Annotated in this window: 106 protein-coding genes and 3 tRNA genes (2 of these 109 running past the window's edge); 46 read left to right on the forward strand and 63 right to left on the reverse strand. The window is 67.1% G+C overall.

Annotation, left to right across the window (positions count from 1 at the left end):
• On the forward strand, positions 1-125 hold the 3' end of the coding sequence (locus MRBLWO12_RS05595) for an acyl-CoA thioesterase (RefSeq protein ID WP_363553500.1). Its footprint begins 370 nt before the window's first position; 125 of the gene's 495 nt are visible here — the last part of the coding sequence; the start codon falls outside the window, past its left edge; its stop codon occupies positions 123-125.
• Between the two features lie 87 nt (positions 126-212).
• Here MRBLWO12_RS05595 and MRBLWO12_RS05600 read toward each other — a convergent pair whose 3' ends face one another.
• On the reverse strand, positions 213-1,103 hold the full coding sequence (locus MRBLWO12_RS05600; RefSeq protein ID WP_363553502.1) for an acyl-CoA thioesterase: 891 nt from the start codon (positions 1,101-1,103) through the stop codon (positions 213-215).
• A 51-nt stretch (positions 1,104-1,154) separates the two neighbouring features.
• Between MRBLWO12_RS05600 and MRBLWO12_RS05605 the strand changes: the two genes are divergently transcribed.
• Positions 1,155-1,820: a hypothetical protein gene (locus MRBLWO12_RS05605; protein ID WP_363553504.1), complete on the forward strand. Its 666-nt coding sequence runs from the start codon at positions 1,155-1,157 to the stop codon at positions 1,818-1,820.
• A gap of 9 nt (positions 1,821-1,829) precedes the next feature.
• Here the strand turns inward: MRBLWO12_RS05605 and MRBLWO12_RS05610 are convergent, their stop codons facing one another.
• From MRBLWO12_RS05610 to pepN, 4 genes are all read right to left on the reverse strand, one after another.
• Positions 1,830-3,488: an FAD-binding dehydrogenase gene (locus MRBLWO12_RS05610; protein ID WP_363553506.1), complete on the reverse strand. Its 1,659-nt coding sequence runs from the start codon at positions 3,486-3,488 to the stop codon at positions 1,830-1,832.
• The gene (locus MRBLWO12_RS05615; RefSeq protein ID WP_363553508.1) at positions 3,488-3,934 is read right to left on the reverse strand and encodes a globin; all 447 of its coding nucleotides are present in this window, start codon (positions 3,932-3,934) and stop codon (positions 3,488-3,490) included. The genes MRBLWO12_RS05610 and MRBLWO12_RS05615 overlap by 1 nt, the downstream gene beginning before the upstream one ends.
• Positions 3,931-5,004: a mechanosensitive ion channel family protein gene (locus MRBLWO12_RS05620; RefSeq protein WP_363553510.1), complete on the reverse strand. Its 1,074-nt coding sequence runs from the start codon at positions 5,002-5,004 to the stop codon at positions 3,931-3,933. Before MRBLWO12_RS05620 ends, MRBLWO12_RS05615 begins: the two co-directional genes overlap by 4 nt.
• 79 nt (positions 5,005-5,083) lie before the next feature.
• Positions 5,084-7,636, reverse strand: coding sequence for an aminopeptidase N (pepN, locus tag MRBLWO12_RS05625; RefSeq protein ID WP_363553512.1), 2,553 nt, complete (start codon positions 7,634-7,636; stop codon positions 5,084-5,086).
• Between the two features lie 124 nt (positions 7,637-7,760).
• On the opposite strand from pepN, the gene MRBLWO12_RS05630 reads away from it, so the two are divergent.
• From MRBLWO12_RS05630 to MRBLWO12_RS05645, 4 genes are read left to right on the forward strand one after another with little or no spacing between them, the layout of a single operon-like run.
• Positions 7,761-8,945 (forward strand): ferrochelatase, encoded by a 1,185-nt coding sequence (locus tag MRBLWO12_RS05630; protein ID WP_363553514.1) that lies wholly within the window; start codon positions 7,761-7,763, stop codon positions 8,943-8,945.
• 40 nt (positions 8,946-8,985) lie between these two features.
• Positions 8,986-9,471, forward strand: coding sequence for a ribose-5-phosphate isomerase (locus MRBLWO12_RS05635; RefSeq protein ID WP_363553516.1), 486 nt, complete (start codon positions 8,986-8,988; stop codon positions 9,469-9,471).
• A gap of 1 nt (position 9,472) precedes the next feature.
• The gene (locus tag MRBLWO12_RS05640) at positions 9,473-10,471 is read left to right on the forward strand and encodes an Fpg/Nei family DNA glycosylase (protein WP_363553518.1); all 999 of its coding nucleotides are present in this window, start codon (positions 9,473-9,475) and stop codon (positions 10,469-10,471) included.
• A gap of 38 nt (positions 10,472-10,509) precedes the next feature.
• The gene (locus tag MRBLWO12_RS05645; protein WP_414685444.1) at positions 10,510-12,015 is read left to right on the forward strand and encodes an amidohydrolase; all 1,506 of its coding nucleotides are present in this window, start codon (positions 10,510-10,512) and stop codon (positions 12,013-12,015) included.
• A 63-nt stretch (positions 12,016-12,078) separates the two neighbouring features.
• Here MRBLWO12_RS05645 and MRBLWO12_RS05650 read toward each other — a convergent pair whose 3' ends face one another.
• The gene (locus MRBLWO12_RS05650) at positions 12,079-12,564 is read right to left on the reverse strand and encodes a Dps family protein (protein ID WP_363553520.1); all 486 of its coding nucleotides are present in this window, start codon (positions 12,562-12,564) and stop codon (positions 12,079-12,081) included.
• A 140-nt stretch (positions 12,565-12,704) separates the two neighbouring features.
• On the opposite strand from MRBLWO12_RS05650, the gene MRBLWO12_RS05655 reads away from it, so the two are divergent.
• The 5 genes from MRBLWO12_RS05655 to MRBLWO12_RS05675 all read left to right on the forward strand — a co-directional run bounded on the left by MRBLWO12_RS05655 (position 12,705) and on the right by MRBLWO12_RS05675 (position 16,560).
• The gene (locus tag MRBLWO12_RS05655) at positions 12,705-13,241 is read left to right on the forward strand and encodes a gamma carbonic anhydrase family protein (protein WP_363553522.1); all 537 of its coding nucleotides are present in this window, start codon (positions 12,705-12,707) and stop codon (positions 13,239-13,241) included.
• 30 nt (positions 13,242-13,271) lie between these two features.
• Positions 13,272-13,345: transfer RNA gene (locus MRBLWO12_RS05660), tRNA-Ile, on the forward strand.
• A gap of 243 nt (positions 13,346-13,588) precedes the next feature.
• Positions 13,589-14,017, forward strand: coding sequence for a hypothetical protein (locus tag MRBLWO12_RS05665; RefSeq protein WP_363553524.1), 429 nt, complete (start codon positions 13,589-13,591; stop codon positions 14,015-14,017).
• Complete coding sequence (locus MRBLWO12_RS05670) at positions 14,014-15,033, forward strand: YihY/virulence factor BrkB family protein (RefSeq protein ID WP_363553526.1); 1,020 nt, start codon at positions 14,014-14,016, stop codon at positions 15,031-15,033. Before MRBLWO12_RS05665 ends, MRBLWO12_RS05670 begins: the two co-directional genes overlap by 4 nt.
• A gap of 282 nt (positions 15,034-15,315) precedes the next feature.
• On the forward strand, positions 15,316-16,560 hold the full coding sequence (locus tag MRBLWO12_RS05675) for a hypothetical protein (RefSeq protein WP_363553528.1): 1,245 nt from the start codon (positions 15,316-15,318) through the stop codon (positions 16,558-16,560).
• 16 nt (positions 16,561-16,576) lie between these two features.
• On the opposite strand, the gene MRBLWO12_RS05680 is transcribed toward MRBLWO12_RS05675, so the two are convergent.
• Entirely contained in the window at positions 16,577-17,296 is a 720-nt protein-coding gene (locus MRBLWO12_RS05680) for a 3'-5' exonuclease (protein WP_363553530.1), read from the reverse strand.
• Positions 17,297-17,363: 67 nt separating this feature from the next.
• Between MRBLWO12_RS05680 and MRBLWO12_RS05685 the strand changes: the two genes are divergently transcribed.
• The gene (locus tag MRBLWO12_RS05685) at positions 17,364-18,263 is read left to right on the forward strand and encodes an alpha/beta fold hydrolase (protein ID WP_363553532.1); all 900 of its coding nucleotides are present in this window, start codon (positions 17,364-17,366) and stop codon (positions 18,261-18,263) included.
• Here the strand turns inward: MRBLWO12_RS05685 and MRBLWO12_RS05690 are convergent.
• Positions 18,235-18,708, reverse strand: a complete 474-nt coding sequence (locus tag MRBLWO12_RS05690; protein ID WP_141872064.1) for an Lrp/AsnC family transcriptional regulator — start codon at positions 18,706-18,708, stop codon at positions 18,235-18,237. The genes MRBLWO12_RS05685 and MRBLWO12_RS05690 overlap by 29 nt on opposite strands.
• 169 nt (positions 18,709-18,877) lie before the next feature.
• Here MRBLWO12_RS05690 and pdhA point away from each other — a divergent pair, with 169 nt between their 5' ends.
• Genes pdhA through MRBLWO12_RS05705 form a run of 3 tightly spaced genes read left to right on the forward strand, consistent with a single transcriptional unit; the run spans position 18,878 to position 22,358 of the window.
• Positions 18,878-19,993, forward strand: a complete 1,116-nt coding sequence (pdhA, locus tag MRBLWO12_RS05695) for a pyruvate dehydrogenase (acetyl-transferring) E1 component subunit alpha (protein WP_363558534.1) — start codon at positions 18,878-18,880, stop codon at positions 19,991-19,993.
• A gap of 2 nt (positions 19,994-19,995) precedes the next feature.
• On the forward strand, positions 19,996-21,006 hold the full coding sequence (locus tag MRBLWO12_RS05700) for an alpha-ketoacid dehydrogenase subunit beta (RefSeq protein WP_363558536.1): 1,011 nt from the start codon (positions 19,996-19,998) through the stop codon (positions 21,004-21,006).
• On the forward strand, positions 21,003-22,358 hold the full coding sequence (locus tag MRBLWO12_RS05705) for a dihydrolipoamide acetyltransferase family protein (RefSeq protein WP_363553534.1): 1,356 nt from the start codon (positions 21,003-21,005) through the stop codon (positions 22,356-22,358). Before MRBLWO12_RS05700 ends, MRBLWO12_RS05705 begins: the two co-directional genes overlap by 4 nt.
• Here MRBLWO12_RS05705 and MRBLWO12_RS05710 read toward each other — a convergent pair.
• Positions 22,351-22,944 carry a TetR/AcrR family transcriptional regulator gene (locus MRBLWO12_RS05710; RefSeq protein ID WP_363553536.1) on the reverse strand — a complete coding sequence of 198 codons (594 nt, stop codon included), beginning with the start codon at positions 22,942-22,944 and terminating at the stop codon, positions 22,351-22,353. The genes MRBLWO12_RS05705 and MRBLWO12_RS05710 overlap by 8 nt on opposite strands.
• Before the next feature lie 111 nt (positions 22,945-23,055).
• Between MRBLWO12_RS05710 and MRBLWO12_RS05715 the strand changes: the two genes are divergently transcribed.
• From MRBLWO12_RS05715 to MRBLWO12_RS05735, 5 genes are read left to right on the forward strand one after another with little or no spacing between them, the layout of a single operon-like run.
• The gene (locus MRBLWO12_RS05715) at positions 23,056-24,609 is read left to right on the forward strand and encodes a carboxyl transferase domain-containing protein (RefSeq protein WP_363553538.1); all 1,554 of its coding nucleotides are present in this window, start codon (positions 23,056-23,058) and stop codon (positions 24,607-24,609) included.
• Positions 24,610-24,614: 5 nt separating this feature from the next.
• Positions 24,615-26,528 (forward strand): acetyl/propionyl/methylcrotonyl-CoA carboxylase subunit alpha, encoded by a 1,914-nt coding sequence (locus tag MRBLWO12_RS05720; RefSeq protein WP_363553540.1) that lies wholly within the window; start codon positions 24,615-24,617, stop codon positions 26,526-26,528.
• Entirely contained in the window at positions 26,528-27,676 is a 1,149-nt protein-coding gene (locus MRBLWO12_RS05725; RefSeq protein ID WP_363558538.1) for an acyl-CoA dehydrogenase family protein, read from the forward strand. Before MRBLWO12_RS05720 ends, MRBLWO12_RS05725 begins: the two co-directional genes overlap by 1 nt.
• A gap of 9 nt (positions 27,677-27,685) precedes the next feature.
• Entirely contained in the window at positions 27,686-28,174 is a 489-nt protein-coding gene (locus MRBLWO12_RS05730) for a MaoC family dehydratase (protein WP_363553542.1), read from the forward strand.
• On the forward strand, positions 28,171-28,977 hold the full coding sequence (locus MRBLWO12_RS05735) for an HpcH/HpaI aldolase/citrate lyase family protein (RefSeq protein WP_363553544.1): 807 nt from the start codon (positions 28,171-28,173) through the stop codon (positions 28,975-28,977). Before MRBLWO12_RS05730 ends, MRBLWO12_RS05735 begins: the two co-directional genes overlap by 4 nt.
• Before the next feature lie 52 nt (positions 28,978-29,029).
• Here MRBLWO12_RS05735 and MRBLWO12_RS05740 read toward each other — a convergent pair whose 3' ends face one another.
• Positions 29,030-29,617 (reverse strand): histidine phosphatase family protein, encoded by a 588-nt coding sequence (locus MRBLWO12_RS05740; RefSeq protein WP_363553546.1) that lies wholly within the window; start codon positions 29,615-29,617, stop codon positions 29,030-29,032.
• Positions 29,614-30,429, reverse strand: coding sequence for a Sir2 family NAD-dependent protein deacetylase (locus MRBLWO12_RS05745; protein WP_414685508.1), 816 nt, complete (start codon positions 30,427-30,429; stop codon positions 29,614-29,616). Before MRBLWO12_RS05745 ends, MRBLWO12_RS05740 begins: the two co-directional genes overlap by 4 nt.
• A 137-nt stretch (positions 30,430-30,566) precedes the next feature.
• Between MRBLWO12_RS05745 and MRBLWO12_RS05750 the strand changes: the two genes are divergently transcribed.
• Positions 30,567-31,367, forward strand: a complete 801-nt coding sequence (locus tag MRBLWO12_RS05750; RefSeq protein ID WP_363553550.1) for a TrmH family RNA methyltransferase — start codon at positions 30,567-30,569, stop codon at positions 31,365-31,367.
• 4 nt (positions 31,368-31,371) lie between these two features.
• Here the strand turns inward: MRBLWO12_RS05750 and MRBLWO12_RS05755 are convergent, their stop codons facing one another.
• The gene (locus MRBLWO12_RS05755) at positions 31,372-32,199 is read right to left on the reverse strand and encodes an SGNH/GDSL hydrolase family protein (protein WP_363553552.1); all 828 of its coding nucleotides are present in this window, start codon (positions 32,197-32,199) and stop codon (positions 31,372-31,374) included.
• A 148-nt stretch (positions 32,200-32,347) separates the two neighbouring features.
• Between MRBLWO12_RS05755 and MRBLWO12_RS05760 the strand changes: the two genes are divergently transcribed.
• From MRBLWO12_RS05760 to MRBLWO12_RS05770, 3 genes are all read left to right on the forward strand, one after another.
• A complete protein-coding gene (locus tag MRBLWO12_RS05760; protein ID WP_363553554.1) occupies positions 32,348-34,090 on the forward strand; it encodes a DEAD/DEAH box helicase in 1,743 nt (580 codons plus the stop codon).
• Positions 34,091-34,244: 154 nt separating this feature from the next.
• Positions 34,245-35,342, forward strand: coding sequence for a VIT1/CCC1 transporter family protein (locus MRBLWO12_RS05765; protein WP_363553556.1), 1,098 nt, complete (start codon positions 34,245-34,247; stop codon positions 35,340-35,342).
• A 517-nt stretch (positions 35,343-35,859) separates the two neighbouring features.
• Entirely contained in the window at positions 35,860-36,894 is a 1,035-nt protein-coding gene (locus MRBLWO12_RS05770) for an integrase core domain-containing protein (RefSeq protein ID WP_363553558.1), read from the forward strand.
• Here the strand turns inward: MRBLWO12_RS05770 and MRBLWO12_RS05775 are convergent.
• A tRNA-Leu gene (locus tag MRBLWO12_RS05775) sits at positions 36,876-36,958 on the reverse strand. The two genes, MRBLWO12_RS05770 and MRBLWO12_RS05775, sit on opposite strands and share 19 nt — an antisense overlap.
• A gap of 111 nt (positions 36,959-37,069) precedes the next feature.
• Between MRBLWO12_RS05775 and MRBLWO12_RS05780 the strand changes: the two genes are divergently transcribed.
• Positions 37,070-38,365, forward strand: coding sequence for a M20/M25/M40 family metallo-hydrolase (locus MRBLWO12_RS05780; RefSeq protein ID WP_363553560.1), 1,296 nt, complete (start codon positions 37,070-37,072; stop codon positions 38,363-38,365).
• A gap of 53 nt (positions 38,366-38,418) precedes the next feature.
• A complete protein-coding gene (locus MRBLWO12_RS05785; RefSeq protein ID WP_363553562.1) occupies positions 38,419-39,243 on the forward strand; it encodes an undecaprenyl-diphosphate phosphatase in 825 nt (274 codons plus the stop codon).
• Positions 39,244-39,355: 112 nt separating this feature from the next.
• Here MRBLWO12_RS05785 and MRBLWO12_RS05790 read toward each other — a convergent pair whose 3' ends face one another.
• Entirely contained in the window at positions 39,356-40,204 is an 849-nt protein-coding gene (locus tag MRBLWO12_RS05790) for a PAC2 family protein (protein WP_363553564.1), read from the reverse strand.
• Positions 40,205-40,285: 81 nt separating this feature from the next.
• On the opposite strand from MRBLWO12_RS05790, the gene MRBLWO12_RS05795 reads away from it, so the two are divergent.
• From MRBLWO12_RS05795 to lnt, 9 genes are read left to right on the forward strand one after another with little or no spacing between them, the layout of a single operon-like run.
• Positions 40,286-40,978 carry an HAD family hydrolase gene (locus MRBLWO12_RS05795; RefSeq protein ID WP_414685509.1) on the forward strand — a complete coding sequence of 231 codons (693 nt, stop codon included), beginning with the start codon at positions 40,286-40,288 and terminating at the stop codon, positions 40,976-40,978.
• Positions 40,975-41,994, forward strand: a complete 1,020-nt coding sequence (locus MRBLWO12_RS05800) for a tRNA (adenine-N1)-methyltransferase (RefSeq protein WP_363553568.1) — start codon at positions 40,975-40,977, stop codon at positions 41,992-41,994. The genes MRBLWO12_RS05795 and MRBLWO12_RS05800 overlap by 4 nt, the downstream gene beginning before the upstream one ends.
• Before the next feature lie 10 nt (positions 41,995-42,004).
• Positions 42,005-42,919: a hypothetical protein gene (locus tag MRBLWO12_RS05805; RefSeq protein ID WP_363553570.1), complete on the forward strand. Its 915-nt coding sequence runs from the start codon at positions 42,005-42,007 to the stop codon at positions 42,917-42,919.
• Positions 42,919-43,908, forward strand: a complete 990-nt coding sequence (locus MRBLWO12_RS05810) for a helix-turn-helix transcriptional regulator (RefSeq protein WP_363553572.1) — start codon at positions 42,919-42,921, stop codon at positions 43,906-43,908. The genes MRBLWO12_RS05805 and MRBLWO12_RS05810 overlap by 1 nt, the downstream gene beginning before the upstream one ends.
• Positions 43,905-44,888, forward strand: coding sequence for a helix-turn-helix transcriptional regulator (locus MRBLWO12_RS05815; protein ID WP_363553574.1), 984 nt, complete (start codon positions 43,905-43,907; stop codon positions 44,886-44,888). Before MRBLWO12_RS05810 ends, MRBLWO12_RS05815 begins: the two co-directional genes overlap by 4 nt.
• Before the next feature lie 45 nt (positions 44,889-44,933).
• Positions 44,934-45,170 (forward strand): twin-arginine translocase TatA/TatE family subunit, encoded by a 237-nt coding sequence (gene tatA, locus MRBLWO12_RS05820; protein WP_363553576.1) that lies wholly within the window; start codon positions 44,934-44,936, stop codon positions 45,168-45,170.
• A 57-nt stretch (positions 45,171-45,227) separates the two neighbouring features.
• Positions 45,228-45,986, forward strand: a complete 759-nt coding sequence (tatC, locus tag MRBLWO12_RS05825) for a twin-arginine translocase subunit TatC (RefSeq protein ID WP_363553577.1) — start codon at positions 45,228-45,230, stop codon at positions 45,984-45,986.
• Positions 45,983-48,457, forward strand: coding sequence for a DEAD/DEAH box helicase (locus MRBLWO12_RS05830; protein WP_363553579.1), 2,475 nt, complete (start codon positions 45,983-45,985; stop codon positions 48,455-48,457). The genes tatC and MRBLWO12_RS05830 overlap by 4 nt, the downstream gene beginning before the upstream one ends.
• Positions 48,458-48,468: 11 nt before the next feature.
• Positions 48,469-49,992, forward strand: a complete 1,524-nt coding sequence (gene lnt / locus MRBLWO12_RS05835) for an apolipoprotein N-acyltransferase (protein WP_363553581.1) — start codon at positions 48,469-48,471, stop codon at positions 49,990-49,992.
• On the opposite strand, the gene MRBLWO12_RS05840 is transcribed toward lnt, so the two are convergent.
• From MRBLWO12_RS05840 to MRBLWO12_RS05855, 4 genes are all read right to left on the reverse strand, one after another.
• Positions 49,989-50,372 carry an RNA polymerase-binding protein RbpA gene (locus tag MRBLWO12_RS05840; RefSeq protein WP_363553584.1) on the reverse strand — a complete coding sequence of 128 codons (384 nt, stop codon included), beginning with the start codon at positions 50,370-50,372 and terminating at the stop codon, positions 49,989-49,991. The two genes, lnt and MRBLWO12_RS05840, sit on opposite strands and share 4 nt — an antisense overlap.
• A gap of 105 nt (positions 50,373-50,477) precedes the next feature.
• The gene (locus tag MRBLWO12_RS05845; protein ID WP_363553586.1) at positions 50,478-51,272 is read right to left on the reverse strand and encodes a glycerophosphodiester phosphodiesterase family protein; all 795 of its coding nucleotides are present in this window, start codon (positions 51,270-51,272) and stop codon (positions 50,478-50,480) included.
• Complete coding sequence (locus MRBLWO12_RS05850) at positions 51,269-52,198, reverse strand: SPFH domain-containing protein (RefSeq protein WP_141872032.1); 930 nt, start codon at positions 52,196-52,198, stop codon at positions 51,269-51,271. Before MRBLWO12_RS05850 ends, MRBLWO12_RS05845 begins: the two co-directional genes overlap by 4 nt.
• Positions 52,199-52,207: 9 nt before the next feature.
• Positions 52,208-52,681, reverse strand: a complete 474-nt coding sequence (locus tag MRBLWO12_RS05855; RefSeq protein WP_363553589.1) for an NfeD family protein — start codon at positions 52,679-52,681, stop codon at positions 52,208-52,210.
• Positions 52,682-52,802: 121 nt separating this feature from the next.
• Between MRBLWO12_RS05855 and MRBLWO12_RS05860 the strand changes: the two genes are divergently transcribed.
• Positions 52,803-53,567 carry an SDR family oxidoreductase gene (locus MRBLWO12_RS05860; RefSeq protein WP_363553590.1) on the forward strand — a complete coding sequence of 255 codons (765 nt, stop codon included), beginning with the start codon at positions 52,803-52,805 and terminating at the stop codon, positions 53,565-53,567.
• 69 nt (positions 53,568-53,636) lie between these two features.
• On the opposite strand, the gene MRBLWO12_RS05865 is transcribed toward MRBLWO12_RS05860, so the two are convergent.
• A complete protein-coding gene (locus tag MRBLWO12_RS05865; protein WP_363553592.1) occupies positions 53,637-54,233 on the reverse strand; it encodes an HdeD family acid-resistance protein in 597 nt (198 codons plus the stop codon).
• 178 nt (positions 54,234-54,411) lie between these two features.
• On the opposite strand from MRBLWO12_RS05865, the gene MRBLWO12_RS05870 reads away from it, so the two are divergent.
• The 3 genes from MRBLWO12_RS05870 to MRBLWO12_RS05880 are packed head-to-tail and all read left to right on the forward strand — an operon-like array spanning position 54,412 to position 57,613.
• The gene (locus MRBLWO12_RS05870; RefSeq protein ID WP_414685510.1) at positions 54,412-54,810 is read left to right on the forward strand and encodes a helix-turn-helix transcriptional regulator; all 399 of its coding nucleotides are present in this window, start codon (positions 54,412-54,414) and stop codon (positions 54,808-54,810) included.
• A gap of 5 nt (positions 54,811-54,815) precedes the next feature.
• Complete coding sequence (locus MRBLWO12_RS05875; protein ID WP_414685445.1) at positions 54,816-55,226, forward strand: VOC family protein; 411 nt, start codon at positions 54,816-54,818, stop codon at positions 55,224-55,226.
• Between the two features lie 29 nt (positions 55,227-55,255).
• Complete coding sequence (locus tag MRBLWO12_RS05880) at positions 55,256-57,613, forward strand: excinuclease ABC subunit UvrA (RefSeq protein ID WP_363553596.1); 2,358 nt, start codon at positions 55,256-55,258, stop codon at positions 57,611-57,613.
• Between the two features lie 121 nt (positions 57,614-57,734).
• On the opposite strand, the gene MRBLWO12_RS05885 is transcribed toward MRBLWO12_RS05880, so the two are convergent.
• The 3 genes from MRBLWO12_RS05885 to MRBLWO12_RS05895 form a co-directional block, all read right to left on the reverse strand.
• Positions 57,735-58,031 carry a hypothetical protein gene (locus MRBLWO12_RS05885; protein WP_363553598.1) on the reverse strand — a complete coding sequence of 99 codons (297 nt, stop codon included), beginning with the start codon at positions 58,029-58,031 and terminating at the stop codon, positions 57,735-57,737.
• A 123-nt stretch (positions 58,032-58,154) separates the two neighbouring features.
• Complete coding sequence (locus MRBLWO12_RS05890; RefSeq protein ID WP_363553600.1) at positions 58,155-58,586, reverse strand: hypothetical protein; 432 nt, start codon at positions 58,584-58,586, stop codon at positions 58,155-58,157.
• Between the two features lie 81 nt (positions 58,587-58,667).
• A complete protein-coding gene (locus MRBLWO12_RS05895) occupies positions 58,668-59,312 on the reverse strand; it encodes a peptidoglycan recognition protein family protein (RefSeq protein WP_363553602.1) in 645 nt (214 codons plus the stop codon).
• Between the two features lie 199 nt (positions 59,313-59,511).
• On the opposite strand from MRBLWO12_RS05895, the gene MRBLWO12_RS05900 reads away from it, so the two are divergent.
• Positions 59,512-60,258: a hypothetical protein gene (locus MRBLWO12_RS05900; RefSeq protein ID WP_363553603.1), complete on the forward strand. Its 747-nt coding sequence runs from the start codon at positions 59,512-59,514 to the stop codon at positions 60,256-60,258.
• A 118-nt stretch (positions 60,259-60,376) separates the two neighbouring features.
• On the forward strand, positions 60,377-60,997 hold the full coding sequence (locus MRBLWO12_RS05905; protein ID WP_363553605.1) for a hypothetical protein: 621 nt from the start codon (positions 60,377-60,379) through the stop codon (positions 60,995-60,997).
• A 42-nt stretch (positions 60,998-61,039) separates the two neighbouring features.
• On the opposite strand, the gene MRBLWO12_RS05910 is transcribed toward MRBLWO12_RS05905, so the two are convergent.
• Positions 61,040-61,537: a GNAT family N-acetyltransferase gene (locus tag MRBLWO12_RS05910; RefSeq protein ID WP_363553607.1), complete on the reverse strand. Its 498-nt coding sequence runs from the start codon at positions 61,535-61,537 to the stop codon at positions 61,040-61,042.
• A 202-nt stretch (positions 61,538-61,739) separates the two neighbouring features.
• Between MRBLWO12_RS05910 and MRBLWO12_RS05915 the strand changes: the two genes are divergently transcribed.
• Positions 61,740-62,216 (forward strand): hypothetical protein, encoded by a 477-nt coding sequence (locus tag MRBLWO12_RS05915; RefSeq protein ID WP_363553609.1) that lies wholly within the window; start codon positions 61,740-61,742, stop codon positions 62,214-62,216.
• A gap of 131 nt (positions 62,217-62,347) precedes the next feature.
• The gene (locus tag MRBLWO12_RS05920) at positions 62,348-63,673 is read left to right on the forward strand and encodes an MFS transporter (RefSeq protein ID WP_363553611.1); all 1,326 of its coding nucleotides are present in this window, start codon (positions 62,348-62,350) and stop codon (positions 63,671-63,673) included.
• A 30-nt stretch (positions 63,674-63,703) separates the two neighbouring features.
• Here MRBLWO12_RS05920 and MRBLWO12_RS05925 read toward each other — a convergent pair whose 3' ends face one another.
• From MRBLWO12_RS05925 to polA, 8 genes are read right to left on the reverse strand one after another with little or no spacing between them, the layout of a single operon-like run.
• Positions 63,704-64,516, reverse strand: coding sequence for an arginase family protein (locus tag MRBLWO12_RS05925; RefSeq protein WP_363553613.1), 813 nt, complete (start codon positions 64,514-64,516; stop codon positions 63,704-63,706).
• A gap of 48 nt (positions 64,517-64,564) precedes the next feature.
• Positions 64,565-65,314, reverse strand: coding sequence for a formylglycine-generating enzyme family protein (locus MRBLWO12_RS05930; protein ID WP_363553615.1), 750 nt, complete (start codon positions 65,312-65,314; stop codon positions 64,565-64,567).
• Positions 65,311-65,985, reverse strand: coding sequence for a YczE/YyaS/YitT family protein (locus MRBLWO12_RS05935; RefSeq protein WP_363553617.1), 675 nt, complete (start codon positions 65,983-65,985; stop codon positions 65,311-65,313). Before MRBLWO12_RS05935 ends, MRBLWO12_RS05930 begins: the two co-directional genes overlap by 4 nt.
• The gene (locus MRBLWO12_RS05940; RefSeq protein ID WP_363553619.1) at positions 65,982-66,737 is read right to left on the reverse strand and encodes an SGNH/GDSL hydrolase family protein; all 756 of its coding nucleotides are present in this window, start codon (positions 66,735-66,737) and stop codon (positions 65,982-65,984) included. The genes MRBLWO12_RS05935 and MRBLWO12_RS05940 overlap by 4 nt, the downstream gene beginning before the upstream one ends.
• Before the next feature lie 38 nt (positions 66,738-66,775).
• Positions 66,776-68,128 carry an MFS transporter gene (locus tag MRBLWO12_RS05945; protein ID WP_363553621.1) on the reverse strand — a complete coding sequence of 451 codons (1,353 nt, stop codon included), beginning with the start codon at positions 68,126-68,128 and terminating at the stop codon, positions 66,776-66,778.
• Between the two features lie 37 nt (positions 68,129-68,165).
• A complete protein-coding gene (locus MRBLWO12_RS05950; protein WP_363553623.1) occupies positions 68,166-69,200 on the reverse strand; it encodes an LLM class flavin-dependent oxidoreductase in 1,035 nt (344 codons plus the stop codon).
• A gap of 54 nt (positions 69,201-69,254) precedes the next feature.
• Complete coding sequence (locus MRBLWO12_RS05955; protein WP_363553625.1) at positions 69,255-70,931, reverse strand: DUF885 domain-containing protein; 1,677 nt, start codon at positions 70,929-70,931, stop codon at positions 69,255-69,257.
• A 40-nt stretch (positions 70,932-70,971) separates the two neighbouring features.
• Positions 70,972-73,605 (reverse strand): DNA polymerase I, encoded by a 2,634-nt coding sequence (polA, locus tag MRBLWO12_RS05960; RefSeq protein WP_363553627.1) that lies wholly within the window; start codon positions 73,603-73,605, stop codon positions 70,972-70,974.
• Between the two features lie 45 nt (positions 73,606-73,650).
• Between polA and MRBLWO12_RS05965 the strand changes: the two genes are divergently transcribed.
• A complete protein-coding gene (locus MRBLWO12_RS05965; protein WP_363553629.1) occupies positions 73,651-74,079 on the forward strand; it encodes a hotdog fold thioesterase in 429 nt (142 codons plus the stop codon).
• Here MRBLWO12_RS05965 and MRBLWO12_RS05970 read toward each other — a convergent pair.
• Both MRBLWO12_RS05970 and MRBLWO12_RS05975 read right to left on the reverse strand, forming a co-directional pair.
• Complete coding sequence (locus tag MRBLWO12_RS05970; protein WP_363553631.1) at positions 74,054-74,617, reverse strand: GNAT family N-acetyltransferase; 564 nt, start codon at positions 74,615-74,617, stop codon at positions 74,054-74,056. The genes MRBLWO12_RS05965 and MRBLWO12_RS05970 overlap by 26 nt on opposite strands.
• Complete coding sequence (locus tag MRBLWO12_RS05975; RefSeq protein WP_141873184.1) at positions 74,617-75,219, reverse strand: ANTAR domain-containing response regulator; 603 nt, start codon at positions 75,217-75,219, stop codon at positions 74,617-74,619. Before MRBLWO12_RS05975 ends, MRBLWO12_RS05970 begins: the two co-directional genes overlap by 1 nt.
• Positions 75,220-75,332: 113 nt before the next feature.
• Here MRBLWO12_RS05975 and MRBLWO12_RS05980 point away from each other — a divergent pair.
• Positions 75,333-75,415 (forward strand) — tRNA-Leu (locus MRBLWO12_RS05980).
• Positions 75,416-75,450: 35 nt separating this feature from the next.
• The gene (locus MRBLWO12_RS05985; RefSeq protein ID WP_363553633.1) at positions 75,451-76,704 is read left to right on the forward strand and encodes an alpha/beta fold hydrolase; all 1,254 of its coding nucleotides are present in this window, start codon (positions 75,451-75,453) and stop codon (positions 76,702-76,704) included.
• Between the two features lie 69 nt (positions 76,705-76,773).
• Here MRBLWO12_RS05985 and MRBLWO12_RS05990 read toward each other — a convergent pair whose 3' ends face one another.
• The 30 genes from MRBLWO12_RS05990 to MRBLWO12_RS06135 form a co-directional block, all read right to left on the reverse strand.
• Positions 76,774-78,357, reverse strand: coding sequence for a KAP family P-loop NTPase fold protein (locus MRBLWO12_RS05990; protein WP_363553635.1), 1,584 nt, complete (start codon positions 78,355-78,357; stop codon positions 76,774-76,776).
• Positions 78,358-78,697: 340 nt separating this feature from the next.
• Positions 78,698-80,149, reverse strand: a complete 1,452-nt coding sequence (gene pyk / locus MRBLWO12_RS05995; protein ID WP_363553637.1) for a pyruvate kinase — start codon at positions 80,147-80,149, stop codon at positions 78,698-78,700.
• Between the two features lie 59 nt (positions 80,150-80,208).
• Positions 80,209-81,675: a glutamate synthase subunit beta gene (locus MRBLWO12_RS06000; RefSeq protein ID WP_363553639.1), complete on the reverse strand. Its 1,467-nt coding sequence runs from the start codon at positions 81,673-81,675 to the stop codon at positions 80,209-80,211.
• Positions 81,668-86,191: a glutamate synthase large subunit gene (gene gltB, locus MRBLWO12_RS06005; RefSeq protein ID WP_363558542.1), complete on the reverse strand. Its 4,524-nt coding sequence runs from the start codon at positions 86,189-86,191 to the stop codon at positions 81,668-81,670. The genes MRBLWO12_RS06000 and gltB overlap by 8 nt, the downstream gene beginning before the upstream one ends.
• Before the next feature lie 140 nt (positions 86,192-86,331).
• On the reverse strand, positions 86,332-87,369 hold the full coding sequence (lgt, locus tag MRBLWO12_RS06010; protein WP_363553641.1) for a prolipoprotein diacylglyceryl transferase: 1,038 nt from the start codon (positions 87,367-87,369) through the stop codon (positions 86,332-86,334).
• Between the two features lie 10 nt (positions 87,370-87,379).
• Positions 87,380-88,183 (reverse strand): tryptophan synthase subunit alpha, encoded by an 804-nt coding sequence (gene trpA, locus MRBLWO12_RS06015; RefSeq protein ID WP_363553643.1) that lies wholly within the window; start codon positions 88,181-88,183, stop codon positions 87,380-87,382.
• Positions 88,180-89,400: a tryptophan synthase subunit beta gene (gene trpB, locus MRBLWO12_RS06020; protein ID WP_363553645.1), complete on the reverse strand. Its 1,221-nt coding sequence runs from the start codon at positions 89,398-89,400 to the stop codon at positions 88,180-88,182. Before trpB ends, trpA begins: the two co-directional genes overlap by 4 nt.
• A complete protein-coding gene (gene trpC, locus MRBLWO12_RS06025) occupies positions 89,397-90,206 on the reverse strand; it encodes an indole-3-glycerol phosphate synthase TrpC (protein ID WP_363553647.1) in 810 nt (269 codons plus the stop codon). The genes trpB and trpC overlap by 4 nt, the downstream gene beginning before the upstream one ends.
• A complete protein-coding gene (locus MRBLWO12_RS06030) occupies positions 90,206-90,451 on the reverse strand; it encodes a DUF6704 family protein (RefSeq protein ID WP_141872003.1) in 246 nt (81 codons plus the stop codon). Before MRBLWO12_RS06030 ends, trpC begins: the two co-directional genes overlap by 1 nt.
• 46 nt (positions 90,452-90,497) lie before the next feature.
• The gene (locus MRBLWO12_RS06035) at positions 90,498-91,088 is read right to left on the reverse strand and encodes a Trp biosynthesis-associated membrane protein (protein ID WP_363553650.1); all 591 of its coding nucleotides are present in this window, start codon (positions 91,086-91,088) and stop codon (positions 90,498-90,500) included.
• The gene (gene hisI / locus MRBLWO12_RS06040; protein WP_363553652.1) at positions 91,085-91,444 is read right to left on the reverse strand and encodes a phosphoribosyl-AMP cyclohydrolase; all 360 of its coding nucleotides are present in this window, start codon (positions 91,442-91,444) and stop codon (positions 91,085-91,087) included. Before hisI ends, MRBLWO12_RS06035 begins: the two co-directional genes overlap by 4 nt.
• Positions 91,441-92,202 carry an imidazole glycerol phosphate synthase subunit HisF gene (gene hisF / locus MRBLWO12_RS06045; RefSeq protein ID WP_363553654.1) on the reverse strand — a complete coding sequence of 254 codons (762 nt, stop codon included), beginning with the start codon at positions 92,200-92,202 and terminating at the stop codon, positions 91,441-91,443. Before hisF ends, hisI begins: the two co-directional genes overlap by 4 nt.
• Positions 92,202-93,044 (reverse strand): ATP phosphoribosyltransferase, encoded by an 843-nt coding sequence (hisG, locus tag MRBLWO12_RS06050; RefSeq protein ID WP_363553656.1) that lies wholly within the window; start codon positions 93,042-93,044, stop codon positions 92,202-92,204. Before hisG ends, hisF begins: the two co-directional genes overlap by 1 nt.
• A gap of 38 nt (positions 93,045-93,082) precedes the next feature.
• A complete protein-coding gene (locus MRBLWO12_RS06055) occupies positions 93,083-93,346 on the reverse strand; it encodes a phosphoribosyl-ATP diphosphatase (protein WP_042536637.1) in 264 nt (87 codons plus the stop codon).
• Entirely contained in the window at positions 93,343-94,023 is a 681-nt protein-coding gene (gene rpe, locus MRBLWO12_RS06060) for a ribulose-phosphate 3-epimerase (protein ID WP_363553658.1), read from the reverse strand. The genes MRBLWO12_RS06055 and rpe overlap by 4 nt, the downstream gene beginning before the upstream one ends.
• A 4-nt stretch (positions 94,024-94,027) precedes the next feature.
• Entirely contained in the window at positions 94,028-95,404 is a 1,377-nt protein-coding gene (locus tag MRBLWO12_RS06065) for an RsmB/NOP family class I SAM-dependent RNA methyltransferase (RefSeq protein WP_414685447.1), read from the reverse strand.
• Between the two features lie 89 nt (positions 95,405-95,493).
• Complete coding sequence (gene fmt, locus MRBLWO12_RS06070) at positions 95,494-96,414, reverse strand: methionyl-tRNA formyltransferase (RefSeq protein ID WP_363553662.1); 921 nt, start codon at positions 96,412-96,414, stop codon at positions 95,494-95,496.
• 18 nt (positions 96,415-96,432) lie between these two features.
• Positions 96,433-98,391 (reverse strand): primosomal protein N', encoded by a 1,959-nt coding sequence (locus tag MRBLWO12_RS06075; RefSeq protein ID WP_363553664.1) that lies wholly within the window; start codon positions 98,389-98,391, stop codon positions 96,433-96,435.
• 16 nt (positions 98,392-98,407) lie between these two features.
• Positions 98,408-99,601, reverse strand: a complete 1,194-nt coding sequence (metK, locus tag MRBLWO12_RS06080; RefSeq protein ID WP_363553666.1) for a methionine adenosyltransferase — start codon at positions 99,599-99,601, stop codon at positions 98,408-98,410.
• Between the two features lie 91 nt (positions 99,602-99,692).
• Positions 99,693-99,950 carry a DNA-directed RNA polymerase subunit omega gene (rpoZ, locus tag MRBLWO12_RS06085; protein ID WP_045280265.1) on the reverse strand — a complete coding sequence of 86 codons (258 nt, stop codon included), beginning with the start codon at positions 99,948-99,950 and terminating at the stop codon, positions 99,693-99,695.
• Between the two features lie 121 nt (positions 99,951-100,071).
• A complete protein-coding gene (gene gmk / locus MRBLWO12_RS06090) occupies positions 100,072-100,980 on the reverse strand; it encodes a guanylate kinase (RefSeq protein WP_363553669.1) in 909 nt (302 codons plus the stop codon).
• A complete protein-coding gene (gene pyrF / locus MRBLWO12_RS06095; protein ID WP_363553671.1) occupies positions 100,973-101,815 on the reverse strand; it encodes an orotidine-5'-phosphate decarboxylase in 843 nt (280 codons plus the stop codon). Before pyrF ends, gmk begins: the two co-directional genes overlap by 8 nt.
• Entirely contained in the window at positions 101,812-105,099 is a 3,288-nt protein-coding gene (gene carB / locus MRBLWO12_RS06100) for a carbamoyl-phosphate synthase large subunit (protein WP_363553673.1), read from the reverse strand. The genes pyrF and carB overlap by 4 nt, the downstream gene beginning before the upstream one ends.
• Positions 105,099-106,244 carry a glutamine-hydrolyzing carbamoyl-phosphate synthase small subunit gene (gene carA / locus MRBLWO12_RS06105; RefSeq protein WP_363553675.1) on the reverse strand — a complete coding sequence of 382 codons (1,146 nt, stop codon included), beginning with the start codon at positions 106,242-106,244 and terminating at the stop codon, positions 105,099-105,101. Before carA ends, carB begins: the two co-directional genes overlap by 1 nt.
• Positions 106,241-106,753 (reverse strand): hypothetical protein, encoded by a 513-nt coding sequence (locus MRBLWO12_RS06110; RefSeq protein WP_363553677.1) that lies wholly within the window; start codon positions 106,751-106,753, stop codon positions 106,241-106,243. The genes carA and MRBLWO12_RS06110 overlap by 4 nt, the downstream gene beginning before the upstream one ends.
• Complete coding sequence (locus MRBLWO12_RS06115; protein WP_363553679.1) at positions 106,750-108,054, reverse strand: dihydroorotase; 1,305 nt, start codon at positions 108,052-108,054, stop codon at positions 106,750-106,752. The genes MRBLWO12_RS06110 and MRBLWO12_RS06115 overlap by 4 nt, the downstream gene beginning before the upstream one ends.
• Positions 108,051-109,016, reverse strand: a complete 966-nt coding sequence (locus MRBLWO12_RS06120; RefSeq protein ID WP_363553681.1) for an aspartate carbamoyltransferase catalytic subunit — start codon at positions 109,014-109,016, stop codon at positions 108,051-108,053. Before MRBLWO12_RS06120 ends, MRBLWO12_RS06115 begins: the two co-directional genes overlap by 4 nt.
• Positions 109,013-109,543 carry a bifunctional pyr operon transcriptional regulator/uracil phosphoribosyltransferase PyrR gene (pyrR, locus tag MRBLWO12_RS06125; RefSeq protein WP_363553683.1) on the reverse strand — a complete coding sequence of 177 codons (531 nt, stop codon included), beginning with the start codon at positions 109,541-109,543 and terminating at the stop codon, positions 109,013-109,015. The genes MRBLWO12_RS06120 and pyrR overlap by 4 nt, the downstream gene beginning before the upstream one ends.
• Positions 109,544-109,643: 100 nt before the next feature.
• Positions 109,644-111,221, reverse strand: coding sequence for a Rieske 2Fe-2S domain-containing protein (locus MRBLWO12_RS06130; protein ID WP_363553685.1), 1,578 nt, complete (start codon positions 111,219-111,221; stop codon positions 109,644-109,646).
• A 111-nt stretch (positions 111,222-111,332) separates the two neighbouring features.
• Positions 111,333-113,020, reverse strand: the 3' portion of a protein-coding gene (locus MRBLWO12_RS06135) for a DEAD/DEAH box helicase (RefSeq protein ID WP_363553687.1). Its footprint extends 1,603 nt past the window's final position; 1,688 of the gene's 3,291 nt are visible here — the last part of the coding sequence; the start codon falls outside the window, past its right edge; it ends in the stop codon at positions 111,333-111,335.

The raw sequence follows: 113,020 nt of genomic DNA on the forward strand, positions 1-113,020 counted from the left end.
CCCGTTCGACCGCAGTGATCGTGCTCGTGGACGCCACGACCGGGCGGCCGACCCGCCTCACGCAGGAGATGCGCGATGTCTGGGAGCCGTTCATCGGCCCCTCGATCGTCTACACCCACCGCTGAGCGGCTCGGCCGCTGAGGTGATCCGCGTCCCGGCCGCGCGCGAGCAGGGGCCCGACGTCAGGCCTTCGAAGTCAGGATCGCTCGAGGCTACTCGGTGCCTTCAGGAACGCGGATCATGATCTCTTGCGCGACGCTCGCGACGAGCACGCCGTCCTGCGTGTAGATCCGTCCCGTCGCCAGCCCGCGACCGCCACGCGCATTGGGCGACTCCTGCACGTACAGCAGCCACTCGTCCACACGCGCCGCACGGTGCCACCACATCGCATGGTCGAGACTCGCGACCTTGAGCCCGGGGAACGACCAGAAGAGCCCATGTGCTCGCAGGATCGATTCCTGGATCGACATGTCGCTCAGGTACGCCAGGGCGGCGCGGTGCAGTCGTGGATCATCCGGCAGCGGCGAGCGCAGGCGCATCCACACACCCTGGCGGGGAGTGCGATCGGCGTCACCCGGGAGATACAGCGGTTGTTCGATGTGACGGATGTCAGCTGCGCGCTCGCTCAGCATGCGCCTGGCGCCTCCTGCGAGACCGTTCACACGCTCCTCGTCGGGCAGCAGAGTGTCCGGCGCCGGGACATCCGAAGGCATGGGCTCCGCGTGCTCGACTCCGGGGCCTTCATCCTGGAACGACGCGATCATGGAGAAGATCGGCACCCCGTTCTGGTACGCCTGAGAGCGTCGAGTCGAGAAGGAGCGGCCGTCGTGGATGCGGTCGACTGCGATCGTGATGCCCTGGCTGGCGTCACCGGGCCGGAGAAAGTAGCCGTGCATCGAGTGCACGGCGCGATCCTCCGGGAGCGTGCGCTCGGCCGCGATGAGGCTCTGCGCGAGCACCTGCCCACCGTAGATCCGCCCTGTCGGCATCGGATGCGAGTCGCCGACGAAGATGTCCTCGGTGGTGCGGGCTTGCGTGAAATCAAGATCGAGCACCTCGAGGAGGCGCTCGACGCTGCGGACCGCAGGGTTCTCCGTGCTCATGAACATCCTCTCCGCGGCCGCACATGCGGCACCGTTGGTAGTTTAGAACGCGTGCCTCACCAGCTTCTCCTCTCCGACGCCGAGACCTCCAGGGACGTTCTCACGTTCGTAGGCAGGGCGGCGCGGATCACCGACGACGGCGTGCGACTCCAAGCGGCACGCGGAGTGCTGGCCCTGACCACCGCGGCGCTCGCGCCCCACGGCCTGTTCGACCAGACGCCGACCGTTCTGGCGATGCGGATCGTGCATGCCGACCCCGAACTGCAGTGCGACATCGTGGTGAGTGAGCTCACGGCAGGTGAGGACGAGCGCAGCCTCACGCTCCCGGAGACCGGCCTGTCGCCCGCCTGGGCCGGCGTCGCGCCGCCACGCTCCGACTGGCAGCCGCTGACCACCCTGGACGCCTCGGTGATCGCTCGACGTGCACAGTGGGGCATCTCAGCGGTCGCCAGGGGAGCGACTCCCGGGGCAGGCGAGGAAGCCGTCCGCGCGCTGCGTGCGGCGATCTGGGGGGAACCCGATGAGGACCTCGCCGATCTGCCCCGCGGCATCGCCTTCGCCGCCGATGCGCTCGGGTTCATCTCGGGCGAGGAGCAGGTGCCGGTGACACGCTCCGGTCGATGGACACGGCTGGCCTTCCGGCGCGGGCACGTTCTTGCGCGCGGACCTGTCGCTTCCGGTCTCACCGCTGTGCGCGGCACCGGCACGTCCGAGTAGCCGGAGCGATCAGCGCGCGGCTGCGCGACCCGCCTGGCGTCCGGAGAACAGACAGCCCCCCAGGAAGGTTCCTTCGAGCGCGCGGTATCCGTGCACACCACCGCCACCGAAGCCGCTGGCCTCTCCTGCCGCGAACAGTCCGGGGATCACCTGGCCGTCCGCGCTCAGTGCACGCCCGTCGAGATCGGTGTTGATGCCTCCCAGCGACTTGCGTGTGAGGACATGGAGCTTGACGGCCACCAGGGGGCCCGCAGAGGGGTCCTGCAGACGGTGCGGCGCTGCCGTGCGGATGAGCTTGTCGCCGCGGTATCCGCGCATCGAGCGCAGCATTCCGATCTGCGCATCCTTCGTGAAGTCGTTGTCGATCTCACGGTCGCGTGCGATCACTTCGCGGCGCACATTGTCGATGTCCAGAGCCTCGCCGCCAGGATGCTGACGCATCTGCTCCAGCAACGACTCGAGGTCGTTCTCGACGATGAAGTCCGCGCCCTCGTCGAGAAAGGCTTGGACAGGGCCGGTCGGTCCCTTGGCCAGACGGGACTTCAGTAACAGGCTGACATCCTTGCCGGTCAGGTCAGGGTTCTGCTCGCTGCCGGAGAGCGCGAACTCCTTCTCGACGATCTGTCGCGATGTGACGAACCAGGAGTGGTCGTATCCGGTGGTGCGCAGATGGGCGAGCGTGCCCAGCGTGTCGAAGCCGGGGAAGAGCGGTACAGGAAGACGGGTGCCGGTGGCGTCGAGCCACAGTGAGGACGGGCCTGGCAGGATGCGGATGCCGTGCGAGGGCCACACCGGGTCCCAGTTCGTGATGCCCTCGACGTAGTGCCACATCCGGTCACCGTTGATCAACCGGGCACCGGCTGCGGCACTGACAGCGTGCATGGAGCCGTCGACGTAGGCGGGCACGCCGGTGAGCATGTGCGCCGGGGGAGTGCCGAGTCGTCCCGGCCATGCCGCCCGGACGAGGTCGTGGTTCCCGCCGATCCCTCCCGACGCAACGATCGTGGCGCCGGCGGTGATCTCGAACTCGCCGATCTCATCGCGAGACGTCGGGACTCCCCGTCCGGCTCCGCTGGAGGCGAGCACCGCTCCGCGAGCGCCGACGACGGTGCCGTCGGCGGTGATGAGCTCGGCGACGCGGTGACGCGGAAGGATCGTGATGCGCCCTTCGCGCTCGCCCTGCTCGACAGCAGCGGCGAACGGAGCGACGACACCCGGACCGGTGCCCCAGGTGATGTGGAAGCGTGGCACGGAGTTTCCGGGGCCGATGGCACCGTACCCGCCGCGTTCCGCCCATCCGACGACCGGGAAGAAGCCCACGCCACGTCCGCGTAGCCAGGCGCGCTTCTCACCGGCCGCGAACTGCAGGTAGGCCTCTGCCCACTGACGCGGCCACTCGTCCTCCGGGCGGTCGAAGGCCGCGTTCCCGAACCAGTCCTGCGTCGCGAGCTCCACTGAATCGCGGATGCCCATGCGGCGCTGCTCGGGGGAGTCGATGAAGAAGAGCCCCCCGAATGACCACCAAGCCTGACCGCCCAGGTTCGTGCGGGGCTCCTGGTCGATGAGGATGACACGGCGTCCGGCATCGAGCGCCTCAGCGGCGGCGACGAGCCCCGCCAACCCCCATCCGATCACCAGGACGTCTGTGGACAGGGGTGTTTTCGTCATCAGCTCTCCGTTGATTCCTGACGTGACCGGGTCTCGAGGGTCGGGCGCCCGTCGGCGGCGGCGCCGATGCCCGAGGGCTCGAATGTGTTCACCATGGCATAGGCCGCGCGCTCCAGGTAGTCCCAGAGCGTGGTTTCGTGCAAAGGCGACAACTTCGCCTCGTCGAGAGCGGTGCGCATGTGTCGCAGCCAACGATCTCGCGCGTCCGGATCGACGCGGAAGGGCATGTGGCGCATCCGCAGACGCGGGTGTCCTCGGGTCTCGCCGTAGGTGGTGGGACCGCCCCAATACTGCTCCAGGAAGAGCAGAAGGCGCTCTTCAGCGGGACCCAGGTCCTCTTCGGGGTACATCGGCTTGAGGACCGGATCCAGAGCGACCTCGCGATAGAAGACCGAGACGATCTTGGCGAACGTCTCGCGACCGCCGACCTCGTCGTAGAACGTCACTTCTGGGTGCTCCCGTCATCGGTGGGCTTCTTGCGGCGCCAGATCCCGCGGTCCGGGATGACCGGGACGCCGGTGACGGCGTTGGGACGTGTCTTTGGCGGATTGGCTCCCCGCACGCGGCGCGCACCCTCGAGGCCCGTCGGGGTCACAGCTTCCATGCTCGGAATGCCGATCTCCTTCTCGGTGAGTGCGGTGCGCAGACGCTTGCGGAGCTCCTGGGCGACGTCGTCCTTGGCGTTCGCGCGTGCTTTGATCACGATGCGGATCACGAGGGCCTCGCCGGTGATCGCTTCGAGCCCCCACAACTCGGGCTTCTCGACGATACGCGTGCGCCACTTCGGGTCCTTCGCGAGTGCCTGGGCTGTCTCCAGCATCGTCTGCTCGACGACCTCGAGGTCGGAATCAGTGGGGACCCCGATGTCGATGATCGCCCTGGCCCAGCCCTGCGACATGTTCCCGATGCGGGTGACCTCGCCGTTGCGCACGTACCAGAGGGTGCCGTTCACATCACGGACCTGGGTGATGCGCACGCTGACGTACTCCACGACACCGCTGGCGAGTCCCAGATCGACCACATCGCCGATGCCGATCTGGTCCTCCGCGACCAGGAACATGCCGTTCAGCACGTCCTTGACGATGTTCTGCGCGCCGAAACCGAGACCGGCGCCGACGGCCGCAGTGAGAAGGGTGAGGGAGCCGAGCAACGTGTTGTCGAGGGCGTTGACGATCAGCACGACCGCGATGACCACGAGCATCACGTTGACGATGTTCTGCAGGATCGTGCCGAGCGTGCGGGTGCGCTGCACCAGGCGCATATCGGCGAGGGGAGAGCGCTCCAGGGCTTGGGTGTCGTCGACGGAGGCCTTGTTCTTCGCGCTGTCGACGATGCGGTGGACGACCCGCCTGATCACGACCCGGAGGACGAGCCCGACGACCACGCAGCTCGCGATGATCGCGGCCACGGCGAAGGCCTTCCAACCGACCTTCACGAGCACGTCGAGAATGGGCTGCAGCCAGTCGGGTACGGCTGTCGGCACGGTCGGAGCGTTCACGTCGAAGGGGATCATCATCAGTACCAGATCCTAGCGATCGGGCCTCTGCGCGGGCTGGATGCACCGCGCAGAGGCCCGATCGACGAGGCGCGGCGTGTCAGTCGTCCGCGTCGCGGGACTGTGCAGCGAGGGAGCGCTCGACGTCGGCCAGGTTCTCGAGCACCAGACGGCGCAGCGCGGGCGCGGCGTCCTGATTCGTCGACAGCCAGGTACGGGTCGCATCGCGCAGTGCGACGTTCGCCAGCGCCGTCGGGAAGAGGCCGACCACGAGGTACTGCGCGATCTGGTAGCTTCGCGACTCCCAGATCGGGAGCAGCATGTCGAAGTACGCCGGAACGAACTCGGCGAGCACGTCGACGCCTGCCGGGTGCACGAAGCCGAGCGCGGCGGAACGGACGATCGTGTTGGGCGCATCATCGCGTTCGATCAGTGACGTCCACGCGGCCTTCTTCGACGCGGAGTCGGGCAGGGCTGCGCGCGCCTGTGCGGCGAACTCGCCACCCTTGGCCGTGTTGTCGGCGGCCAGGGCGGAGTCGATCGTCGCAGCGTCAGTGGCGCCGATCGTGGCAAGACCGACGAGCAGTTGCCAACTGAGGTCTGCATCGATCTCGAGTCCGGCGAGCGTCTCCTCACCCGAGCGCAGGCGACCGATGATGCCGGCGTGCTCCGGGGTGACGAGAGAGTTCGCGAACGCGGTCACGAACTGCAGCTGGCTGTCGCTGCCGGAAGCAGCAGACTCGGCGAGTGCCCAGAGGCCATCCGCTACCTTGAGACGCGCCTCGGCGCGCTGCTCCGGGGCGACGTAGAGGTTCACGGCGGTGCGCAGCTGCGCGAGCGTCGTGCGCACGGTCGTCGACTCGGTCTCACGGCCGATGTTGCCGAGCACCAGATCGATGTAGTCCGATGCCGCGCTCTCGGCATCGCGGGTCTGGTCCCAGGCTGCACCCCAGACGAGCGAGCGGGCGAGCGGATCGTTGATGTCGGCCAGGTGCGCGATCGCGGTCGCGAGCGACTTCTCGTCGAGACGGATCTTCGCGTAGGCGAGGTCGTTGTCGTTGAGCAGCACGAGGTCGGGGCGAGCGATGCCCTGCAACTCCGGCACCTCGGTGCGGTCGCCGTCGACATCGACCTCGACGTAGTACGTGCGCGTCAGTGAGCCGTCGGCGAGCGTGTAGAAGCCGATCCCCAGGCGGTGCGGGCGGATCGTCGGATAGTCCGCAGGCGCGGTCTGGGTCACGGCGAAGCGTGAGATGACACCGTTCGCGTCATCGGCGATGACCGGCTCGAGCGTGTTCACGCCCGCGGTCTCCAGCCACTTCTTCGACCAGGTGCTGAGGTCGCGGCCGCTGGTGGCCTCCAGCTCGACGAGCAGGTCGCTGAGCTCGGTGTTGCCCCACGAGTGCTTCTGGAAGTACTGCGAGACCCCGGCGAAGAACGCCTCGATGCCGACCCAGGCTGCCAGCTGCTTGAGTACCGATCCGCCCTTGGCGTAGGTGATGCCGTCGAAGTTGACCTGCACGTCCTCCAGGTCGTTGATCTCGGCGACGATCGGGTGCGTGGACGGGAGCTGGTCCTGGCGGTACGCCCAGGTCTTCTCCATGGCGTTGAACGTGGTCCATGCCTCGGTCCACTCGGTTGCCTCGGCCGTGGCGATCGTGGATGCCCACTCGGCGAACGACTCGTTGAGCCAGAGGTCGTTCCACCACTTCATGGTGACGAGGTCACCGAACCACATGTGCGCGAGTTCATGGAGGATCGTGACGACCCGGCGCTCCTTGACGGCGTCTGTCACCTTGCTGCGGAACACGTAGGTCTCGGTGAAGGTGACGGCTCCGGCGTTCTCCATCGCGCCCGCGTTGAACTCGGGGACGAAGAGCTGGTCGTACTTGGCGAAGGGGTACGGGACACCGAACTTCGACTCGTAGTAGGCGAAGCCCTCGCGTGTCTTGTCGAAGATGTAGTCCGCGTCGAGGTGCTGCCACAGGCTCTTGCGTCCGTAGACGCCGAGCGGGATGACGCGGCCGGAGGCGCTGGTCAGCTCGGAGAACGTCGACTCGTAGGGACCGGCGACGAGCGCGGTGATGTACGAGGAGATGCGCGGCGTGGGCTCGAAGCCCCAGGTGGCGATCGAGTCGTCGTCGTGCACGATCGGCTCAGGCGTGGGGGAGTTGGAGACGACCTTCCACGCCGCAGGAGCGGTGATCGTGAACTGGAACGTCGCCTTCAGGTCAGGCTGCTCGAAGACCGCGAACACTCGTCGAGAGTCGGGAACCTCGAACTGGGAGTAGAGGTAGACCTCGTCGTCGACAGGGTCGACGAATCGGTGCAGCCCCTCGCCGGTGTTGGTGTAGAGGCAATCCGCGTCGACCACGAGCACGTTCTCGGCCTGCAGGCCGCTGAGTGCGATGCGCGAGTCGGCGAAGACCTCGTTCGGGTCCAGCTGCTCGCCGTTCAGCGAGATCTCGCGGACCTCGCGGGCGATGAGGTCGATGAACGTGAAGCTCTCCGGCGTCGCGGTGAAGCGGACGACGCTGCGGGAGCCGAAGACTTCGGAACCCTTGGTCAGATCGAGTGCGACTTCATACGACTGAGTGTCGATGACGTCGCGGCGCTCCTGCGCTTCGACACGTGTGAGGTTCTCTCCAGGCACAGCTGTACTCCCAGGGGTGAGGGGACGTCACCGGGGATTGGCGCAGTTGGCGCCTACGGCAACCATGACAGCCTACGCCAGGCAGACGCGCGCCTTCACTCCGCGGAGGTGAAAGGATGGGGGAGTGACTGCGATCGAGCCGAACTTCGTTCCCTTTGCCTCTGCTGCCGCCGCGAGCGGTGAGCCGTTCGTGACGACGCCCGTCGCATACGACGGCATCCTGCTCGCCGGATTCGGCGGACCGGAGGGTCAGGACGACGTCATCCCGTTCCTGCGGAACGTCACGCGCGGCCGCGGGATCCCCGACGAGCGGCTGGAAGAGGTGTCGCACCACTATCGTCACTTCGGCGGCGTCAGTCCGATCAACGGGCAGAACCGCGTGCTCAAGGAAGCCCTCGAAGGCGAGCTCGCGAAGCGCGGGATCGACCTTCCGGTGTACTGGGGCAACCGCAACTGGACTCCGTATCTGGAAGAGGTCGTGGTCGAGGCGTCCGAGCGCGGGCACAACACTCTCCTCGCTTTCGCCACCAGCGCCTACAGCTCCTTCTCGAGCTGCCGCCAGTATCGCGAGGACTTCGCACGCGTGCTCGAGGAGACGGGGCTCGGGGACACGGTCACCATCGACAAGATCCGTCCCTTCTACGACCACCCCGGATTCGTCGACGCGTTCGAGACCGGCGTGCGTGAAGCGATCGAGGGCTTCCTCGCTGAGGGCGTCGCCGCTGCCGACATCCAGATCCTGTTCTCCACCCACAGCATCCCGACCGCCGACGCTGAGCGCTCAGGAGCACGCGACATCGACTGGGGCGAGGGCGGTGCGTACGCGGCTCAGCACCTCGCCGTCGCGGAATGGGTCATGGGCCAGGTGCGGCAGTCCATTCCCGCCGCGGCCGATGTGTCATGGGAGCTCGTCTACCAGTCCCGTTCCGGCCCTGCGTCGCAGCCGTGGCTCGAGCCCGATGTGTGCGATGTCATCGGCGAGCTCGGAGGCCGCGGACGCAAGGCCGTCGCCGTCGTTCCTGTCGGATTCATGAGCGACCACATGGAGGTGCTCTGGGACCTCGACACCGAAGCAGCTGAGGCGGCGGAGGAGGCGGGACTCCGTTTCACCCGCACTCCCACTCCTGGCGTCTCTCCGACCTTCGTCGCCGGCATCGTCGACCTCATCCAGGAGCGTCTGCAGGGTGTTCCGAATGCAGAGCGGCCGCACGTCACCGCACTTCCCGGTGGCTTCGATGTCTGCCGACCGGGGTGCTGCGAGAACATCCGCGCCGGTTTCAAGCCCGCCGCTGCCGGCGTCGCGCCCTGAGGCGCGATCCGTGGCGCGCACCGATCCTAGGATGGTAGCCATGCGCATCCATATCGCCACCGATCACGCCGGTCTCGACTTCTCCACGCAGCTGCAGGACCATCTGCGCGCCACCGGGCATGACGTGGTCGATCACGGCCCGATCGTCTACGACGCGGTCGACGACTATCCCGCGTTCTGCATTCGCGCGGCACAGGCCGTGGTGCGCGACCAGGCGGCCGGCGTCGAGGCGCTCGGCATCGTCTTCGGAGGTTCGGGGAACGGCGAGCAGATCGCGGCGAACAAGGTCGAGGGTATCCGTGCTGCCCTCGTCTGGAACCTGTCGACCGCAGAACTCGCCCGTGAGCACAACGATGCCAATGTGATCGCGATCGGCGCTCGTCAACACACCTTCGACGAGGTCATCGCGCTGATCGACCGCTTCATCGCCACGCCGTTCTCGGGTGACGAGCGTCACGTGCGCCGCATCGGTCAGATCGCCGACTTCGAACGCGACGGCTCGCTGCTCCCGGATCCGCGGGCCTGACATGCCTGAGGGCCATTCCGTCCATCGGATCGCGCGGCAGTTCGATCGCAACTTCATCGGAAAGACGCTGTCGGCGTCGAGCCCTCAAGGACGTTTCGCGGAGGGTGCCGCCGTCCTCGACGGCCGCGCCGCGGTCAGCGTGCAGGCCGTCGGAAAGCAGATGTTCCTCGAGACCGAGGGCGATCTGTGGCTGCGGGTGCACCTCGGGCTCTACGGCGCGTGGGACTTCGCGGGGGAGATCCTCGTCGACCCCACCATCGCCTCGGCCAACGGACGCATGGGGCAGACGAACCAGCGCGGCACCGATCTCGATGATCCGATCCTTGATGATGCCGGCGAGAACTCGCTCGCCTCCATCGGTGCTCCCCGGCGCACGCGCGTGCACGTGCGCATGTCGGAGCAGACCAGAGGTCTGGTGGATGAGGGGATGGAGTGGCCACCGCCGGTGGTGGGGCAGGTGCGTCTGCGACTGCTGACCGACATCACGGCAGCAGATCTGCGCGGTCCGACCGCCTGCGTGCTCCAGACGCCGGAAGAGATGCTCGCGACCGTCGCCAAGCTCGGCCCGGACCCGCTGGTGGGCGATCCTGCCGAGAACGAGGAACGCTTCGTCCGCGCGGTCGCGAAGAAGCAGACCGTCATCGCACTCCTGCTGATGGACCAGTCGGTCGTCAGCGGGATCGGCAACGTCTATCGCGCGGAGATGCTCTTCCGGCAACGCCTGAATCCGCACACACCAGGGCGTGATGTGCGCGAAGAGACCGTGCGCGCGCTGTGGCGCGACTGGGTACGGCTGCTCGCGATCGGTGTGGAGACCGGGCAGATGATGACGATGGATGACCTGTCTCCGGACGAGTACCGTGCCGCGATGGCGAGCCGCGATGACCGGCACTGGGTGTACCACCGCGCCGGACTCCCGTGCCGCGTGTGCGGCACCGAGATCGCGCTCGAGGAGATCGGCGCCCGCAAGCTCTACTGGTGCCCGCGCTGCCAGGCGTGACCGCACCCGTTCCGAATCGTCGACCCGAGGCTGAGAACATGCGTGAGAACTCCCCGTCCAGCGAGCCGATCGCGATGATCCGTGCCGTGCGCATCGGCGGCCCCGGCCGCGAGTTCCTCCTCGACGATGAACCTGTCGACATCCAGATCGCGGAGGGGCACATCGTCGACATCGCGCCGACTGGCACTCTCCGACCGCAGGGGGAGGTGCTCGACGCGGACGGCACGTGGGCGGTGCCTGGGTTGTGGGACAACCACGTCCACACCGTGCAATGGGCACTGGCGGCAGAGCGCGAGCCGCTCGGCCTGGTCGTATCTGCCGCGGAGGCCGCACGCCGGATGACGCATGTCGCGCCGCTGGCGGACGGTCGTCGGGTGGGCAGCGGCTACCGTGACGCCCTGTGGAGCGACGCACCCGATCTGTTTACCCTGGACGCCGCGACCGGTGACGTGCCGACGTACCTGATCAATGCCGACGTGCACAGCGTGTGGCTGAACTCTGCCGCGCTTCGACGCGAGGGATTCCACAGCGTCGACGGGATTCTTCGCGAGGAAGACGCCTTCGAGATCTCGCGGCGTCTGAACGCCGTGGATCCCGCTCACAGCGATCGTGCGGTGCAGCAGGCGGGAGAGCAGGCAGCTTCCCGCGGTGTCACCGGACTCGTCGACTTCGACATGGCCTGGAACGCGGAGGCGTGGCCGCGCCGCATCGCAGCCGGCTTCGCCGCACATCGCGTGGAGTTCGCGGTGTACCCGTTCGATCTGGACAGGGCGATTGCCGCGGGCCTGCGCACCGGAGAACTGCTCGAACCGGAGGGCGACCCGTCCGCGAGGGGCGGACTCGTGCGGGTCGGGCCCCTCAAGATCATCTCCGACGGATCGCTCGGGACGCGCACCGCGGCCTGCTCGCACGCCTACCCGGGAGACCCGGCGAACTTCGGCGTGCTGAACGTCCCGCGCGATGCCCTGATCGAGGCACTTGTCACGGCGACCGGCGCGGGACTGAGCGTGGCCGTGCATGCGATCGGCGACAGAGCGACCACCTCTGCTCTCGACGCTTTCACCGTGAGCGGCGCAACCGGCACGATCGAACATGCTCAGCTCGTGCGTCACGCCGATCTCGCCCGATTCGCGCGGCTCGGCGTGAGCGCCAGTGTGCAGCCGCAGCATGCGCTCGACGACCGCGACCTCGTCGAGCGGCACTGGGCCGAGCAGACAGCGATCGGGTACCCGCTCGCCTCACTCCTCGCTGCCGGAGCCGAGGTGCGGTTCGGATCGGATGCGCCGGTCGCAGAGCTCGATCCCTGGCGTGCGATTGCGGCAGCGGTGTCTCGGACGGACGATGAGCGCGAGCCATGGCATCCGGAGGAGCGCGTGAGCGTCGACCAGGCGCTGCAGGCAAGTGTGCGGTCATCTATCCGGCCGGGTGAGCCTGCAGACATCGTGCTGTGCGGCCTGAACCCGCAGACATCGACGGGGTCGGAGCTGCGCGGGATGCCGGTCATGGCGACTGTTCTGGCAGGCCGAGTCACCCACACCGCCTGAGGAGACGCGGAAGGGGGCATCAGGACGTATCCCGATGCCCCCCCCCTTCGATGCCGCGAGGTCTTACGCAGCGATGTGCGAAACGAGGAACCAGCGGTCCTTCTCGAGGCCGCGCATGATCTCGATCGCGACGTCCTGGCTCGTGAGGTCGACCTCGTCCAGACCGTCGATCGCGGCCTTGACGTCGACCAGGATCGCGTCGATGTCGGCGATGACGGCGCGCACGAGCTCGTCCGACTGCGTGAAGCCTGCGGGCACTGCGCTGGTGCCGGCCTTCTCGGCGACGGTGCTCAGTCGCGCGTCGATCGGGAGGCCGAGAGCGACGATGCGCTCCGCAGCCGTGTCGGCGAAGTCACCAGCATGGGCGACGATCGTGTCGAGCAGCTCGTGGACGCCGATGAAGTTCGCGCCGCGGACGTGCCAGTGGGCCTGCTTGCCGTTGACGGTGAGTGCTTCGAGACCCAGAACGACCGGAGAGAGGAACTGCGCTGCGGCAGCCGCCACGGTCGGGTCGCTGGCGGTGGTGGAAACGGTCTGTGCCTTGCTCATCTTGTGCTCCTCCGTGGTGCCTTCTCTTACCTGATGAAGACAACGCTACTCAGGCTCAGACATTCCGCAAGCAAGCTGAGGCTCCACTTACACGCGCGGAATCCCGCGGTTTTCCGGCGATGTGAGGATAGTCTCGCCTCATGACCATCGCAGCAGGCGCGTCCGTCCTCGCCCTCCCCGATCGCACCCCGTCCATCGCCGATGACGCCTTCGTCGCCGAGGGCGCGCGTGTCGTCGGCGACGTGACCCTGTCTCCGGGGGTCAGCGTCTGGTACAACGCCGTGCTGCGCGCGGATTCGGCGCCGATCGTGATCGGTCGTGACAGCAACGTGCAGGACAACGTCTCGCTGCACGTCGATGATGGCCACCCGGTCGTGGTCGGTGCGAAGGTGTCGATCGGTCACAACGCGGTGGTTCACGGGTGCACGATCGGCGACGGCTCATTGGTCGGTATGGGCGCCGTCATCCTCAGCGGCGCCGTGATCGGAGACGGGTGCCTCATCGCCGGGGGAGCAGTCGTCCTCGGCGGCACTGAGGTACCCGACGGTTCGTTGGTCGCCGGCGTGCCCGCAAAGGTTCGCCGTGCGCTCAGCGACGAGGAGCGGGCGGGCCTCGTCGCCAATGCCGACATCTACCTGACGCACCTGCAGACGCACAGCGCTGCGACGCCAGCCTGATGCGCGTCCACCGATAAGCTGGGTGCACACGGGGCGGTGGCCAAGCTGGTCAAGGCAGCGGGCTCATAACCCGACGATCGTGGGTTCAAGTCCCACCCGCCCCACTCATCCTCCCTCTGTAGCCGCGTGAGCATGCGGACTGTCGGAGATTCCTCAAGAGGCCTGTGTGGCTCATGGTCGCAGCAGCGGCGACTCGCCGATCATGCATTCGCCCCGTCGCCCCGTGCAGGCGGAACCAACGGATGGCGTGGCTGCGGGGCGCTCATGGTGGAATGGAGGGGTGTCCGCCGCGATATCGGCATCAGCATCCAACGCGGGCGGAGGCCGGCCGGGCGACGAGGAAGACGATGACTGAACATAGCAAGGCGCACCCACCGGGGCTCTTCGGCCACATCGCGGGTGTCGAGGTCGCACTCCTGACCATCGCGCGCGCCGGCACCTTCGGCGCCCCCGACGACTATGTCACTGCTCGCCGAGCGGATGTGCCCGCCGGGACCACCGAGCTGTCGGTCGACCGTCCGGACGTGGTCGACGTGATCCGTGTGCCGATGTCGGAGGTGGAGCAGCTTTCCCGATGGACGTGGACAGTGCGGCTCGATGGCGGTGAGTACGAGGCGCGTCAGATGCGCGATGGTCAGGTGCTCATCGGAACGTTTGACAGCCGGTTCGTCTGGGGTGACGGGTGGGACGGGAATGTCCGTGACGGCTGGCAGCGCTGGATCGATGCGGAGGGGCTCGACGTGACCCCGACGCGCCATGGGGTCGTCGCGACATGAGTGAAGCCACCACCGAGGACGAGCCGTCACCGAACGACCTCGACGCTCGATCATGGAGGTTCGTCGCGCGTAGCGTGCTCCGCAAGTTCGGTGCAGACGGCACGGGCGACATCGCCGCCGGTCTCACCTTCCACGCCTTGCTCGCCTTGATCCCCGCAATCATGGTCATCGTGTCGGTCGTGAGTCTCCTCGGGAAGGAGTCTGAAACCGTGGGGCTCGTGCTCGAGGTCGCCCGAACGGTGGCCTCGCCGGAGGTCGCGGAAGGCCTGGCATCGCTCGTGGATGCGCTGGCCGACTCCTCGATCGCCGGGCTGGCACTGGCGACAGGTCTCGCGCTCATGATCTGGGCGGGTGCTCGCTACATCGCCGTGCTGGGACGCGGTATGAACCGGATCTACGGTGTGGACGAGGGGCGGCCCGGCTGGGCGTTGAAGCTGATGCAGCTCGGTGTCAGCGTCGTCCTGTTCGCGACGATCTGGGCGGCTGTGGCTGTGCTGACGCTCACTGAGCCGGTGGCATCGGCGATCGGGGATGCGCTCTCGCTGGGGGATTCGGTTCTCATCGGATGGCAGATCATCCGCTGGCCTCTCCTTGCGGCACTCGTCGTCGCGGCGGTCGCCTTCGTCTACGACCGGGCGCCGAACGTGAAGCATCCGAAGTTCCGGTGGGTCAGTCTCGGCGCGGGTACGGCGATCCTCGTGCTCCTCATCGCCACGGCGCTCTTCAGCTTCTATGTCTCGACCATCGTGGACTACGACCGCGTCTACGGTCCGCTCGCCGGCGCGATCATCTTCCTGCTCTGGCTGTGGATCGCGAACCTGGCGCTGGTGCTGGGGGTCGAGTTCGATGCCGGAGTGGAGCGAGCGCGCGAGCTGCGCGCGGGAGAGCCCGCCGAGTACCGTGTGCAGTTGCCGTTGCGTGACACGACCCAGGTGGAGGCGAAGCAGCAGCGGGCAACGGACGAGGTCCGCGAGGCCAGGGAGATCCGTCGTCACTCGGACGACACCTCCAGCTGACGGACAGGAACAGTCCCTCCGTTCATCCCCAAGTACGGCGCGACAGAACTGCTTGTCGGCGAAGCATCGCCGTCATCCCTGTCACCGCAAGGATTTCGACGGCGCAACGAAGGCGTAGCGTCCGCGCTCTTCCAGCGGTGGGTGCACGCTCGGTAGCGTCTATCCGACATATCGAGTCATTCTGACGAGCGCGTAACCCGGCGCGTGAGTTGCTGAAGGCTCCGGAGGGGGTCGTCCGACATGATCGAGCGCATCGAGACTGCTGAGGTAAGTCGCCGCAGTATGATCCGAGCAGCCGCCTGGTCGCTCCCGGTGATTGCTCTCGCGGTCGCCACTCCCGCGGCGGCGGCATCCATTCCTGGCGACCTCGAGCTGGCGTTCGGTGCGACGTCCTACACGGGCGCGGGCTGCGCGACCCTGGCATCCGTCGCGATCACCGTCACCCGCGGGGGACTGTCGGCGGCAGGGGTTCCTGTGACGGTCACGCTGCCCGACGGACTCACCTGGACGGATGGCACCGCGAGCGCGCGCGTCCTCACCAGCAGTGGAACCGGCGAAGTCGTTCTCACGGCGCTGCAGGCACCCGCCAACACGGGGATCTACACGGTGAGCGCCAGCGCCGAGTCGATCATCACCACGGCCAGGGTCACGATCACCGGGGCAGTGGGCACCCCCACCGCCTGGCAGAACTATCGACTGACGAGCCTCGATCGCAACACGACGTTCGCGAATGTACCGTCCTCGGCGACGCCGTTGGGGAACAACTACTTCTTCGCCGACAACACGTTGTACTGGGGGAACGATCGCAACGTCGGAGGGCTCGTGGTCGCCACCGGTGTCGCAGAGGCCATCGCGTTCCACGGGAACGACGGTGACTACGCCTCCGCCTACGTGGGCGGTCGATGGGTCAGCTACGCGGGCAACTCGGTGAGCGCGACTTACGCGTCAGTACCCTCATCCGCGACGGCGCTCGAGAACAACTACTTCCTCGACGGAACCACCCTCTGGTTCAAGAACACCGTCGTGTCGACGTCCGTGGTGAACGCGCGCGGCTGGCACGGCGGGAACACCGACTATGCCGACGTCCTCATCGGCAGCACCTGGGCGACGTACGCAGGGACCGGCGTCTACGAGACGTACTCCGCGGTTCCTGCCGCGGCGACCCCGATCGGCAACAAATACTTCCTGAACGGCACCACGCTGTGGTTCAAGAACAGCATCGTGACGACGAACGCCCAATCAGCGATCGGCTTCCGAAGCCCCAACAACGACTACGCCGACGTGCTGCTCGGAAGCACCTGGGTGACCTACCGGGAGGGTGGAGGCGTCGCGGAGACCTATGCCTCCGTGCCCGCCACGGCGAAGCCCCTGCGCAACCACTACTTCCTGAACGGGATGACGCTCTACTACAAGAACACCGTCGTCTCCTCGAATGTCGGCTCGGCGGCCGGCTACTACGGCGGAGACACGCCGCAGAGCCATGCGGACTTCGTGAACTTCCGGGATTCGGGGCTATGCACTGTCTGACGGGTTTGAAGGGCCGTCACTGAAGAGCGTGCGGTCGTACGGGCCACGTGCCGTCGAGTGTCTCCTCCGGCTCGAGGCGTCCGACGCTGATGAAGTACTCGGTGAGACTCTCCGCCTGGGATCGAGCCCAGCCGACCTGGCGGGTGTGCAGTTCTGTGAGCGACTGCGGAAGCACGAACTGCCGAGCGAGCGCCTGAGCCACGCGTCCGGCTGCGATCGCATCGGCGGAGGCCTCGTGTGCGCCTTCGAGCGGCACCGCATAGTGCGCCGCGACGACCTCGAGTGTGCGCTTGCCCTTGCGGTAGCGGTCGTAGGCCTTGTCGATCACGAGCGGATCGATGATCGGCGAGGGGTCGGTCAGAGGTTCGATTCCGTGACGCACCGCCTCGTGGGCGAGCAAGGAGAAATCATAGGACGCGTTGTATGCCACGACCGGTACTCCTTGGGCGAGGAGGGAGCGGAGTGCACCGGTCACCTCGGCGACGACCTCCGCGGCCGGCCGGCCGTGCGCGCGGGCGTGGGTGGTCGTGATGCCGTGGACTGCGGTCGCACCTTCTGGGATGGCGATGCCGGGATCGGCGAGCCAGGAGCGAGCCGCCACCTGTCGTCCGTTCGCATCGAGAACCCCGACGTGCGCGGTGACGATCCGATCCGCGGTGACGTCGACACCGGTGGTCTCGAGGTCGAACACGCCGACGCGGGTGAGCCAGGCGGGGAGGTCTGGTGCAGGCGCCATGCCTTCACGGTAGGACGAGCCGCCGACATCCAGCGGAAGGCACACGGCGACTCCGTAGACTCGATGCATGACCGTGCCTTCCCCCTACGCTGACCGCCTGAGCCGTCTGCCCGTTCAGCGGCACGAGGTCGAGGTGTCAGGGGGTGTGACTGCCTACTGGGTCTATGGTCCGCAGGACGCGGAGACCACCGTGATCGCGGTGCACGGCTTCCGAGGTGAGCATCATGGGCTCGAACCGGTGCTCGCTTTCCTCCCCGAAGCACGCGTGATCGCGCCAGACCTGCCCGGATTCGGTGAAACCTCACCTCTGCCCGGCCAGTCGCATGATCTCGATGCCTATGCCGAGTGGCTGACGGAGTTCGCAGGGACGGTCGCCCCCGGGGCGGTCATCCTGGGTCACTCCTTCGGCTCCATCGTCACGGCTGCGGCCGTCGCCGGGGGGCTGGAAACGCCACGACTGATCCTGATGAACCCGATCGGCGCCCCGGCGCTGGAAGGCCCCAAGGGGCTGATGACGCGGCTCGCCGTGCTCTACTACGCGCTCGGTGCGCGTCTCCCCGAACGACTCGGCACCGCGCTGCTGCGCAATCGGGTGATCGTGCGCGTCATGAGCATCACCATGGCGAAGACCAAGGATCCGGCGCTGCGCCGCTTCATCCACGACCAGCACGACACCTACTTCTCGCGGTTCTCCGACCGTGACGTCCTGCGCGACGCGTTCGTGGCGAGCGTGTCGCACGATGTGAGGGAGTTCGCCTCGGAGATCGACGTCCCCACGCTGCTCGTCGCCGCGGAGCGGGACGACATCACCCCGATCGAGGCGGAGCGCACCCTCGCGAAGCGGTTCTCCGATGCATCGCTCGTCGAGATCGCTCACGTGGGTCACCTGATCCACTACGAGACCCCCGCGGAGGCCGCCGGGGCGATCCGTCGATTCCTCAGGATTCCCGTCGCGCGAGGCCGATGAGTCCGGCGACCCGGAACGGGATGACCTCGCCCATCGCGAGCGAGGTCTCTGTACGCTCGACGCCCTCGATCGAGAGGATCCGCGCGTCCGTGTCGAACAGATGACGGGCGTCGCGGCAGGCCACACGAGCGAGGAGATCGATGGATCCGCTCAGACCGTGCGCTTGCACGACCTCGGGGATGCGTGCGAGCTCGTTGATGATGCGGGGGAGCTCGGTCTGGCGGACTCCGATGCTGACGAAGGCCTGCAGCGGGAAGCCGAGAACCTCGGGCGCGAAGGAGCGCTCGTACGAGAGGAAGATACCTGTCTGCTCCAGCCGGGCCATCCGCGCCTGGATCGTGTTGCGCGAGAGACCGAGATTCTCCGCGAGAGCGACGATCGTGATGCGGGGATCGTCGGCGAGTGCGGCGAGAAGCTCGAGATCGATGCGGTCCAGTCCAGGCATAGTGCCAAACCTTAGCAGGGGCTGATGTCTCAAAATTGAGCAACATGCTCAAGCCCACTTCAATTGCTTGAGCGAGGTGTTCAGCAGACGTACGCTCAGACCACGCCGGTGATGATGCCGGGTGCAGCGCGCACAGCCCTTCGGGGCCGCTGAGACTTGGAGGACGATGATGTCACCGCAGATCACGCCCATCGCCGATTCGACCCAGGACCTGGAGCTCACCGAGCGCCTCCTGGCTCCGGATGGAACCCGCGTCGCGCACCCCGACCTCGACCCCTACGTCGCCGACATCGACGCCGCGCAGTTGCGCGCTCTTCTGCGCGACATGGTGATCCTTCGCCGCATCGACGCCGAGGGCGTGGCGCTGCAGCGTCAGGGGCAGCTCGGCCTCTGGGCCCCGTGTCAGGGGCAGGAGGCGACGCAGATCGGGACGGCCCGCGCGCTGGCCCCCCAGGACTACGTCTTCCCGAGCTACCGCGAGACCGGTGTCATCTACGCCCGCGGCGCTCAGCCGGGAGACTTCGTACGGATGTGGCGCGGGGAGGAGGGAGCGGGGCACGATCCTGCCGCCCTGCGCGTCGCGCCGCTGCAGATCATCATCGGCGCCCAGACCCTGCACGCCGTCGGCTACGCGCTCGGCATCCGTCATGACGGCGCCGACGAGGTCGCAGTGACCTACTTCGGCGACGGTGCGACCAGCCAGGGTGATGTCAACGAGGCCATGATCTTCGCCGCCTCGTACCAGGCGCCGGTGGTCTTCGTCTGCCAGAACAACCATTGGGCGATCTCCGAGCCGGTCGCACTGCAGTCCCAGTACCCGATCGCCGGGCGCGCGCCGGGCTTCGGCATTCCGAGTCTTCGTGTCGACGGCAACGACGTCCTGGCCTGCATGGCGGCGATGCGATGGGCGCTCGATCATGCCAGGGCGGGCAAGGGGCCCGCATACATCGAGGCCGTCACGTACCGGATGGGGCCCCACACCACGGCTGATGACCCGACGCGCTACCGCGACGAGGCGGAGCTCGAGGAGTGGCGTCGCCGCGACCCGATCGCGCGTCTCGACGCTCACCTCCGCAGCATCGGTGAACTCGACGAGTCGCAGCTGGCGGAGATCCAGTCGGCTGCCGACGTCGTCGCCAAGGACATGCGTGCGGCCTGCCTCTCCATGGTCACGCGAGCGCCCCTCGCGGTGTTCGACGGCGTCTACGCCGAGCCGCACGCCGGATTGGACCGCCAGCGCGACGAGTACGCCGCGTACCTGGCCGGCTTCGAAGGTGAGGCATGAGCATGGGGGAGATGACTCTGGGCAAGGCACTCGGCGCCGGCCTGCGACGGGCGATGCGGGATGACGAGAAGGTCGTTCTGCTCGGCGAGGACATCGGGAAGCTCGGTGGCGTGTTCCGCATCACCGATGGACTGCTCGACGAGTTCGGTGCCCAGCGCGTGATCGACACACCGCTCGCGGAGTCCGGAATCGTCGGCACTGCGGTCGGATTGGCCTTCCGCGGCTACCGGCCGGTCGTCGAGATCCAGTTCGACGGATTCGTCTACCCGGCGTTCGATCAGATCGTCGCCCAGGTCGCCAAGCTCCACTACCGCACCCAGGGGCGGGTGAAGATGCCGATCACGATCCGTATTCCGTGGGCCGGAGGGATCGGCGCGGCCGAGCATCACTCGGAGTCGCCAGAGGCCTACTTCGTGCACACCGCCGGTCTCCGTGTCGTCGCGGTGTCGAACCCGGCCGATGCGTATCGGAGTCTTCGCCAGGCGATCGCCTGCGACGATCCGGTGATCTTCTTCGAACCGAAGCGTCTCTACCATCACAAGGGCGAGGTCGACCTTGATGCCTCGCTGGCGGATGCTCCGCCGATGGGGCTGGCCAGTGTCGTACGAACCGGTCACGACGTCTCACTCATCACGTACGGCGCGATGGTCGGCACCGCGCTGCAAGCAGCGGAAGCTGCGGACGACGAGGGCATCTCGATCGAGGTGATCGATCTGCGCTCACTCTCGCCCGTCGACTACGACTCGGTCGCGGCCTCCGTTCGCAAGACCGGTCGAGTCGTGGTCGCTCACGAAGCGTCGCGGGAAGCCGGCGTCGCCGCCGAAGTGATCGCCAGCATCACGGAGCGCTGCTTCGAGTACCTCGAATCCGCACCGCTGCGGGTGACCGGTCATGACATCCCTTACCCGCCCGCGAAGTTGGAGAAGTTCCACCTGCCTGACCTCGATCGTCTTCTCGACGCGGTGGATCGCGTGCTCGACCGGCCGAACAGCCTCACGGAGGTGGACGCATGATCGCCGAGTTCCGACTGCCCGACCTCGGAGAAGGTCTCACGGAAGCGGAGGTCGTGCAGTGGCTGGTCGCGCCGGGCGACGCAGTGACGCTGAATCAGACGCTCGCCGAGGTCGAGACCGCCAAAGCGGTCGTGGAGCTGCCGTCGCCGTATGCGGGCACCGTGTCGACACTGCACGCGGACGCGGGCGAGACCGTCGCGGTCGGCGCACCGCTCATCGCCTTCGATGTGGAGGGGGAGACTGACGAGGTTCCTTCGCCGGACGCCGAGGAGAAGGCGCAGCCGAACCTCGTCGGCTACGGTGCAGCACCGACTGCCACCGGTCGTCCCGCCCGCCGCGCACGTCGCAGCACGGGGGCGAGGTCCGCAGCGGACACCGCGGTGCTCGAAGCGGCGCCGCACGACGCGGTGCCGTCCGCGAGCGTCGAGCAGGTGATCGAGAGGCCCAGATCGACGCCTCCCGTGCGCGCCCATGCCAAGCGCCTCGGAATCGATCTCGTGCTGGTCGCTGCTGCCGTCGGCGATCGCCTGATCACCCGCAACGACGTGGATGCCTACGCCGAGCGCACCGGTTCCAGCCACGGTGAAGCGCCGGCGGCGGCGCCCTCGGCACCTGGCATCCCCGCGACCGCTGCCGCGCTGACGCCGGGCGAACGCGAGACGAGGATCCCGATCCGCGGCGTGCGCAAGCACACTGCTGCGGCGATGGTGGCCAGCGCGTTCACGGCTCCCCATGTCACGGTGTTCCACACGGTCGATGTCACGGAGACAATGGATCTCCTCGCCGGGCTCCGAGAAGATCGGGCGCTCGCTGCACACCGGATCGGTCCGCTCGCCGTGATCGCGAAGGTCGTCTGTCTCGCGCTGTCCCGCACTCCCGGCCTCAATGCGCACTGGGACGAGGCCGCAGGCGAGATCGTGCAGTTCCACTACGTCGACCTCGGCATCGCAGCCGCGACCGAGCGCGGTCTCATCGTGCCGAACATCCGGGATGCGGATCGTCTCTCGCTCGTCGAGTTGAGTGAGGCGCTCAAGTCCCTCGCGGAGACGGCGCGTGCGGGCAAGACGTCTCCGGCTGAGCTGGTCGGGGGGACATTCTCGATCTCGAACATCGGTGTCTTCGGTGTCGATGCGGGAACACCGATCCTGCCACCAGGTCAATCCGGCATTCTCGCGGTGGGTGCGGTGCGTCGTCAGCCGTGGGAGCACCGCGGCGAGATCGCGCTGCGTCAGGTGATGACGCTGAGCCTTTCGTTCGACCACCGTCTCGTCGACGGTGCCGAGGGCGCGCGATTCCTCAAGGACGTCGCCGACGTGCTCGAGCAGCCCGGTCGCGCGATGCTGCTCAGGTAGCGGCGCGCAACGCGGCATCCGCCATCGCGGCCAGCACGGTCGCGGTGGCGGTGTGCGCTCTGGTGGTCGCCCGCGTGCTGTGCGGGGTCGAGTTGATCAGGCCGAAGCACGCCTGCACCCGCAGCCGCAGCTCTTCGGGCGTAGCCGTCAGAAGGGGCGCGAGGGCCTCGATCCACACCTCGATGTAGGTGCGCTGCAACCGACGCACCTCGGCGCGATCCTCATCGGACAGATGGGCGACATCCCGGTCCTGCACCTGGATGACCTCCGCATTTCCGAGGGCGAAGTCCACATGGAAGCGAATCAGCGACCGCATCCGCTCTTCGGGTTCTGCAGACGCTGCGGCGACGACTGTCCCACCGGTGACGAGGTCGTTGCTCACCTTCACCAGCACGGCGCCGAGGAGAGCTTGCTTTCCGGCGAAGTGCCGGTAGACGGCAGGTCCGGAGACGCCGACCGCTGCGCCGATGTCCTCGAGGCTGACGCCGTTGTATCCGCGCGCGGCGAAGAGACGCGCGGCCTCATGGAGGATCGCATCGGAGCGCTCGGCTTTGGCGCGGTCCCTGGCAGTCGTCGGGGTTGTCATTCCAGTTAATCCTCGCTAACCTGAATGTACGGGTTAGTGAACACTAACCGAATCAGCACACGCAGCGCCACCGTGAGACGCCGCGTGACGTGGGTCGAGGAGGACTTCACGATGCCTGCTACCCAGGAGTCATTGGCGCAAGCGCTGCGCGACCGCCTCGCGGCAGCGGCGCTCGGAGGACCGGCCACCTCCCGAGAACGTCACATCGCCCGTGGAAAGCTGCTGCCGCGCGAGCGCGTGGCCCGGCTGCTCGACGAGGGCAGCCCGTTCCTCGAAGTCGCGCCGCTCGCGGCGGAGGGCCTGTACGGGGGAGAGGCGCCAGGAGCGGGCGTGATCGCCGGCATCGGCCTTGTCCACGGCCGTCATGTCATGGTCGTCTGCAACGACGCCACCGTCAAAGGCGGCACCTACTACCCGATGACGGTCAAGAAGCATCTGCGTGCTCAGGAGATCGCCCTCGAGAACCGCCTTCCCTGCCTCTATCTGGTGGACTCGGGCGGAGCGTTCCTCCCAAGGCAAGACGAGGTGTTTCCGGACCGGGATCACTTCGGACGCATCTTCTTCAATCAGGCGAACATGTCGGCCGCCGGGATACCCCAGCTCGCAGCCGTACTCGGATCCTGCACGGCCGGAGGAGCATACGTACCGGCAATGAGCGACGAGACCGTCATCGTGCGTGGGCAGGGCACGATCTTCCTGGGTGGTCCTCCGCTGGTGAAAGCGGCGATCGGGGAGATCGTGACGGCCGAGGAGCTCGGCGGCGGCGAACTGCATGCACGCCGCAGCGGCGTGGTCGACCATCTCGCAGAGGACGACGAGCACGCGCTCGAGATCCTCCGCGACATCGTCGCCACCTTGCCTCCGCCCGCAGAGCCGGCGTGGGAGGTCATCGCCAGTCGAGAACCGGAAGATCTCTCGTCGCTGTACGACGCCGTCCCCGTCGACGTGAACGCCGCGTACGACGTCCATGAGGTCATACGCCGCTTGGTGGACGCCGACAGCTTCCGCGAGTTCAAAGCCGAGTACGGCACCACCCTGGTCACCGGGTTCGCCCGACTGCACGGGCATCCCCTCGGCATCATCGCCAACAACGGTGTGCTGTTCAGCGAATCGGCGCAGAAGGGTGCTCACTTCATCGAGCTGAGCGACCAGCGCGGGATCCCTCTGCTGTTCCTGCAGAACATCACCGGATTCATGGTCGGTTCCGAGGCCGAGGCCGGCGGGATCGCGAAGGACGGGGCCAAGATGGTCACCGCCGTCGCGAGCACCAGAGTGCCGAAACTGACCGTGATCATCGGCGGCTCGTTCGGCGCCGGGAACTATTCCATGTGCGGCCGCGCGTATTCGCCGCGCTTCCTGTGGACGTGGCCCGCGAGTCGCATCTCCGTCATGGGCGGACCTCAGGCGGCGTCCGTGCTTGCCACGGTGAAGGAGGATCAGCTCACCGCTCGGGGCGCGGAGTGGTCTGCGCAGGAACGCAGCGACTTCGAGGCACCGATCAGGGAGCAGTACGAGGAGCAGGGGGAGCCCTACTACGCCACCGCCCGACTCTGGGACGACGGGATCGTCGACCCCGCGCAGACGCGCGACCTGCTGGGGCTCGCGCTCGACGTGGTCGCCCGCACCCCGCTGCCCGAACCTCGCTTCGGCGTCTTCCGGATGTGAGAGACATGACTGACCAACTGTTCCACACCGTTCTCGTCGCGAATCGCGGAGAGATCGCGCGACGGGTGATCCGTACGCTGCGCAACCTCGGGATCCGCAGCGTCGCGGTCTACAGCGATGCGGATGCCGCGGCGCCGCATGTCCGCGAGGCGGATGTCGCCGTGCGCATCGGTCCGGCCCCGGCTTCGGAGTCCTACCTCGACATCGCCGCCGTCATCGCCGCGGCGAAGAGCACCGGCGCGCAGGCCATCCACCCTGGCTACGGATTCCTGTCGGAGAGCGTCGGATTGGCGCAGGCCTGCGCGGCTGCGGGGATCGTATTCATCGGCCCCGACGTCACGGCTCTCGAGGTGATGGGCGACAAGGCGAGGGCCCGCGCGCACGTCGTTCAGCACGGCGTCCCTGTTGTGCCCGGTTTCGACGCCTCCGGCCTGTCGGATGCACAGATCGCGGTCGAGGCCGACCGCGTCGGCTACCCCCTGCTCGTCAAGCCCAGTGCGGGTGGCGGCGGTAAGGGTATGGAGGTCGTCACGGGTGCCGAAGGGCTCGCGTCGGCACTCGCGTCGGCCCGTCGTGTCGCTTCGGCATCGTTCGGCGATGACGCACTGATCCTCGAACGGCTGATCCGACGTCCGCGCCACATCGAGGTGCAGGTGTTCGGCGATCGACTGGGCACCGTCCTCGCCCTCGGCGAGCGGGAGTGCACGCTGCAGCGCCGGCACCAGAAAGTCATCGAGGAGGCACCCTCCGCGGGGCTGGCGGACGGGACGAGGGAGCGTCTGCTCGCCACGGCGGTGCGTGCCGCCGAGAGCGTCGCATACGTCGGAGCGGGCACCGTGGAGTTCCTGGTCGACGCGGACGCGCCGGACGAGGTGTTCTTCATCGAGATGAACACGCGCCTGCAGGTGGAGCATCCGGTCACCGAGCAGGTGACCGGTCTCGACCTCGTCGCACTTCAGGTCAGGGTGGCCGCCGGCCTACCGCTCGACATCGTCCCGTCCGTGCAAGGACATGCCGTCGAGGCGCGCATCTATGCGGAGTCTCCGGAGCGTGGCTTCCTTCCCTCCACGGGGACGATCCTGCGCTTCGACCCGCCGGCCGGTGTCCGTGTGGATGCCGCGATCGAGAGCGGGAGTGAGGTCACCGGATTCTACGATCCGATGATCGCGAAGGTCATCGCCACCGCCGAAGACAGGGCGACGGCGCTGGCGCTCCTCGACTCCGCACTGGCACACACAGTAGTGCTCGGCGTCGACACCAACATCGCCTTCCTGCGCCGGCTCTGCCGCAACGAACGAGTCGTCGCCGGAGATCTGGACACCGGGCTGATCGAGACACTGCTGCCGGTCGCTCCGACACCGCCCACTGCGGCGATGCTCAGCGCCGCTGCCGGTGCGGTCCAGTGGGCATCCGAACCACTGCGGACGAGCCCGCTCTGGCGTGAGCTGCCGGGTTGGCGGTCGGGGGCCGCGTCTGTCGAACCTCCGCGGCCGCAGTTCGTCACCGACGATGACCAGCTGCTCGCCGTCGAGATCGGCCGTGAGCACACTGACGGGAGAGTCCAGACCGCGGTCGACGCTGAGGGGGCGGTGTGGGTCGCTCAGGACGGGATCACCGCACGCCTGCGTCCGCTGGATCGGCGCGCCGTGATGCGACGCCGGCTGTCCGCCTCGCAGGCCGACAGCGGAGTGCGAAGTCCGGAAGGCCGCGCGCCCATGCCGGGGAGCGTCGTCGCGGTGCATGTCGACGAGGGATCAACGGTCGTGGCGGGCACTCCGCTCGTCTCGATCGAGGCGATGAAGATGGAGCACCAGGTGCTCGCACCGCAGGACGGCACGGTGCACCTTCTGGTGTCGGTGGGAGAGCAGGTCCGGCGCGACCAAGCGGTCGCCCGCGTGATGACGGAGGAGAGTCGATGATGGAAGAGCTGACCGAGGAGGAGCGCGAGCTCGCCGGGATGGTGCGCGAGTTCGCCGAGACGGTCGTCGCACCGCAGTCCTACGAGGCCGATCGCACCCATACGCTCTCGATGGACGTCGTGGGCCAGATGGGCGACCTCGGGCTGTTCGGTCTGCCGTTCTCGGAGGAGTACGGCGGGCAGGGCGGCGACTATATGGCGCTCGGCATCGCGATCGAGGCGCTCGGCCGCGTGGACCAGTCCATCGCGATCACGCTCGAGGCAGGGGTGAGCCTGGGGGCGATGCCGGTGTACCGGTTCGGCACCGAGGAGCAGAAGCGATCGCTGCTCCCTGATCTGCTCGCGGGGCGTGCTCTTGCCGGGTTCGGCCTCACGGAGCCGGAGGCCGGGAGCGACGCCGGAGCGACCCGCACGACAGCCCGTCTGGATGGCGACGAGTGGGTGATCGACGGATCGAAGCAGTTCATCACGAACTCCGGCACCCCGATCACGAGGTTCGTGACGGTGACGGCCGTGACGGGCAATGTGGACGGCCGCAAGGAGATCTCCACGATCATCGTTCCCAACGGGACCCCGGGGTTCACGGTCGAAGCGCCGTACGACAAGGTCGGTTGGAACGCCTCCGACACACATCCGCTCACCTTCGACGGGGCACGAGTCCCGGCAGCGAACCTTCTGGGAGCGCGCGGGACCGGGTTCCGGAACTTCCTCAGCATTCTCGACGAGGGCCGCATCGCGATCGCGGCGCTGGCCACCGGAGCAGCAGAGGGCTGCCTCGAGGCCTCTGTCGAGTATGCGAAGAGCCGGACGATCTTCGGCAGCGCGTTGAGCACGCGCCAGAACGCACAGTTCACGCTCGCCCGGATGCGCGCCAGAGTACACACGGCACGACTCGCCTGGCACCATGCGGCGCGGCTCCGCGACGCCGGGCGTCCCTTCGCCGAGCAGGCGGCGATCGCCAAGCTGGTCGCAGGCGAAGCGGCGATGGACAACGCCCGCGATGCCACCCAGATCTTCGGTGGCAACGGCTTCATGAACGAGTTCCCGGTGGCCCGTCACTACCGCGACTCGAAGATCCTGGAGATCGGCGAGGGGACCACGGAGGTCCAGCTGCTCATCATCGCGCGCGGTCTCGGGCTCGCCGGGTAGCGTGGCAGCATGACGCAGGACATCATCCAGCGGGGGCTCTACTACGAGGAGTTCGTGGTCGACGCTCGCTACCTCCACCGGCCGGGACGCACGGCCACAGAGGCCGACAACGTGCTGTTCACCACCTTGACGATGAACACGCAGGCTCTCCATCTCGACGCGGCGTTCGCCGACGCCCAGGAGCCGTTCCACGCGCGCCTGATGAACTCGATGTGGACGCTCTCCACGATGGTCGGCGCATCGGTCGGGCAGCTCACGCAGGGGACCCTCGTCGCTCAGCTCGGCTTCGGTGAGATCGCGTTCCCGAAGCCGTTGTTCGCCGGTGACACCCTCTACACCGAGAGCATCGTGCTCGATAAGCGACTCTCCTCCTCCCGTCCGGGACAGGGGATCGTCCGTATCGCGCACACCGGCCGCAACCAGCATGACACGGTGGTGGCCACCGCGACCCGGTCCGTCCTCGTTCATACTCTCCCCGAAGGGACCCCTGCACCATGACGTTCGCGCTCGGACCCGCGATCCTGTTCTGCCCCGCCGATCGCCCTGAAAGATTCCGTACCGCTCTCGACCGCGCGGATGCGGTGATCCTCGATCTGGAGGACGCGGTACTGCCGGCGGCGAAAGCGACTGCCCGCGGCAACCTGATCGATGCGGACATCGATCCCGATCGCGTGATCGTGCGAGTGAATGCGCCGGGCACCGAGGCGTTCGTGTCGGATCTCGCGACGTTGAGCCAGACCGATTTCCGCACCGTGATGGTCGCGAAGACCGAGGCCCCGGAGAGCCTTGCATCGTTCGACCCGCGCTTCTCGCTGATCGCGCTCTGCGAGACCGCGCGCGGTGTCCACGCTGCGGACCGCATCGCCGCGCATCCGCAGGTGGTCGCCCTGATGTGGGGAGCGGAGGATCTCGTCGCCTCGATCGGAGGCACATCGAGTCGTCGGGCTGACGGGGCGTATCGCGATGTGGCCCGCTACGCGCGGGCACGCGTTCTGATCGAAGCCGGCGCACACGGGAAGCGCGCCATCGACGCCGTGCACATCGACATCGACGACGTGAACGGTCTGGCGCTGGAGGCGACGGATGCCGCGGCCTCCGGTTTCACCGCGACGGCCTGCATCCATCCGAGCCAGGTTCCGGTGATCCGAGCGGCCTACCGGCCTGACGAGAAGACTCTCGCCTGGGCACGTGCAGTGCTCGTGGCGGCAGAGCAGGAGCGGGGGGTGTTCCGCTTCCAGGGCCGGATGGTCGACGAACCCGTTCTCCGGCATGCCCGCTCCGTCGTGTCGCGCGAGGCCTGACTCCGGTCCGCACAAGTGACCCGGCTGGTCGATCCAGCGGGCCAGTCCTCGATCAGAGGACCGGCGACTCCTCGAGCAGCCGCAGGTATCCGGGGGCCGCGACGAAACGATGTGCCGAGCCGTTCTGCAGGACTTGCCCGTCACGGGGGAGTGTTCCGCCGGAGACATGATCGATCACGGCGCGGATCACTCCGCCGTGGGCGACGACGATGACCGACTCTGCGCGCGGTGCGGAGCGGCGGCGTGCCTCGCGGGCGATGGCGTGCAGGGCATCGATCGCCCGTTCGCCGACGTCGTGCAGGGACTCGGCGCCGGGCACCTCGGCATGCCAGTCCCCGTAGGCCTTGATGTAGTCGGGAACGAGCATGCCCTCGCCCTCGCCGAACTCACGCTCACGGATGTCGGGGACGACACCGGTGACTTCGAGCCCCAGTCGCTCCGCGATGATCTCCGCGGTCTCCTTCGCCCGCAGCAGCGGGCTGGTGTAGACGGCATGATGCGTGTCGCCAGCGAGCTTCTCCGCCGCCGACCTGGCGTCGGCACGTCCGGTCTCGTTGAGCGGGATGTCGGTGGAGCCCTGAATGCGCTTCGCGAGGTTCCAGTCGGTCTGGCCGTGCCGGACGAGAGTGAGCAGAGTCATCGAAGAAGCTCCTGAAGTGCGGGGAGCACGTCGCTGGTGCCGGCGGCGATGGTGACATCGGCCCAGACATCCGCGCGCGTCGGCTCGCGATTGACGATGATCAGGGGGATGCTGCGTCGGCGCGCACGCTCCACCAGCCGCACGCCCGAGTTCACGACGAGCGAGGACCCGGCGACGATCAGCGCGGAGCTGGCGCGCAGCAACGATTCGGCTGCGCGGAAGCGGTCCTGCGGAACGTACTCGCCGAAGAAGACGACGTCCGGCTTCAGCATGCCTTCGCACACGGTGCACACCGGGATGACGAACCCCTCGGTCGACTCCGGGAGGACATCGCCGTCCGGTGCCAGTGCGACATTCTCGGGGACCGTGATCCAGGGGTTGAGCTCCTCGATCTGCACGGCCACGTCGCGGCGATCGAACACCTGACCGCAGTGCAGGCAGAGCACACGACGCATGGTGCCGTGCACCTCGATGACGTGGGAGCTGCCGGCCCGCAGATGCAGGCCGTCGACGTTCTGCGTGATCACTCCGGAGACGAGGCCCGAGGCCTCCATCTCGGCGAGGGCCGTGTGACCGGCATTCGGTCCGGCCTGCGCGAACGCCTTCCAACCGAGATGGCCGCCGACCCAATACCGTCGTCGAGCGGCTTCATCACCCAGGTAGGTCTGGATCGTCATCGGGTCGCTGCGCGTCCTGGCGCCTTCACCGCGATACGCGGGGATACCGGAATCGGTGGAGATGCCGGCACCTGTCAGGAGGGCGATGCGCTTTCCGCGCAGCAGCTCTGCAGCGTGGGCGATGGTGGCCGACATCTCGGCAGAATTCGACACGCTCACAGGACCTCCTCGAGCGAGTCTACGGTGCGGAGGGAGGTCGGGCCCACGACCTCGACGCCGTCTCCGGAAGAAGCGGTGCGGGGTGGCACGCTCGCGATGGCAGAGTGGACCCCGTGGAACTGCAGCGTGTGACCGACCCCGATGACCGACGCCTCGATGACTACCGCGGCCTCACCGACACGGCTCTGCGTGCACTGTCGGAGCCATCGGGTGGGCTGTACATCGCGGAGTCGACGAAGGTGATCGCCCGCGCTGTCGCGTCCGGTCATCGCCCACGCTCCGTGCTGGTGCAGGAGCGTCGGGTGGACGACATCCGCCAGATCGTCGGCGATTTCGACGTGCCGGTCTACGTCGTCCCCGACGAGGTCGCCGAGGCGGTGACGGGTTTCGCCGTGCACCGGGGGACCATCGCGTCCATGCACCGCCCGGCGCTGCCGCCCGTGCGCGACGTCCTCGAAGGCGCGTCCCTCGTGCTGATCCTGGAGAACATCGGCGATCACACGAACGTGGGTGCCGCCTTCCGCGCAGCTGCGGGGCTCGGCGCGGATGCAGTGCTCGTGTCGCCCGGTGGGGCGGACCCGCTCTACCGCCGCAGCGTCCGGGTGAGCATGGGCACCGTGTTCCAGGTGCCGTGGACGCGCATCACGGACTGGGAGACCGCCATCGCCGATCTCCACGCCGCAGGCTTCGACATCGCGGCGCTGGCACTGCGCGATGATGCGGTGACGCTCGACGTCTACGCCGCCGATCGCCCCGAACGCGTGGCCCTGGTCATGGGGTCTGAGGGCGACGGCCTCTCGCGAGAGGCGATGGCGGGCGCGGACACGATCGTCACGATCCCGATGTCCGGTGGGGTCGACTCGCTCAACGTGGCATCCGCGGCAGCGGTCGCACTCTGGTCGATGAAGAGCTGACCGCTCAGTCCTGCTCTGGCAGGAACACCGGCGACGGCTCAGGGCGCTTGGCGGCGAGGTTGTCGCCCGAAGACTGGTGCCGGAGGCGGCGCAGCACCCACGGGACCAGGTGCTCCCGCGCCCAGCCGAGGTCGCCGGCGCGCGCCTCCCGCCACGTGCGCACCGGTATCGGCTCCGGCTGCATGGCTTCGAGGTCGTTCGGAACGTTCAACGCGCGCAGCGCCATGCGGGCGACCTCGTGGTGGCCCAATGCGTTGTAGTGCAGCCGGTCGTCATCGAAGAAGCGGGGATCCTGCACGACCTTGAGCGCCCATTGGTCGGCGACGATGCAGTCGTGACGCTCCGCGATGGCCCGCACGTTCTCGTTGTAGATCGCTACCTTGCCGCGGAACGCGCGGAAGACCGGGGTGAAGGCCGTGTCGATGCCCGTGAAGAGAAGGATCGCAGCGCCCGTCGATGACAGGCGCGTGACGGCGTCTTCCAGTTGCTCGGCGATCGCGTCCGGGTCGGTTCCCGGGCGGATCACGTCGTTGCCTCCGGCGCAGATCGAGACGAGATCAGGGTGCAGGGCGACGGCCGGTTCGATCTGGTCGGCGACGATCTGGGCGATGAGCTTTCCACGCACCGCGAGGTTCGCATAGGCGAAGTCGTCCACCTGCTGTCCGAGGACCTCGGCGACGCGGTCTGCCCAGCCCCGGTGTCCTCCGGGACTGCGCGGGTCGGGGTCGCCGATCCCTTCGGTGAACGAGTCCCCGATCGCCACGAAACGGCGCCAGGGGTGGGGTGCATCGTTGTCGACGTACGGGGTCCGAGTCGAATCCTGGTCGGTCATCCAGCTCTCCTTCGCGAACGTTCTGCGGCGCGGTGGTGACCGCGGCGCAGTGTCAGAGCCTACCTGCAGGCGCACGTCCGGGGGAGGGGCACGCGCGGGAACCGCGGCGAGTGATCCAGTGTCCTCGGCAGCGATTATCGTGGAGTCGATGCTCTCACCGTCCTTTCCTCAGCGCGCCCCTTGGGGAACCGCGAACAAGCTGCGCGCCTGGCAGCAGGAGGCCCTCGAACAGTACTTCGCGGCGGATCAACGCGACTTCCTCGTCGCCGCCACGCCCGGTGCAGGCAAGACCACGTTCGCACTCACCCTCGCTGTCGAGCTCATGCGCATGGGCGAGGTCAACCGCATCATCGTGGTGGCCCCCACCGAGCATCTCAAGACGCAATGGGCCGACGCGGCAGCGCGTGTGCACATCCGCCTCGACCCCCGCTTCCGCAACAGCGACTGGGCGCCCGCCCGCCACTATCACGGGGCGGTCGTGACGTACGCGCAGGTGGCCGCGAAGTCGTCGGTGCACCGGCACCTGACAGAAGACGCCCAGACACTCGTGATCCTCGACGAGGTCCACCACGGCGGTGACGCGCTCAGCTGGGGCGACGCCATCCGAGACGCCTACGGTCCCGCGAAGCGGCGTCTGCTCCTTTCCGGCACACCGTTCCGCAGCGATACCGCACCGATCCCGTTCGTCGAGTACCACCCCGACGATTCCGGCGCACGCATCTCCCGCACGGACTACAACTACGGCTACGGTCGGGCCCTCGCCGACGGCGTCGTCCGCCCTGTGCTGTTCCACATGTACGCGGGCAAGATGCGCTGGCGCACGACGACGGGAGACGAGCTCGAGACGCACCTCGGCCAGGACAACACCAAGGATGTGACGTCGCAGGCCTGGCGGACGGCACTCGACCCGGAGGGGGACTGGATGCCGGCGGTGCTGTCCGCCGCCGACCGCCGTCTCACCGAGATCCGCCACCACGTTCCGGATGCCGGAGGGCTCGTGCTGGCGACCGATCAGACGGTCGCGCGCGCCTATGCCAAGATCCTGCACAGCATCACAGGCCAACAGCCGACGATCGTGCTCTCCGACGATGCGACCGCGTCGGAGCGGATCGAGAAGTTCAGCGCGAACGATGCCCGATGGATGGTCGCCGTGCGGATGGTCTCGGAGGGCGTCGACGTCCCGCGTCTCGCCGTCGGAGTGTATGCGACGTCCTCTTCGACTCCGCTGTTCTTCGCGCAGGCCATCGGCCGGTTCGTGCGCGCCCGGCGCCGTGGCGAGGCCGCCAGCGTCTTCCTCCCGCAGGTTCCCGTGCTCATGGGGCTCGCGAACGAGATGGACAAGCAGCGCGACCACGCGCTCGACCGTCAGTCGAGCGAAGAAGACGGCCTCGATGACTCGCTGCTCGAGAGCGCGAACCGCGAGGAGGAGACGTCGGATGCGCTGACCCAGGAGTTCAGCTATCAGGCACTCTCGTCGGTCGCCCACTTCGACAGGGTGGTTTTCGAAGGGCAGGAGTTCGGTCAGCTGGCCGAGCCGGGCACGCCTGAGGAAGAGGAGTTCATCGGCTTCCCTGGGCTTCTCGAGCCGGAGCACGTGCACGAGCTGCTCATGCAGCGGCAGTCTCGTCAGTCCCGCTTGAGAGAGGCGCGAGAGGCATCGGCCGGACCGACGGAGACGACGACGCTGCCGGCGCCGTTGCACCGAACCCTCAAGGAGCAACGCCAGCTTCTCAACAGCCTGGTCGGGCTGTACGCCCGCCAGAAGGGTGAGCCGCACGGTGCCGTGCATGCGGAGCTCCGCCGTATCTGCGGCGGACCGGCCGTCGCGCAGGCGACGGTGACACAGCTCCAGTCACGTATCGAGGTTCTCCGCAAGCGCGTGCGCGCCTGACGGCGCCGTCGGGAACGCTTCTGCACCGCTTGCGGGCGGCGCTTCGGATCCCCGAAATGCTGGCAATCCGCGTCTCAGCGGAGTGTGCGTGAGGCTTCCCGGCTAGCGTTGAACGGTTGCCCGCGCACCGGGCACGGTCACATCTGGAGGACCCATGACAGCCCCCGCTGCCGTTGAGCCGACCGCCGCCGATCGCCGGCGCTGGGCCCGCTATCTCGTCGAGGAACGTGCCGAAGGTTCCGTCTACCAGAAGCTCGCCGCGCGCAGGCAGGGCGAAGAACGGGACATTCTGCTGAACCTTGCGGATGCGGAACGCCGCCACGAGCAGCACTGGCTCGATCTGCTCGGCGGCGAGCCGAAGCGGCTGCCTCGTGCCGGTGTGCGTTCCCGCCTGCTCGGCTGGATGGCCGGACGGTTCGGGTCCATCTTCGTGCTCGCGCTCGCGCAGAGTGCGGAGGCGCGTTCGCCGTACGACGCGGAGCAGTACGCGACACCTGCGATGCGCGCCGACGAGAAGGTGCACTACGAGGTGGTCCGTGGTCTCGCCGCACGCGGGCGCCGACGCCTGTCCGGTTCCTTCCGGGCCGCGGTGTTCGGGGCGAACGACGGCCTCGTCAGCAACCTCGCTCTGGTGCTCGGCATCGGCGCGACGGGGGTGAGCTCCGGATTCGTGCTCTTCAGCGGGATCGCCGGGCTCCTGGCCGGAGCGCTGTCGATGGGAGCCGGCGAGTTCGTGTCGGTGCGTTCACAGCGAGAGCTGCTGGCAGCCACCGAGGCGAACGACGACGCGGCCGCCGCCGCGGGTGATCTCGACATCGACGAGAACGAGCTGGCTTTGGTCTACCGTGCCAGAGGGATGGATCAGGACGAGGCGTTGGAACGTGCCCGCGTCATCGTCGCCGCAGCGCAGGCGGGTGTGCGTCGCGCCGCCACCGGCCCTGTCCGCACACACGGGGGACACGACCACGACATCGTCGGCAGCGACTGGACGGCCGCGATCTCCAGCTTCCTCCTGTTCGCGTCCGGCGCGATCATTCCGGTGCTGCCGTGGATCTTCGGGCTGCAGGGAACGGCAGCCGTGGTCGTCGCGCTGATCCTGGTCGGAATCGCGCTGCTGACCACCGGTGCGATGGTCGGCATCCTGTCCGGGGGGCCGCCACTGCGTCGAGCGTTGCGCCAACTGGCGATCGGCTTCGGTGCGGCGGCCGTCACCTATCTCCTGGGACTGCTGTTCGGAGTCGGCGCGGTCTGAACAGCGGTGCGGCGAGGACCGTCCGTCGTCTGCGCTGCCAGGGCAGCGTTTTGCTCAGTGTTCTGCGAACCCCGCTGTCCGTGTCGCTGGAGGCCGATCCCGCTGCCGACATCACCGTGTACGCCTGCGATCGTGGGCGTACACGGATGCGGCGGCGTCAGCCGGCTGTTAACCAGAAGAAGGCCCCCTCTCGGGAGCCTTCTTCTTCTGTGCGCGGAGGGGTGTCTGGTTTCAGGACATCGTGAACGGGTGTCTCGGGACATCGTGAACAGTGCAGCTGGTGGCGCGGGCATGTCTCAGGACATCGTGAACGGTGGCCAAGTACGAGATCCTCATCACAGCCGTGACCGTTCAACACCTCTCCTACGGTGAGGTCGCCGCCCGGTACGGGGTCTCGAAAACGCTGGTCCATAAGCTTCATCACCGGTGGCTCGTCGAGGGAGATGCGGCGTTCGAGCCCCTCTCACGCCGGCCGCGGACGACGCCGAATCGGACTGCGGTCCCGACCCGTGAACGCGTGATCGCTCTGCGGGATGAGCTCATCGGCAACGGAGTGGATGCCGGGGCAGACACGATCGCAGAGCACCTCGCCCGCGAGGGCACTCTTCTCTCACGGACCACGATCTGGCGCATCCTGACCGCAGGAGGAAAGGTCACCCCACAACCCCAGAAGCGTCCCCGATCGTCCTGGCACCGGTTCACCGCGGACCGACCGAACGAACTCTGGCAATCCGACTTCACCCACATCACCCTCGCCGACGGCACCGATAGTGAAGTCATCGGCTGGATCGATGACCACTCTCGCTACGTGCTCCATCTCAGCGCTCACCGCCGCGTCACCGGCCGCACCGTGACCGACACCTTCAGCGAAACAGCAGCCCAGCACGGGTATCCCACCGCGACTCTCACGGACAACGGCATGGTCTACACCACCCGCCTCGCCCGCGGAGGACGCGGCAGAGGCGACGGCGCCGGCAACGGATTCGAGACTCTCCTCGCCACCCTCGGCATCACCCAGAAGAACGGCAAACCCTTCAAACCCACCACCCAAGGCAAGATCGAACGCTTCTGGCAGACCCTGAAGAAATACACCGACACGCACCCCGCAGCCACCCTGACCGAGCTGCAGGCCGCCCTCGACACGTTCCGCGACTACTACAACAACATCCGCCCGCACCGCGGCATCAACCGAAAGACCCCCACATTCGCCTACCAACTGATCCCGAAAGCCAGCCCACACCACCCGAAGACCCGAACACCTGGCGCGTCCGCTACGACACCATCGACAACGACGGCAAGATCACCCTCCGCCACCACGGAAGACTCCTCCACCTCGGCATCGGACGCGCTCACACCCGCACCGAGATCATCTGCCTCGTCCACAACGACGACGCCACGATCATCACCCTCAGCACCGGCGAACTCCTCGCCGAATTCACCCTCGACCCCACCAAGAACTACCAACGCAAAAACGGCTGAACCCCCGGAAACCGGGGGTTCAGCCGTTCACGATGTCCAGAGACATCACATCTGTGCGCGGAGGGGGACTTGAACCCCCACGCCCTTACGGGCACTACGACCTCAACGTAGCGCGTCTACCATTCCGCCACCCGCGCAGGTTTTGGATGATCGTTGCCGACCGAAGAATGACATTACCACGTCCTCCGCGGCCTCTCGAACCGAGGCGCACGCCCGGGCGTGGCGCGCGGCTTCGATAGCCTGGAGCCATGATTGATCCGTCCCTTCCGGAGGTCGTCCGCATCGCGAGCGACCTGATCCGCTTCGACACGTCCAACTTCGGCGGAGGCAATGCCAAGGGCGAGCGCGAGGCCGCGGAGTACGTCGGCACCTACCTCGAAGCGCTGGGGCTCGATGTCGAGTACTACGAGCCGATCCCTCGTCGGACCAACGTCATGGCTCGGATAGCGGGCCGTGATCGCTCGAAGCCCGCGCTGGTCGTGCACGGTCATCTCGACGTGGTCCCGGCGATGGCCGAGGAGTGGAGCGTCGACCCGTTCGCCGGTCTCGTGCGCGATGGGATGCTCTGGGGACGCGGAGCCGTCGACATGAAGAACATGAACGCGATGATCCTCACCGCGGTCGCCGAGATCCTTCGTGCCGGAGAACAGCCGGAGCGCGATCTGATCCTCGCCTTCTTCGCGGATGAGGAGAACGGCGGGGTGGAGGGGTCGGCGCTCGTCGTCAAGGACCGCCCCCAGTGGTTCGAGGGCGCCTGTTCGGCGATCAGCGAGGTCGGCGGCTACTCGATCACGGTCGACGATCGCCGCGCGTACCTGCTGCAGGTGGGTGAGAAGGCGTTGATCTGGATCCGCCTGGTCGCCAAGGGGCGTGCGGGCCACGGCAGCCGCCTGCACGAGGAGAACGCCGTGACGCGGCTGGCTGAGGCCGTGGCGGCGATCGGACGCACCCGGTGGCCCATCCGTCTCACCGCGACCACCACCGCGCTCCTGGAAGGCCTCAGCGCCCTCACCGGACGGGGCGTCGAGGACCCGGATGTTCTGGCCGCCGCGGCGGGACCCGCTGAGGCGTTCCTGCGCTCCTCGTTCCGCACGACGGCGAACCCGACGGCACTCACCGCAGGCTACAAGCACAACGTGATCCCCGAGCGAGCCGAGGCCCTGATCGATGTGCGCGTGATCCCCGGCACCGAGGATGACGTGCTGGCGGAACTGCAGCGCATCGTCGGTGACGACATCGTGATCGAGACCGTGGTTCGCGACATCGGCATGGAGACCCCGTTCGAGGGTGATCTCGTCGATGCGATGGTCGCGAGCATCGGCCGTCACGACCCGGGCGTTCCCGTGATCCCGTACCTGCTGGGGGCGGGCACCGACAACAAGGCGCTCGCAGCGCTCGGCATCACCGGTTACGGATTCGCGCCGCTCAAGCTCCCCGCCGACCTCGACTTCACGGGCATGTTCCACGGTGTCGACGAGCGCGTACCCGTAGAATCGCTTGTCTTCGGCCAGCGGGTGCTGACCGATCTGCTGCGCTCGTTCTGAGCGACGCAGGACCTCTCCCGCGCCGTCCTCGATCCAGAAGGCACCATCTCTCCATGCACCTGTTTGAAGCGCTCATCCTCGGCATCGTCCAGGGACTCACCGAGTTCCTGCCGATCTCGTCCAGCGCGCACCTGCGCATCCTCGGCACGTTCCTCCCCTCCGGCGAGGACCCGGGAGCGGCGTTCACCGCCATCACGCAGATCGGCACGGAAGCCGCGGTCGTCGTGTTCTTCTGGCGCGACATCGTGCGCATCATCGGACAGTGGTTCCGCTCGTTGGTCGGACGCGTGCCTCGTTCAGACCCGGATGCCCGTATGGGCTGGTTGATCATCATCGGCAGCATCCCGATCGTGCTGCTCGGGCTGCTGTTCCAGGACCAGATCGAGAGCGTGCTGCGGTCGCTGTGGATCGTCGCGATCATGCTCATCGTCTTCGGCATCCTGCTCGGAATCGCTGATCATGTCGGGGCCAAGCGCCGCAGCCTCAAGGACCTCACATACCCGGATGGCATCGCCTACGGTTTCGCCCAGGCGCTCGCGCTGATCCCCGGGGTCTCGCGCTCCGGCGGCACGATCACCATGGGACTTTTCCTCGGCTACGAACGCGCCGCCGCCGCCCGCTACGCGTTCCTGCTCGCGATCCCCGCCGTATTCGGCAGCGGCTTCTACCAGGTCTACAAGAGCTGGGGAGAGCCGTCGTTCTTCTCGTTCGGCGACACCCTGGCGGCCACCGGAATCGCATTCGTCGTGGCCCTCGGCGTGATCGCGTTCTTCATGAACTGGATCTCGAAGCGCAGCTTCCTGCCGTTCGTGATCTACCGGATCCTGCTCGGCACGACCCTGCTGATCCTGCTCGGCACCGGAGTCATCGCGGCCTGAGCGCGAGCCGGAGCATCCCCGCCTCATGAACGGCGGGGTGATGCTCAGCGCTTGCGGTCGCGGCCTGAGCGCGAGCCGGAGCATCCCCGCCTCATGAACGGCGGGGTGATGCTCAGCGCTTGCGGTCGCCGGGGCCGTCGTCGCGGCGGCGGAGGTAGCGCTCGAACGCCTGGGCGATGGCGTCGCCGGATGCTTCGGGGGAGTCCCACGTGTCGCGCGTGCGCTCGAGCTGGCGGATGTACTCGGCCATGTCCTCGTCGTCGGCCGCAGCGGCATCGATCGATGCCTCCCACGCGGCCGCCTCGGTACGCAGACCGTCGCGGGGAACGTCGACGCCCGTCAACTCCTCGAGCCGATCGAGGAGGGCGAGGGTGACCTTGGGAGACGGCGTCGCGGTGGCGACGTAGTGCGGAACGCTGGCCCACAGGCTTGCCGTCGGTATCCCGGCACTCTCGGCGAAATGCTCGAACACGCTGAGTATCCCGACGGGGCCTTCATAGAGAGACCGTTCGAGACCGTGAGCTTCGCGCACCTGCTCGTTCTGACTGGACGCGAAGATCGAGATCGGTCGGGTGTGCGGCACGTCCGAGAGCATGGCGCCGAGCGTCACGACTCCCGTGATGTCGTCGCGCAGGGCGACGTCGATGAACTCCGAGGCGAAGGCCTGCCAGGTTCTTGCCGGCTCGACACCGGTCAGAACCCAGAACTCCGGGCCCGGTGCCGGATCGCGCGGACGCCAGAGGCCCGCCTCGGGCCACTTGAGCTGACGTCGTCCCTCAGCATCCATCTGGCTCGAGGGACGTGTGTACTGGTAGTCGAAGTAGAGCTCGGGGTCGACAGAATGCACGAGCTCGTAGTCGTTCGCGGTGCGGAGAGCCTCGACGGCACCGCTCGCCCCTTCGCCGGCATCGTTCCAGCCGTCGAAGGCGACGATGACGATGCGCGAACCGAGAACATCCATCCGGGGCTCCCTCCGAGGTCGGGGACGTATCCCTCCAGGCTAGTCCGCGTGGGCCGGAAGTGGGCGGCGGCCCGGGCTACCATGGGTTCAGTGAGCAGACAGCCCCGCGCGGTCCTTTGGGACATGGATGGAACACTCGTCGACACCGAACCGTACTGGATGGCGGCGGAGACCACACTCGTCGAGTCGTTCGGAGGCACCTGGACTCACGAGGACGCACTCCAGCTGGTGGGCAACGGGCTCATCGACAGCGCGATCATCCTGCAGAAAGCCGGAGTCGACATGGAGGCCGAGGCGATCGTCTCCCTGCTCACAGACTCCGTGCAGGAGGCGCTGCGCACCCAGGGCGTGCCCTTCCGTCCCGGAGCGAGGGAGCTGCTCACCGACCTCAAGGCGGCAGGTATCCCCACCGCGCTGGTGACGATGTCTCTCCGCCGCATGGCTCTCGGCGTCGTCGAACTGATCGATTTCGACGCCTTCGAGCTCGTGGTCGCCGGCGATGACGTCGAGAACCCGAAGCCGCACCCGGAGCCGTATCTGCAGGCCGCCGCACTGCTGGACGTCGACATCACCGACGCGATCGTCATCGAGGACTCGCCGACCGGTCTGCGTGCCGGAATCGCCTCCGGGGCCGTCACGCTGGGCGTGCCCCACATCGTCTCGCTCGACGACGTGGGTGCTCACGAGCTCTGGCCGACGCTCGAGGGACGCAGCGCCGCCGACCTCATCGACCTCTTCGACCGACAGAACGCCACGCAGGGAGCCACCCGATGACCGATACCCGTGCGCAGCGACCGAGCGGTCCATTCCGCGAAGGCGATCGTGTGCAGCTGACCGGCCCGAAGGGCCGTCTGCACACCGTCACGCTTCGTGAGGACGGAGAACTGCACACGCATCAGGGCGTGCTGCGCCATCGTGATCTGATCGGTCTTCCCGACGGTTCGGTGCTGGCCAACAGCTCCGGTCACGAGTACCTCGCGCTGCGGCCCCTGCTCCGCGACTTCGCGATGTCGATGCCCCGTGGTGCAGCGATCATCTACCCGAAGGACGCCGCGCAGATCGTCATGCAGGCCGATATCTTCCCCGGAGCCACCGTGGTGGAGGCCGGGGTGGGCTCCGGGGCGCTGTCGCTCTCGCTGCTGCGCGCGATCGGTTCGGACGGGAAGCTGATCTCCTTCGAGCGACGCGAAGACTTCGCCGACGTCGCCCGTGGCAACGTCGAGACCTTCTTCGGCGGAACGCCCGAAACTTGGAGCGTGGTCGTCGGAGATCTGCTCGAAGCTCTTCCGATCCAGGCAGAGCCCGGCAGCGTCGACCGCGTCGTGCTCGACATGCTTGCGCCCTGGGAGTGCATCGACGTCGTCGCCGACGCCCTCACCCCCGGCGGGGTCGTGCTCTGCTACGTCGCGACGGCCACACAGTTGTCCCGTGTCGCGGAGTACATCAGGGCGACCGGCCTGTTCACCGAGCCGGATGCATCGGAGACCATGGTGCGCGGCTGGCACGTCGAGGGGCTCGCGGTACGCCCGGATCACCGGATGGTCGCCCACACGGGCTTCCTGATCACGGCACGCCGACTCGCTCCGGGGGCGATCGCCCCGTCCGTGAAGCGACGTGCGTCGAAGAGCAGCTACGGCGATGACGATGTCGAGCAGTGGACCCCCGGCGCCGTCGGCGATCGTGAGATCAACGACAAGAACCTGCGCAAGCGCGCACGGGAGGCGGCCCGAGCTGCCGAGGGGGCGCGCCTGGCGGCCACATCGCGCGAATCGGACCAGCCGACGGAATAGACTGGAGCGCGTGCGTAAAACGTCCGCCGTTCTGGCCACTCTCAGCCTCGCCGTCCTCGCCCTGACCGGGTGCACCGCCGCGCCGTCCTTCGATGGTGCCGCTTGCGATCGTGCCGCCGACGGCGACAGCGTCCTGAACGCCGCTACGGTCACCGGCGACATCGGATCCGAGCCCGACGTAGAGGTGTTCAGCCCGGTCAAGGTCAAGGAGACCTCGTTCGCCGATGTCACCGTCGGCGATGGTCTCGCGCTGACGTCGGACTTCCAGCCCCTCGTGATGGACATCGCCTTCTACGGGGGCAAGAGCGGCGACAAGCTCTACGCCTCGGAATTCAACGGCGACCTCAGCCGTGTCAACAACATCGATTTCTGGGCGCAGAAGTCAGCAGGCCTGGCAGACGTGCTGCAGTGCGCGACCGGTGGCAGCCGTGTGCTCGCGGTGCTCACGCCCGAGGACTTCGGCGCTCAGAACGTCGAGGGTTTCGGACTCGCCAAGGACGAGAACGTCGTGGCAGTGATCGATGTGCTCGATGTGTACCCCACGCGGGCATCCGGTGCGCTGCAGTTCAACGACGCCGGAGGACTGCCCACCGTGGTCCGTGCCGTCGACGGCACGCCGGGGATCATCATCCCGGACAGCGCTGCTCCGACGAAGCCCGTCACCCAGACGCTGATCAAGGGTGACGGTGCGGCCGTCAAGCAGGGTGACATGCTCGTCACGAACGTCATGGCTGTCAACTGGGACGACAAGACCGTCGCCACGAACACGTGGGGTGCCACCGCGAGCATGGGTGCCGCCGCGAAGGAACTCGTCGGTGCCACGGTCGGTTCCCAGCTCCTCGTCGTGATCCCCGCCGCTGAGGGCAACGTCGCGACCGCTGTGGTCGTCGACATCCTCGGCATCGTGCCGGCCGCCACGCAGTGATGGCTGCCCGGATACCCGCGGAGGAGCGCCTGACGAATCTCGTCGTGGCGCTGATGGCCACGGAGATCGGGCTCACCAAGCAGCAGATCCTCGACAACGTCTCCGGGTACCGCCAGCGTGCGAACGCCGGGACGCGGTCGGATGCGCTGGAGAAGATGTTCGAGCGCGACAAGGAAGAACTGCGTTCCCTCGGCGTCCCGATCGAGACGATCGGCGACGCCGCGGATCCCAACGATCTCCGTGAGGCGCGCTACCGCATTCCCCAGGCCGAGTACGACCTCCCCAGCGACATCGAGTTCACCCCGGCTGAGCTCGCGGTGCTCCGTCTGGCCGGCAGCGTCTGGAGCGCCGAGTCGGCATCCGGCGATGCGCAGTCGGGAGTGCGCAAGATCCGGGCACTGGGCATCGACGGGGATGAGCCGATCATCGGATTCGCGCCGCGCATCACCGCTCAGGACCCTGCTTTCGCGCCCCTGCAGGCTGCGATCGAGAAGAGCCGCGTGGTGTCGTTCGACTATCTGAAGCCGGGGGAGGAGGCGCCGCGGCGTCGCACGATCAGGCCTCTTGCGCTGGTCGACTACGAAGCCCGCTGGCATGTCTTCGGCATCGACGTCGCCGTCGATGAGGACCGTACCTTCCTGCTCGGGCGGATCGTCGGTGATGTCACGACGGCATCGACAACCTTCGACGCGGCTCTCCGCGACGGTGCGGGGGAGCGGGCTCTCACCGGGCTCGCCCGGGTGGCGGCCGAGAACTCGGCGCTGCTCGAGATCACCCCGGGAACAGAGGCCGCACTGCGACTCGGGCGGCGTGCACGCCCCGCGGCCCAGGGAATCCTCGTACCGTTCGTGGATCTGCACATCCTGGCCGACGAACTCGCGTCGTACGGTCCCGAGGTGCGCGTCGTCGAACCGGCATCGCTACGCGACGAGGTCGTCGCGCGCCTGCTGGCCGTGGTCGACGCGCACGATGAGAGAGGCGCTCGATGATGGCCCAGCCGAAGCCTCTGCTCGCAGCCGATCGCGTCCGCCTCTACCTCACGCTCGTTCCCTACCTGCTCGAGCATGGCCAGGTCTCCCTCGCGGAGGCCGCTGCGGAGTTCGGCGTCTCGCCACGCGAGATGCGTGCCATGGTCGAGAAGCTCACCGTGATCGGCCTTCCGGGAGAGTCCGGGTTCTGGCAGCAGCCGCAGGAGATGTTCGACATCAACTGGGACCTGTTGGACCAGGAGGATGTCATCGAGATCACCAATGACGTCGCGCTGCGTCGAGTGCCACGGTTCACCGCCCGCGAGGCCGCGGCGTTGCTGGCCGGACTGCAGATGGTGGCCGCTGTGCCCGCGGTGTCGGACTCTGGACTGGTCGCCGGTCTGATCTCCAAGCTCTCCCGCGGTGCGGCCGATGCGCCGGCCGATGTCGTGGTCGCCCCCGGCGCTGTCGACGTGGTCCGCGAGGCCGTGTCGCGCGGGGTGCAGGAGGGACGAGCCGTCTCGTTCACCTACCAGGCGCCGGATGCCGAGCCCACCACCCGGACCGTCGATCCCGTGCAGATCCTCATCACCAATGCGCAGTGGTATCTGCAGGGCTGGTGCCATCTGCGTCAGGCGATGCGCACGTTCCATCTCGACCGGGTGAGCGATCCGCACCTCACGGACATCCCGATAACGCATGCGGGAGAGCACGTGCCAGAAGCATTCGCGAGCCTCGATGACGAGCGCGAGGTCACCGTTCGACTGCCCGAACGGCTCGCGCCGCTGCTCGGGGACTTCCTCACCGCAGCGAACCATGAGACCCAGGCCGGTGCCCTGACCGCCCGACTGCACCTCGCGGATCCCCGCGGGATCAAGCGTCTCGCGGCGCGATTCGGCGGACGCATGGAAGTGCTGGATCCGCCGATCGCACGCAACGCTGCGCGGGAGTGGGCGGCATCCGGACTCGCGCTCTATCGCCAGCCCGATACGAACGATTGATCTGTAGACTGATACGAATCGCCCACCGACGACGGGATAATTCACATGTTCGCTGGAATGCAAGGCTGGCACCTGCTGATCGTGCTCGCTGTCATCCTTCTCCTGTTCGGGGCAGCGAAGCTCCCGGCGCTCGCGAAGAGCATGGGCCAGTCGGCTCGCGTCTTCAAGGGCGAGATGAAGGCCATGAAGGAAGAAGACGCTGACCGCACGGACAGTGTCGCTGTCGAGCCCACCACGGTGAAGGACTCGGGAACCACCCCTGAGACCCCGCCCCGGGCCTGACCGCCCGTGGTAGCCATCGAGCCGACCCGGGAGACGAAGGCGGGTCGGGATCGGCGGATGTCGCTGGGCGCGCATCTCGTCGAGCTTCGCAAGCGCTTGATGTTCGCTGCATTGGCGCTACTGGTCGGAATGGTCGTCGCGTTCATCATCGCCGATCCGGTCATCCACCTCATCACGGAACCCATCCGCATCATCACGGAGAAGCGCGGTGATCAGTTCAGCGCGCTGAACTTCGGCACGATCACCTCTGCGTTCGACATGCGGATGCGCATCGCGTTCTCCATCGGACTCTTCCTCTCGGCCCCGGTGTGGCTCTGGCAGGTCTGGGCGTTCATCATGCCCGGTCTCACCCGCAAGGAGATCAGGTACACGATCGGCTTCGTCGCCGCCGCTGTGCCCCTCTTCTTCGCCGGCTGCTACCTCGGCATCATGATCATGCCGCACGTCATCGAACTCATGTGGAGCTTCACTCCTGAAGGAGGCACGAACTTCTATCAGGCACAGGAGTACTACGACTTCATCTTCAAGCTGATGATCGTGATCGGTATCTCGTTCGTGCTCCCCGTCTTCCTCGTGGCGCTCAATCTGGCCGGCATCATGTCCGGGCGGGCCATCCTCAAGGGCTGGCGGGTCGCCATCGTGATCGCGACGGTTTTCGCCGCACTCGCGACGCCCGCGGCCGACGTCGTCAGCATGCTGATGCTCGCGGGCATCCTGATCGTGCTCTTCTTCGCGGCGGCAGGACTCTCCCTCATCTTCGACCGGCGTAAGCGCAAGCGGGATGCCGCCAGCGGGATTCTGCCTGACCCCGTATGAGCTCACCCTCGGAACGGTACGCCGCAGCGCGCGAAGCGGCGGACAATCCTGAGACGGTGGCGTTCGCGGCGCGACAGAAGTTCGAGCTCGACCCCTTCCAGGTGGCTGGTTGCCATGCGTTGGAGCGCGGACGCAGCGTTCTGGTCGCCGCGCCGACCGGGGCAGGCAAGACGATCGTCGGCGAGTTCGCGATCCATCTCGCCATGCAGACGCCGAATCAGAAGGCGTTCTACACGACGCCGATGAAGGCACTCTCGAATCAGAAGTTCCGTGAACTCGTCGAGGTCTACGGTGCCGAGAACGTCGGGCTGCTCACGGGTGACACCAACATCAACGGCAACGCACGCATCGTGGTGATGACCACCGAGGTGCTGCGCAACATGATCTACGCCGATTCCGCGGCACTTCGGGACCTGCGCTATGTCGTGATGGACGAGGTGCATTACCTCGCCGATCGCTTCCGCGGTGCCGTGTGGGAAGAAGTCATCATCCACCTGCCACAGCACGTGCGGCTGGTCTCGCTGAGCGCCACGGTCTCGAATGCCGAGGAGTTCGGCGACTGGCTCGACACAGTGCGAGGCGACACCGAGGTGATCGTCTCCGAGATCCGCCCGGTGCCTCTGGAGCAGCATGTGCTCGTGCGCGATGACCTGCTTCCCCTCTTCGACGACAGGGCAGGCATCGCGACCGCTCAGGTGAACCAGGAGCTGATGCGCATCAGGTCCTTCACCGGCTCGCACTACGAGAACAACCGGCGAGCACAGTCGTATGTAAGCGATCGTCATGCCGGTCGGCAGGCCAAACGTCCGGAGCGCGGAGGGCGACGGCCCGTGCGTTCCGCGAACGTGCGGCGGATCGAGCGCATGGACCGCCCGGACGTCGTGCGCCTGCTCGAGCGCGCCAACCTGCTCCCGGCGATCTTCTTCATCTTCAGCCGGGTCGGGTGCGATGCCGCCGTGCAGCAGGTGCGACGCTCCGGCATCCGGCTCACGACCACGGAGGAGCGTGCGGAGATCCGTGCCCTCGTGGAGGAGCGCACGCGCACCCTGCAGGAGGAGGATCTGGGCGTCCTCGGTTACTGGGACTGGCTCGACAACCTCGAGCGTGGTGTCGCCGCGCACCATGCCGGACTGCTTCCAGCCTTCAAGGAGGTCGTCGAGGAACTCTTCCGACGCAAACTCGTGAAGGCGGTCTTCGCGACGGAGACACTCGCTCTCGGCATCAACATGCCGGCGCGGACCGTCGTGCTCGAGAAGATGGAGAAGTTCAACGGCGAGGCACGCGTCGCGATCACCTCGGGCGAGTACACGCAGCTGACCGGCCGCGCCGGACGCCGCGGGATCGACGTCGAGGGACACGCGGTCGTGCAGTGGACCGAGGGGATGGATCCGCAGGCCGTCGCCGCGCTCGCGTCTCGACGGACCTATCCGCTGAACTCCAGCTTCCGGCCGACGTACAACATGGCCGTCAACCTGATCGATCTGTTCGGGAAGCCTCGCGCGCGACAGGTTCTCGAATCCTCATTCGCGCAGTTCCAGGCCGACCGCTCCGTCGTGGGCCTCGCGAGGCAGGTTCGCGAAGCAGAGGGCTCGCTGGCCGGCTATGAGAAGTCCATGGCCTGCGAGCACGGAGATTTCCCCGAGTACGCAGCCATCAGACGCGAGCTGAGTGATCTGGAGAAGAAGAACAGACAAGACTCCCAGGCTCCTCGGGCCTCCCGGGAGAAGCGGATGAAACGGATCCAGTCGCTGCGCACGAGCATGCAGCGCCACCCCTGCCACCGGTGCCCCGATCGCGAGTCGCATGCTCGGTGGGCGGAGCGGTACTGGAAGCTCAAGCGGCAGACCGACCGCATCCGTCGGCAGATCGAGACCCGCACCGGCACCGTTGCACGCGTCTTCGACCGGGTTGTGGAGGTGCTCGAGACTCTCGACTATCTCGGTGAGGAAGACGGCAGGACCGTTCTCACGGAAGACGGCCGCACGATGCGTCGCATCTATGGCGACCGCGACCTTCTCGTGGCCGAGTCACTGCGCCAGAACCTGTGGAAGGGTCTCGACGCGCCCTCGCTCGCGGCGATGGCCTGCTGCCTGGTCTATGAGCCGCGCAGAGACGAGGCCAACTCGGGGGAGCGAGGGTTGCCCCGAGGTTCGTTCCGGGCCGCCTACGAGAAGACGACCACGTTGTGGGCGGAGCTGGACGACCTGGAGAAGGACCACCATCTGCCGGGGACGGAGCCGCTCGCAGCCGGTCTGGCAGGTCCCATGCACGCCTGGGCGCGCGGAGGAATGCTCGACCAGGTGCTGGTCGATGCGGACATGTCCGCGGGTGATTTCGTGAGGTGGGCGAAGCAGACCATCGATCTGCTCGATCAGCTGTCGATCGTGGCCGAGGACGGTGCCCTCGCCCGCACGGCACGCCTGGCGCTCGACGGTGTCCGTCGTGGCATCGTCGCCTATTCCTCGATGTGAGAATAGGAGGGATGTCCGAGTCCCGCGCGCTCCCGCGCCCCCTTCTGCCGCTGTGGGCAGCCGTGATCGCCGCCGCGCTCTCCGGCTTGCTGATGTACCTTGCGTACCCGGGGGCGGCGGTGTGGATCTTCGCCTTCCCGGCGACCGCGCTGTTGTTGCTCGCGCTGATCGGCCGACGGTTCGGGGGAGCGCTCCTGGTCGGGCTGGTGTATGGCATCCTCTTCTTCGCGCTGCTGGTGTCCTGGACCTCGCGCTACCTGGGCCCGGTGCCATGGGCAGCGCTCAGCGTCCTGGAAGGCGCCCTCACCGCATTCGCGCTCGTGCCGATCGCCTTGGCCTACCGCTGGCTGCCTCGCGCGTTCCCCGGCACCGCAGGGCGCCTCCTGCTGCTGCCGACCGTCGTGGCGGCGCTGTGGGTCGGTCGAGAGCTGTTCGTCGGCTCCTGGCCCTACGGAGGCTTCCCCTGGGCGCGCATCGGCATGAGCCAGGCGCAGAGCCCGCTGGCGCCGGTGTCGTCATGGCTCGGTGTCAGCGGGCTCGGCTTCCTGATGGTGCTCCTGGTCGCGATCGCGATCGAGGTCGCACGGCTGCGCCTCTGGCGGCGCCCGCTCCCGCTGCTCGTCCCCGCCGCTCTGGTCGCCGTCCTGGTGCTGACTCCTGCGTTCCCGACCGCGGTCTCCGGCTCGATGCGTATCGCGGCCGTGCAGGGCAACGGACCCACCGGCTACTTCGATGAGCGGCCCCCCTTCTCGGTGATCGACGCACAGACGGATGCCACCGAGCCGCTGTACGGGGAAGATGTGGATCTGCTCGTGTGGCCGGAGGGATCACTCGACACCGATCCGTTCCAGAACGAGACGTTGGCCAGACGCATGACGCTCATCACCACGCGGATCGATGCCCCACTGCTGGCGAACGCCGCCACGGGACGGGGCGGCCGCTACTACAACACCTCGATGCTGTGGACAGATGCCGGGGGAGCCACTCAGCTCCACGACAAGCGGCATCCCGTGCCGTTCGGGGAGTACGTGCCGGACCGGCCGTTCTTCAACGCGCTCGCGCCCGATCTGATCGGGCTCATCCAACGCGAGTACACGCCCGGTGAGAACCCACCGGTCATCGACATCGAGGGTGTCGGGGTCGGGCTCGCGATCTGCTTCGACGTGATCTACGACGACGTCATCACCGAGAGCATGAACGCGGGCGCGCAGGTGCTTGTCTTCCAGACGAACAATGCCGACTTCCGCGGCACCGACGAGAACCTGCAACAGCTGGCCTTCGCGCGCATGAGGGCGATCGAGACGGGACGCAGCGTGGTCAACGTGTCGACGGTCGGCACGAGCCAGATCATCCGGCCGGACGGCACGACTGTCACGAGCCTGGATGCAGGAGAGGCCGGGGCGATGCTCGAGGATGTCGAGCTCCGCTCCGGCCTCACGGCTGGTGTCGTGCTGGGCCCCTGGGTGCAGCAGCTGCTGCTCTGGGGCGGGCTGGGCGCCCTCCTCATCGGATGGTGGCGCGCCCGGACGCGTTAGGCGCCGATCTTCTCCCTGGTCGGGTCCTCGCCGGCGCCGCGGCGGGCTCGGATAAACGCGAGGCGCTCTTCCAGGAGCTCTTCGAGCTCGGCACGGGTGCGACGCTCCAGGAGCATGTCCCAGTGCGTACGTGCGGCTTTCTCATCCGTGACCTCGAGGGTCACGGCATGGCCGTCGATGTTCAGTCGGGCGTCGGCTCCGCAGGACCGGCATTCCCAGGTCTGGGGCGGCTCCGCGTCTGCCGAGAACATCAGGTTGGTCACGTGACCGCATGTGTCACAGGTGTAAGTGGTCTCGCGGCGCTCCATGAAAACGACGCCCTCTTCGCTCTGTAGGCTCTGGGCGCCGAGTCGGATGCCGCGCAGGCTGCGATCTGCCATTTTGTGGTCCTCTCGTCGCTGTCAGGTATAACGCTCCAGCCTGTGCGCTTCATCCACGTCCCCGCAATCTCGGCGGGATTCACAGCGGAATCCCAGCGCGGGGAGTTATGAGCGGCGTGGCGGATCCTGACGGGAGAGTGTGCTGATCGCGACGTCGGAGCGGTCCGAGACGATCCCGTCCACGCCCGCATCGACGAGTCTCTGCATCGTGGCTTCGTCGTTAATCGTCCAGACATGAACCTCCACGCCCTGCCGGTGTGCGGCACGCACGAGCGAGGGAGTGAGGATGCGCAGGGCGCCGTGCCTCTCCGGGATCTGCAGCGCGTCGACGTCACGCAGCGCGGTGGCGGGGGAGAGGCGCACGGCGGAGAGTCCGCGCACGGAGGCGATCGTCCTGCTGCCTGCGGACGTCGCCGGGCGGAGGGACGCTCCCGCGCGCAGCACTGACGCGATCGTGGCGCGGCGCCGGACGTCGGAGAAGCTGGTGACGAGCACCCGATGCGTGTGGTCGACGAGGACGGGTCCGAGCGGGGCGACCGCCGCATCTGTCTTCACGTCGATGTTGAAGCGGGCCTCCGGAAACAGCTGCAGCGCCTCCGCGACCGTCAGTAGCCCTCCGTGGTAAGCGAACAGCTTCTCGAGTTCCCGCGTGCGCACCTCGCGGACGGGGCGCGGGTCGCCAGTCAGGCGTTCGAGAGTCGCGTCATGGAAGAGCACCACGTCGCCGTCGGCGCTGACCTGACAGTCGGTCTCGATGAAGTCCGCTCCGGCGGCATGGGCAGCGGCGAAGGCAGCGGCGGAGTTCTCCCAGACGCCGGAGTCCTCGCCCGCCGCGGTCACGAGGCCGCGGTGAGCGAGGACTCGGGGGTACCGTGCCTTCTCGAAGTACGGGTGGGTCACACGCCGGGAGGGGTGTTCGTCGGACCCTGCCCTGGCTTCGGGGTGAAGGCGCTCCCGATTCCCTTCAGCGCCTCGGTCAGCTCGCTCGGGATGATCCAGAGCTTGTTCGACTGGCCTTCGCTGATCTTCGGCAGCATCTGCAGGTACTGGTAGGCGAGCAGCTTGTCATCGGGTGCACCCTGGTGGATCGCGCTGAAGACGTTCTGGATCGCCTCGGCCTCACCCTGCGCACGCAGCACCGCCGCCTGCTTGTCTCCTTCGGCACGCAGGATCTCGGCCTGGCGGGACCCCTCGGCCTCGAGGATCGCGGACTGCTTCGTGCCCTCGGCGGTCAGGATCGCCGCACGACGGTCACGCTCAGCGCGCATCTGCTTCTCCATCGAGTCCTGGATGGAGATGGGCGGGTCGATGGCCTTCAGCTCGACACGTCCGACGCGGATTCCCCACTTGCCGGTGGCCTCATCGAGCACCACGCGGAGCTGGCCGTTGATGTTGTCACGGCTCGTCAGAGCCTCCTCGAGATTCAGACCACCGACGACGTTACGCAGAGTGGTGGTCGTGAGCTGCTCGACGGCACCCAGGTAGTTGGCGATCTCGTAGGTGGCGGCGCGCGCATCGGTCACCTGGAAGTAGACGACCGTGTCGATCGAGACCACGAGGTTGTCCTCGGTGATCACCGGCTGCGGGGGGAAGGACACGACCTGCTCGCGCATGTCGATCAGCGGCCGGAGGCGGTCGATGAACGGCACCAGGATGTTCAGTCCCGGCATGAGGGTCTTGTGATATCGGCCGAGACGCTCCACCACACCGGCCGTGGCCTGCGGGATGATGCGGATGGCGCGCGCGAGGGTGACCACCACGAAGATGAGTACCGCGATCGCGAGGATCCAGCCGATGGCGGTGGGGATGAACGAAGAGTCGTTCACGGAGTTCTCCTAGTCGTTGACGGGTCGGACGATGGCGGTCGCGCCGTTGATCGCGGTGATGGCGATCGGAGATCCCTGCGGGATCGGAACGGCGGTGGCGGTTCGAGCGGTCCAGGTGTCGCCGTTGCTCAGCTTCACCTGGCCGGAGATCTGGGTGATGTTATGCAGCGCGATTCCACGCAGATCGATCAGTGCGTCGACGTTCGATTTCGTCGGGTCCTCGCCGCGGCGGAGCCGCTTGAGCAGCGGTGGGCGCAGGAACAGGATGAAGATGGCGGCTGCGGCGGCGGCGATGATCACCTGGGCCCAGACAGGAATGCCGACCAGGTCGGTCACCAGGCCGATGGCGCTGCCGAAGCTCAGCATCAGGAAGGTGAAATCCAACGTCAGCATCTCGATCACGAGGAAGACGGCGATCAGGATCAGCCAGCCGATCCATGCCCATTGGTCGATGAACTGTACGAATGTCGCGAAGTTGTCCATGCGGCCTCCTTTGCGGTCAACCTATCACGTGCCCTTGGGCCGACCCGGGCCTCGGAGGACGGTCTTGGTAGTCTGAGAACGCCGCGTGATCGCGGCGTTTCACGCATCAAGAGGAGTCACCGTGACCGACGTTCTTCCCGCAGGTTCTCTCGACGGCAAGGTCGCTCTTGTCACCGGTTCGTCGCGGGGGATCGGCGCCGACACGGTGCGCTACCTCGCGGAGGCCGGCGCCGATGTCGTCATCAACTTCCGCAACAAGGCACCGCGTGCGGAGAAGCTCGCCGAGCAGCTTCGCGAGCTCGGTCGTCGCGCACTCGTGGTCGGCGCGGACCTGACCGACCCTGACTCCGTCGCGCAGATGTTCGACGCCATCCGCGCCGAGTACGGGCGCCTCGACGTGCTCGTCCTCAACGCATCCGGCGGTATGGAGTCCGGCATGGCGGAGGACTACGCCCTGACCCTGAACCGCGACGCACAGCTCAACGTCCTGAACGCCGCGACGCCTCTGCTCGGAGAGGGGGCCCGCGTCGTGTTCGTCACCAGCCACCAGGCGCACTTCATCCGCACCACTCCGACCATGCCCGAGTACGAGCCCGTTGCGTTGTCCAAGCGCGCCGGCGAGGACGCGCTTCGCGAACTGATCCCGGCTCTGGCCGAGAAGGGCATCGGCTTCACCGTCGTGTCCGGTGACATGATCGAGGGCACCATCACCGCCACGCTGCTGGAGCGGGCGAACCCGGGTGCTATCGCCGAGCGACGCGAGTCAGCCGGCAAGCTCTACAACGTCTCGGAGTTCGCCGCGGAGGTCGCTCAGGCCGCGGTCGACCCCGTTCCCGCCGACAACACGCGCCTCGTCGGAGACGTCAGCGCCTTCGCTGCCGAGTAGCTCTCCGCACAATGAATCGGCCCCGTCCTGCAACTGCAGGACGGGGCCGATTCATTGTGCGGTGGCGGGTCAGCCGGCGACGCCGTCCTGGACGGAGGCGACAAAGCCCTTCGCCTCCTTGCCGATCGTGATCGCGCGGACGATCTGCACGATGCCGAGTGCGATGAGCGAGATGCCCAGGAAGAGCCAGAAGGCCAGCCCTGCGATCAGCGGCGAGAACAGCACGATGATTCCGGCGATGATGCTGAGGAGCGCGTACAGCAGCGTCCAGACGCGCGACCCGTCCTGACCGAGGAGCGTCAGCGCGACGACTCCATCGACGATCCAGCTGATGCCGATGAAGATCACGACGACGAGTGCCAGCGTGGCGGCCGCGGCACCGAGGTTGGCGAAGGCGATCACGCCGGCGACGATGTAGAGCAGGCCGAGCACGATGTGTCCGACGCGCGCCCACCCGCCCTTGGCCTTCGAGAAGATGCCGAGTCCGATGTACACGACACCGGCGACGACGAGGTAGGACGCGAAGATCGCGGTCACGATGACGGCGGACTTGACCGGCCACACGAGGAGGACGATACCGGCGATCAGTGCGATGACACCGGAGACTGCGAGTGTGATCCGGATGGACTTGAACAGCGACTTCGCTTCGTTGACTGCGTGGGACATGGGGACCCCTTTCTGAGAAGATCCTGTGAGGGATGCCCTCAGAGTAGCGCTCGGGCGGAGCGAGGTGGGGGAGGAGTGCGGCAGCGCGTCGTCGGAGGTCATGGAGCGAGACGCGCCGTCATGGCAGGATCATCTCGTGGCACCGGACGAAGACGCTCACCTGCGCGAGCTCGCAGTGATGAGGAGAGTGCGGGATCGCATCGACAGGGAGTACGCGAGACCTCTCGATGTGGAGGCCCTCGCGAAGGGCGTGCACATGTCGGCCGGGCATCTGAGTCGCCGGTTCCGCGACGCGTATGGCGAGTCTCCGTACTCCTATCTGATGACCAGGCGCATCGAGCGGGCGATGGCGCTCCTACGGCGAGGCGACCTCAGCGTGACGGAGGTGTGCTTCGAGGTCGGATGCTCATCACTCGGCACATTCAGCACCCGATTCACCGAGCTCGTCGGTGTCCCACCCAGCGTGTACCGTGAACGAGCCGCGAACGTGGAAGGGATCCCCGTGTTCCAGGCGAAGCACGTCACCAGGCCGATCAGGAATCAAGAAGCACCGCGCACCGACGCGCACCTAACGTGAGCATCATGAAGATCAACATCCACTACGCCTTTCTCCCGCACACCGACGCCGACGCGGCTCTCGGCTTCTACAGAGACGCTCTCGGATTCGAAGTGCGCAACGACGTCGGCTACGACGGTCTCCGTTGGTTGACGGTGGGACCCGCCGGGCAGCCGGAGACGTCGATCGTGCTGCACCCGCCGGCAACGGATCCGGGTATCACCGAAGATGAGCGACGTACGATCCTCGAGCTGATAGCCAAGGGCAGCTATGGTGCGCTGACCCTGTCCAGCGATGATCTCGATCAGCTGTTCGAGCACCTCGTCGCCCAGGGCGCCGATGTCGTTCAGGAGCCGATGGTCCAGCCCTACGGTGTGCGCGACTGCGCGTTCCGAGACCCGGCAGGCAACCTGCTCCGTATCAACCAGGCCGGCTGAACTCTCAGCCCTCACCACGAAGGATGGCGATGTCCTCTTCCTCACATGCCGCCGACAGCCATGACCTGATCCGCGTTCAGGGTGCACGCGAGAACAATCTCAAGGAGATCAGCGTCGACATCCCTAAACGCCGCTTGACGGTGTTCACCGGCGTCTCCGGCTCGGGAAAGAGCTCGCTGGTCTTCGACACCATCGCTGCGGAGTCCCGGCGCATGATCGACGAGACCTACAGCGCGTTCGTGCAGGGATTCATGCCGTCCGTCCCACGGCCGGACGTCGATGTGCTCGAGGGATTGACCACCGCGATCATCGTCAACCAGGAACGCCTGGGCGCCAACCCGCGCTCCACAGTCGGCACTGTCACCGACGCGAACGCGATGCTGCGCATCCTGTTCAGCAAGCTCGGCACACCCTATATCGGGGGGCCGACGGCGTTCTCCTTCAACATCCCCACGCAGCGCGCCAGCGGTGTCATGACCGGCCCGGGCGGCGAGAAGAAGATCGTCAAGGACGCGATCTATCTCGGTGGTATGTGCCCACGCTGCGAGGGCAGGGGAGCGGTGTCCGACATCGATCTCACGCAGGTCGTCGATGAGTCCAAGTCCCTCGACGAAGGCGCGATCATGGTGCCCGGCTACACTGCTGACGGATGGATGGTGAAGGGGTTCTCGCAGTCCGGCTTCTACCCGGGTGACAAGCCGATCTCGGAGTTCAGCGAGAAGCAGCGTCATCTCTTCCTGTACGGCGAAGTCACGAAGGTCAAGATCTCCGGCATCAACATGACCTACGAGGGGTTGATCCCGAAGATCACGAAGTCGATGCTCTCGAAGGACCTCGACGCGCTGCAGCCGCACATCCGTGCCTTCGTCGAGCGGGTCGCGACCTTCGCGGTGTGCCCCGAATGCGACGGCACTCGTCTGACCGAAGGCGCACGGTCGTCGAAGATCGACGGCATCAGCATCGCCGATGCGTGTCGGATGCAGGTGACGGATCTCGCCGCCTGGGTGCGCGGTCTCGATCTGCCGGGTGCGGGACCTCTGCTGGAGGCGCTGAGCGCGAACCTCGACGCCTTCGTGAGCCTCGGGCTCGGATACCTGAGCCTGGAACGTCCGTCGGGGACTCTGTCCGGGGGAGAGGCGCAGCGGATCAAGATGCTGCGGCACCTCGGATCCTCGCTCACCGACATCACCTACGTGTTCGACGAGCCCACGATCGGCCTGCACCCGCATGACATCCAGCGTATGAACGGGTTGCTCGTGAAGCTGCGTGACAAGGGCAATACGGTGCTCGTGGTGGAGCACAAACCCGAGACGATCGTGATCGCCGACCACGTGGTCGACCTCGGTCCCGGAGCCGGAAGTGCGGGCGGCGAGATCTGCTTCGAAGGCTCGGTTGACGGCCTCAAGGCGAGCGGTACTCTCACCGGCGACCACCTGGAGGATCGCGCCGCGTTGAAGGATTCCGTACGGAGCGGCGACGGAGCGATCGAGGTCCGCGGCGCGACGGAGAACAACCTCCAGAACGTCGACGTCGATATCCCCACCGGTGTCCTCACGGTGATCACGGGCGTCGCCGGATCGGGGAAGAGCTCACTGATCCACGGCTCGGTGACACGCAGGGAAGGCGTCGTGGCGATCGACCAGGGAGCGATCAAGGGCTCGCGGCGCAGCAACCCGGCGACCTATACCGGGCTTCTGGAGCCGATCCGCAAGGCCTTCGCGAAAGTGAACGGTGTGAAGCCGGCACTCTTCAGCGCAAACTCCGAGGGCGCATGTCCCACGTGTAAGGGCGCAGGCGTCATCATCACCGAGCTCGGATTCATGGACTCCATCGAGACGCCGTGCGAGGACTGCGGCGGTAAGCGCTTCCAGGCCAGCGTGCTGGAGTACAAGCTGGCGGGCAAGGACATCACCGAAGTGCTCGATCTGCCCGTGTCGGAGGCACGGGTCTTCTTCTCCGAAGGTGAGGCGAAGATCCCGGCAGCGACAGCGATCCTCGGACGGCTGGATGACGTCGGCCTGGGTTACCTGTCACTCGGTCAGCCGTTGTCGACGTTGTCGGGCGGCGAGCGTCAGCGCGTGAAGCTGGCGATCCAGATGGGTGAGAAGGGCGACATCTACGTGCTGGACGAGCCGACCACCGGCTTGCACCTTGCAGACGTCGACAAGATCCTCGGCCTGCTCGATCGTCTTGTGGAATCCGGTAAGACCGTCATCGTGATCGAGCACCACCAGGCGGTCATGGCCCACGCCGACTGGATCATCGACATCGGGCCTGGTGCCGGACACGACGGCGGCCGAGTCGTCTTCGAAGGAACGCCTGCCGATCTGGTCGCCGACAAGTCCACGCTGACGGGTGAGCACCTCGCCGCGTACGTCGGTGTGTGAGCCGGTGAGCGACCTTCGGATGTCGGCGGACGCTGCGCTCTGACGCAGATCGTCGCCGGTGGCGTGTAGGTGTCGGCCACTCTCGAGTTGTAGCCGATAATGCACATTATGTCAGTTTAAATCAAACAGACTGCACTTCTCGCAATCGCGACGAAGCGGGCAACGCTTCCCCGCTATCCGTAAACGTTCCCTGATCGTTTACGGATAGCGGGATGCCAGCAACCATTCGACCGCTTTCCTCCACCGACATCTCAGTTCGCGCACCGTCGGGGCCCCACCGGGAGCCGAACAACTCCCGGTGGTCATTGCGGCTGCAGTTCTTGCGTCGAAGTTCGTAGTAGTCGTCATCGAGATAGACCTCGAACTCATCGGCGAAGGAACCTGAGCGCGGCAGCCGGGTCATCTTGAGCCAGTGCACGACGGCGCGGATATCGTCGCGTCTGAGCGTGACGGTGGGTGGGTCGGGAAGCGACAGCCGTCCTCGGGTTGTGGTGCGACTCCCCCGGTGGCTGCACTGACCGCATCGTTCGCCGTGGGCATTTCAGGGCCGCAGCCACGGCGCGACCACCGGGGTGCGCGTGGCGGTGAACTGCAGCTGGGGATCGTCCAGAGTGAAGAACTTCATCCACTGGTCCCGGTCGAAGTTCTCGAAGCCGAGCGCGCGCGAACTCGGATCCTTCGCGACGACCATCAGGGTGTCAGCCTGGGGATACACCTGGACGTCCACACCTCTATACGTGCCGTCATATGACAGCCTATACGTGTCGATCCGTTCGTCAGCGGTGATCTCATGCGCGTACCTCGCTGGCGTGTTCTTCGGTGTCTTGAGCTTCGTGAAACCGGGCGCCGGGCTGTGCGACATCAGGACCCAGCGGCCCTTGATGGTGAGGAGTTCGTATTCGACCCCCTGCGCGCGTGCATAGAGTCCATCCTTTAGAAGCCGGGGGCTCGCTTTCACTCCGTCATCGCTCATATAGCGAGCGTACCGATCATGTTCGTGCCGTAACCCGCGACGCCACCACCCAGCGCGCTGTAGATCGTCGGTGCAGCGGGGCTACACAGAGCGCTTCGCGATGAAGATCTGTCGTGCACGGCTCACGATGTCATCGAGTCGCGCCTGCAGGTACGGGCCGGGGCATTCGGTACCCGACCAGGTCTCCTGGTGTGTGATGACGTGCTCCCGGTCGATCGTGAACGACACCGGTACGCCGTCGAGACTCTTGCCGTCGAAGGTCGCGAGCCACGCGATCATCTGCGAGAGCTCTTCCAACTGCGCCGCCGTCACGGCGTAATCAGGCGCCCCGGAATGGTCCAGAGTCTCTACCGCCAGGGAGCGCCAGTTCCAGTCGGCTCCGGTTGCGGACGGCTTCGCCCCAGGGCGGATCAGCTCGATGACGGACCCGTCGTGCCGCAGATAGAAGGTCGGCGCCGAGGATCGCTTGTTGCAGCGCGAGAAGAAGTCCAGCTGGTCATTGGTCGTGCCGGTGTGGTGGATGATGAACCGGTCTATGACCGGCGTCACGGCGCGACGGTCGCTTCCCGCCGTGTCACGGCGTGCCCGATCGGTGGGGTGTGCACAGTCCGAGAACCCCAGGGGTGCTTCGAGTCCTCTCACCGCACGGTCGTAGACGGGAACGTACTCGGTCAGTCCGTTCGGATTGTCGGGATCCACGGCGATCGTCGCATCGCCTGGAGCCACGTGGCTCGTAGAGAGCCAGATTCCCGCGGCTGTGGCGGTGACGCCCGCACCCGCGGCGATCAGAAAGCGCCGACGAGAATGCGCTGACGGTTGCGTCGCGGATCCGGGTGTCTCGGAATGCTGCATCTATCTATTCAACCGCTTCGCGTTGCGCGTCCGCGTCGCAGCTGCTCGCAACATGTCGGGCTATCGTGATCGTGTGAGCGACGATGCGAGTAGCGAACTGAGAACACAGCGGGCCCAGCGTCGCACCTGGGTGGCCGGCGGTGTTCTGCTGCTGTTGTCTGTGGCTGTCGAACTCGCAGCGCGCGGGCCACTCGCAGACCTCTCCCCCGGCAAGGATTGGCTCTTCGCGGCCGCGGTTATTGTCCTGGTGATCGGCATCGGCCGCGGCGGGAGCATCACGGCAGGACGCTTCGTGGGTACTTTCTCGACCACCCTCCTGGTCGTCGCCCCGCTGACGCAGTCCTACTGGTTCGCCCTCCTTCCGGACAGCACGGGTGACCTGAATGCCGAGGAAGACGCGTGGGTGCTGGTCGCGACGGCATACTTCGGAATCCTGGTCCTGCTCGCCCTCATCTCGGTCATCGCGATCGTCCGCGCCAGGGTGATCCCAGCGCCGTGGCACTGGGCACCCCTGTGGGTCATGATCTGGACGCCCGTGACGTACGCGATCGGACTGGCCTTCTTCTCCGCCGCACCGCTCGGAACCCCGGTCGCAAGCTTCGGGGCGATCTTCAGCCTCTACGGACCCGCTGCAGGAGTCGCATTCCTGGGCGTCTTGGCGGTCGTGCTCGGAATGCGATGTGCACCGGCCGCGGCCCCCGATGGGCAGTGGCATCACTGGTTCGACGATGCTCTCCCCCTTGCGCCGCTCCCCCAATCAAACGGCTCCGGCACGGAAAGCCCCGGGAACACCGCCGAACGTAGCCGGTCGCAGGACTGAAGCCCGCGTTCGCGACGATGCGCTCGGCCCTCCGACCACGGGCGGCACTCGGGCGCCGTGGCAAGGCGGCGCATCAAATATTCCAGTATCGGGATATGTCCTGTGCCACGCTGTCTCCGTGAAAAAGGTCACGAAGGCTCGACTCGCCGGCGTCGCCGCCATCGTGCTGGTCGCCGCCGGTGTGATCTCCGGATGTTCCTGGATCAGCCCGGAAGCGCAGATGGATCGTCAGCTGAAGTCAGAGCTGGCGGACATGGTCGAAGGCGCTCAGGATGCCACCTGGCAGTTCCGTGGTGAGCTCGCGGCTGACCCTGAGGCTGCGATACCCGAGGTCGGGGGCATCGCGGACGCGCGGGCGGCACTGTCAGACCCGACGCTCGAGATCCCTCCCGGCATTTGGACGCTCATCGACCTGGCGAAGACCGACGAAGGAACGGCTCTCACGCTGACGACGAAGGTCGACGTCACGCGTGGTGGAGGATTCTTCATCAGTTCCGATGAGGGTCGCGTGTGCTTCGTGCTCCTCGTCTCCCCTGATGGATCGCGCATCGATACGCTGCCCGCCGACTGCGGCGACGCCGTGGGCCCGGCGCTCGGCGACGAAGTGCGCGATGACGGCGAGTCGATCGAGGTCTATCTGGATGAGCTCGACCTGCGGCGAAGCGTGGACGGCTCCGACTATCGACCACTCCCCTGCCAATGTCACAGCGGCGGCGACTGCGACTGCCCCGGCGGCTGAGCCCAGAGCCCGTCCGCCGGCGCTCTAGGCGTCCGCGCTCGCTCAGATGGAGGGTTCGGGATTCCTCACCATGCACACCAGCCCTGGGCGAGCATCCCATGAAGCGACGCGGACGAATCCGAGGGATTCGTAAAGCCTGATCGCCGGTGCGCGCCAGTGCCACACGGTGAGGCTCAGCGGTCCGTCAGACGAATCGATCGCCGCCGCCAGCAGCGCTCGACCGACACCTCGGCCGCGCGCTCGCGGCTCCGTCCAGAGGCGTTTAATCTCGTGCGTCCCTGCGCCATCGCCCACGATCACCACTCCGGCGGGCTGCCCGTCGATGTCGGCAATGATGACGCGGCACCCGGCGTACGCCACCGCGGGATCGCCGACTTCGCGCACATAGTTCTCGGGAAGCGAGCCCCGAGGTCCAGGAGCGACCCCTTCCTCCTGCTTCTCCTGCTCGGTCTTGACCAGGTACGTGCGCACGAGCGCACTCACGACGGCCGCGTCGGGGCCACTCAGATCGGCCTCGCGAGTGTCGGCTTCAGACATCATCCACCCACTCCTGCGCCTCGGCCTACTGTTCTCCGTCGCTGCGGCGACGTCTCCTCCACTTTAGGTCCGGATTCACATCGGGGTTCGCGGCGAGGGGCCACGTCGCGCGCCGACCCCACAACGACACCCGGATGTGGTTGACTGACTCCCGTTTGTATAGAAGGCGCTGTCGATCGGCAGCGCCTATGAAGGGGGAATTTTCATGAACCGCCGTATTGCCGCATTGACCATCGCCGCTGTTGCCGTCCTCGGCCTGACCGCCTGCTCGGGTTCGCCGAGCGCGACCGACGAGTCGTCGACCAAGGGCGAGAACTCGGCTCCTGCCGAGCAGAACACCGACCAGAGCGTTGCCGACGCGTGCACCGAGGCCGGCACGAAGGTCCAGGCAGCGTCTCAGGAGCTGTCCTCCCTCGACGTGTCCGCCGCTGCTGCTGACCCGCAGGGCACCGTCGACGCATTCAGCAAGACGGTCGACGCGATCGGCGCCGCTGCTGAGTCCGTGGGCAACCCTGAGGTCAAGGCTGCCGTGGGCGACGTCTACGACGACTTCGGCGCTCTGCGCGACGTGCTCTCGAAAGTCCTGATCGATCAGGACACCTCCGCGGCGTCGGAGATGACCACGATCATGGCTGACGTGCAGGAGTCGTCGACGGCGCTCAGCACGATCTGCGCCGGCTGACACTCGTCACACCGGAAGAGGTGCCCCGTGACTCTGTCGCGGGGCACCTCTTCCGTTTCCGGTGGACTCGTCGGATGCTCGACGGTGTCCAGTGGCACGAGGCGGCGGACGACGAGGAGTAGCGTGGAAGGGTGCAGCGTGTCCCCCTCTCCCCCGTCTCGACTCCGGGGTGGCGCGCATGGGTGATCTGGTCGGTCGGCGTCGCCGCCTACGTCCTCGCGATCACCAACCGCACCTCGCTGGGAGCCGTCGGGGTCGAGGCCGCTGACCGCTTCCAGGCGGATGCGTCGACCCTCGCCCTGTTCGCCGTCGTGCAGCTGGCCGTGTACGGGGGCATGCAGATTCCGATCGGGGTGCTCCTTGATCGCTTCGGCTCGCGTCCGATCATGACCATCGGGATGCTGTTGATGGCAGCAGGACAGCTGACCATGGCGCTGTCACCGAGCATCGGCATCGCGGTGTTCGCACGCGTGCTGCTCGGCGCCGGTGATGCGGCGATCTTCCCTGCCGTGCTCCGGCTCGTGGCGACCTGGTTCCCCGCGCAGCGCGGACCACTCATGGTGCAGTTCACCGGAATCCTCGGACAGACGGGACAGCTCATCGCGCTGGTGCCGCTTGCCGCGCTGCTGCATGCGACCACCTGGAGCATCACTTTCGGGAGCATCGCAGGGCTCGGTGTTCTCTTCACGATCCTCGTCGCACTGGTCATCCGCAATCATCCGCCTGAGCGTGGCGCAGACGTCACTGTGAACACCGACACCGGGGTCATCCGGGTCGTCACCTCGGCGATCGACACCGGCGTCGGCATCCGGGCCGCATGGGCGCATCCCGGAACGCGCCTCGCATTCTGGTCGCACTTCACGACCCCTTTCGCCGGGACGGCATTCGTGCTGCTGTGGGGAATGCCCTTCCTGACGGCGGCGCAGGGGCTCGACACCGCGCACGCGGCAGGAATCATCTCCGTGTACGTCGTCGCGGGGATGGCACTCGGTCCGGTGATCGGCGATCTCTCCCGACGGTTGCCCAACCATCGCTCACTCGCGCTCGTGCTCCCCGCCGTGGGCGTGCAGATGGTGGCGTGGCTCCTCGTGATCGCGCTCCCCGATCCGGCGCCGCTCTGGCTGCTGTACGTTCTCGGGGTGGCGCTCGCAACCGGTGGGCCGGCGTCCATGATCGCCTTCGACCACGCGCGAACGCACAACCCCTCGCACCGACTCAGCACCGCGACCGGTGTGACGAATGCCGGCGGGTTCATCGCTGCTCTGATCGCGATCTTCCTGATCGGGCTCGCGCTCGACCTGCAGGGTGCGGGCACGCCGGAGACCTATTCGCTCGACGCCTTCCGGCTGGCCTTCCTGATGCCCGTGCCTCTCTGGATCATCGGCGTGATCTTCATCCTGATCGAGCGGAAACGCACGCGCATCCGCATTGGGCTCGATCCCGACCGTCGCCGTTGACCATCTCGTGCCCGCCGGGACGGATCGGTCTCAGCGCAGCAGGTGCTGAAAGGTCTCGAGGATGAGTTCGATGCTCACCCTCTCCGGCACGTCCGCGTCACCGGCCTCGAACTCAGCGAGTTCGACTCCGCGCACTGCGTCGACAGGGAGCGCCGCGAAGATGGCCGCGATCTGGTGCGGCAAGAGTCCTGCCCCCACGCGGTAGGCAGCGGGGATGTAGCCGGGCTCGAGCACGTCCCAGTCGACGTGGATCCAGACGGGACGACCGGCGACGAGCTCCGTGATGCGTTCAGGCGTGCTCTCCGCCGGCGGCACCACGGTGACCCCGGCGTTCGACAGCAGCTCTCCCTCCATCGGATCGACGTCCCGTCCGCCGACCACGAAGACCTGACGGGGGTTCAGACCAGCCCCGTGTCCGCTGTCCCACAGCCCGCAGGCTGCGGCGAGGACCATGCCACCGAGATACCCGGAGTCGGTGGATGCCGGAGTGTTGAAGTCGCCGTGCGCGTCGATCCAGAGCACAACGGCATCCGGGTGCTTCTCCGCCACGGTCGGCAGCGTTCCCAGACTCGCCGCGCAGGTGTTCGTCGCCAAGAGCGGGACTTCTCCGGCGTCGATCGCCAGACGCACCGCGTCGCGCAGGCCGGTCAGTGTCGACTCGGCCGCAGGCAGTGCCACCGACCAGTCGTCCGTGGACGCAGCGGTCGGGGTGCCGATGACGGTCGGTGTGAGCTTCAGCAGCGTCGAGAGGGCCTCCGCCGTCCGTCGGGCGCCGACGAGCGCTCCATCCGTACGGTCGGCAACGCGGCCCTGAGAGACGATGAGCGAGAACGGGGAGGTCATATCCTCCAGCCTGTCATCCCGCCGTATCGTCAGGCAAAATGAGCGGTGTCAGCGACCGCGTGGCGTCCATCCCGACGGGGTGGGGCCGTCTCCCGCGGTCGCTCGTTCCCGATCTGCGAGAGCAGACCATCCCTGCGCCTCTCCCGGAGTGTCGAAGTCCCCGCGCGCCAGTCGCAGCCCGACGTCTTCGTGATGCATACGGGGAGCTCCCCCGCGCCGCACCGACGCGCGCACGCTCCAGGCATCGTCTGCGAAACCGCCGCCACGGAACACCCGGTACTCGTCATATCGTGCAGGGTCGAGCAGATCCCAGCACCACTCCCAGACGTTGCCGAGCGTGTCGAACAGCCCGTTCAGGTTCGGCAGTTTCCCACCGACGTTCTGCGGAGTGGCGGTGCCGTCCGCGCCTGTCCACGCGGCATCGGCCAACGGCGCGTAGTGAGGACCGATCGACCCCGCACGGCAGGCGAACTCCCACTCCGCCTCCGTGGGGAGCCGGTAGCCGTCTGCCGTCACGTCCCAGGTGACCTCTTCGCCGTCGAACAGGTAGACGGGATCGAAACCCTCCCACTCCGACGCAGCGTTGCAGAAATGCACCGCGCGCAACCAGCTGACGTCGGCGGCAGGATGTCGCGGGTGTCGCGAAGGTACGCCGAGCACTTCTGCCAGCTGCTCCTCGGTCACCGGATAGACACCGATCTGGAACGGCTGAAGCAGCACCCTGCGACGTGTCTTCTCTCGCGCGTCGTGCAACACGACCTCGCCGCCGGCGATGCGCGCCATCTCGATGTCGGTCACCGCGTCGTCCTGCCCGCGATGTGGATCGGTGAGGTCACGGTTGATTCCGACCCTTCGGATGTCGTCGGTCGATCGAGCGGTACTCGGAACAGCCGCATGAAGAACTGACACATCGGTCCCACGAGCAGGGCGAATGCGACCGTTCCGATGCCCACATTTCCCCCGAGCACCCAGCCGACGGCGACGACCGTCACCTCCAGCCCGGTGCGCACGATCCAGATCGCCCAGCCAGTGCGGCGGTGCAGTCCGGTCATGAGACCGTCGCGCGGCCCTGGTCCGAAGGCCGCTCCGATGTACAACCCGGTCGCTGCTGACAGCAGGAGCAGTCCCACCACGAAGAAAGGGACGCGGATCCAGAGCGAGTCCGTTTCGGGGATGAGCAGGAAGCCCACATCCGCTGAAGGTCCGACGAGAAGGGCGTTGAGCACGGTACCGACACCCGGGCGTTGGCGCAACGGAATCCAGAGCAGCAGCACGACCACGCTGACGAGGATGGTGATCATCCCGAACGTCAACGGTACGTGACGGGCGATCCCCTGGGTCAGTACGTCCCAGGGGGCGGCGCCGATCGCTGCCCGCACGATGAAAGCGATGCCGATCCCGTACAGGAAGAGTCCGACGAGAAGCTGCACGATTCGTCGGGGCATCCGCCGTCCGGCGAGTCGGGTCACGCCGGCGTCCTCTCCACCCACGTCGGATACTTCGCCGCGCGGCCGTCTCCGGAAGAGGTGCGCGTCACGCGGCGCTTCACCCACGGGCCGACGAACTCCCGGTAGTAGGCGAGACCGGACGGTCCCGCTGCGGCTGCGGCGGCCGGCGACCACCAGGCTGCCGGAGGCTCGTAGCCGAGGCCGTGCAGCACGCGCGCGGCGACACGATGATGCCCGGCGCTGTTCATGTGCAGGCGGTCCTCGGACCAGTACTGCGCACGAGACAGTTCCTGATCCCCCCAGTTCAGTGCGCGCACCACATCGGGGCGATCCTGGACGCGGCGCAGCACGGCCTCAGAGAGCAGGTCACCCCGCTTCTGCACCAGTGAGCCCATCGGCAGCTGCCTGCTCGGGTTCGCACCGGAGAGCAGTATCAGCGTGACCCCCTCCTGGTCGCAGCGTCGGAGTACGCGGCTGAACGCGTCGGCGATGTGTTCCAGGTCGGTGCGCGGTCGCAGCATGTCGTTGCCACCGCCGTTGAAGCTCAAGTGCGTGGGACGAAGGGCCAGGGCGGGTTCGAGTTGCTGCTCGACGATCGGCCAGGCGAGCTTGCCGCGGATGGCGAGGTTCGCGTACTGGATCGGGCGCCCCGCCGCGTCGGCCCAGCCCTGCGCCGCCAGGTCAGCCCAGCCGCGTTCGCGACCGTCGGGGAGCAGATCGCCCACCCCTTCGGTGAAGGAGTCGCCGATGGCCACGAAACGTACGTCAGTCACCCGACCAGCCTATTCCCGCCCAGGGCGCCTCAGCATGCTCAGCGGTCGTCGAGGGCGATACCGCGACGATCCGTCAAACCCCAGGCGGCGGCCGCGGCGACGAGGAAGCACGCGCCGAAGATCACGAAGAGGAGCGGAGCCCCACCTGCGAGCAGCAGCACCGGCACCGCGAGAGGCGCGATGATCGAGGCGATGCGGCCGATACCCGCGGCCCAGCCGGCGCCGGTCCCCCGCAGCGAGGTCGGATAGATCTCCGGAGTGACGGCGTAAAGGGCGCCCCACGCACCGAGCGTGAAGAAGGACAAGGCCATTCCTGCGCCGATGATGGACGGCTCTGTCGTCGCCGTGCCGAAGAAGACCGCGGACACCGCTGCTCCGACCAGGAAGACCGACAGCGTCACACGCCGCCCCCATACTTCGATCAGCCACGCGGCGACGGCGTAGCCGGGGAGCTGGGCAAGCGTGATGATCAGCGTGAAGCCGAAGGAGCGCACCAGGTCGAAGCCGGCGTCGACGAGGATGCTGGGGATCCAGATGAAGGCGCCGTAGTAGGCGAAGTTCACGCACAGCCAGACCGCCCAGAGGCAGAGCGTCCGCACCCGGAACTCCGTGTTCCACAGCGTCGCCAGTCGCGCCCGGACCGTCACCGCCATGGCGCGGGACGGCGGTTCCTTCCGGATCGCCGGTTCGCGCAGGACACCGGCGTCGGCCTCGAAGGCCGAGACGATCCGTTCGGCTTCGGCGATGCGTCCGCGCGAGGCCAGCCAGCGGGGCGACTCCGGCAGCCCCCAGCGCACGATCAGGGCGTAGACCGCCGGGATTGCTCCGAGGGCGAACGCCCAGCGCCATCCGTCATCGGACGCCGGGATCACGAAGAAGCCGATCAGCGCTGCCGCGGTCCACCCCACCGCCCAGAACGCCTCCAGGATCACGATCAGTCGACCCCGGATCCGCGCGGGGGCGAACTCGCTCACGTACGTCGATGCCACGGGCAACTCGGCACCGAGCCCGAGACCGACGAGGAACCGCAGCACGAGAAGCGCCGCAATCCCGCCGACGAGCGCACTCGCACCGGTGGCGACGCCGTAGATGAGGAGCGTCAGCGCGAACACCTGCCGTCGTCCGAAGCGGTCGGCGAGCAGCCCGCCCAGCGTCGCCCCCAACGCCATCCCGATGAAGCCGACCGAGGCGATCCACCCTGCCTCGCCCTTCGTCAAGTCCCACTGCTGCGTGAGCGCGGCGAGGATGAAGGAGATGAGACCGACGTCCATCGCATCGAGCGCCCAGCCCACCCCCGAACCGCTCAGCAGTCGAAGGTGGCGCCGGGTGAACGGCAGGTCGTCAAGACGGGCTGCGAGCGACGCGCGACTCGGCAGATCGTTGGTGGCCATGCTCTTCATCGTAGGGCGATGAAGAGCATGGCCACGATCAGGACTCCTGGGCGAGAAGCGCGCGCACCCGCGGGATCACTTCGGTGCCATAGAGCTCGATGCTGCGCATCATCGACTCGTGGGACAGGGTGCCGGTCGCGTACTTCAGGTCGAAACGACCGAGCCCCAGGGTGGTGATGGTCTCAGCGATCTTCGCCGCGACCCGCTCCGGTGATCCGGCGTAGATCGCGCCCTCGGGGCCGATGTCGTTCTGGAATCGTGCGCGGCTGTACACCGGCCAGCCTCGTTCCCGGCCGATGGTGTTGTTCATCGCTTCAAATCCGGAGTAGGCGGCATCCCAGGCCTCAGCATCCGTGTCGGCGATGTGCCCGGGCGAGTGCACAGAGATCGGATGCTCGGTGGTGCCGAAAGACGCGACCGAGCGGTGGTACAGGTCGACGAACGGGCGGAACCGGGCAGCCGAACCGCCGATGATTGCCAGCATCAGCCCCAAGCCGTGACGGGCGACGCGCACGACCGACTCAGGACTCCCCCCGACGCCGACCCACGTGCGCAGGCCCTTCTCGGTCTTCGGGAAGACGTTCGCATTGTCGAGCGACGCCCGCATCGTGCCCGACCAGGTCACCGGTTCCTCCTTGAGGAGCTCGACGAACAGCTCGAGCTTCTGCTCGAACAGGGCGTCGTAGTCGCGCAGGTCGTAGCCGAACAGGGGGAACGACTCGATGAAGGAGCCGCGACCGAGCACGACCTCCGCTCGCCCGTTCGAGACGGCATCCAGGGTCGAGAAGCGTTCGAACACCCGAACAGGATCGTCGGACGACAGCACCGTCACCGCGGTGCCCAATCGGATGTGCTCCGTGCGCGCCGCGATCGCCGCGAGCACCATCTCAGGCGCGGACACGGCGAACTCCGGGCGATGGTGCTCGCCCACGCCGAAGAAGTCCACGCCGACGGAATCGGCGAGTTCTGCCTGCGCGACGATGTTGCGGATCGTCTGTGCTCCCGTGAGGAGCTCCCCGTCCGCGTCGCGGGTGATGTCGCCGAACGTGTCCAGCCCGAATTCGATAGCCATGTCAGCCCTTCCTATTCACGTGAATGAACACGCGGAGGCCGGCGGGCATTCCCGTCAGCGCGGGAGCAGCGCCGTGCGCAGCGTGTCGAGGCCGACGCCGCCGAGGTCGAGAGCGCGCTTGTGGAAGTCCTTGAACGAGAACGCGTCACCCTGCGATTCCTGCACCGCGTCGCGCACCTGCTCCCAGATGCGCTGGCCGACCTTGTACGACGGCGCCTGTCCGGGCCAGCCGAGGTAGCGGTTGACCTCGAACTGCACGAACTGGTCAGACATGTTGACGTTCTTACGCATGAAGTCGAGCGCGTACTCCGCATCCCACACTCCTGCACCTTCCAGGCGGGGCTTGCCGAGATGCACGCCGATGTCGAGCACGACGCGAGCGGCACGCATGCGCTGACCGTCGAGCATGCCGAGACGGTCGGCCGGGTCGTCGAGATACCCGAGCTGCTGCATCAGACGCTCCGCGTACAGGGCCCAGCCCTCGGCGTGGCCCGACGTGCCGGCAAGCAGGCGCCGCCAGGAGTTGAGCTCTGCACGGTTGTGCACCGCCTGCGCGATCTGCAGGTGATGGCCGGGCACACCCTCGTGATACACAGTCGTGAGTTCACGCCAGGTGTCGAACTCCGTCACACCCTCGGGCACAGACCACCACATGCGCCCTGGACGCGAGAAGTCATCGGTCGGACCCGTGTAGTAGATCCCGCCCTCCTGCGTCGGAGCGATCATGCACTCCAGGGTGCGGATGGCTTCGGGGATGTCGAAGTGCGAGGCGCCCAGTTCCGCAACCGCACGATCGCTGGTCTCCTGCATCCAGCGCTGCAGCGCCTCCGTGCCCACCAGCTTGCGTGCTGGGTCGGCCTCGAGGTGCGCGACCGCCTCTTCGACCGACGCACCGGGGAGGATCTCGTGCGCGATCGCGGTCTGCTCTGCCACCATGCGGGCGAGCTCTTCCCTGCCCCACTCGTAGGTCTCGTCGAGGTCGATCGTTGCGCCGAGGAAGCGGCGGGAGTTGAGCGCGTACAGATCGCGTCCGACGGCGTCGACCTCGTTCGCGGCAGGGGCCAGCTCCTCGGCGAGGAATCGACGCAGTGCGTCGTAGGCGACGCGCGCCGCGGCCGAGTTGTCGGCGAGTGTCCGTGCAAGGGATGCCGGCAGCTGGCCCTCCTCTGGACCCGCGTCGGCGACGAACGCCGCGAAGAATCCGTCGTCGGCCGTGTAGCGGTCGATCTGTGTGGCGACCTCGATCACCTGACGACGTGCGGGGGTCACCCCGGCCGCAATGCCCGCCCGGAGGGTCTCGGTGTAGCCGCGCAGGGCGTCGGGAACAGCGGCGAGGCGAGTCGCGATGACAGCCCAGTCGTCCGCATTCGCGGTCGGCATCAGGTCGAACGCGGCACGCACATCCTGAGCGGCCGAGGCGATCACGTTCAGGTCGCGCAGATGCCACTGGGCATCGTGGAACTCGAGATCGAGCCGCAGCTCCGAACTCAGGTCCGCCTTCGTCACCTCGTCGATCGCGTCGACGGGCTCGAGCGCATCGAGCTCCTGGAGAGTCTTGCGCGTCGCGGCGGCGATCTCGTCATGCCCGGCCGGACTCAGATCGCCGAAACGGTCGTTCGCCTCGTCGCGTCCGATGTAGGTGCCGAGTGTCGGGGCGAGCACAGCGATCGTGTCGACCCATTCATCGGCGACCTTGTCGATGGCAGAGGGAGTGCGGGGGGCTGAAGTCATACCTTCCAGCCTATCCCCGTCACTCCGACGGCCGCAGACCTCAGTGCGCGGCCTCGTTCCAATCGCGACCGCGACCGACCTGCACGTCGAGCGGAACTGTGAGCTCGGCCGCATCGCCCATCCGCGCGCGGACGATGCGCTCGGCCGCCTCCCACTCCCCTGGTGCGACCTCGACCACGAGTTCGTCATGGATCTGCAGCAGCGCACGTGATGCAAGACCCTCGGACCGAAGGTCTTCGTGGATGTGGAGCAGTGCGATCTTCATGATGTCAGCCGCGCTGCCCTGGATGGGGGCGTTGAGAGCCGCACGCTCTGCGTTCTCCCGCAGGACGCGGTTGGGGCTGGCGAGGTCGGGGAACGGGCGGCGGCGGCCGAAGATCGTCTCGGTGTAGCCGACCTCTTTGGCCTTCATGACAGAGGCGCGCAGATAGTCGCGAACCGCGCCGAACCGCGCGAAGTACTCGACCATCAGCTGCTTTGCTTCGGACTGTTCGATGCGCAGCTGCTTGGACAGCCCGAACGCCGAGAGACCGTAGACGAGGCCGTACGACATCGCTTTGACCTTCGTGCGCATGGCAGAGGTCACCTCGCTCGGCTCGACGCCGAACACTCGCGCACCGACGAACCGGTGCAGGTCCTCGCCGCTGTTGAACGCCTCGATGAGTCCTTCATCGCCCGAGAGGTGCGCCATGATCCGCATTTCGATCTGCGAGTAGTCGGCGGTGAGTAGGGATTCGTAGCCCTCCCCCACCTCGAATGCGCTGCGGATCCGGCGAGACTCCTCGGTGCGTACCGGGATGTTCTGCAGGTTCGGATCGGTGCTCGACAGGCGGCCGGTCTGGCTCCCGGTCTGGACGTACGTGGTGTGCACACGGTGGTCGTCGCCGATCGCGGTGTCGAGCGACTCGATGATCTGGCGGAGCTTGGTCGCCTCACGGTGCTGCAGCAGCAGATTCAGGAAGGGATGCGGATTCGTTTCCTGCAGGTCGGCGAGAACCGCGGCATCCGTCGAATAGCCGGTCTTAGTCTTGCGGGTCTTGGGGAGCTGGAGGTCTTCGAACAGCACCTCCTGGAGCTGCTTCGGTGAGCCGAGGTTGAACTCGCGCCCGACCGTCGTGAACGCCTCCTGGGCGATGCCCTCTGCCCGTGTCGCGAGCTCACCCGAGAACGTCGACAGCACCTCGTGCGAGACCGCCACGCCGGCGACCTCCATGTCGGCCAGCGTCAGGAGCGTCGGGAGCTCGATGTCGACGAGCACCTTCGCCACGGGCTCCGGGATATCCTCACGCAGCGCCTCAGCCACACGGCGCGCGAACCACGCCTCCTGTGACGGAGTCGCCCCTTCGGTCTCGGGGACCAGCTGCGAGGGGTCCGCCTCAGGCAGCTTCTCACCGAGATAGCGCTCGACCAGGTCGCCGAGCGTCTTGTCGGGGAAGCTCGGACGCAGCAGCCAGCCCGCGAGGCTGGTGTCGTAGGAGAGACCTCCGAGTCGGACGCCCTGACGCAGCAGCGCCTTCACCTGGGGCTTCGCGTCGTGCAGCACCTTGGCGCTGTCGGATTCGATCCACGCACGCAGCGTGTCAGCGCCATCGGCGGTCCAGTCGACCTCGCGCAGCTCGGTGGCCGACGAGGCGCCGATACGCACCGGAGCCCCGCCCTGCGTCACAAGGCGAACCGCGAGCTCCTGCTCCTGCGCTTCGGCCCACGCGACGAACTCGGACGGCGTCACCTGCACGGGCTCGGGGAGCACCACGGCCGAGGCCGGGTCATCGGCGACCTCGCCCGCGCCGACGGCCTCGAAGACCCGCGGCAGAAGCGTGCGGAACTCGAGCCGCGCGAAGATGTCGCGCACCGCCTGCGCATCGATGGGCGCGACGGCGAGGTCATCGGGTGCGACCGGAAGCTCGACATCCGTCAGCAGTCGGTTGAGCTGACGGTTCCGACGCACATCGTCCATGTGCTCGCGCAGATTGCCTCCGACGACGCCCTTGATCTCCTCGGCACGGGCGAGGAGATCATCGAGCGAGCCGAACTGCGTCAGCCACTTCACCGCGGTCTTCTCGCCGACCTTCGGCACACCGGGGAGGTTGTCGCTGGTCTCGCCGACGAGGGCGGCGATGTCGGGGTACTGCTCAGGACGCACCCCGTAGCGCTCCTGCACGGTGACGGGGTCGTAGCGCTTCAGCTGCGAGACACCCTGCACCGAGGGGTAGAGCAACGTGACGTCGTCGGTCACGAGCTGGATCGTGTCGCGGTCTCCGGACACGACGAGCACGTCGTAGCCCTGGGCCGCCCCCTGGGAGGCGAGAGTCGCGAGGATGTCGTCGGCCTCGATCCCCTCCTTCGTGAGCACTTGGATCGACATCGCGGCGAGGCAGTCCTGCAGCAGCGGGATCTGTCCGCGGAACTCCTGCGGAGTCTCGGAACGGGTGGCCTTGTACTCGGGGTACACATCCGTGCGGAACGAGTGACGGGAGGTGTCGAACGCGATCGCGAGGTGGGTGGGCTGCTCAGCCTTGATGAGGTTCACCAGCATCGACAGGAAGCCGTAGATGGCGTTCGTGTGCTGGTTGTCCTTCGTCGTGAAGTTCTCGACCGGAAGGGCGAAGAAGGCACGATAGGCGAGCGAATGGCCGTCGACGACCATGAGGGTAGGCTTTGCGGAGTCCGTCACCCTGTCAGCCTAACGAGGACGACAGACACCCGCTGAGGAGGATTCATGAGCGACGTCGCCACGAGCGAAGGACTCGACTGGGCCACGGCCCGCGGGATGGGTGCTCTGGCCCAGAAGATGGGCATGGAGTTCCTCGAGTTCAGCCTCGAGCGCTGCGTCGCGACGCTTCCGGTGGAGGGTAACACCCAGCCGGTCGGTCTCATGCACGGCGGCGCCTACGTCGTGCTCGGCGAGTCGCTCGGATCCATGGCCGCGAACCTGCACGCCGGTCCCGGCCGTCTGGCCGTCGGCGTCGACATCAACGCGACCCACACCCGCTCAGCCACCTCCGGCGTGGTCACCGGTGTCTGCACGCCCGTGCACCTCGGCCGCAGCATCACGGTGCATGAGATCGTCGTCACCGATGATCAGGGCAGGCGCTGCTCCACGATCCGCATCACCAACATGATCAAGGACGCCCCGGCCGCCCCGTGACCGGATCCTCCAGCAGACGCTGGAACAGGATGTGGTCCTGCCAGGCGCCGGCGATCAGCAGATAGCGCGGGGCGAGACCGATCTGCTCGAAGCCGTTCGCGGCGAGCACGCGCTGCGACGCGGTGTTGTGAACCAGCGTGGCCGCTTGCACGCGGTGCAGCATCAGATCCTGCCGCGCGTGTCGGAGCGCTAACTCCACCGCCCGCGTGGCGAGCCCACGGCCCTGTCGTGTGCTCTCGACCCAGTATCCGAGATCTGCGCTGCAGAACGCGCCGCGCACGATGTTGTTCAGGTTCACTCGTCCGCGGATCTCGCCGTCATCCGAAGCGATCACGAGCCGCACGTTTCGGCCGGCGGGAGCATCCGCGACGTACTGGGCGACGTCGTGTTCATGCCAGCCCTCATCGAAGAAGCCGTCATCGCGCACCGGCTCCCACGGGGCCAGGTGCTCACGATTGCGGCGGTAGGCGCGCGCCAGAGCTGCGCCATCACCGATGCCGACCGGACGCAGCGTGTGTGCGGCGTCGAGACGGTCCACTACTTCTTGGGCGCGAGCTGCTCGATGATCGCCTTGGCGACATCCTGCATCGTCAGGCGACGATCCATCGATGCCTTCTGGATCCAGCGGAAAGCCTCGGGCTCGCTCAGACCCATCTTCTCGTTGAGCAGGCCCTTGGCCCGGTCGACGAGCTTACGGGTCTCGAAGCGCTCGACCATGTCGGCGACCTCGGCCTCGAGCGTAATGATCTGCTCGTGGCGGGCCAGGGCGATCTCGATCGCGGGAAGAAGATCGTTCGGAGTGAACGGCTTCACGACATAGGCCAGTGCGCCGGCTTCGCTCGCCCGCTCGACGAGCTCCTTCTGGCTGAACGCGGTCAGCAGCACGACGGGCGCGATGTTGCCCTTGTGCAGCTTCTCGGCCGCGCTGATGCCGTCGAGCTGCGGCATCTTGACATCCATGATGACGAGGTCGGGGCGCAGCTCGGTCGCGAGTGCGACAGCCGTCTCACCGTCACCGGCCTCTCCGACGACGTCGAATCCGTTGTCGCGAAGGATCTCGACGATGTCGAGACGGATCAGCGATTCGTCTTCGGCGACGACGACGCGTCGCGGGGCGGATGCCGTGGGCTGTTCTGCCATATCTTCCTCGGTCACAGACCCATCCTAGTCGAGAGCCTCCCTGCAGCGGCCACGCACTGCCCGCGCGGTCGACGACCGCTGCGCTGCGCTAAAGTCGTAGACGCGACACACGAGCCGGCGTGGCGGAATGGCAGACGCGGAGCACTCAAAATGCTTTGTCCGAAAGGGCGTGTGGGTTCGAGTCCCACCGCCGGCACACACAGTATGCGTGGGATGCGGTAGAAATCTCTCATGCACCCGCGCGATTCAGCGGATATCTGGAGCCGCACCCGGCGAGTCCGGCGTGGGTTCGTCGTCGCGGGTGTCCTCGTAGCCCTGCTGGGCGGGGTGCTCGGCGCCGATGCCATCCGCCGCCACATCGAGGGCGAAGCCGATCTCCAGACGGACCCGGCGTTCTACACACTCCCCGCTCCCCTGCCTGCAGGGGAACCCGGAACCATCATCCGTGTCGAGGAGATCGCGAGCGCACCACTCGGTTCGACCGCCTGGCGAGTGATCTACCACTCGCGCGATCTGCACGGTACGGACATCCCGGTGTCCGCTGTCGTGATCGTTCCCGATCTGCCCGCCCCCGCGGAGGGCCGCACGGTCGTCGCCTGGGGGCATCCGACGACCGGAGCCGCGGCGAAGTGCGCGCCGTCGCTGGGTGTGGATCCGTTCCAGCTGATCGAAGGGCTCCATGAGTTCCTCGCCGAGGGCTACGCGATCGTCGCGACGGACTATCCCGGGATGGGTGTCGACGGCGCCTCTGCGTACCTTCTGGGGGTTCCGGAGGCGAACAGCGTGCTGGATGCCGTCAGGGCCGCCCGTGCCATCGACAAGGCGCAGACGGGTGACGAGTTCGTGCTGTGGGGACACTCCCAGGGCGGGCAGGCGGCCCTGTTCGCCGCTGAGCGGGCCGCGACGTACGCCCCGGAGTTGACGCTCCTCGGGGTCGCCGTAGCCGCTCCAGCGGCGAACCTCAGCGAGCTCATGAGCGACGACATCGTGAACGTCTCGGGCGTCACTATCGCCTCATACGCCATCCCCGCCTACGAGGCTGCCTACGACGACCGGTATCCCGACGGTGAGATCGCCGCGATCCTCACCCCGGCTGGTTCGGCGGCGACGCCGGAGATGGCCGCACTGTGCCTGCTGTCGCAGAACAAGGAGATCCACGCGATCGCCGATCCACTCATCGGCGGCTATGTGAGGAGCGACCCGTCCACCACGGAACCGTGGGAGACACTGCTGAAGGAGAACAGCGCCGGGTCGCAGCCTCTCACCGTTCCTGTCTTCGTGGGGCAGGGACTGGCCGACGAGTTGGTCAAGCCGAAGGCGACCGAGGACTACGTCACGCTGCTCTGCTCGCAGGGGGCGGACGTCGCCTTCCACCGTTACCCGGGAGTCACGCATGGTCTCGCCGCCTATGCGTCGCTGCCCGAGATGCTGCTGTGGCTGTCGACGGTGACGTCCGGACGGACGCCGTCGAGCACCTGCCCCTAGGCCCAGGCCGCTCATCTGCTGTCGCCGTTAAGTCCACTGGCACACCGGGGCACACCCGGGTTACGAAACCTATGCCCGGGGCGGTCGTGCGCTCTTTCCCGCAGCGGGCTGAGGACCCGACACGCGGTGCGTGACATCGGCGAGACGAGACTGGCGCTGAGCCATCTTCTCCTTGCGCCAAGCGCTGAGGCCCGCAGAAGACGAGAGTCGTTCGATCGTCGGTTCCAGCGCTTGCGCATCCGAGATCGGCACATGCGTGATCGTGTGGAATACGGTCTTGGCGCTACGTTTCTTGCCCTGGTTACCCTGTGTGTACTCGCGCATCTCGATCGCTACACGCTTTCCCCTCAACGCCAATCGAACGATGTGGCCTTGTTCGACATCGTCTCCGGGCTTCCAGATGTCGAGGTCAACCTCGATCCATCCATGCACTGCGAGCATATGAGCAAGATCTTCGACTTGAACGTCGTAGTCGTCAGTGAACGTGCTTGGTGCGGTCGCTGCCGCAAGGTGGATGATCTCGAGAAGCGACACTGAGGCGAGTTCATCAAGCAGTGCCTTGTCCAGGAAATCCGCCAGCCCCTGTTCATCTGTGGCCTCAAGGAAATAGTCGTGCAGCTCTCCTGCGCGTTCCAGGGCACCTATCGTCACCGCTCGTTGAAGACGACGATAGGCGTCGGGCCACCCGAACTGCAGCCCGAGGACGATGAGGAGAAGGGTTCGGTCAGAGTTGGACCTCTGAGCGACGAGAATCCTGTCGAGCACGAGGTACGAATTGACGAGCCGCTTGGCCTGCCTCGGATTACCACGAAGCGCCCGCCGAATCACTTCAAGCAAGGTTGACTGGAAACGCTCGTCTTGAAGACTGACAAGACTGTTGAGATTCGGCAGGAGGTCCCGCAGGACGTGAGTAGATGCGGTGTTTAGCGGTGGCACTCGGAAGGGAATCTGCACCATCTTCTCAATAAACTCGTGCCCCGACACATGCGGATAGGCAACAGTGATCGCCTTCACCAACACGTCGTAATCGAGGGCGATCACGAAGACGAACCCTTCCAGATCCATGACATTGTTGATCGTCTCGAGAACGGACACAAGGTTCGAGGGAGAACATCGATCAAGATCATCGATGAGAACGACGATTCGCTCTCCCGACACGGCGCCTGCCGCAGCGCGCATCTCCTGTATCGCATCGACGAAGTTCAGAGGCGCACGACTTTGAGAAAGCGCGTCGACCAGGACCCCACCGTCAATGGTGGCCTTGGGTCCCGTGATCTCACCGACGGACAACGAAGTCGCACGCACCATGGCTGTGACCACCTGCCAAATCTTCTCACCGAATTCTCTCAACTTCGCGTGTCCGGAGAGCGACCGCGCAATCAATGTCAGTAGAGACGCGACGAGCTCGCCACCTGGCTGATAGCGCCAGGCATCGAACTCGATGACGACGGTCTTACCGTTATCGCGCAATCCGGACGCCAGAGCTCCTAGTAGGGACGACTTGCCCGATCCCCAAGGGCCGTAAAGACCTAGCGTGTATTGTGCCGGCTGCCCACCCTCGATCGCATCGATCAGGGCCGAAGCGTAGGACTCGAAACCGAGTTTGGGATCGCGAGTCGGCTGATCTCCGACGATTGCGAGTCGTGTCTTCACCGAATGCTCCCTCTCTGGACCGCGATCGGCGGCACCTGTCAAAACTTCCTCAAACCTAGCGCTCTGGGTGGGTGGCTAGGCCTTGCGCCACAGCGATCAGTGAGGCACTTCCGGCGGACGCGGATGCCGTCGAGCACGAGGCACAGGCAGGCGCGGACCGGCGCCGGACAGTCGTGCTCATGCCCTTCTCATCGCCGTGGCTCTCCGCGTAAGCGACACGGGAGTCGTCATCGATCAGGGAGTACCTGTACTCCGATCCAGGGAAGCAAGGCAGCTGAGGGGGACAGTGAAGAACGAAGGGGCGGAGCCGATGGCCCCGCCCCTTCGTTCTTCCGTCAGATCAGACGGTCGCTTCCTTGTAGATCGGAGCGGCGCCGTTGACGGCGTCCCCGACCTTGTGGACGCGGATGTCGTTCGTCGAGCCCACGATCCCGGGAGGGGATCCGGAGATCACCACGACCTTGTCGCCTTCCTGGGCCAGACCGCTGCCGAGCAGGTAGTCATCCACCTGCAGGTACATCAGGTCGGTGTGCTGCACCATCTCGACCAGCTTCGAGCTGACGCCCCAGGTCAATGCCATGCGGCGTCGGATGTCGGGATCCGGGGTGAAGGCGATCATCGGGATGCGCGAGCGCAGACGCGACAGACGACGAGCCGAGTCACCTGACTGCGTGAACACGCAGAGGAACTTCGCGTCGACGAACTCCGCGACCTCGAGTGCGGCCAGCGTGATCGCACCACCCTGGGTGCGCGGCTTGGTGGTGAGCGGCGCGATGCGCTCCAGGCCGTGCTCCTCGGTGGATTCGATGATGCGAGCCATCGTCTCGACGACGACGACCGGATAGTCACCGACGCTCGTCTCACCCGACAGCATCACGGCGTCCGCACCGTCGAGCACCGCGTTGGCGACGTCCGAGGTCTCGGCGCGCGTGGGCACGGGGCTGCTGATCATCGACTCGAGCATCTGCGTCGCGACGATGACGGGCTTCGCGTTGCGGCGGGCGAGCTCGACAGCGCGCTTCTGCACGATCGGCACGGCCTCGAGCGGCAGCTCGACTCCCAGGTCACCACGGGCGACCATGATCGCGTCGAACGCGTCGACGATGCCCTCGAGGGCGTCGACGGCCTGCGGCTTCTCGACCTTGGCGATGACGGGGACCTTGACACCCTCCTCCGCCATGATCTCGTGCACGCGGGTGATGTCCTCCGCGTTACGCACGAACGACAGCGCGATCAGGTCGGCGCCGATACGCAGACCCCAGCGGAGGTCGTCCTCGTCCTTCTCGCTGAGCGCGGGGACGTTGACGGCGACACCGGGCAGGTTGATGCCCTTGTTGTTCGAGACGGCTCCGGCGACGATGACCTTGGTGGTCACGGTGACGCCGTCGGACTCGACGACCTCGACGCGGACCTTGCCGTCATCGATCAGCAGGAAGTCACCGGGCTTGACGTCCTGGGGCAGACCCTTGAAGGTCGTACCGCAGATGTCCTTGTTGCCGATGATGTCTTCGGTGGTGATCTTGAAGATGTCGCCTTCGGCGAGCTCGTAGGGGCCGGCCTCGAACTTGCCGAGGCGGATCTTCGGGCCCTGCAGGTCGACCAGGATGGCGACGGCACGGCCGGCGTCGTCGGCGGCGCGACGAACATTGGCGTAGTTGTTCTCGTGCACGGAGTAGTCGCCGTGGCTGAGGTTCAGGCGTGCGACATCCACACCGGCGTCGATCAGTGCGCGGACAGTCTCATAGGTGGATGTGGCAGGGCCCAGGGTGGCGACGATTTTCGCGCGTCTCAACAGATGCTCCAGGGTTGTGGTGGGGGAAGGTACTACAGGCGCAAGCGCCGCGGCTCAGCCTACGCGGGCTGAAGGCCCAGCGCGACATCACTCGGACGCACCGGCTCCGGCAGCACGGTGCTGCCCATCAGGAAGCGATCGACGTTGGCCGCTGCCGCGCGTCCTTCGGCGATCGCCCACACGATGAGCGACTGTCCACGCCCGGCATCGCCGGCCACGAAGACGCCGGGAACGGTCGACTCGTACGAGGAGTCGCGCACGAAGGCACCGCGGGCCGTCGTCTGCGGACGAGTCTCGTCGGTGTATCCGTCCTGCTCCGGTCCGGTGAAGCCCATCGCGATGAGGACGAGGTCCGCGGGGATCTCGCGCTCGGTGCCGCTCTTGGGCACGCGACGTCCGTCGATGTACTCGGTCTCGGCGACCCGGAGGGCCCGGACCTCGCCGACCTCGTTCGACAGGAACTCGACGGTGGAGGCCAGGAAGACCCGCTCACCGCCTTCCTCGTGAGCGGAGGACACCTCGAACAAGGTCGGCATCATCGGCCACGGCTGGTGGTCGGGACGCTCGGTGCCCGGCTGCGTGCCGATCGCGAGGTTGGTGACGCTCAGCGCGCCCTGACGGTGGGCGGTGCCGATGCAGTCAGCGCCGGTGTCACCGCCACCGATCACGATGACGTGCTTGCCCTCGGCGCTGATCTGATCGGTGACCTTGTCACCGGCGACAGCGTGGTTCGATTCGACCAGGTATTCCATGGCGAAGTGCACGCCGTCGAGGTCGCGACCGGGGATGGCGAGGTCGCGCGGCACGGTGGAACCCGTCGCGATGACGACCGCGTCGTACCGGGCCCGCAGGTCGGGCCAGGAGATGTCCTTGCCGATCTCGACGCCGGCACGGAAACGCGTGCCCTCCTCCTGCATCTGGCGCAGTCGGGACTCGAGCTGGCCCTTCTCCATCTTGAAGTCGGGGATGCCGTAACGGAGCAGACCACCGATGCGGTCGTCGCGCTCGAAGACGGCGACGGTGTGGCCGGCGCGGGTCAGTTGCTGAGCTGCCGCGAGTCCGGCAGGACCCGATCCGACCACGGCGACCGTCTTGCCGGTCAGTCGTGCCGGCGGCTGCGGCTCCACCCATCCCTTGGCGAAGGCCTCGTCGATGATCGAGACCTCGATCTGCTTGATCGTGACGGCCGGCTGATTGATGCCGAGCACGCACGAGCTCTCGCACGGTGCCGGGCACAGGCGCCCGGTGAACTCCGGGAAGTTGTTCGTCGCGTGCAGACGATCGATCGCGGCGCGACCCTCACCTCGCCACGTCAGGTCGTTCCACTCGGGGATCAGGTTGCCCAGCGGGCATCCGGAGTGGCAGAACGGCACGCCGCAGTCCATGCACCGGCCGGCTTGACGACGCAGCACGGCCTGGTCTCCGGGTTCGTAGACCTCTTTCCAGTCCATGATGCGGACCGGAACGGGACGCCGGGCGGGGAGCTCCCGCTCGGTGACCTTCAGAAAACCTTTGGGATCAGCCACCGGTCACCTCCAGGATGCGGTTCCAGACGATATCGCCATCCGGGTCGATGCCCTCGGCGACTGCTTCCTCACGCATGCTTCGCACGGCGGCGAAGTCACGCGGGAGCACCTTCACGAACTCGGTCGCCGCGACATCGAACCGCGAGAGCAGTTCGGAGGCCAGCGGAGACGCTGTGCGCTCGATGTGCTCGACCAGCAGACTGCGGAGCACTTCGAGGTCGGCGCGGTCCAACTGCTCGAGGAGCAGTTCGCCGCTGCCGAGCGACTGGGAGTTGACCTTGGCGGTGTCGAGAGCGTGGACGTACGCCACTCCCCCGGACATGCCGGCGCCGAAGTTGCGGCCGGTCGACCCGAGGATGACGGCGAGACCACCGGTCATGTACTCCAGCGCATGGTCGCCCACGCCCTCCACGACGGCGGTGGCACCGGAGTTGCGCACCAGGAACCGTTCGCCGACCACACCGGAGATGAACATGGTGCCTGACGTCGCGCCGTAGCCGATCACGTTGCCCGCGATCACGTTCTCCTGCGGGGTGATGGACGAGCCACGCGGCGGCCGGATGGTGATGTCACCACCCGAGAGGCCCTTGCCGACGTAGTCGTTGGCGTCACCCTCCAGCCGCAGGATGATGCCCGGCGGGAGGAACGCACCGAGTGACTGTCCGGCGGTTCCGTGGAGGGTCACATCGATGGTCTCGCGGGGAAGTCCCTCGGCCCCGTGACGCGAGGTCACCTGGTGCCCGAGCATGGTGCCCACGGCGCGCTCGGTGTTGGCGATCGGCAGCTCGACCAGGACGGGCTCTCCGTTCAGCAGGGAGCCCTTCGCGATGTCGATCAGCTGCACGTCGAAGTGCTTCTCGAGCTCGTGGTCCTGCGAGCGTCCGCTGCGACGCGGTTCACCGGCCGGGAACGCGGGTCCGTCGAGGATCGGGCTGAGGTCGAGTCCGTCGGCCTTCCAGTGCTCGACCGCGGCGTTGACCTCGATCAGGTCCGCACGACCGACGATCTCGTCGATCGACCGGAAGCCGAGCTCTGCGAGCAGCTCACGCACCTCTTCGGCGATGAACTCCATGAAGTTCACGACGAACTCCGGCTTGCCGGTGAACCGCTCGCGCAACGCAGGGTTCTGCGTGGCGACGCCCACCGGGCAGGTGTCGAGGTGGCACACGCGCATCATGATGCAGCCGCTGACCACCAGCGGTGCGGTGGCGAACCCGAACTCCTCCGCACCCAGCAGTGCGCCGATGATCACGTCACGACCGGTCTTGAGCTGGCCGTCGACCTGCACGACCACGCGGTCGCGCATGCCGTTGAGCATGAGCGTCTGCTGAGTCTCGGCGAGACCGAGTTCCCAGGGCGTACCCGCGTGCTTGAGCGAGTTGAGCGGGCTCGCACCGGTTCCGCCATCGTGGCCGGAGACCAGGATCACGTCGCTGAGCGCCTTGGCGACACCGGCTGAGACCGCGCCGATGCCCGACTGGCTCACCAGCTTGGTATGTATGCGCGCCTCGGGGTTCGCGCGCTTCAGGTCGAAGATGAGCTGCTTGAGGTCTTCGATCGAGTAGATGTCGTGGTGCGGGGGCGGTGAGATGAGGCCGACGCCGGCGGTGGCGTGACGGGTGCGCGCCACCCAGGGGTACACCTTGGTCGGCGGCAGCTGTCCGCCCTCGCCGGGCTTCGCACCCTGCGCGAGCTTGATCTGGATGTCATCCGCCTCGGTCAGGTACAGGCTCGTGACTCCGAACCGACCTGACGCGACCTGCTTGATCGAGCTGCGACGCTCGGGGTCGACCAGACGGTCGCTGTCCTCGCCGCCTTCACCGGTGTTCGACTTGCCGCCGATGCGGTTCATCGCGATCGCCAGCGTCTCGTGCGCCTCGCGGGAGATCGAGCCGTAGCTCATGGCACCGGTAGAGAAGCGCTTCACGATGTCGGACACCGACTCGACCTCGTCGAGCGGAACCGGCTTGCGCGTTCCCGTGCGCAGCGTGAAGAGTCCCCGCAGCGTCTTGAGCTCGGCGGCCTGGTCATCGACGAGCTTGGTGTACTCGCGGAAGATGTCGTAGCGCCGGGTGCGGGTCGAGTGCTGCAGCTTGAACACCGTCTCCGGACTGAAGAGGTGCGGGGAGCCGTCACGACGCCACTGGTACTCGCCGCCGGTCCAGAGGCGTTCGTGCGCCCGTGCGGCGGCGTCCTCCGGGTAGGCGTAGTCGTGGCGCGCCTGGTTCTCGGCGAAGATCTCCTCGATCCCGATACCGCCGAGCTTGGACTCGGTGCGGGTGAAGTAGGCGTCGATGAACTCCTGGCTGAGCCCCACGGCCTCGAAGACCTGGGCGCCGGCGTAGGAGGAGACCGTCGAGATCCCCATCTTCGACATGATCTTGAGCACGCCCTTGCCGAGCGCGTAGATCAGGTTCTTCACGGCCTTCTCGGGCGAGATACCGGTGATGTAGCCGGTGCGCACCAGGTGCTCGACCGTCTCCATGGCCAGGTACGGGTTGACTGCCGAGGCCCCGTAGCCGATCAGCGTCGCGACGTGGTGGACCTCGCGGACGTCACCGGCCTCCACGATCAGACCGACCTTCATGCGGTTCTCGCGGCGGATCAGATGGTGGTGCACCGCCGCCACCATGAGCAGCGAAGGGATCGGTGTCAGGTCCTTGTTCGAGTCACGGTCCGAGAGGATGATGAACTCGGCACCGCTCTCGATGGCCGCGTCGACCTCGGCGCACATCTCGGTGAGACGATCCTGCAGCGTCTCGGGGCCGGCGTCGAAGTGGTACAGGCCGCGGATCGTGACACTGGAACGGTCAGGAAGTGCCTTGTCGATGTGCCGGATCTTCGCGAGCTCGTCGTTGTCGATCACGGGGAAGTCGAGCGACACCGTACGGGTGTGCTCCGGCCCCCAGGACAGCAGGTTGCTCTCCGGACCGAGCCCGAGCTTGAGGCTGGTGACGACCTCTTCGCGGATCGAGTCCAGCGGCGGGTTCGTGACCTGCGCGAACTGCTGCGTGAAGTAGTCGAACAGCAGGCGCGGACGCTTGCTGAGCACCGCGATGGGCGTGTCGGATCCCATGGCGCCGAGGGGCTCGACGCCGTTCTGCCCCATCGGGGTCAGCAGGATGCGCACCTCCTCCTCGGTGTAGCCGAAGGTGCGCTGACGACGGGTGATGGATGCCGGCGGGTGCACGATGTGCTCGCGCTCGGGGAGGTCGGCGAGCCGTACCGCCCCCGCATCCAGCCACTCCTGCCACGGGTGCATGGTGGCCAGGTCCTGCTTGAGCTCCTGGTCGCTGATGATGCGGCGCTGAGCGGTGTCGACGAGGAACATCTTGCCGGGCTGCAGGCGACCGCGGCGCTTGATGCGCTCCGGCTCGAACTTCAGCACACCGGTCTCCGAGCCGATGACGATCAGACCGTCGGTCGTCTCGGTCCAGCGTCCAGGGCGCAGACCGTTGCGGTCGAGGGTCGCCCCGACGAGCGTTCCGTCGGTGAAGATGAGGGCGGCCGGGCCGTCCCACGGCTCCATCTGGTTCGAGTGGTACTCGTAGAACGAGCGCAGCTCCGGCGAGATGTCGGACTGCTTCTCGTACGCTTCGGGGACCATCATCATGATGGCGTGCGGCAGGCTGCGACCGGTGAGGGTCAGCAGCTCGAGCACCTCGTCGAACGACGCGGAGTCGCTGGCCCCGTCTGTGCAGATCGGGAGAAGCGGTGCCACATCGCCCAGCAGTTCGGACTCGAGCTGCGACTGACGCGCACGCATCCAGTTGCGGTTGCCGCCGACCGTGTTGATCTCGCCGTTGTGGGCGAGCATGCGCAGCGGCTGCGCGAGCGGCCACGACGGGAAGGTGTTGGTCGAGTAGCGCGAGTGCACGACGGCGAGTTCCGAAGCGAAGCGCTCATCCTGCAGATCGGGGTAGAACGGCTCCAACTGCAGCGTCGTGACCATGCCCTTGTAGCCGAGCGTGCGGCTCGACAGCGACACGAAGTAGGCGCCGAGCTCATGGCCGGCGCGCTTGCGCAGACGGTAGGCGACCCGGTCGAGCGCGATTCCGGTGAGCGGGGCGTCGGAGTGCGTAGCCCCACCGGCGCTCACGAAGAGCTGCTCGAACGCGGGGCGTGCTTCGTCGGCCAGCTTGCCGAGGTGCTCGTTGACCGTGGGGACCTCGCGCCAGCCGAGCACGCGCAGGCCCTCCGAACGGGCGATCTTCTCGATGCCGGCCTTCTGCTGGCGACGCTCGCTCGAATCACGCGGGAGGAACGCCAGCCCGACTGCATACTCCCCCACCGGGGGCAGCTCGAAGCCGGTGACTGCGCGCAGGAACTCATCCGGCATCTGCGTCAGGATTCCCGCGCCATCGCCGGTGCCGGCGTCCGACCCGATCGCACCGCGGTGCTCCAGGTTGCGCAGCGCCTCGAGGGCGAGCGCGATGATGTCGTGCCCGGCGGTGCCGCGGAGCGTCGCCACCATGGCGAGGCCACAAGCGTCCTTCTCGAACGCCGGGTTGTACATGCCCTGCTTCGGGGGGTAAGCGCCGGATGCGCCATAGGGTGGCTGGAAGTACACCAGTTACCGTCCTCAGATACTCAAGTGACACCGGGGACGACGTTGGCCCGCTCGTTCAATACATGGTCTCCCGCCACGAGGGCGGCTTATCGAGCGCCTGCCTCGCTCGTGGGAGCGGTGCTTGTGGGAGCAGTGCTTGTGGCAGTGGCTCCTGCTGACGTTTCCTCGGACGGAGGCTCGCTCACGTCCACGAAATCAGAGGGATTGTCCTGCGATTGTACATCAGCGTCCAGATCCTTCCGTCCGCGCCCCGGCTGATAGGGCGAAGGCTCCAAGCCGGGGTGACGACGAGTCTGAACGATGAGGATCGCGAGGCCTACGAGGATGCCGATGATGGCAGCCCAGACGTTGCTGCGCAGCCCCAGGATGATCTCGCTCGGATCGATGCGGATCGACTCCCATACGACGCGCCCAGCGCTGTACCAGATCAGGTAGATCGCGAACAGGCGGCCCCACTGGAAGAACAGCTTGCGGCCGAGCCACAGCAGCACCAGCACGCCGAGGCCGTTCCACAGCACCTCGTAGAGGAACGTCGGGTGGAACAGCGTGCCCTCGGGCAGGCCCGGAGGGAATGCGGAGTTCGTCGACTCGATCTCGAGGCCCCAGGGCAGGTCGGTCGGCAGTCCGAAGAGTTCGTGGTTGAACCAGTTCCCGAAGCGGCCCATCGCCTGTGCGAGCAGGAGTCCGGGGGCGAGCGCGTCAGCGAAGGTCCAGAAGCGGATGCCCGTCCACTTGCAGCCGAGGTACGCACCGATCGCGCCACCGATGAGAGCGCCGAAGATCGCGATGCCACCCTCCCAGATGGCCCACACGGACCCGGGTTCGAACGGGTTCCACGTGTTCTTGCCTTCACCGAAGTAGAAGTTCGGGTGGGTGAGCACGTGGAAGATGCGCGCGCCGATGATCGCCAGCGGAACGGCGAGGATCGAGATGTCGATCACGACCCACGGCTCTGCACCGCGCTTGGTGAGACGGTGGTTCGTGATCAGCGTGGCGGCGATGATGCCGGCGATGATGCACAGCGCGTAGAAGTGGATGCGGATCGGTCCCAGGTCGATGTAGGACACGGGAGGGCTCGGGATGCTGGCGAGCACGCCGTTGAAGGTGTGGAGCGCAAGGGACATGAGTGCGATTCTAGTTCTCGTGTACGGGGCGTGCCGACGACGTGCCGGAGGCCAGGTTTCGGGTGACTTCTGCGAGGGCGGGGATTCCGCCGTCACGCAGGGCGCGGACGAGTGCGGTGCCGACGATGGCGCCGTCTGCGTACTCTGACACCCCGGCGATCTGCTCAGCGGTCGAGATGCCGATGCCGACACACGCGCGGGTGGCTCCGTGCGCGCGCAGGCGAGCGACGAGGGTGCGGGCGGCGCGATCGAGTTCGGCACGCTCACCGGTGATCCCCATGGTCGAGACCGTGTAGACGAAGCCTGTCGACGCCTTCACGACGAGCTCGAGACGCGCATCCGAAGACGTCGGAGCAGCGAGGAACACGCGGTCGAGGCCGGTGCGCTCGCTCGCCGCGATCCACTCCCCTGCCTCTTCCGGCGTGATGTCGGGCGTGATGAGCCCCGCACCTCCGGCAGCGAGTAGGTCGTCGGCGTAGCGATCGATGCCGTACTGGAGCACCGGGTTCCAGTAGGTCATGACCAGCACGGGGGCATCGACAGCGGCCGTGATGGCTCGCAGCGCGGTGAAGAGGTCAGCTGTCTTGTACCCGGCAGCCAAGGCGAGGGTCGTCGCCTCCTGGATCACCGCCCCATCCATCACCGGGTCGCTGTAAGGCGGACCGAGTTCGATGATGTCGACGCCGTTCTGCGCGAGCGCGATCGCGGCGTCGATGCTCGTCTGCAGGTCCGGGAAGCCGACGGGCAGGTAGCCGACGAAAACGCTGCGCCCTTCGGCCTCCGCCTTGAGGATCGCTGCTTCGACCCGGCTCATGCGTTGCCGCCGTCGGTCGTCGTTGCATCGTACAGGTCGAAGTACTTCGCAGCGGTGTCCATGTCCTTGTCGCCGCGTCCGGAGAGGCAGACGGCGATCACACCATCCGGGCCGAGCTCGCGGCCGATGCGCAGCGCGCCCGCCAGCGCGTGCGCGGACTCGATCGCGGGGATGATCCCCTCGGTCCGGCTGAGCAGACGCAGAGCCTGCATGGCTTCGTCGTCGGTCGCGGGGATGTACTCGGCACGACCGATGTCGGCGAGCCACGAGTGCTCCGGACCCACTCCCGGGTAGTCGAGTCCCGCCGAGATCGAGTGCGACTCGACGGTCTGTCCATCCTCGTCCTGAAGGACGTACGTGCGGGAGCCGTGCAGCACACCCGGACGACCGCGCTCGATCGATGCTGCGTGCCTCGGTGTGTCGACCCCGTCACCCGCCGCCTCGACGCCGTAGAGCTTCACACCTTCGTCGTCGAGGAACGCGTCGAACATGCCGATCGCGTTGGATCCGCCACCGACGCAGGCGACCACGGCGTCAGGAAGACGTCCGACCTCGGCGAGGAGCTGCTCTCGCGCCTCTTCGCCGATGATCTTCTGGAAGTCGCGCACCATTGCGGGGAACGGGTGCGGGCCGGCGGCCGTGCCGAAGATGTAGTTGGTGGTCTCGACCGACGCGACCCAGTCGCGGTACGCATCGTTGATCGCGTCCTTGAGTGTGCGTGATCCGGAGGTCACTGCCACCACCTCGGCGCCGAGCAGGCGCATCCGCGCGACGTTGAGCGCCTGGCGCTCGGTGTCGACCTCGCCCATGTAGATCGTGCAGTCGAGGCCGAACAGTGCAGCGGCGGTCGCCGTCGCCACGCCGTGCTGGCCAGCACCGGTCTCGGCGATCACGCGTGTCTTACCGAGCCGCTTGGTGAGCAGTGCCTGACCGAGCACATTGTTGATCTTGTGCGAACCGGTGTGGTTGAGGTCTTCACGCTTGAGGAAGACGCGCGCTCCCCCGGCGTGCTCGGCGAAGCGGGCGACCTCGGTGATCGCAGAAGGCCGACCGGCGTAGGAGCTCAGCAGATGAGCGAGCTCGGCGCGGAACTCGGGGTCGGCGACTGCAGCCGTATACGCGGCCGTCAGCTCGTCGATCGCGGCGATGAGCGATTCCGGCATGAACCGGCCGCCGAAATCTCCGAAGTAGGGACCATGCTGGTCGCGCAGGCTCACGGTGTCTTCTTCCTGCCGGGTAGTGCAAGGGATCCGGCCTCGAGGAACCGCGTCAACGTGGCGACTGGGTCGCCCGTGACGAGGGCTTCGCCGATCAGCACCACATCGGCGCCGGCGGAGCGGTAGTGGGTGACGTCGTCCGGCGTCAGAACAGCCGACTCGGCGATCTTCACCGCGGTGTCGGGAATGCGGTCGACAAGACGCCCGAACAGGTCACGATCCAGCTCGAGTGTGGTGAGGTCGCGCGCGTTCACACCGATCAGGGGGGCGCCGAGGTCGATCGCGACCTCGAGCTCATCTGACGAATGCGTCTCCACCAGCGGGGTCATGCCCAGCTCGGTGATGAAGCCGAACAGCTCCTCCAGCACCGAGCGTTCGAGACCGGCGACGATCAGCAACGCGAGGTCGGCGCCGGCAGCCCGTGCCTCGAGCACCTGATAGCGGGTGGCGATGAAGTCCTTCCGCAGCACGGGAAGCGAGACCCGCGCTGTCACCGCCTCGAGATCAGCGAGACTGCCACCGAAGCGGCGTTCCTCGGTGAGCACGCTGATGGCCGACGCACCGCCGGTCTCGTAGAGCGACGCCTGAAGTGCCGGATCAGGGATCGACGCGAGCGCACCGCGAGACGGGCTCGCCCGCTTGACCTCGGCGATGATCTTCACGCGATCCGCCGGGGCGAGGAACGAGAGGACATCCTTGGCCGCAGGACGTGCGAGAGCATCGCTCTCGACCTGTGCCAGCGGGCGCGACTGAGAGCGACGCTCGGCGTCAGCGACTGCGCCGGCCGTCAGGTCGGCGAGGACCACTAGTGCGCCTTCGGCGAGTACTTGGGGCCCTTCACGCCGTAGCCGGCGCGTGCGAGCACCCAGCCCACGAGCGCACCGATCGGGATGAGTGCGGCAGAGACCCAGATGAGGGCGACCCAGACGGGGCTGAACTCAGCGAGGCAGAACGCCAGCGTGCCGACCGTGAAGCCGACGAGCATGATGATCACGGCGGTCCAGGCCGCCGGCGAGTGTCCGTGGCCGGGGTCGGCGATCGGGTTGGTCATGTTCTCCTCCGGGGACGACTACGGGATCGGGTTCAGTCTATCGGTGTCAACGCGTGGGGTCGGTTCCGCGGGACAGGTCGTCCCAGGAATCGACCGCGTCGATCGGGCCATCGTGTGCCGGCGCATCCGCGGTCGTGGTGCGATAGCGCCGCCCACCCGCCTTCCACTTCCGCCATGTGACGAGCACCAGCAGTGAGGCGAGGAGCAGGATCATCCAGCCGATCAGTGCGATGACGGGCCAGGCGGTCGGCACGGCGGACTGCACGACGTCGGCCAGTGCAGCGCTGCCGGCGAGCCCTGTCGCCTCCGTGACCGTCGGGCCGATCGCCGACTCCGGCACAGAGATGAGCAGCTGCAGCGTCGACCAGCCGAGGAACACGGCGCATGCGCCGGCGAGCACACCGAACACGAGTCGCACGGGGCGTCCTGCGATCGAGAGCGCCGCGCCGAGCGCGAGCACCGCGAGGCTGAGCGGCGCGAGAAGCACCAGTGCCGAGGCACCGGGTACGAGGATCGCCTCTCCGGCATCCGCACGCTCCACCGTGACCCATGTCTGCGTGGAGGAGATGATCCCGATCGCTCCGGCGAGCAGGAATCCGAGTACCGAGAGTGAACGACCGCGTCGGGCGATGCTCATGCCGTGGTGCTTCCTGCGACGGCCTCGAGGTCCGTCGTGTCGAAGCAGGTGCGCGTGCCGGTGTGGCAGGCAGGTCCGGTCTGGTCGACGCGGAGCAGGATGGCGTCTCCGTCGCAGTCCAGACGCGCATCGTGCACGACCTGGATGTTGCCGGAGGTGTCGCCCTTGCGCCAGTACTCCTGGCGGGAGCGGGACCAGTAGGTCACGCGGCCGGTGGTCAACGTGCGACGCAGCGCCTCCGCATCGACCCAGGCCAGCATCAGCACCTCGAGCGTGTCCCACTGCTGCACGATCACCGGGGCCAGGCCGTCGGCGTTCCAGGCGACCTGTGCGATCCGCGTCTCGATGTCGCTCATCGGACGATCACTCCCTCTGCGCGCAGCGCGTTCTTGACATCGCCGACCGTGAGCGCGCCGGTGTGGAAGACGCTCGCGGCGAGCACGGCATCCGCGCCCGCCTTGATCGCCGGGGCGAAGTGTTCGACCAGACCGGCACCGCCCGAGGCGATCACCGGAACGGAGGCGGCTTCGCGCATGAGTCGCACAAGTTCGAGATCGAATCCGTCGCGGGTCCCGTCGGCGTCGATCGAGTTGACAAGGAGCTCGCCGGCACCACGCTCGGTGGCCTCGCGCGCCCATTCCACGGCGTCCAGCGTCGTCTGCGTCCGTCCACCGTGCGTCGTGACGACGAACCCGGACGGCGTGGTGTCGGCTCGCTTCACATCGAGCGAGAGCACGAGCACCTGCGCACCGAATCGGTCGGCGATCTCGCCGATCAGCTCGGGACGCGCGATCGCCGCGGAGTTGACACCCACCTTGTCGGCGCCGACCGAGAGCAGCCGTGCCACGTCATCGACGCTGCGCACTCCCCCGCCGACGGTCAGTGGCACGAAGACCTGCTCTGCGGTGCGCTGCACCACGTCGTAGGTCGTGGCGCGCGCGTCGACCGTGGCCGTGACGTCGAGGAAGGTGATCTCGTCAGCACCCTGTGCGGCATAGTGCCTGGCGAGTTCGACAGGGTCACCCATGTCGCGGAGGTTCTCGAAGTTGACGCCTTTGACCACGCGGCCGTCGGCCACGTCGAGGCACGGGATGACACGGCTGGCGAGGGTCATCAGAGCCTCGCGTTGTGGATGGCCGTGACCAGGATGGCCCGCGCGCCGAGCGCGTACAGCGCGTCCATCACGGGGTTGACCCGCGCGCGTGCCACCATCACCCGCACAGCCACCCACTCCGGGTCGCGCAGCGGCGAGACGGTCGGCGACTCGACGCCGCCCGCGATCTTCACGGCGTCGTCGAGCAGGGCGAGGGGAAGGTCGTAGTCGATCATCACGAAACGACGAGCCACCATCACGCCACGCAGACGGCGCAGCAGCGTCTCCGCACCATCGGCGTCGACGGGACCGGCGATGAGCACGGCCTCGGACTGCAGGATCACAGGACCGAACACGTCGAGCCCGGCCTGACGGAGCGTGGTTCCGGTCTCGACGACGTCGGCCACAGCATCCGCCACACCGAGCCGCACGGCGGACTCGACTGCACCATCGAGCGGAACCAGATCGACCGCGATGCCGCGTTCGTCGAGGAAGGCGTCGACGAGGCCCGGATAGGACGTCGCGATGCGCAGTCCGTCGAGCTCGGACACATCCGTGTAGCGTCCGGAGGGGGCGGCGAAGCGGAACGTGGAACCGGCGAAGCCCAGTGCCTCGATCTCGCGGGCGCCGGGCATCCGGGCGTCCAGCAGCAGGTCACGGCCCGTGATGCCGACATCGATCGCGCCGGATCCGACGTAGGTGGCGATGTCCTTGGGACGCAGGAAGAAGAACTCGACGTCGTTGTCGGCGTCGATGACGTGCAGGGTCTTGGGATCGCGTCGACCGGCGTAACCGGCCTCTGCGAGCATCTCAGCGGCGGTCTCGGAGAGAGAGCCCTTGTTGGGAACGGCGATGCGCAGCATGAACAGCTTTCAGTTCGAAGGAGAAGGAGCGGAGCGCGTCACAGATGTCGGTAGACGTCCTGCAGGCTGAGACCCTTCGCGATCATCATCACCTGCACGTGGTAGAGCAGCTGCGAGATCTCCTCGGCAGCCGCCTCATCGGACTCGTACTCGGATGCCATCCAGACCTCGGCGGCCTCTTCGACGATCTTCTTGCCGATCGTGTGCACACCGCCGTCGAGCTCTGCGACAGTGCCGGATCCCTCTGGGCGGGTCTCGGCCTTGACGCTGAGCTCAGCGAACAGCTCGTCGAAAGTCTTCACCACTCAAGGCTAGCGGCTCGCGCGCGGTCCCTGAGCCGAGTGACCGCCGCCTCGATGTCTTCCGCTCCATAGATCGCGGATCCGGCGACGAAGGTGTCGGCTCCCGCCGCGGCCGCCTGCTCGATCGTGGCGTCGGAGATGCCGCCGTCGACCTGCAACCAGACCTGGGAGCCACGTCGCCGGGCCTCATCGGCCAGTGCGCGCAGCTTCGGCATGGTCTCGGGCATGAAACCCTGCCCGCCGAAGCCCGGCTCCACCGTCATCACCAGAATCTGGTCGAACTCGTCCAGCACGCTGAACAACCCCTCGACAGGTGTTCCCGGCTTGACCGCGACCCCGGCGCGGGCGCCGATGTCGCGCAGACGACGCGCGAGCGACACGGGGTCGGCGGCGGCCTCGAGGTGGAAGGTGACGCTCGCAGCGCCGATCTCCGCATACCCCGGCGCCCACCGATCCGGGTCGGTGATCATCAGATGCACGTCGAGCGGGATCGGGCTGGTCGCCTGGATGCGCTCCACCATCTGCGGACCGAACGTGAGATTCGGGACGAAGTGGTTGTCCATGACGTCGACGTGGGCGAAGTCCGCCGTCGCGATGCGGGCGAGATCCGCCTGCATGTTGACGAAGTCCGCCGCGAGGATGCTCGGGTTGATACGGGGGGCGCGGGGCAGATCCATGGTTCTACTCTCCCTGTGGTGTGCGCTGCAGCAGCGCGAGGAACATGGCATCGGTGCCGTGGCGGTGCGGCCAGAGCTGCACCGTTCCGGATTCGGAGCGACCGTCGTCTGCGAGGTCGATCGGTGCGAGTGCGACCCCGGAGACCACGGCGCGCGCATCGAGCATGCGCAGGTCATCGCGCGAACGGAGCACATCCTGCACCACACCGGTGGTCTCGGCCAGGTGCGGTGAGCACGTCACGTACGCGACGATGCCGCCCGGCGCCAATGCCTCGACGGCGGCGCTCAGGAGCTCCACCTGCAGGGGTACCAGCTCGGCGACGTCGGCCGGGCTCTTCCGCCACCGGGCCTCCGGGCGTCGACGCAGCGCACCGAGGCCCGTGCACGGCGCGTCGACCAGGATGCGGTCGAACTCGCCTGCTCGTGAGGTCGCGAGTTCGCGGCCATCCGCCTCGTGCACCACAACATCGCCTGGCACGCCGCGCAGTGCATTGCGCACCAGCCGCGCGCGGGTCGGGACGACCTCGTTCGCCTCGACGGTCACGCCATGCTGATGAGCCACTGCTGCCAGCAGTGCGGTCTTGCCGCCGGGCCCTGCGCAGAGGTCGAGCCAGCGCTCGCCCTCGCCGATCGGCGCAGCTGCCGCGAGAGCGAGCGCGACGAGCTGAGAACCCTCGTCCTGCACCCGCACCGTTCCGCCGGATCCGGCGACGATCCGATACGGGTCCCCACCCGGAGAGCCGTAGGCCGTCGCGGCGTACGGTCGTCGTGGGTCGTCCGGCTCGGCGAGACCCGGTAGCGCGACGAGAGTCACCTCGGGCGAGACGTTGTCGGCCTCGAGCAGCGCCTCGAGCTCATCGACGCGGCCCTCGGCGGCCAGAGCGCGCCGGAGCGCGCGGATGATCCAGACCGGGTGCGCCGAACGCAACGCCAGCCGCTCATCGTCGGAGCGGGCTTCGCGCTCGATCTGCTCCTGCCAGTCCTCGGGACTCTGCCGGGTGATCCTGCGCAGCACCGCGTTCGCGAAGCTCGACGCCCCGCGACCGACCTCGGTCGCGACGAGGTTCACCGACTCGTTCACTGCGGCGTGGGATGCCACTCTCGTGGCGAGCAGTTGATGCACTCCGAGGCGCAGCGCATCCAAGACGGCAGGGTCGATACCGTCTGTACCGCGATCAGCCGCTGCAGCGATGATCGCGTCGTACGTGCCCCGGCGCCGCAGCGTGCCATAGGTGAGCTCGGTCGCAAGCGCCGCATCCTGCGGATTCAGTCCCGCTTCCGCGATCGCGGTGGGAAGCACGAGGTTCGCGTAGGCATCGGAGTCCGAGACGGCACGCAGCACGTCGAACGCCACGCGGCGCGCAGCCTGGACCGTGCGCACCGGCCCACGGGACTGCGCTGGTGCCGAGCGCCCCGTTCCGCCGACACGCCCCTGCGGACGCCTGTTCGGGCGATTCTGCTGACCGTCGCTCATGACCCGGCACGCACCCCTTCAGCTCCTCGTTGCCCACGCCACCAGTCAGCGGCGTTCATCGCTCCCTTGCCCGCAGGCTGCACCCGCGTGACGGCGAGCGGCGCGGAGGCCGTGCCGAACAGCACCGCAGCCTTCGTCGCCACGATCGCACCGGGCTCGAGGGACTCGGCCTCGGGTGCCGGTGACGCCTCGAGGATCTTGAGGCGCTGTCCGTCGAGCGTGGTGTGCGCGCCCGGCTCCGGCGTCACGCCCCGGAACCGCGCGAACACCTCTTCCACGGGTCGCGACCAGTCCAGGAGTCCGTCGGGCAACGACAGCTTGGGGGCGAACGTCGCCTCTCCCTCTTGCGCGACAGCGCGCGCCGTGCCTGCAGCGATCGCCGCCACGACCTCCGCTGTGAGCTCGGCCCCGTCGATCGCCAGCGCCTCCAGTGCGACGTCGGCGGTCGCGCCGGCCGGGACGTCGACCACGCGCGAAGCGAAGACAGCTCCCGCGTCGAGCTCTGCCACGAGCTGGAAGACGCTCGCGCCGAGCTGCGCGTCACCCGCGATCAACGCCCTCTGCACCGGTGCCGCGCCACGCCACTGCGGAAGCAGCGAGAAGTGCAGGTTGATCCACCCCGCATCCGGTGTCGACAGCAGCGGTTCACGCACCAGTCCCCCGTAGGCGACGATCACGCCGAGTTCGGGCCGCAGCGCTGCGATGCGCTGCGTCGCCTCGTCGTCCAGACGCGCAGCGGTGATCACCGGTATGCCGAGTTCACCGGCGGCCTGCGCGACAGGAGAAGGCGTGAGGACCTTCTTGCGCCCGAGTGGCGCATCGGGTCGAGTGACGACCGCGATGATGTCGTGGTCGCGCGCCAGACGGCGCAGAGTGGGAACGGCCGCAGAAGGCGTGCCGGCGAAGACGAGGCGCATGAAGGTACTCCGGAAGGATCAAAGCTCTGGATCGAGGATATCGAGGCGAACCGAGAGAGCGCTCCTCGGATTGCGGCCCCGGCCGCGGCGACTGGCCACCGCTTCGGCCACGACCGCCGCGCGCAGCACGGTCGCCACGCGGCTTCCGGCTGCGTACTCGAAGCGCACCAGCGCCCTGACTCGCGGCGGCACGTCATCGGACTCCATCGGTACGGGGCCCAGCACGGCATCGGCCGGGAGGGCGAGTTCGCCCAGTGCGATCAGCGCGCGCGAGACCGCCGCGGCCGTCCCTTCGACCAGCGCCACCCGTGTGGTCGGCGGCATGTGCAGCGGGGCTCTGCTCTCGAGCTCCGACCGTGCATAGCCGGCCTGATTCCACGTCGCGAGAGCGCGGGCCGTGCCGCCGTCGACACCGACCAGGTGCACGGGCGCTCCGGGAGCGGCGAGGGCTGCCGCGTTCGACCACCACCGCAGACACGATTCGCCGACGCGCAGATCGGGCGCCTGCAGCATGCGGGGCCCATCGAGGAGCACGACAGCGCGGTAACCGCCATCTGCGAGTGGTTCAGCGCCGCGGGTGGCGACCACGAGAGCGGGCTTCGCATCGACACGTTCGATCGGATGAGCGCTGTCGGCGACGATGACCCGCACACCGGGGAACGCTCGTCCGAGCTCATCCGCCGTGCGCTCGCTCCCGGATGATGCAAGTCGCAGTTTCGTCGAGGAGCACGACGGGCACGCCCAGGCCCGCGCTCCCCTGCCGCACCAGCCGCACACCGGGACCGCGCCGCGGTGACGCGCGCCGAGAGGACCTCCGCAGTGCGCGCACCGCGCGGGTGCGCGGCACTCGGCGCATACCAGGGACGGCGAGAAACCCGGGCGGGACACCTGCACGAGCACCGGCCCCTCTGCCGCAGCGGTCCGCGCCGCGAGGAACGCCGACGAGGGCAGACGTTGCGCGGTCGGTTGCTCCATCTCCTGAGGAGTGCTCAGCACCACTCGGGGAAGGACGCGGCGGGTCGCCCGCACGTCCTGCAACCACCCGTGCGCGACCAACCGCTCGACGTCGGTGGTGCGGGTGTGGCCGACGAACAGGAGCGCGCTCTCCTCCTGCTCCTGACGCAGCAGCGCGGCGTCGCGGGCGTTGACATAAGGGGCCAATGGCTCACCCAGAAGTGGATCGCCGTCATCCCATATCGCGACGAGCCCGGCGTGCACGGGGGCGTACACGGCAGACCGATTGCCGACGACGATGCAGGGCGCGTCCTCGAGCGTGCGGAGGAACGAGCGGTACCGGGCCGGATTCGTCTGCCGAGAGTCGTACCGGATGATCGTCTCTTCGGGCGCGATCTGCGCGAGTGCGGTGAGCAGTCGATCGAGGTCACGATGATCGGGGACGATCAGGATCGACGACTCCCCCGCCGCCAACGTCTGCACGGCAGCGGCGGCGAGGAGCGACGCCCAGAGCGGCCCGTCAGCGCGTACCCCCGGAACCGCTTCCACAGCCGCGCGGCCGTGGTTCTCGAGCACGCTGAGCAACCCGTCGTAGGTGTCGAGCACTCCCGTAGCGTGCGCCAGTGCTGCATCGTCGGGCCCGACGGTGGGCGAATCCGCAGTCCAGGCCTTCTCGACGCGCACCTGACGCTTGGGGATCACGAGCCGGAGGATGTCGGATTCCGACCCCGCAGCCCGATCAGCGACGCGTCTGGCGAGGCGATGCAGGCGCTCCGGCAGCACCGACACCGGAGACACGATGCTGTCGACCTCGGAGAGCGGACGATCCGCATCGTCTTCGACACCGAGCTCGACGACATAGCCGTCGATCACGCGCCCCGCGGTGCGTAGCGGAACCTTGATCCGAGCGCCCAGCGGAACGTCACCGAGTTCGGCCGGGAGCGAGTAGTCGAAGAGACGGTCCAGTTGTGGCAACGGGGAGTCGAGGAGCACCCGCGCGATGCGACGGCTCTCCGAACTCATGAGAACCGAAGCCCCATCAGAGACCGGCAGCGCGGCGCAGCTCTTCGACGCGGTCGGTGCGCTCCCAGGTGAACTCCGGCAACTCGCGTCCGAAGTGTCCGTAGGCGGCGGTCTGCGCGTAGATCGGGCGCAACAGATCGAGCTGGTCGATGATCGCCTGCGGGCGCAGGTCGAAGACCTCGTTGATCGCGCGCGTGATGATCTCGTCGGACACCCTGCCGGTGCCGAAGGTCTCGACATACAGGCCGACTGGACGGGCGACCCCGATCGCGTACGCAACCTGGACCTCGAGCCTGTCGGCGAGCCCTGCGGCGACGGCGTTCTTCGCGACCCAGCGGGTCGCGTAGGCGCCCGAGCGGTCGACCTTCGACGGGTCCTTGCCGCTGAAAGCGCCCCCACCGTGACGCGCGGCGCCACCGTAGGTGTCGATGATGATCTTGCGGCCGGTCAGTCCGGCATCGCCCTTGGGGCCACCGGTCACGAAGGGGCCGGCGGGGTTGATGTAGAACGTGACGTCGTCGAGGTCGAGACCCGTGTTCTCGAGGATCGGCGCGATGACGTGCTCGCGCACCTGCTGCTGCAGGTCTTCCTGCGAGATGTCGGGGTGGTGCTGCGTGGACACGACGACCGCGTCGACGGTCTTCGGGGTGAACCCGTCGTAGCCGAGCGTGACCTGGGTCTTGCCGTCGGGGCGCAGGAACGGGAGGAGTCCGCTGCGGCGCACCTCGGCGAGTCGCTCGGCGATGCGGTGCGCCGTCCAGGCGGCCATCGGCATGAGCTGCGGGGTCTCGTTGGTCGCGAAACCGAACATGATGCCCTGGTCACCCGCGCCGAGGCCGTCGAGCGGGTCGACGGAAGAGCCGTCGCGATGCTCCTGCGCGTTGTCGACGCCGTGGGCGATGTCGGTGGACTGCTCTCCCACCGAGATGCTCACTCCGCACGAGTCACCGTCGAATCCGGTGTCGCTGGACGTGTAGCCGATGCCGTTCACGACCTGTCGGACGATCGTGGGGATGTCGACGTACGCCTCCGTGCGGATCTCGCCTGCGACATGGACGAGTCCGGTCGTGACGAGCGTCTCGACGGCGACGCGCGATTCGGGGTCTTTGTCGATGAGGCCGTCGAGGATGCTGTCCGAGATCTGGTCACAGATCTTGTCCGGATGTCCCTCGGTGACGGACTCGGACGTGAACAGACGCAGGGCGCTCATCGATACTCCAGAACGGGATGGGTGAGAAGAAGGGCGGATACACCCATTCTGAACCGCGCCTCGGACAGAGTGCGAGGCGCGGTCCGGAATATCACTCCGCGTGACGCAGGCGGAGCTTGTCCTCGTTGATCTCGTGCAGAGCGATCGTGAGCGGCTTGTCCTCGACCGAGGAGTCGACCAGCGGTCCCACGTTGTCGAAGAGGTTGCCTTCGTGCAGGTCGGAGTAGTAGTCGTTGATCTGACGGGCGCGCTTGGACGCGTAGATCACGAGCTCGTACTTGGAATCGACTCGATCCAGCAGGTTGTCGATGGGGGGATCGATGATGCCCTTGTTGTGGTGTCCGGCCATGGTTGACCTCCTGATCAGGCGACGGGATCGTCGCGAAGACGGTGCTGCAGGCACGCGACCCTTCGACAAGCTCAGGGGCCCAGGTGGCCCTTCGACAGGCTCAGGGACCCAGCTCAGCGGGTCAGCGTGCAGAGCTTGAAGACAATTCTACGACCTCAGCGGCGGCATCGGCGACGTTCTCGTTCACGATGAGGTGATCGAACTCGTTCTGGGCGGCCAATTCGACCTTCGCGGTGCGCAGTCGTCTGGCGCGTTCCTCGGCGCCCTCAGTGCCTCGACCGACCAGTCGCTGCACGAGTTCGTCCCAGCTCGGCGGCAGCAGGAAGATCAGCGTGGCGGCTGGTTCTGCTGCTCGCACCTGGCGCGCACCCTGCAGATCGATCTCGAGCAGGACCGTCTTCCCCTCGGCCAACGCGGCATCGATCGGTGGGCGCGGGGTGCCGTAGCGTGAACGGTTGTGCACGACGGCGTACTCGAGCAGTTCGCCGTGCTCGATGAGCCGGTCGAACTCGGCGTCGTCGACGAAGTAATAGTGCACGCCGTCGATCTCGCCCGGGCGTGGCGGGCGCGTGGTTGCCGAGACCGACAGGTGGATCTCGGGGTGGTTCTCACGGATGTGGGCCGCCACTGTTCCCTTACCCACGGCGGTGGGGCCGGCGAGCACGAGCAACCGGCTGCGCGCTCCGCGCGGGGACAACGGCGGGAAGCGTCCGTCGAGCCAGTGCTCGAGCACGACCCGTTGCCGGGCGCCGAGCCCTCCGAGCCGTTTCACCGGCGAGATCTGGAGGTCTTCCAGCACACGGTCGCGCTTGCCCGCACCGATCGCTGGCAGGGCGAGCAGGAAGTCGGTGATCCGCATGGATCCCTCGACCGAGTCCGGATCTTCGATCGCTCGATGCAGCACGGCCTGAGGCGTGATGACCCGCATGGTCAGGTCGCGCTTGAGCGAGGCACGGGCGCGTCGACGCTCGACGGCCTTGCGCGCGGCAGCGGCCCGATCGACCTCGGGGATGACTCGTGTCTCAGCCACGTGCGGCCTCCTGGTATTGCGCGACGCGCGCTTCGATCGCTGCGGCGATGCCTTCCGGTCCGGCACCGAGGATGCTGCGGCTCTCGCTGGCGATGACGCACGCCGCCATAGCGCCGAAACGGTCAGCGAGGTCGGCCGGCTCCGCGCCCTGCGCTCCGAAGCCGGGGGCGAGGATGGGCGCGTTCGGAGCGAACGCGTCGATACCGGCAGCCGACCAGTCGACGGTGGCGCCGATGACCACACCGATGCTCCCCCACTCCCCTGAGGCGACCGCTGCCTCGTTCCTGGTCGACACCTCGGCGAGAACTCCCGCCGCGACCGAGCGATCATCGCCACGCGAACGTTGCAGCGGTTCGGCTTCGGGATTGCTGGTGGCGGCGAGCACGAAGACGCCCTTGCCGTGCTGTGCGGCGAGAGAGAAGGCCCCGTCGAGCGCGCCGACGCCGAGGTACGGACTGACCGTCAGCGCATCGGCTTCGAGTGCGGAGCCCGGAGTGAGCCAGGCGGCGGCGTACGCATCCATCGTCGAGCCGATGTCACCGCGCTTGGCGTCGGCGATCACGATCAGACCCGCGGCACGCGCGGCCGCGAGCACCTCTTCGAGCGCGACGAACCCGGCGGATCCGAAGCGCTCGAAGAACGACACCTGCGGCTTGACGATCGCCACTCGGCCGACCGCCGCGTCCACCGTGCGCAGACCGAACTCCCGCACACCGGCGGCGTCCTGCGTCAGACCCCAGGCGTCGAGAAGCGCCGCATGCGGGTCGATCCCGACGCAGAGCGGCCCGGACGAGCGGAGTGCCGTCCGGACGCGCTCACCGAAACCTGCGCTCACACCGTCGCCTTCCGGTCCAGCGCGTACTCCTGGAGGCTCTTGACGTCGAAGCCCTCGTGCGCGGCGTCCATACCGCTGACGGCTGCGCCGAGCACCGCCATGGTGGTGAAGAGCGCCTTGTCGGCCGCGACGGCCGCCGCACGGATCTCGTAGCCGTCCGCACGCGCTGCTCCACCCGAAGGCGTATTCACGACGATGTCGATCGAACCGTCGTTGATCAGATCGACGACGTTCTGCGCACCGCTCTCCTGGGTCTCGCTGTACTTCTCGACGACCGTGACCGCGATGCCGTTGCGCGAGAGGATCTCGGCGGTACCCTCGGTCGCGACGATCGTGAAACCGAGCTGCTGCAGACGGTGAGCGGGCAGGATGACCGCACGCTTGTCAGAGTCGGCGACCGAGATGAAGACGGTGCCAGAGGTGGGCATTCCGCCGTACGCTGCGGCCTGGCTCTTCGCGAACGCCGTCGGGAAGTCCTTGTCGATTCCCATGACCTCACCGGTCGAGCGCATCTCCGGGCCGAGCACGGAGTCGACGATCTTCCCGTCCTTGGTGCGGAAGCGCTTGAACGGAAGCACCGCTTCCTTCACAGCGACCGGTGCACCCAGGGGCACCCGCGAGCCGTCGTTCTCGGGCAGCAGGCCCTCGGCCTTCAGCTCGGCGACGGTGGACCCTGCCATGATGCGGCTGGCCGCCTTGGCGAGGGGGATTCCCAGGGCCTTCGAGACGAACGGCACCGTGCGGCTCGCGCGCGGGTTGGCCTCGATCACGTAGAGCACTCCGGCGCTGATCGCGAACTGTACGTTCAGCAGCCCGCGCACGCCGACGCCCTCGGCGATCGCGAGAGTCGCGATGCGCACCCGGTCGATGTCGGAACGGCCCAGCGAGATCGGCGGCAGCGTACAGCTGGAGTCGCCGGAGTGGATGCCGGCCTCTTCCAGGTGCTCCATGACGCCGCCGATGTAGAGGTCGGTGCCGTCGTAGAGCGCGTCGACGTCGAGCTCGATCGCGTCATCCAGGAAGCGGTCCACCAGCAGCGGCTTGCCCGGTTCGATGATGACCTCGCCTGCCGTGCGCACGAAGTAGTCGCGCAGGCTGGGCGAGTCGTAGACGATCTCCATGCCGCGACCGCCGAGCACGAAGCTCGGGCGCACGAGCACCGGGTATCCGATGTCCTCGGCGATGCCCACGGCACCGTCCACGTCGATGGCCGTGCCGTGTCGCGGGGCGACGAGGCCGGCGGCGTCGAGGATGCCGCTGAAGAGCTCGCGTTCCTCGGCGAGGTCGATCGCCTCGGGGCTGGTGCCGAGCACGGTGTACCCGGCGTCCTGGATGCCCTTGGCGAGTCCGAGCGGCGTCTGGCCACCCAGCTGGCACACGACGCCGAGGATGGTGCCGCTCGCGGCCTCCGCATCGAGCACCTCGAGCACGTCCTCCAGCGTGAGCGGCTCGAAGTAGAGCCGGTCGGAGGTGTCGTAGTCGGTCGAGACGGTCTCCGGGTTGCAGTTGACCATGATGGTCTCGAACCCGGCATCCGACAGCGCGAACGAGGCGTGCACGCAGGAGTAGTCGAATTCGACACCCTGGCCGATGCGGTTCGGTCCCGAGCCGATGATGACGACCTTCGTGCGCTCGGAGGGCGTGACCTCGGTCTCAAAGTCGTAGCTCGAGTAGTGGTAGGGAGTGAGGGCGGGGAACTCCCCTGCGCAGGTGTCGACCGTCTTGTAGACCGGACGGATGCTCAGGCTGTGGCGGAGTCCACGGACCTCGACCTCGCTGATGCCGCGGATCTCGGCCAGCTGGGCATCGGAGAAGCCGTGTTCCTTGGCGTAGCGGAGGGTCGCGGCATCCAGTTCAGGAGCGGTGCGCACGATCTCGGCGACCTCGTTGATCAGCACGATCTGGTCGAGGAACCACGGGTCGATCGCGGTGGCGTCGAACGCCTGCTCGATGGTCGCGCCCTTGCGCAGCGCCTGCTGCAGCACCACGATGCGGCCATCGGTCGGGGTCTTCGACACCTCGAGCAGCTCCTCCAGGGAGCGCTCTTCTGCACCCCAGTGGAAGCTCGATCCGCGCTTCTCCAGCGAACGCAGCGCCTTCTGCAGCGCCGTCGCGTAGTTGCGACCGATCGCCATCGCCTCGCCGACCGACTTCATGGTCGTCGTCAGGGTCGGGTCGGCGGCCGGGAACTTCTCGAACGCGAAGCGCGGCACCTTGACCACGACGTAGTCGAGCGTGGGCTCGAAGCTCGCAGGGGTGACGCCCGTGATGTCGTTGGGGATCTCGTCGAGGCGGTAGCCGAGGGCGAGCTTGGCCGCGAGCTTCGCGATCGGGAAGCCCGTCGCCTTCGAGGCCAGTGCGCTCGAACGCGAGACGCGCGGGTTCATCTCGATCACGATGATGCGGCCGTTCTCGGGGTTGACCGCGAACTGGATGTTGCAGCCACCCGTGTCCACCCCCACAGCGCGGATGATGTCGATGCCGATGTCGCGCAGCTTCTGGTACTCACGGTCGGTGAGCGTCAACGCCGGGGCGACGGTGATCGAGTCACCCGTGTGCACGCCCACCGGGTCGACGTTCTCGATCGAGCAGACCACGACCGTGTTGTCGGCCGTGTCGCGCATGAGCTCGAGCTCGTACTCCTTCCAGCCGAGGATCGACTCCTCCAGGAGCACCTCGTTGGTCGGCGAGTCGTGCAGGCCGGCGCCGGCGATGCGGCGCAGGTCCTCCTCGTCGTACGCGAAGCCGGAGCCCAGGCCGCCCATCGTGAAGCTGGGACGCACCACCAGGGGGTAGCCGAGCTCGTCGGCCGCGGCGAGCACCTCGTCCATGGTGTGCGCGATGCGGGAGTCGGCGACGTCGGCGCCGGCGTCGAGCACCAGCTGCTTGAAGATCTGACGGTCCTCGCCCTTGTTGATCGCCTCGAAGTTGGCGCCGATGAGCTCGACGTCGTACTTCTCGAGGATCCCGTGGTTGTGCAGCTGGATCGCCGCGTTCAGTGCGGTCTGACCGCCGAGCGTCGGAAGGATCGCGTCGGGACGCTCCTTCGCGATGATCGTCTCGATGACCTGCCAGGTGATCGGCTCCACGTACGTCGCATCGGCGAAGTCGGGGTCGGTCATGATGGTGGCGGGGTTGGAGTTCACCAGAATCACGCGCACGCCCTCCTCACGGAGGACGCGGCACGCCTGGGTGCCGGAGTAGTCGAACTCGCAGGCCTGACCGATGACGATCGGGCCGGAGCCGATGACGAGGACGGAGCGGATATCGTCGCGCTTGGGCATTACTTGGCGTCCTTCTTGGTGGCCACGACCAGGTCGCGGAACCGGTCGAAGAGGTAGTTGGCGTCGTGGGGGCCGGCTGCGGCCTCGGGGTGGTACTGCACGGAGAATGCGGGGATGTCGAGGGCTCGCAGTCCCTCGACCACGTTGTCGTTCAGGCCCACGTGGCTGACCTCGACCTTGCCGTAGCCGTTCGGGCTGTCGAAGGAGCCCTCGAGTGGGGCCTCGACGGCGAACCCGTGGTTGTGCGCGGTGATCTCCACCCGGCCGGTGGTCTTGTCGAGCACCGGCTGGTTGATCCCCCGGTGTCCGAACGGCAGCTTGTAGGTGCCGAGGCCGAGCGCACGACCGAGCAGCTGGTTTCCGAAGCAGATGCCGAAGAAGGGCAGTCCGTCGTCGAGCACCGCACGCAGCAGCTCCACATGCCCGTCGGACGCGGCCGGGTCGCCGGGGCCGTTGGAGTAGAACACCGCGACGGGGTCGATCGCGCGGATCTCCTCGATCGTGACGTTCTGGGGCAGCACGTGCACGTCGAACCCGCGCGCCGCGAGGTTGTCGATCGTCGCCTGCTTCACGCCGAGGTCCAGCACGGCGAGGTTGCCCACGCGCTCACCGATCCCTGTGGTGATGGTGGCGACGTCGACCGAGACCTCGGCCGAGAGGTTGCGACCAGCCATCTGCGGAGCCTCACGCACGATGCGCACCTGCTCCTCGGCGTCGAGCGCTGCGGCGTCACCCGAGAAGATCCCCCCGCGCATCGAGCCGGCTGAGCGGATGTGGCGCGTGATCGAGCGGGTGTCGATGCCGCTGATGCCGACGATGCCGTCCTGAACGAGGATCTCGTCCAGCGAGGCGTTCGCCCGCCAGTTCGACACCACGCGTGAGGGGTCGCGCACGATGTAGCCGGCGACCCAGATGCGACGGGACTCGGTGTCTTCGTCGTTCATGCCGGTGTTGCCGATGTGCGGCGCGGTCTGCAGCACGATCTGCCCGGCGTAGGACGGATCGGTGAGCGTCTCCTGGTAGCCGGACATGCCGGTGGCGAAGACGACCTCGCCGAGGGTGGTTCCGCGGGCGCCGTAAGCGCGGCCGACGTGGCGGGTGCCGTCCTCGAGGACGAGTACGGCGGGTTCGGGCAGAGCGGTCATCGTGTGGCTCCTGTGTCGGGGGCAGCGGGGACGAGCCGCTGCAGATCAGAGATGAGGGTTCGGGGATCGCCGGTGGCGAGACGGAGGTACGAGTCGACGATCGTCTCGTCGTCCGCGTTCCAGGCGATGCGGATGAGGCCGCCGGGTTCGACCACACGGTCGATCGTGACCGTGGCTCGATCGACCGCGACGAGTCGCGAGGAGGCCAGGAACACGGTGGGCGCTCCGTCGAGGCACAGCGCGACACCGCGATCGGTCACGGCCAGCTCACCGCGGGCGCGGTACTCCAGCGGCGACACCGTCACGCGCTCGAGCGGCTGCTCGTGCCGGGTCGTCGAGACGTAGAGCACCTCGTCGCGGCGGGCGACCTCGGCATGCTCCGGCACTCCGAGCGGAGCGCTGAGCGCCGAGTCGCGTCGGAGTCGTCGTCGCCAGGCGAGGAGCATCGTCAACAGCACCAGCAGCGCCACGGCGATCGTGATCGCGATGGCGAGATCGCGTGTGCTCATGCGTTCAGCTCCTCGACCACGGAGCCGGAGTCGACGGTCACGATGCCGCCGTGGACGGTGAACTCCACGCGACCGGGCAGGGCGCGCCCCAGGTACGGCGAGTTCACACTGCGCCCGTGCAGGTCGGCCTCGGTGAAGACACCGTCGATCGAGGCGTCGTAGAGCGCGATGTGACCGGGCTGTCCGACTTCGAGAGGCGTGCCGTGTCCGGCGAGCTGACCGATCCGTGCCGGCGTGGCGCTCATGACGCGTGCGACATCGCTCCAACCGATCAGGCCGGTCTGCACCATCGACTGGTGGACCACGCGCAGGGCACTCTCGAGCCCCACCATGCCGTTCGCGGCTGCCTGCCACTCGCAGGCCTTGTGCTCGCTGGGGTGTGGAGCGTGATCCGTGGCGACGATGTCGATGGTGCCGTCGGCCAGGCCTTCGCGCACGGCGAGCACGTCTTCTTCGCGGCGCAGCGGCGGGTTCACCTTGAACCGTGCGTCGTACCCGCGCACGAGCTCGTCGGTCAGCAGCAGGTGATGCGGCGTGACCTCGGCCGTCACCGCGATCCCGCGCTTCTTCGCCCAGCGGATGATGTCGACCGATCCCGCGGTGGACAGGTGGCACACGTGCAGCTTCGAGCCGACGTGCTCTGCGAGCAGGACATCGCGGGCGATGATCGACTCCTCGGCGACGGCCGGCCAGCCGGCGAGGCCGAGCTCGGCCGACACGATGCCCTCGTTCATCTGGGCGCCCTCGGTCAGGCGAGGGTCCTGCGCGTGCTGAGCGATCACGCCGCCGAACGACTTCACGTACTCGAGGGCGCGGCGCATGATCAGCGGGTCGAACACGCAGAAGCCGTCGTCGCTGAAGACGCGCACCTTCGCCCGGGAGGTCGCCATGGCGCCCAGCTCGGCGAGACGTTCGCCCTTCTGCCCGACGGTCACGGCGCCGATCGGCTGCACGGTCGCGTACCCCGCCGCCTCGCCGAGCGCGAGCTCCTGCTCCACGACACCGGCCGTGTCGGCGACGGGCGAGGTGTTCGGCATCGCGAACACGGCGGTGAAACCACCGGCGGCCGCTGCCCTGGTACCGGTGAGGATCGTCTCCGAAGCCTCGTACCCCGGCTCGCGCAGATGCGTGTGCAGGTCGACCAGACCGGGAAGGGCGACCAGGCCGTTCGCGTCGATGACACGGGCTCCCGCCCTGCTGAGCCCGGTGCCGATCTCGGCGATCACACCGTTCTCGATGATGATGTCGGCGCTCTCGGCGCCCACCAGCTGTGCACCGGTGATCACGAGGGTCTCGCTCACAGGTCTCCCCCTCGTTCGTCGTCTCGTTCTCCTGCCAGCAGCAGGTACAGCACCGCCATGCGGACGGATACTCCGTTCGCGACCTGCTCCAGCACCGTGGAACGGGCGGAATCGGCAGCTGCGGAGGAGATCTCCAGCCCGCGGTTCATGGGTCCGGGGTGCATCACAATGCTACCGTCCGGCAGACCGGCCACACGCAGTGCGTCGAGCCCCCAGCGTCGCGAATACTCCCGCTCAGTGGGGAAATACGCGGCGTTCATCCGCTCGAGCTGGATACGCAGCATCATCACTGCGTCCGGCTCGTCGGCAAGGGCGACGTCGAGGTCGTAGAGCACGCGTACAGGCCACTGCGACACGTTCTGAGGCACGAGCGTCGGCGGGGCGACGAGCGTGACGTCGGCGCCGAGCGTCGTCAGCAACCAGACATTCGATCGCGCGACCCGGGAGTGCAGCACGTCACCGACGATCACGACCCGCAGGCCGCCGAGATCCCGGCCGCGGCTGTCCGCCCCGAAGCGGCGCTTGCGGATCGTGAACGCGTCGAGGAGCGCCTGCGTGGGGTGCTCGTGCGTGCCGTCTCCCGCGTTGACGACGCCGGCGGAGATCCAGCCGCTCGTCGCGAGCGTCTGCGGCGCTCCGGAGCTCGGGTGACGCACGACCACCGCGTCGGCGCCGATCGCCTCGAGCGTCTGGGCGGTGTCCTTCAGGCTCTCACCCTTGGAGACGCTCGATCCCTTCGCCGCGAAGTTGATCACGTCGGCGGAGAGGCGCTTGGCTGCGGCCTCGAAGGAGATGCGGGTGCGGGTCGAGTCCTCGAAGAAGAGATTGACGACGGTCTTGCCGCGGAGGGTCGGCAGCTTCTTGACCTCGCGGGACTGCGTGTCCGCCATGTCCTCGGCGACATCGAGGATGCGCAGCGCGGTGGCCTTGTCGAGGGTGTGGGTGTCGAGAAGGTGCCTCATGCGCCGATCGTCACCTCTTCGGCCCCATCGTTCTCGAACAGTCGAACGTTGACCCGCTCGGTGCGGGCGGAGGGGATGTTCTTGCCGACGAAGTCGGGACGGATGGGCAGCTCGCGGTGGCCCCGATCGACCAGGATCGCGAGCCGCACGACAGCGGGGCGTCCGATCGACTGGATCGCGTCGAGTGCGGCCCGGATGCTGCGCCCGGAGAAGAGCACATCGTCGACGAGCACGACCGTCTTGCCGTCGATGCCGCCGACCGGGATCTCCGTCGGACGAGGAGAGCGCGTCGGATGCTTCGAGAGGTCGTCGCGGAACAGGGTCACATCCAGCGCACCCACGGGAACGGACTCCTGGGCGATCTCGCTGATCAACGTGCCCAGGCGGTGTGCGAGAGTGACGCCGCGGGTCGGAATGCCCAGCAGGACGAGGTTCTCAGCGCCCCGATTCGATTCGAGGATCTCATGAGCGATGCGGGTCAATCCCCGCGAGATATCGGCTTCTTGCAGCACAGTGCGCGTGCTCATCTGCCGCTCCCTTCTCCGCCTCACAGGACGGTGTTAAAGGTTGCTTGTGAGTCGAGTCTATCGGAGACGCTCAGACTCCGACGACGTCAGTCCGTGCCGGTCAGCTCGCCGTCTCCACCAGCTCGTCGGCGACGTTCTCCGCCTTGGTCGCGCGGATCGGGTGACCGCTCGTCGACAGGCAGCTTCCCGTCTTCAGGTCCCATTTCCAGTCATGCATGCTGCAGGTGAGCACGCCATCCTCATCGACCTTGCCGGTCTTCGTGAGGTCGGCGCGCAGATGCGGGCAACGGCGCTGCACGACCCAGTCGCCGATCACGGCGTCCTCGTTCTGGTCGGTCTGCTCCTGGTACCAGTTCTCGACATACTCGATCCGGTCCACCGACAGGCACTTGAGGAACGTGGTGAGGAACTCGTTGAACTTGCCGCTGCGACCCACCTGGAACTGCATCGACAGGAAGATCGAGTTCGACCAGTCGATCTCATGGTCCTGGATGTTGGTCGACACGAGATCAGCGGGGATCGTGTACCAGTACACGCACTCCTCCCCTGCGTACTCGCGCACCTTGGCGCGGGGGAAATCGACGACCATGTCGAGCTCGCCGATGCGGAACCGCACGTTGCCGCCGACGCCGAGGCGGATGGTGCGCGACTTCTTCAGCAGGGGCTCCCACCACTCCTTGATCGCCGCGAGCATCTCGTCCGGAGGGATGATTTCGGCGCGCGACGCCTCCTCATCGAGGATCTCCTGCTGACGGCTGGCTCGCTGCTCCTCGAGATAGTCCCACTTCTCGTCGAAGATGTGCGTGAGCTCGGCCTCGCTGTAGAGCGTCTGCTCCGTCGTCACCTCGCCACCGTCGACCGTGACGAGCGTGCCCGGCACGAACAGATGACCGTCGTACTGCGGAGACAGCTCCTTCATGTGCGCGAGGAACTGCTTCTGATCCGTGAAGATCGACTCGCCGTTCTTGCCCAGTCCGTTGAAGTCGAACAGGTCGTCACGCAGGAACATGGGCGGCCCGGCCATCGGGAACACATGTGGTGCGTCGACCTTGTCGATGTAGTACATCGCACGCTTGTTCTGCGAGTCGCGCTTGAGCTGCGCGAAGTTCTGCTTCGCCTCCAGCGGCAAGTCGTAGACCATGGGCCACCAGATCGCGCCGGACACCTGCGTGAAGTAGGCATCGGGCTTGCCGAAGTGGAGCAGCGAGTCGAGGTCGAGCGGATGCGAGTCGTTCTGGTTCAGCATCGAACCGGTACCGTCATCGACGCTCAGCGAGGAGTCCCCGATGGGCCCGTCACTGGGTGCACGCAGCGGGGTGATCATGATCTTGAGCGCGCCGCGCTGGATGATCTCGCCGGCGGGGGCGTACGTGATGTTCGAGAACCCGAGTGCACGGATGTCGCGCTCGAGGTCGTCAATCGGGTACTCCGGAAGCAGGACCTCGATGTCCTTGGAGATGTAGCGCTCGAGGAGCTTCGGGTCGAAGTGATCGCGGTGACGATGCGAGATGTAGAGGAAATCAGCCTCACGCCCGAAGCGCTCCCAATCGAGGCCCCGGTTGTCGGGGAACGGGAACCAGGAGCCGAAGAAGGACGGACCGAGCACGGGGTCGCAGATGATGTTGCCGCCGACCGTCTCGATGAACATCCCGGCGTGACCGAGTCCCGTGATCCGCATTGCGCTCCTCCTGTGCATCCCGGGCACCCGATCCGGATGCCTCGTATGGACGCGCTCGATTCTACCGGCGGCATGCTGGACGAGCCGTCTGACCGGCCGTGAGAAAACCGCTCAGTCGTCGAACAGCCCGCGGATGTCGTCGGCCGTGAGCGACTGAGCGAACAGCGCCTCGTCGTCCATGACGGCGGTGAACAGGCGTGCCTTGCGCTGTTGCAGCTCGCGGACCTTCTCCTCGATCGTCCCGGCGGAGATCATGCGATACACGAAGACCTGACCGGTCTGGCCGATGCGATGCGTGCGGTCTATCGCCTGCGCCTCGGCGGCAGGGTTCCACCACGGGTCGAGCAGGAACACATAGTCCGCCTCGGTGAGAGTGAGCCCGAAGCCACCGGCCTTCAGGCTGATCAGGAACACCGGCTGCTCCCCTGCTCTGAAGCCCTCCACGACGTCCTGTCGACGGCGCGTCGACCCGTCGAGGTGGGCGTACGGAATGCCCGCCTCCTCGAGCCGCGCGGCCGCGAGGTCGAGGAACGACGTGAACTGGCTGAACACCAGCGCACGGTGCCCTTCGGCCTGCAGCTCCGCCACGCGCTCGAGGAGCGTGTCGAGCTTGCTGGAGCCGATGTCGGCGTCGTTCTCGTCGACGAGTCCCGGTGCGAGGCTCAGCATGCGCAGCAGGGTCAGAGAACGGAAGACGATGAAACGGTTGCGGTCGAGGTCGTCCAGGAGGCCCAGGACCTTCTGCCGCTCCCGCTGCAGCACCACGTCGTAGAGGGACCTATGGGCCGCGCTCAGTTCGACCTCGAGCACCTGCTCCTGCTTCGGCGGCAGATCCGGAGCGACGAGTTCCTTCGTGCGGCGCAGCATCAGCGGTCGGATGCGGCGACGCAACTGCGCGAGCCGGCGCTGGCGGTACTCCCCGCCCTCTTCGTTCTCGGGGACCTTGCCCTTCTCGATCGGCTGGATGTAGCGATCGCGGAACTTCCGAGCGGACGGGAAGAGGCCAGGAGCCGCGAGCTTCAGCAACGACCACAGATCCGAGAGGCTGTTCTCCATCGGTGTTCCTGTCACGGCGTACGTGACGTCGGCGTGGAATGTCGAGATCGCCCGATGCAGCTTGGTCTTCGGGTTCTTGACGAACTGGGCCTCGTCCAGGATGAGCCCGGCCCATTCGACCGCGCCGAACTCCTTCTCGTCGAGCCGCGCGACCGTGTACGAACTCACGATGACGTCGGCGCCAGCGGCAGCATCAGCCAGGGTTCCGCGACGCGTTCCGCTGGTGCTCTCCACGATGGTCACCCGGAGCTCTGGCGTGAATCGCGCTGCCTCCGTCCTCCAGGTGCTGAGCACCGAGGTCGGCGCGAGCACGAGGAACGGGCGCCGCTCCCCCTGGTCGCGCGTGTGCTGCACGAAGGTCAGCAGCTGGAGCGTCTTGCCGAGCCCCATGTCGTCGGCCAGAATGCCGCCGAGCCGGTGTCGCCACAGGAAGGCGAGCCAGTCGAATCCGGACTTCTGATACGGACGCAGCTCAGCGCGAAGCCCCGAGGGCACAGGAGTCGACGGCACACCGGTCGCCTGGCGCAGGCCCTCTGCGGTGGAGCGCCAGCTCACGGCGGGCTGCGCTTCATCCGCGAGATCCTCGAACTCCTCCCAGAGATCGGTCTGATAGCGGCTGATGCGCGGCCCGGTCTCCCACTCGTCGAGTTCACCCGCCTCTTCGATCAGCTCGCGCAGTCGGTCGAGCGCCGGATGGTTCAGGGGGAAGTAGCCGCCGTCGGACAGCAGCAGCTTCTTCTTCC

Source organism: Microbacterium sp. LWO12-1.2, assembly GCF_040675875.1.
Classification (GTDB): domain Bacteria; phylum Actinomycetota; class Actinomycetes; order Actinomycetales; family Microbacteriaceae; genus Microbacterium.

What these genes read in the sequence shown, in the direction of transcription:
- MRBLWO12_RS05730 (WP_363553542.1), top strand. Translation starts at nt 27,686, where the DNA reads ATGACGCAGGACATCATCCAGCGGGGGCTCTACTACGAGGAGTTCGTG.
- MRBLWO12_RS05965 (WP_363553629.1), top strand. Translation starts at nt 73,651, where the DNA reads ATGAGCGACGTCGCCACGAGCGAAGGACTCGACTGGGCCACGGCCCGC.
- MRBLWO12_RS05765 (WP_363553556.1), top strand. Translation starts at nt 34,245, where the DNA reads ATGACAGCCCCCGCTGCCGTTGAGCCGACCGCCGCCGATCGCCGGCGC.
- hisF (WP_363553654.1), bottom strand. Translation starts at nt 92,202, where the DNA reads ATGACCCTCGCCAGCCGTGTCATCCCGTGCCTCGACGTGGCCGACGGC.
- MRBLWO12_RS06130 (WP_363553685.1), bottom strand. Translation starts at nt 111,221, where the DNA reads ATGCGGATCACGGGACTCGGTCACGCCGGGATGTTCATCGAGACGGTC.
- MRBLWO12_RS05665 (WP_363553524.1), top strand. Translation starts at nt 13,589, where the DNA reads ATGACTGAACATAGCAAGGCGCACCCACCGGGGCTCTTCGGCCACATC.
- MRBLWO12_RS05610 (WP_363553506.1), bottom strand. Translation starts at nt 3,488, where the DNA reads ATGACGAAAACACCCCTGTCCACAGACGTCCTGGTGATCGGATGGGGG.
- MRBLWO12_RS05670 (WP_363553526.1), top strand. Translation starts at nt 14,014, where the DNA reads ATGAGTGAAGCCACCACCGAGGACGAGCCGTCACCGAACGACCTCGAC.
- MRBLWO12_RS06030 (WP_141872003.1), bottom strand. Translation starts at nt 90,451, where the DNA reads ATGACCAACCCGATCGCCGACCCCGGCCACGGACACTCGCCGGCGGCC.
- carA (WP_363553675.1), bottom strand. Translation starts at nt 106,244, where the DNA reads ATGACCGCTCTGCCCGAACCCGCCGTACTCGTCCTCGAGGACGGCACC.
- MRBLWO12_RS05800 (WP_363553568.1), top strand. Translation starts at nt 40,975, where the DNA reads ATGACCGATACCCGTGCGCAGCGACCGAGCGGTCCATTCCGCGAAGGC.
- MRBLWO12_RS05955 (WP_363553625.1), bottom strand. Translation starts at nt 70,931, where the DNA reads ATGACTTCAGCCCCCCGCACTCCCTCTGCCATCGACAAGGTCGCCGAT.
- MRBLWO12_RS05810 (WP_363553572.1), top strand. Translation starts at nt 42,919, where the DNA reads ATGGCTGCCCGGATACCCGCGGAGGAGCGCCTGACGAATCTCGTCGTG.
- MRBLWO12_RS05745 (WP_414685508.1), bottom strand. Translation starts at nt 30,429, where the DNA reads ATGTCGGCCACCATCGCCCACGCTGCAGAGCTGCTGCGCGGAAAGCGC.
- MRBLWO12_RS06035 (WP_363553650.1), bottom strand. Translation starts at nt 91,088, where the DNA reads ATGAGCATCGCCCGACGCGGTCGTTCACTCTCGGTACTCGGATTCCTG.
- MRBLWO12_RS05710 (WP_363553536.1), bottom strand. Translation starts at nt 22,944, where the DNA reads ATGACAACCCCGACGACTGCCAGGGACCGCGCCAAAGCCGAGCGCTCC.
- lgt (WP_363553641.1), bottom strand. Translation starts at nt 87,369, where the DNA reads ATGTCCCTTGCGCTCCACACCTTCAACGGCGTGCTCGCCAGCATCCCG.
- MRBLWO12_RS05655 (WP_363553522.1), top strand. Translation starts at nt 12,705, where the DNA reads ATGACCATCGCAGCAGGCGCGTCCGTCCTCGCCCTCCCCGATCGCACC.
- MRBLWO12_RS05975 (WP_141873184.1), bottom strand. Translation starts at nt 75,219, where the DNA reads ATGGCAGAACAGCCCACGGCATCCGCCCCGCGACGCGTCGTCGTCGCC.
- MRBLWO12_RS05705 (WP_363553534.1), top strand. Translation starts at nt 21,003, where the DNA reads ATGATCGCCGAGTTCCGACTGCCCGACCTCGGAGAAGGTCTCACGGAA.
- MRBLWO12_RS05830 (WP_363553579.1), top strand. Translation starts at nt 45,983, where the DNA reads ATGAGCTCACCCTCGGAACGGTACGCCGCAGCGCGCGAAGCGGCGGAC.
- MRBLWO12_RS05650 (WP_363553520.1), bottom strand. Translation starts at nt 12,564, where the DNA reads ATGAGCAAGGCACAGACCGTTTCCACCACCGCCAGCGACCCGACCGTG.
- MRBLWO12_RS05720 (WP_363553540.1), top strand. Translation starts at nt 24,615, where the DNA reads ATGACTGACCAACTGTTCCACACCGTTCTCGTCGCGAATCGCGGAGAG.
- MRBLWO12_RS05780 (WP_363553560.1), top strand. Translation starts at nt 37,070, where the DNA reads ATGATTGATCCGTCCCTTCCGGAGGTCGTCCGCATCGCGAGCGACCTG.
- MRBLWO12_RS05760 (WP_363553554.1), top strand. Translation starts at nt 32,348, where the DNA reads ATGCTCTCACCGTCCTTTCCTCAGCGCGCCCCTTGGGGAACCGCGAAC.
- MRBLWO12_RS05715 (WP_363553538.1), top strand. Translation starts at nt 23,056, where the DNA reads ATGCCTGCTACCCAGGAGTCATTGGCGCAAGCGCTGCGCGACCGCCTC.
- MRBLWO12_RS05890 (WP_363553600.1), bottom strand. Translation starts at nt 58,586, where the DNA reads ATGAGCGATGACGGAGTGAAAGCGAGCCCCCGGCTTCTAAAGGATGGA.
- MRBLWO12_RS05675 (WP_363553528.1), top strand. Translation starts at nt 15,316, where the DNA reads ATGATCCGAGCAGCCGCCTGGTCGCTCCCGGTGATTGCTCTCGCGGTC.
- MRBLWO12_RS05785 (WP_363553562.1), top strand. Translation starts at nt 38,419, where the DNA reads ATGCACCTGTTTGAAGCGCTCATCCTCGGCATCGTCCAGGGACTCACC.
- pyrR (WP_363553683.1), bottom strand. Translation starts at nt 109,543, where the DNA reads ATGAGCACGCGCACTGTGCTGCAAGAAGCCGATATCTCGCGGGGATTG.
- MRBLWO12_RS05910 (WP_363553607.1), bottom strand. Translation starts at nt 61,537, where the DNA reads ATGATGTCTGAAGCCGACACTCGCGAGGCCGATCTGAGTGGCCCCGAC.
- MRBLWO12_RS05795 (WP_414685509.1), top strand. Translation starts at nt 40,286, where the DNA reads ATGGGTTCAGTGAGCAGACAGCCCCGCGCGGTCCTTTGGGACATGGAT.
- MRBLWO12_RS05700 (WP_363558536.1), top strand. Translation starts at nt 19,996, where the DNA reads ATGGGGGAGATGACTCTGGGCAAGGCACTCGGCGCCGGCCTGCGACGG.
- MRBLWO12_RS05600 (WP_363553502.1), bottom strand. Translation starts at nt 1,103, where the DNA reads ATGAGCACGGAGAACCCTGCGGTCCGCAGCGTCGAGCGCCTCCTCGAG.
- rpe (WP_363553658.1), bottom strand. Translation starts at nt 94,023, where the DNA reads ATGGATCTGCCCCGCGCCCCCCGTATCAACCCGAGCATCCTCGCGGCG.
- MRBLWO12_RS05790 (WP_363553564.1), bottom strand. Translation starts at nt 40,204, where the DNA reads ATGGATGTTCTCGGTTCGCGCATCGTCATCGTCGCCTTCGACGGCTGG.
- hisI (WP_363553652.1), bottom strand. Translation starts at nt 91,444, where the DNA reads ATGAGCGACATCGAGACGCGGATCGCACAGGTCGCCTGGAACGCCGAC.
- MRBLWO12_RS05725 (WP_363558538.1), top strand. Translation starts at nt 26,528, where the DNA reads ATGGAAGAGCTGACCGAGGAGGAGCGCGAGCTCGCCGGGATGGTGCGC.
- trpA (WP_363553643.1), bottom strand. Translation starts at nt 88,183, where the DNA reads ATGAGCCGGGTCGAAGCAGCGATCCTCAAGGCGGAGGCCGAAGGGCGC.
- MRBLWO12_RS05875 (WP_414685445.1), top strand. Translation starts at nt 54,816, where the DNA reads ATGAAGATCAACATCCACTACGCCTTTCTCCCGCACACCGACGCCGAC.
- MRBLWO12_RS05870 (WP_414685510.1), top strand. Translation starts at nt 54,412, where the DNA reads ATGAGGAGAGTGCGGGATCGCATCGACAGGGAGTACGCGAGACCTCTC.
- MRBLWO12_RS05680 (WP_363553530.1), bottom strand. Translation starts at nt 17,296, where the DNA reads ATGGCGCCTGCACCAGACCTCCCCGCCTGGCTCACCCGCGTCGGCGTG.
- MRBLWO12_RS05840 (WP_363553584.1), bottom strand. Translation starts at nt 50,372, where the DNA reads ATGGCAGATCGCAGCCTGCGCGGCATCCGACTCGGCGCCCAGAGCCTA.
- MRBLWO12_RS05620 (WP_363553510.1), bottom strand. Translation starts at nt 5,004, where the DNA reads ATGATGATCCCCTTCGACGTGAACGCTCCGACCGTGCCGACAGCCGTA.
- MRBLWO12_RS06075 (WP_363553664.1), bottom strand. Translation starts at nt 98,391, where the DNA reads ATGAGTTCGGAGAGCCGTCGCATCGCGCGGGTGCTCCTCGACTCCCCG.
- MRBLWO12_RS05855 (WP_363553589.1), bottom strand. Translation starts at nt 52,681, where the DNA reads ATGGACAACTTCGCGACATTCGTACAGTTCATCGACCAATGGGCATGG.
- MRBLWO12_RS05735 (WP_363553544.1), top strand. Translation starts at nt 28,171, where the DNA reads ATGACGTTCGCGCTCGGACCCGCGATCCTGTTCTGCCCCGCCGATCGC.
- MRBLWO12_RS05985 (WP_363553633.1), top strand. Translation starts at nt 75,451, where the DNA reads ATGCACCCGCGCGATTCAGCGGATATCTGGAGCCGCACCCGGCGAGTC.
- hisG (WP_363553656.1), bottom strand. Translation starts at nt 93,044, where the DNA reads ATGCTGCGCATCGCCGTTCCCAACAAGGGCTCTCTCTCCGAGACCGCC.
- rpoZ (WP_045280265.1), bottom strand. Translation starts at nt 99,950, where the DNA reads ATGGCCGGACACCACAACAAGGGCATCATCGATCCCCCCATCGACAAC.
- fmt (WP_363553662.1), bottom strand. Translation starts at nt 96,414, where the DNA reads ATGCGCCTCGTCTTCGCCGGCACGCCTTCTGCGGCCGTTCCCACTCTG.
- MRBLWO12_RS05740 (WP_363553546.1), bottom strand. Translation starts at nt 29,617, where the DNA reads ATGACTCTGCTCACTCTCGTCCGGCACGGCCAGACCGACTGGAACCTC.
- MRBLWO12_RS05925 (WP_363553613.1), bottom strand. Translation starts at nt 64,516, where the DNA reads ATGACCTCCCCGTTCTCGCTCATCGTCTCTCAGGGCCGCGTTGCCGAC.
- MRBLWO12_RS05945 (WP_363553621.1), bottom strand. Translation starts at nt 68,128, where the DNA reads ATGGCCACCAACGATCTGCCGAGTCGCGCGTCGCTCGCAGCCCGTCTT.
- MRBLWO12_RS05635 (WP_363553516.1), top strand. Translation starts at nt 8,986, where the DNA reads ATGCGCATCCATATCGCCACCGATCACGCCGGTCTCGACTTCTCCACG.
- MRBLWO12_RS05755 (WP_363553552.1), bottom strand. Translation starts at nt 32,199, where the DNA reads ATGACCGACCAGGATTCGACTCGGACCCCGTACGTCGACAACGATGCA.
- MRBLWO12_RS05685 (WP_363553532.1), top strand. Translation starts at nt 17,364, where the DNA reads ATGACCGTGCCTTCCCCCTACGCTGACCGCCTGAGCCGTCTGCCCGTT.
- pdhA (WP_363558534.1), top strand. Translation starts at nt 18,878, where the DNA reads ATGTCACCGCAGATCACGCCCATCGCCGATTCGACCCAGGACCTGGAG.
- MRBLWO12_RS06120 (WP_363553681.1), bottom strand. Translation starts at nt 109,016, where the DNA reads ATGAGGCACCTTCTCGACACCCACACCCTCGACAAGGCCACCGCGCTG.
- MRBLWO12_RS05815 (WP_363553574.1), top strand. Translation starts at nt 43,905, where the DNA reads ATGATGGCCCAGCCGAAGCCTCTGCTCGCAGCCGATCGCGTCCGCCTC.
- MRBLWO12_RS05950 (WP_363553623.1), bottom strand. Translation starts at nt 69,200, where the DNA reads ATGGCTATCGAATTCGGGCTGGACACGTTCGGCGACATCACCCGCGAC.
- tatC (WP_363553577.1), top strand. Translation starts at nt 45,228, where the DNA reads ATGTCGCTGGGCGCGCATCTCGTCGAGCTTCGCAAGCGCTTGATGTTC.
- metK (WP_363553666.1), bottom strand. Translation starts at nt 99,601, where the DNA reads ATGAGCGCCCTGCGTCTGTTCACGTCCGAGTCCGTCACCGAGGGACAT.
- tatA (WP_363553576.1), top strand. Translation starts at nt 44,934, where the DNA reads ATGTTCGCTGGAATGCAAGGCTGGCACCTGCTGATCGTGCTCGCTGTC.
- MRBLWO12_RS05640 (WP_363553518.1), top strand. Translation starts at nt 9,473, where the DNA reads ATGCCTGAGGGCCATTCCGTCCATCGGATCGCGCGGCAGTTCGATCGC.
- carB (WP_363553673.1), bottom strand. Translation starts at nt 105,099, where the DNA reads ATGCCCAAGCGCGACGATATCCGCTCCGTCCTCGTCATCGGCTCCGGC.
- MRBLWO12_RS05645 (WP_414685444.1), top strand. Translation starts at nt 10,510, where the DNA reads ATGCGTGAGAACTCCCCGTCCAGCGAGCCGATCGCGATGATCCGTGCC.
- MRBLWO12_RS05880 (WP_363553596.1), top strand. Translation starts at nt 55,256, where the DNA reads ATGTCCTCTTCCTCACATGCCGCCGACAGCCATGACCTGATCCGCGTT.
- lnt (WP_363553581.1), top strand. Translation starts at nt 48,469, where the DNA reads ATGTCCGAGTCCCGCGCGCTCCCGCGCCCCCTTCTGCCGCTGTGGGCA.
- MRBLWO12_RS05865 (WP_363553592.1), bottom strand. Translation starts at nt 54,233, where the DNA reads ATGTCCCACGCAGTCAACGAAGCGAAGTCGCTGTTCAAGTCCATCCGG.
- MRBLWO12_RS05690 (WP_141872064.1), bottom strand. Translation starts at nt 18,708, where the DNA reads ATGCCTGGACTGGACCGCATCGATCTCGAGCTTCTCGCCGCACTCGCC.
- MRBLWO12_RS06110 (WP_363553677.1), bottom strand. Translation starts at nt 106,753, where the DNA reads ATGAGCACACGCGATCTCGCCATCGCGATCACGATCGCCGTGGCGCTG.
- MRBLWO12_RS05915 (WP_363553609.1), top strand. Translation starts at nt 61,740, where the DNA reads ATGAACCGCCGTATTGCCGCATTGACCATCGCCGCTGTTGCCGTCCTC.
- gltB (WP_363558542.1), bottom strand. Translation starts at nt 86,191, where the DNA reads ATGTACAACCCGGCGTTCGAGAAGGACGCTTGTGGCCTCGCCATGGTG.